Annotated in this window: 89 protein-coding genes and 7 pseudogenes (1 of these 96 running past the window's edge); 50 read left to right on the forward strand and 46 right to left on the reverse strand. The window is 72.9% G+C overall.

Annotated elements, in window-relative coordinates; translation table 11 throughout:
- From P3H78_RS24260 to P3H78_RS24275, 4 genes and pseudogenes are all read left to right on the forward strand, one after another.
- A pseudogene (locus P3H78_RS24260) lies at positions 1–218 on the forward strand (hypothetical protein); the annotation flags it as partial.
- 16 nt (positions 219–234) lie between these two features.
- Positions 235–999 carry a bestrophin-like domain gene (locus tag P3H78_RS24265; protein ID WP_276111267.1) on the forward strand — a complete coding sequence of 255 codons (765 nt, stop codon included), beginning with the start codon at positions 235–237 and terminating at the stop codon, positions 997–999.
- A 232-nt stretch (positions 1,000–1,231) separates the two neighbouring features.
- Positions 1,232–1,774: a hypothetical protein gene (locus tag P3H78_RS24270; protein ID WP_276111268.1), complete on the forward strand. Its 543-nt coding sequence runs from the start codon at positions 1,232–1,234 to the stop codon at positions 1,772–1,774.
- A 164-nt stretch (positions 1,775–1,938) separates the two neighbouring features.
- Complete coding sequence (locus tag P3H78_RS24275; RefSeq protein ID WP_276111269.1) at positions 1,939–2,610, forward strand: class F sortase; 672 nt, start codon at positions 1,939–1,941, stop codon at positions 2,608–2,610.
- Positions 2,611–2,639: 29 nt separating this feature from the next.
- Here P3H78_RS24275 and P3H78_RS24280 read toward each other — a convergent pair whose 3' ends face one another.
- The gene (locus tag P3H78_RS24280) at positions 2,640–3,491 is read right to left on the reverse strand and encodes a polysaccharide deacetylase family protein (RefSeq protein ID WP_276111270.1); all 852 of its coding nucleotides are present in this window, start codon (positions 3,489–3,491) and stop codon (positions 2,640–2,642) included.
- Between the two features lie 221 nt (positions 3,492–3,712).
- Positions 3,713–6,988, reverse strand: coding sequence for a bifunctional lysylphosphatidylglycerol synthetase/lysine--tRNA ligase LysX (lysX, locus tag P3H78_RS24285; RefSeq protein WP_276111271.1), 3,276 nt, complete (start codon positions 6,986–6,988; stop codon positions 3,713–3,715).
- Positions 6,989–7,100: 112 nt separating this feature from the next.
- Here lysX and P3H78_RS24290 point away from each other — a divergent pair, with 112 nt between their 5' ends.
- Together P3H78_RS24290 and P3H78_RS24295 are read left to right on the forward strand one after the other, a co-directional pair.
- Positions 7,101–7,562 (forward strand): universal stress protein, encoded by a 462-nt coding sequence (locus P3H78_RS24290; protein WP_276111272.1) that lies wholly within the window; start codon positions 7,101–7,103, stop codon positions 7,560–7,562.
- Between the two features lie 129 nt (positions 7,563–7,691).
- Positions 7,692–9,101: an amino acid permease gene (locus P3H78_RS24295; protein ID WP_276111273.1), complete on the forward strand. Its 1,410-nt coding sequence runs from the start codon at positions 7,692–7,694 to the stop codon at positions 9,099–9,101.
- On the opposite strand, the gene P3H78_RS24300 is transcribed toward P3H78_RS24295, so the two are convergent.
- Complete coding sequence (locus tag P3H78_RS24300) at positions 9,098–9,349, reverse strand: hypothetical protein (protein ID WP_276111274.1); 252 nt, start codon at positions 9,347–9,349, stop codon at positions 9,098–9,100. The genes P3H78_RS24295 and P3H78_RS24300 overlap by 4 nt on opposite strands.
- A 212-nt stretch (positions 9,350–9,561) precedes the next feature.
- Here P3H78_RS24300 and P3H78_RS24305 point away from each other — a divergent pair, with 212 nt between their 5' ends.
- The 3 genes from P3H78_RS24305 (at position 9,562) to P3H78_RS24315 (ending at position 11,613) form a co-directional block, all read left to right on the forward strand.
- Entirely contained in the window at positions 9,562–10,107 is a 546-nt protein-coding gene (locus tag P3H78_RS24305) for a sigma-70 family RNA polymerase sigma factor (protein ID WP_276111275.1), read from the forward strand.
- A 144-nt stretch (positions 10,108–10,251) separates the two neighbouring features.
- On the forward strand, positions 10,252–10,761 hold the full coding sequence (locus tag P3H78_RS24310) for a hypothetical protein (protein ID WP_276111276.1): 510 nt from the start codon (positions 10,252–10,254) through the stop codon (positions 10,759–10,761).
- Positions 10,762–10,959: 198 nt separating this feature from the next.
- Positions 10,960–11,613 (forward strand): zf-HC2 domain-containing protein, encoded by a 654-nt coding sequence (locus P3H78_RS24315; RefSeq protein WP_276111277.1) that lies wholly within the window; start codon positions 10,960–10,962, stop codon positions 11,611–11,613.
- Between the two features lie 34 nt (positions 11,614–11,647).
- Here P3H78_RS24315 and P3H78_RS24320 read toward each other — a convergent pair whose 3' ends face one another.
- From P3H78_RS24320 to P3H78_RS24330, 3 genes are all read right to left on the reverse strand, one after another.
- A complete protein-coding gene (locus P3H78_RS24320) occupies positions 11,648–12,511 on the reverse strand; it encodes an Fpg/Nei family DNA glycosylase (protein WP_276111278.1) in 864 nt (287 codons plus the stop codon).
- A gap of 36 nt (positions 12,512–12,547) precedes the next feature.
- Positions 12,548–14,635, reverse strand: a complete 2,088-nt coding sequence (locus tag P3H78_RS24325; RefSeq protein ID WP_276111279.1) for a SpoIIE family protein phosphatase — start codon at positions 14,633–14,635, stop codon at positions 12,548–12,550.
- A gap of 114 nt (positions 14,636–14,749) precedes the next feature.
- Positions 14,750–15,634 (reverse strand): DUF6777 domain-containing protein, encoded by an 885-nt coding sequence (locus tag P3H78_RS24330; protein ID WP_276111280.1) that lies wholly within the window; start codon positions 15,632–15,634, stop codon positions 14,750–14,752.
- Between the two features lie 121 nt (positions 15,635–15,755).
- On the opposite strand from P3H78_RS24330, the gene P3H78_RS24335 reads away from it, so the two are divergent.
- Positions 15,756–17,177: a lipase maturation factor family protein gene (locus tag P3H78_RS24335; protein WP_276111281.1), complete on the forward strand. Its 1,422-nt coding sequence runs from the start codon at positions 15,756–15,758 to the stop codon at positions 17,175–17,177.
- Between the two features lie 204 nt (positions 17,178–17,381).
- On the opposite strand, the gene P3H78_RS24340 is transcribed toward P3H78_RS24335, so the two are convergent.
- Positions 17,382–20,408, reverse strand: a complete 3,027-nt coding sequence (locus P3H78_RS24340; RefSeq protein ID WP_276111282.1) for an alpha-mannosidase — start codon at positions 20,406–20,408, stop codon at positions 17,382–17,384.
- Between the two features lie 308 nt (positions 20,409–20,716).
- Here P3H78_RS24340 and P3H78_RS24345 point away from each other — a divergent pair, with 308 nt between their 5' ends.
- Positions 20,717–22,060 carry an amidase gene (locus tag P3H78_RS24345; RefSeq protein WP_276111283.1) on the forward strand — a complete coding sequence of 448 codons (1,344 nt, stop codon included), beginning with the start codon at positions 20,717–20,719 and terminating at the stop codon, positions 22,058–22,060.
- A 53-nt stretch (positions 22,061–22,113) separates the two neighbouring features.
- Here P3H78_RS24345 and P3H78_RS24350 read toward each other — a convergent pair whose 3' ends face one another.
- The gene (locus P3H78_RS24350) at positions 22,114–22,827 is read right to left on the reverse strand and encodes an SDR family NAD(P)-dependent oxidoreductase (protein ID WP_276111284.1); all 714 of its coding nucleotides are present in this window, start codon (positions 22,825–22,827) and stop codon (positions 22,114–22,116) included.
- 101 nt (positions 22,828–22,928) lie between these two features.
- Here P3H78_RS24350 and P3H78_RS24355 point away from each other — a divergent pair, with 101 nt between their 5' ends.
- Positions 22,929–23,777, forward strand: coding sequence for a helix-turn-helix transcriptional regulator (locus tag P3H78_RS24355; RefSeq protein ID WP_276111285.1), 849 nt, complete (start codon positions 22,929–22,931; stop codon positions 23,775–23,777).
- A gap of 149 nt (positions 23,778–23,926) precedes the next feature.
- Complete coding sequence (locus P3H78_RS24360) at positions 23,927–24,706, forward strand: hypothetical protein (RefSeq protein WP_276111286.1); 780 nt, start codon at positions 23,927–23,929, stop codon at positions 24,704–24,706.
- A gap of 104 nt (positions 24,707–24,810) precedes the next feature.
- Here P3H78_RS24360 and P3H78_RS24365 read toward each other — a convergent pair whose 3' ends face one another.
- Positions 24,811–24,984 (reverse strand): hypothetical protein, encoded by a 174-nt coding sequence (locus tag P3H78_RS24365; protein WP_276111287.1) that lies wholly within the window; start codon positions 24,982–24,984, stop codon positions 24,811–24,813.
- 475 nt (positions 24,985–25,459) lie between these two features.
- On the opposite strand from P3H78_RS24365, the gene P3H78_RS24370 reads away from it, so the two are divergent.
- Positions 25,460–25,918: a hypothetical protein gene (locus P3H78_RS24370; RefSeq protein ID WP_276111288.1), complete on the forward strand. Its 459-nt coding sequence runs from the start codon at positions 25,460–25,462 to the stop codon at positions 25,916–25,918.
- A gap of 87 nt (positions 25,919–26,005) precedes the next feature.
- Here the strand turns inward: P3H78_RS24370 and P3H78_RS24375 are convergent, their stop codons facing one another.
- The 5 genes from P3H78_RS24375 to P3H78_RS24395 form a co-directional block, all read right to left on the reverse strand.
- Positions 26,006–27,481 carry an SDR family NAD(P)-dependent oxidoreductase gene (locus P3H78_RS24375; protein ID WP_276111289.1) on the reverse strand — a complete coding sequence of 492 codons (1,476 nt, stop codon included), beginning with the start codon at positions 27,479–27,481 and terminating at the stop codon, positions 26,006–26,008.
- 103 nt (positions 27,482–27,584) lie between these two features.
- Positions 27,585–28,946, reverse strand: a complete 1,362-nt coding sequence (locus P3H78_RS24380; RefSeq protein WP_276111290.1) for a wax ester/triacylglycerol synthase family O-acyltransferase — start codon at positions 28,944–28,946, stop codon at positions 27,585–27,587.
- Positions 28,947–29,119: 173 nt separating this feature from the next.
- A complete protein-coding gene (locus tag P3H78_RS24385; RefSeq protein WP_276111291.1) occupies positions 29,120–31,441 on the reverse strand; it encodes a GH92 family glycosyl hydrolase in 2,322 nt (773 codons plus the stop codon).
- A 244-nt stretch (positions 31,442–31,685) separates the two neighbouring features.
- Complete coding sequence (gene glgC / locus P3H78_RS24390; protein ID WP_276111292.1) at positions 31,686–32,906, reverse strand: glucose-1-phosphate adenylyltransferase; 1,221 nt, start codon at positions 32,904–32,906, stop codon at positions 31,686–31,688.
- Between the two features lie 172 nt (positions 32,907–33,078).
- Complete coding sequence (locus P3H78_RS24395; RefSeq protein WP_276111293.1) at positions 33,079–34,020, reverse strand: (2Fe-2S)-binding protein; 942 nt, start codon at positions 34,018–34,020, stop codon at positions 33,079–33,081.
- A gap of 267 nt (positions 34,021–34,287) precedes the next feature.
- Between P3H78_RS24395 and P3H78_RS24400 the strand changes: the two genes are divergently transcribed.
- A complete protein-coding gene (locus P3H78_RS24400; protein ID WP_276111294.1) occupies positions 34,288–35,799 on the forward strand; it encodes a DMT family transporter in 1,512 nt (503 codons plus the stop codon).
- Here the strand turns inward: P3H78_RS24400 and P3H78_RS24405 are convergent.
- On the reverse strand, positions 35,789–37,057 hold the full coding sequence (locus P3H78_RS24405; protein ID WP_276111295.1) for a transglycosylase family protein: 1,269 nt from the start codon (positions 37,055–37,057) through the stop codon (positions 35,789–35,791). The two genes, P3H78_RS24400 and P3H78_RS24405, sit on opposite strands and share 11 nt — an antisense overlap.
- A 316-nt stretch (positions 37,058–37,373) precedes the next feature.
- Here P3H78_RS24405 and gnd point away from each other — a divergent pair, with 316 nt between their 5' ends.
- Positions 37,374–38,816 carry an NADP-dependent phosphogluconate dehydrogenase gene (gnd, locus tag P3H78_RS24410; protein WP_276111296.1) on the forward strand — a complete coding sequence of 481 codons (1,443 nt, stop codon included), beginning with the start codon at positions 37,374–37,376 and terminating at the stop codon, positions 38,814–38,816.
- An 807-nt stretch (positions 38,817–39,623) separates the two neighbouring features.
- On the opposite strand, the gene P3H78_RS24415 is transcribed toward gnd, so the two are convergent.
- The 3 genes from P3H78_RS24415 to P3H78_RS24425 all read right to left on the reverse strand — a co-directional run bounded on the left by P3H78_RS24415 (position 39,624) and on the right by P3H78_RS24425 (position 41,974).
- Positions 39,624–40,280 (reverse strand): aspartate/glutamate racemase family protein, encoded by a 657-nt coding sequence (locus P3H78_RS24415; protein WP_276111297.1) that lies wholly within the window; start codon positions 40,278–40,280, stop codon positions 39,624–39,626.
- Between the two features lie 2 nt (positions 40,281–40,282).
- Complete coding sequence (gene panD / locus P3H78_RS24420; RefSeq protein ID WP_276111298.1) at positions 40,283–40,708, reverse strand: aspartate 1-decarboxylase; 426 nt, start codon at positions 40,706–40,708, stop codon at positions 40,283–40,285.
- 861 nt (positions 40,709–41,569) lie between these two features.
- A complete protein-coding gene (locus tag P3H78_RS24425) occupies positions 41,570–41,974 on the reverse strand; it encodes a MerR family transcriptional regulator (protein ID WP_276111396.1) in 405 nt (134 codons plus the stop codon).
- A 422-nt stretch (positions 41,975–42,396) separates the two neighbouring features.
- Between P3H78_RS24425 and P3H78_RS24430 the strand changes: the two genes are divergently transcribed.
- The 10 genes and pseudogenes from P3H78_RS24430 to P3H78_RS33590 all read left to right on the forward strand — a co-directional run bounded on the left by P3H78_RS24430 (position 42,397) and on the right by P3H78_RS33590 (position 52,161).
- The gene (locus P3H78_RS24430; RefSeq protein ID WP_276111299.1) at positions 42,397–43,911 is read left to right on the forward strand and encodes a SulP family inorganic anion transporter; all 1,515 of its coding nucleotides are present in this window, start codon (positions 42,397–42,399) and stop codon (positions 43,909–43,911) included.
- 334 nt (positions 43,912–44,245) lie between these two features.
- Positions 44,246–44,788 (forward strand): annotated as a pseudogene (locus P3H78_RS24435) (transposase); the annotation flags it as partial.
- Positions 44,789–44,866: 78 nt separating this feature from the next.
- Positions 44,867–45,631, forward strand: coding sequence for a DUF4142 domain-containing protein (locus P3H78_RS24440; RefSeq protein ID WP_276111397.1), 765 nt, complete (start codon positions 44,867–44,869; stop codon positions 45,629–45,631).
- 717 nt (positions 45,632–46,348) lie between these two features.
- The gene (locus P3H78_RS24445; protein WP_276111300.1) at positions 46,349–46,780 is read left to right on the forward strand and encodes a hypothetical protein; all 432 of its coding nucleotides are present in this window, start codon (positions 46,349–46,351) and stop codon (positions 46,778–46,780) included.
- A gap of 133 nt (positions 46,781–46,913) precedes the next feature.
- Positions 46,914–47,360 carry an ASCH domain-containing protein gene (locus tag P3H78_RS24450; RefSeq protein WP_276111301.1) on the forward strand — a complete coding sequence of 149 codons (447 nt, stop codon included), beginning with the start codon at positions 46,914–46,916 and terminating at the stop codon, positions 47,358–47,360.
- Positions 47,361–47,775: 415 nt separating this feature from the next.
- Entirely contained in the window at positions 47,776–48,285 is a 510-nt protein-coding gene (locus P3H78_RS24455; RefSeq protein ID WP_276111302.1) for an APC family permease, read from the forward strand.
- Positions 48,286–48,657: 372 nt separating this feature from the next.
- Entirely contained in the window at positions 48,658–50,337 is a 1,680-nt protein-coding gene (locus tag P3H78_RS24460; protein ID WP_276111398.1) for a chloride channel protein, read from the forward strand.
- Positions 50,338–50,441: 104 nt separating this feature from the next.
- Positions 50,442–50,687, forward strand: coding sequence for a hypothetical protein (locus P3H78_RS24465; RefSeq protein ID WP_276111303.1), 246 nt, complete (start codon positions 50,442–50,444; stop codon positions 50,685–50,687).
- Between the two features lie 159 nt (positions 50,688–50,846).
- A complete protein-coding gene (locus P3H78_RS24470) occupies positions 50,847–51,284 on the forward strand; it encodes an SPW repeat protein (protein WP_276111304.1) in 438 nt (145 codons plus the stop codon).
- A 180-nt stretch (positions 51,285–51,464) separates the two neighbouring features.
- Positions 51,465–52,161 (forward strand): annotated as a pseudogene (locus P3H78_RS33590) (DUF4142 domain-containing protein).
- 38 nt (positions 52,162–52,199) lie between these two features.
- Here the strand turns inward: P3H78_RS33590 and P3H78_RS24480 are convergent.
- The 3 genes from P3H78_RS24480 to P3H78_RS24490 all read right to left on the reverse strand — a co-directional run bounded on the left by P3H78_RS24480 (position 52,200) and on the right by P3H78_RS24490 (position 54,690).
- A complete protein-coding gene (locus P3H78_RS24480; RefSeq protein WP_276111305.1) occupies positions 52,200–52,877 on the reverse strand; it encodes a hypothetical protein in 678 nt (225 codons plus the stop codon).
- 153 nt (positions 52,878–53,030) lie between these two features.
- Positions 53,031–53,567, reverse strand: a complete 537-nt coding sequence (locus P3H78_RS24485; RefSeq protein ID WP_276111306.1) for a MarR family winged helix-turn-helix transcriptional regulator — start codon at positions 53,565–53,567, stop codon at positions 53,031–53,033.
- A gap of 34 nt (positions 53,568–53,601) precedes the next feature.
- The gene (locus tag P3H78_RS24490) at positions 53,602–54,690 is read right to left on the reverse strand and encodes a PP2C family protein-serine/threonine phosphatase (protein ID WP_276111307.1); all 1,089 of its coding nucleotides are present in this window, start codon (positions 54,688–54,690) and stop codon (positions 53,602–53,604) included.
- A gap of 162 nt (positions 54,691–54,852) precedes the next feature.
- On the opposite strand from P3H78_RS24490, the gene P3H78_RS24495 reads away from it, so the two are divergent.
- Both P3H78_RS24495 and P3H78_RS24500 read left to right on the forward strand, forming a co-directional pair.
- Positions 54,853–55,359, forward strand: a complete 507-nt coding sequence (locus P3H78_RS24495; protein ID WP_276111308.1) for a nitroreductase family deazaflavin-dependent oxidoreductase — start codon at positions 54,853–54,855, stop codon at positions 55,357–55,359.
- Positions 55,360–55,831: 472 nt separating this feature from the next.
- Entirely contained in the window at positions 55,832–56,119 is a 288-nt protein-coding gene (locus P3H78_RS24500; RefSeq protein WP_276111309.1) for a hypothetical protein, read from the forward strand.
- A 218-nt stretch (positions 56,120–56,337) separates the two neighbouring features.
- On the opposite strand, the pseudogene P3H78_RS24505 reads toward P3H78_RS24500, so the two are convergent.
- The 5 genes and pseudogenes from P3H78_RS24505 to P3H78_RS24525 form a co-directional block, all read right to left on the reverse strand.
- Positions 56,338–56,995 (reverse strand): annotated as a pseudogene (locus P3H78_RS24505) (transposase); the annotation flags it as partial.
- Positions 56,996–57,229: 234 nt separating this feature from the next.
- A complete protein-coding gene (locus P3H78_RS24510) occupies positions 57,230–57,481 on the reverse strand; it encodes a hypothetical protein (RefSeq protein ID WP_276111310.1) in 252 nt (83 codons plus the stop codon).
- Between the two features lie 417 nt (positions 57,482–57,898).
- The gene (locus P3H78_RS24515) at positions 57,899–59,011 is read right to left on the reverse strand and encodes an AAA family ATPase (RefSeq protein ID WP_276111311.1); all 1,113 of its coding nucleotides are present in this window, start codon (positions 59,009–59,011) and stop codon (positions 57,899–57,901) included.
- A complete protein-coding gene (pnuC, locus tag P3H78_RS24520; RefSeq protein WP_276111312.1) occupies positions 59,008–59,685 on the reverse strand; it encodes a nicotinamide riboside transporter PnuC in 678 nt (225 codons plus the stop codon). Before pnuC ends, P3H78_RS24515 begins: the two co-directional genes overlap by 4 nt.
- A gap of 70 nt (positions 59,686–59,755) precedes the next feature.
- A complete protein-coding gene (locus P3H78_RS24525; protein ID WP_276111313.1) occupies positions 59,756–60,361 on the reverse strand; it encodes a class I SAM-dependent methyltransferase in 606 nt (201 codons plus the stop codon).
- A gap of 1,027 nt (positions 60,362–61,388) precedes the next feature.
- On the opposite strand from P3H78_RS24525, the gene P3H78_RS24530 reads away from it, so the two are divergent.
- Positions 61,389–63,074 (forward strand): ribonuclease J, encoded by a 1,686-nt coding sequence (locus P3H78_RS24530; RefSeq protein ID WP_276111314.1) that lies wholly within the window; start codon positions 61,389–61,391, stop codon positions 63,072–63,074.
- Between the two features lie 323 nt (positions 63,075–63,397).
- On the opposite strand, the gene P3H78_RS24535 is transcribed toward P3H78_RS24530, so the two are convergent.
- Together P3H78_RS24535 and P3H78_RS24540 are read right to left on the reverse strand one after the other, a co-directional pair.
- Positions 63,398–63,742, reverse strand: a complete 345-nt coding sequence (locus P3H78_RS24535; RefSeq protein ID WP_276111315.1) for a MerR family transcriptional regulator — start codon at positions 63,740–63,742, stop codon at positions 63,398–63,400.
- A gap of 1,031 nt (positions 63,743–64,773) precedes the next feature.
- Positions 64,774–65,262 (reverse strand): GNAT family N-acetyltransferase, encoded by a 489-nt coding sequence (locus P3H78_RS24540; protein ID WP_276111316.1) that lies wholly within the window; start codon positions 65,260–65,262, stop codon positions 64,774–64,776.
- Between the two features lie 632 nt (positions 65,263–65,894).
- Here P3H78_RS24540 and P3H78_RS24545 point away from each other — a divergent pair.
- The 4 genes from P3H78_RS24545 to P3H78_RS24560 all read left to right on the forward strand — a co-directional run bounded on the left by P3H78_RS24545 (position 65,895) and on the right by P3H78_RS24560 (position 68,713).
- On the forward strand, positions 65,895–66,101 hold the full coding sequence (locus tag P3H78_RS24545) for a cold-shock protein (protein WP_020943091.1): 207 nt from the start codon (positions 65,895–65,897) through the stop codon (positions 66,099–66,101).
- A 242-nt stretch (positions 66,102–66,343) separates the two neighbouring features.
- Positions 66,344–67,858: a DEAD/DEAH box helicase gene (locus P3H78_RS24550; RefSeq protein ID WP_276111317.1), complete on the forward strand. Its 1,515-nt coding sequence runs from the start codon at positions 66,344–66,346 to the stop codon at positions 67,856–67,858.
- 151 nt (positions 67,859–68,009) lie between these two features.
- Complete coding sequence (locus P3H78_RS24555; RefSeq protein WP_438828036.1) at positions 68,010–68,345, forward strand: CBS domain-containing protein; 336 nt, start codon at positions 68,010–68,012, stop codon at positions 68,343–68,345.
- 80 nt (positions 68,346–68,425) lie between these two features.
- On the forward strand, positions 68,426–68,713 hold the full coding sequence (locus tag P3H78_RS24560) for an SCO5918 family protein (protein WP_276111319.1): 288 nt from the start codon (positions 68,426–68,428) through the stop codon (positions 68,711–68,713).
- Between the two features lie 943 nt (positions 68,714–69,656).
- Here P3H78_RS24560 and P3H78_RS24565 read toward each other — a convergent pair.
- A complete protein-coding gene (locus P3H78_RS24565) occupies positions 69,657–70,193 on the reverse strand; it encodes a MarR family winged helix-turn-helix transcriptional regulator (protein ID WP_276111306.1) in 537 nt (178 codons plus the stop codon).
- 151 nt (positions 70,194–70,344) lie between these two features.
- On the opposite strand from P3H78_RS24565, the gene P3H78_RS24570 reads away from it, so the two are divergent.
- Positions 70,345–72,036, forward strand: coding sequence for an acetolactate synthase large subunit (locus tag P3H78_RS24570; RefSeq protein ID WP_276111320.1), 1,692 nt, complete (start codon positions 70,345–70,347; stop codon positions 72,034–72,036).
- Positions 72,037–72,447: 411 nt separating this feature from the next.
- Here P3H78_RS24570 and P3H78_RS24575 read toward each other — a convergent pair whose 3' ends face one another.
- The 6 genes from P3H78_RS24575 to P3H78_RS24600 form a co-directional block, all read right to left on the reverse strand.
- Complete coding sequence (locus tag P3H78_RS24575) at positions 72,448–72,690, reverse strand: DUF5302 domain-containing protein (RefSeq protein ID WP_276111321.1); 243 nt, start codon at positions 72,688–72,690, stop codon at positions 72,448–72,450.
- A gap of 209 nt (positions 72,691–72,899) precedes the next feature.
- Positions 72,900–74,315, reverse strand: coding sequence for a DEAD/DEAH box helicase (locus tag P3H78_RS24580; protein WP_276111322.1), 1,416 nt, complete (start codon positions 74,313–74,315; stop codon positions 72,900–72,902).
- A gap of 413 nt (positions 74,316–74,728) precedes the next feature.
- Complete coding sequence (locus tag P3H78_RS24585) at positions 74,729–76,291, reverse strand: carboxylesterase/lipase family protein (protein ID WP_276111323.1); 1,563 nt, start codon at positions 76,289–76,291, stop codon at positions 74,729–74,731.
- Between the two features lie 15 nt (positions 76,292–76,306).
- On the reverse strand, positions 76,307–76,942 hold the full coding sequence (locus tag P3H78_RS24590; protein ID WP_276111324.1) for a GOLPH3/VPS74 family protein: 636 nt from the start codon (positions 76,940–76,942) through the stop codon (positions 76,307–76,309).
- A 114-nt stretch (positions 76,943–77,056) separates the two neighbouring features.
- Positions 77,057–77,716 (reverse strand): response regulator, encoded by a 660-nt coding sequence (locus P3H78_RS24595; RefSeq protein WP_276111325.1) that lies wholly within the window; start codon positions 77,714–77,716, stop codon positions 77,057–77,059.
- Complete coding sequence (locus P3H78_RS24600; protein WP_276111326.1) at positions 77,713–78,870, reverse strand: sensor histidine kinase; 1,158 nt, start codon at positions 78,868–78,870, stop codon at positions 77,713–77,715. The genes P3H78_RS24595 and P3H78_RS24600 overlap by 4 nt, the downstream gene beginning before the upstream one ends.
- Before the next feature lie 163 nt (positions 78,871–79,033).
- Here P3H78_RS24600 and P3H78_RS24605 point away from each other — a divergent pair, with 163 nt between their 5' ends.
- A complete protein-coding gene (locus tag P3H78_RS24605) occupies positions 79,034–80,905 on the forward strand; it encodes a transketolase (RefSeq protein WP_276111399.1) in 1,872 nt (623 codons plus the stop codon).
- Positions 80,906–81,075: 170 nt separating this feature from the next.
- On the opposite strand, the pseudogene P3H78_RS24610 reads toward P3H78_RS24605, so the two are convergent.
- The 3 genes and pseudogenes from P3H78_RS24610 to rph all read right to left on the reverse strand — a co-directional run.
- Positions 81,076–81,204 (reverse strand): annotated as a pseudogene (locus P3H78_RS24610) (plasmid stabilization protein); the annotation flags it as partial.
- 80 nt (positions 81,205–81,284) lie between these two features.
- Positions 81,285–81,761 carry an SRPBCC family protein gene (locus P3H78_RS24615; protein WP_276111327.1) on the reverse strand — a complete coding sequence of 159 codons (477 nt, stop codon included), beginning with the start codon at positions 81,759–81,761 and terminating at the stop codon, positions 81,285–81,287.
- Between the two features lie 281 nt (positions 81,762–82,042).
- Positions 82,043–84,637, reverse strand: a complete 2,595-nt coding sequence (gene rph, locus P3H78_RS24620; RefSeq protein WP_276111328.1) for a rifamycin-inactivating phosphotransferase — start codon at positions 84,635–84,637, stop codon at positions 82,043–82,045.
- An 881-nt stretch (positions 84,638–85,518) separates the two neighbouring features.
- On the opposite strand from rph, the gene P3H78_RS24625 reads away from it, so the two are divergent.
- Positions 85,519–87,879, forward strand: a complete 2,361-nt coding sequence (locus P3H78_RS24625) for an isoamylase (RefSeq protein ID WP_276111329.1) — start codon at positions 85,519–85,521, stop codon at positions 87,877–87,879.
- Between the two features lie 69 nt (positions 87,880–87,948).
- Here P3H78_RS24625 and P3H78_RS24630 read toward each other — a convergent pair whose 3' ends face one another.
- Positions 87,949–89,436: an extracellular catalytic domain type 1 short-chain-length polyhydroxyalkanoate depolymerase gene (locus tag P3H78_RS24630; RefSeq protein WP_276111330.1), complete on the reverse strand. Its 1,488-nt coding sequence runs from the start codon at positions 89,434–89,436 to the stop codon at positions 87,949–87,951.
- A gap of 770 nt (positions 89,437–90,206) precedes the next feature.
- Here P3H78_RS24630 and P3H78_RS24635 point away from each other — a divergent pair.
- The 5 genes and pseudogenes from P3H78_RS24635 (at position 90,207) to P3H78_RS24655 (ending at position 95,041) form a co-directional block, all read left to right on the forward strand.
- A complete protein-coding gene (locus P3H78_RS24635) occupies positions 90,207–91,238 on the forward strand; it encodes an ABC transporter substrate-binding protein (protein WP_276111331.1) in 1,032 nt (343 codons plus the stop codon).
- Between the two features lie 3 nt (positions 91,239–91,241).
- Positions 91,242–92,084 (forward strand): ABC transporter ATP-binding protein, encoded by an 843-nt coding sequence (locus P3H78_RS24640; protein WP_276111332.1) that lies wholly within the window; start codon positions 91,242–91,244, stop codon positions 92,082–92,084.
- Entirely contained in the window at positions 92,081–93,034 is a 954-nt protein-coding gene (locus P3H78_RS24645) for an ABC transporter permease (protein ID WP_276111333.1), read from the forward strand. The genes P3H78_RS24640 and P3H78_RS24645 overlap by 4 nt, the downstream gene beginning before the upstream one ends.
- A gap of 131 nt (positions 93,035–93,165) precedes the next feature.
- A pseudogene (locus P3H78_RS24650) lies at positions 93,166–93,973 on the forward strand (LLM class flavin-dependent oxidoreductase).
- A gap of 168 nt (positions 93,974–94,141) precedes the next feature.
- Positions 94,142–95,041, forward strand: a complete 900-nt coding sequence (locus P3H78_RS24655; RefSeq protein ID WP_276111334.1) for a TauD/TfdA dioxygenase family protein — start codon at positions 94,142–94,144, stop codon at positions 95,039–95,041.
- 127 nt (positions 95,042–95,168) lie between these two features.
- On the opposite strand, the gene P3H78_RS24660 is transcribed toward P3H78_RS24655, so the two are convergent.
- Positions 95,169–96,227 carry a right-handed parallel beta-helix repeat-containing protein gene (locus P3H78_RS24660; RefSeq protein ID WP_276111335.1) on the reverse strand — a complete coding sequence of 353 codons (1,059 nt, stop codon included), beginning with the start codon at positions 96,225–96,227 and terminating at the stop codon, positions 95,169–95,171.
- A 347-nt stretch (positions 96,228–96,574) separates the two neighbouring features.
- Between P3H78_RS24660 and P3H78_RS24665 the strand changes: the two genes are divergently transcribed.
- Positions 96,575–96,958, forward strand: a complete 384-nt coding sequence (locus P3H78_RS24665; protein ID WP_276111336.1) for a VOC family protein — start codon at positions 96,575–96,577, stop codon at positions 96,956–96,958.
- Between the two features lie 239 nt (positions 96,959–97,197).
- Positions 97,198–97,617 (forward strand): hypothetical protein, encoded by a 420-nt coding sequence (locus P3H78_RS24670; protein ID WP_276111337.1) that lies wholly within the window; start codon positions 97,198–97,200, stop codon positions 97,615–97,617.
- A gap of 108 nt (positions 97,618–97,725) precedes the next feature.
- Here P3H78_RS24670 and P3H78_RS24675 read toward each other — a convergent pair whose 3' ends face one another.
- The 3 genes from P3H78_RS24675 to P3H78_RS24685 all read right to left on the reverse strand — a co-directional run bounded on the left by P3H78_RS24675 (position 97,726) and on the right by P3H78_RS24685 (position 102,831).
- Positions 97,726–98,544 carry an SAM-dependent methyltransferase gene (locus tag P3H78_RS24675; protein ID WP_276111338.1) on the reverse strand — a complete coding sequence of 273 codons (819 nt, stop codon included), beginning with the start codon at positions 98,542–98,544 and terminating at the stop codon, positions 97,726–97,728.
- A gap of 140 nt (positions 98,545–98,684) precedes the next feature.
- Entirely contained in the window at positions 98,685–102,095 is a 3,411-nt protein-coding gene (locus P3H78_RS24680) for a tetratricopeptide repeat protein (protein ID WP_438828037.1), read from the reverse strand.
- A 238-nt stretch (positions 102,096–102,333) separates the two neighbouring features.
- Positions 102,334–102,831, reverse strand: coding sequence for a hypothetical protein (locus tag P3H78_RS24685; protein WP_276111340.1), 498 nt, complete (start codon positions 102,829–102,831; stop codon positions 102,334–102,336).
- Positions 102,832–103,168: 337 nt separating this feature from the next.
- Here P3H78_RS24685 and P3H78_RS24690 point away from each other — a divergent pair, with 337 nt between their 5' ends.
- A complete protein-coding gene (locus P3H78_RS24690; protein ID WP_276111341.1) occupies positions 103,169–103,771 on the forward strand; it encodes a class I SAM-dependent methyltransferase in 603 nt (200 codons plus the stop codon).
- 63 nt (positions 103,772–103,834) lie between these two features.
- Here the strand turns inward: P3H78_RS24690 and P3H78_RS24695 are convergent, their stop codons facing one another.
- Positions 103,835–104,650, reverse strand: coding sequence for a pentapeptide repeat-containing protein (locus tag P3H78_RS24695; RefSeq protein WP_276111342.1), 816 nt, complete (start codon positions 104,648–104,650; stop codon positions 103,835–103,837).
- A 356-nt stretch (positions 104,651–105,006) separates the two neighbouring features.
- Positions 105,007–106,950, reverse strand: coding sequence for an ABC transporter ATP-binding protein (locus tag P3H78_RS24700; protein WP_276111343.1), 1,944 nt, complete (start codon positions 106,948–106,950; stop codon positions 105,007–105,009).
- Positions 106,951–107,013: 63 nt separating this feature from the next.
- Between P3H78_RS24700 and P3H78_RS24705 the strand changes: the two genes are divergently transcribed.
- The 4 genes from P3H78_RS24705 to P3H78_RS24720 all read left to right on the forward strand — a co-directional run bounded on the left by P3H78_RS24705 (position 107,014) and on the right by P3H78_RS24720 (position 113,390).
- The gene (locus P3H78_RS24705; protein ID WP_438828033.1) at positions 107,014–108,081 is read left to right on the forward strand and encodes a lysylphosphatidylglycerol synthase transmembrane domain-containing protein; all 1,068 of its coding nucleotides are present in this window, start codon (positions 107,014–107,016) and stop codon (positions 108,079–108,081) included.
- A 196-nt stretch (positions 108,082–108,277) separates the two neighbouring features.
- Positions 108,278–109,147: a crotonase/enoyl-CoA hydratase family protein gene (locus P3H78_RS24710; RefSeq protein WP_276111344.1), complete on the forward strand. Its 870-nt coding sequence runs from the start codon at positions 108,278–108,280 to the stop codon at positions 109,145–109,147.
- A gap of 569 nt (positions 109,148–109,716) precedes the next feature.
- Entirely contained in the window at positions 109,717–110,808 is a 1,092-nt protein-coding gene (locus tag P3H78_RS24715; protein ID WP_276111345.1) for a mechanosensitive ion channel family protein, read from the forward strand.
- A gap of 362 nt (positions 110,809–111,170) precedes the next feature.
- Positions 111,171–113,390 (forward strand): NADP-dependent isocitrate dehydrogenase, encoded by a 2,220-nt coding sequence (locus P3H78_RS24720; RefSeq protein ID WP_276111346.1) that lies wholly within the window; start codon positions 111,171–111,173, stop codon positions 113,388–113,390.
- Positions 113,391–113,531: 141 nt separating this feature from the next.
- On the opposite strand, the pseudogene P3H78_RS24725 reads toward P3H78_RS24720, so the two are convergent.
- Positions 113,532–113,858 (reverse strand): annotated as a pseudogene (locus tag P3H78_RS24725) (DUF5713 family protein); the annotation flags it as partial.
- Between the two features lie 105 nt (positions 113,859–113,963).
- Between P3H78_RS24725 and P3H78_RS24730 the strand changes: the two are divergent.
- Positions 113,964–114,761: an N-formylglutamate amidohydrolase gene (locus P3H78_RS24730; RefSeq protein WP_276111347.1), complete on the forward strand. Its 798-nt coding sequence runs from the start codon at positions 113,964–113,966 to the stop codon at positions 114,759–114,761.
- Between the two features lie 61 nt (positions 114,762–114,822).
- Positions 114,823–115,343, forward strand: the beginning of a protein-coding gene (locus tag P3H78_RS24735; RefSeq protein WP_276111348.1) for a cytochrome P450. It continues 709 nt past the right edge of the window; 521 of the gene's 1,230 nt are visible here — the first part of the coding sequence; the start codon lies at positions 114,823–114,825; its stop codon lies beyond the right edge, outside the window.

Here is a 115,343-nt window from a genome sequence, read left to right on the forward strand (position 1 = left end):
CCGCCCCGCCGCCACCCCGGCCGGCCCCGCCCCCGCCGCCGGCCCCGAAACCGGCGCCCGAGCCCCGGCCGCACCCGGCGGCGACGCCGGTGAGCTATCCGCGGTACCACCCCCCGCCGCACCGGCACACGCCGCAGCACGGCCCCTCGCCGGTCACCTACGTCCTGCTCGTCGCGGTTCCCGCGCTGGCCGCCGTCGCCGCGCTCCGTCCGCGCTGACCCCTGGAGGAACCTGTTGTCGGAATGGCTTGTTCTCGTCCTCGCGATGCTGGCCGCCTGTGTCGTCGTCGTCCTCGTCACCTTCGTGCGGCACCGCACGGCGGCCGAGGACGACGACCCGAACGACACACCGGACGTCATCGAGTACATGACGATGTGGATCGGCGTGGTCTACGCCATCGTGCTGGGTCTGGCCATCGCCGGTGTCTGGGAGGCCCGGGTCGCCGCCCAGGACCACGTGCAGGCGGAGGCCCAGGCACTGCACGAGATCTCGGAGCGGGTCCGGGTCTACCCGCCCGACGTGCGTGACCGCATTAGGGCCGATGTCAACGCCTATGTCGGACACGTCGTCACCACCGAGTGGAAGTCGATGGCGCAGCACGGCCGGGTCACCCCGGAGGGCGAGCGGCTGCTCCAGCGCGTCCGCGCCGACGTCACCGACCGCCGGCCGGGGTCCGACTTCGAGGCCCAGGCCTACCAGCCGCTGGTGGACCAGGTGACCGCGGCGGACCAGGCCCGCGCCGCGCGCGCCGACTCCACGGGGGCGACGATGCCCGGAGTGGTGTGGTTCGGACTGATCTCGGGCGCCGTCGTCACCATCGGCATGGTGTTCGCGCTCCAGATCCGGCGCACACCGCGGGAGCTGATCCTGGCCGGCCTCTTCTCCGCGCTGATCGCCTTCCTGCTCTTCCTCATCTGGGACTTCGACGCGCCCTACAGCCGGGGGGTGTCCGCGTCCACGGAGCCGTTCCTCGCCCTTTTCCCGCACCTCACGCACTGACGGGTGCTCACCGCCCGCGGAGCGCCGGGGGGCGCCGGCCCCTCGCCCGCGGGCGGCCCGTCCCCCGGGTGCAGGAACGCCGTCCCCTGGGCGGACCACACGGTTGCCCCGTTCGCCCGAGTGGGATCGCGCCCGGCTCCGGACCTTCCTAGCGTTTGGATCATCGAGGTGCAAGACCGGCACAAGGCGGAAAAGGTCCGCTGCTGCTCCTCGGGGACCCGGAGGATCCATCATGCGCGTGATACGCGTCGTTTCGGCCGCGATGCTGGGCGCGAGCGCCCTCGCCGTCGCCGCCCCCGCCGCGACGGCCGGCAGCCACTCCTACAGCAGTGGCGTCGCCACCCACTCCTACGGCGGCGGCAGCGACGACGGCGGCGGAGGCGGCCGCTCCGGTGGCGGCGGAGGCGGAAACTCCTACGGCGGCGGAGGCGGGGGCGGCGGAAACTCCTACGGCGGCGGAGGCGGGGGCGGCGGAAACTCCTACGGCGGCGGAGGCGGGGGCGGCGGAAACTCCTACGGCGGCGGAGGCGGGGGCGGCGGAAACTCCTACGGCGGCGGTGGAGGCGACGGGGGCAACTCCTTCGGCGGCGGCGACGAGCGCGGCGGAGGCGGCAAGCCCGAGCACTTCCAGCACGGTGTGCGCGCCGGCGAGGGCGGCACCATCGCAGGCTTCGACCTCAAGGAGATCGGCACGGGCGCCGTCCTGATCGTCGGCTCGATCGGCACCGCGTACTACTTCACGCGGCGGCGTCCCGCCGGGGAGGGCACCGCCTGACCGGGGCGTGCCCTCCGGCGGCTCCTCGCCCCGGACCGTGAGGTCCGGGGTGAAGACCGGTGCGCGGGCCCCGGACGTCACGGTCCGGACCCGAGCCCCCGGAGCCGAGCCCGGGACCGGACGCGGTCGCCGCACCGGCGGTCGCATCGAGGAAGGGAAGGCGCATGTCCGTGCGCGAGCCCGCAGGTGCGGAGGAGGAGAGCCGGCAGCCGAGGAAGCGCGCCCCCTGGGGGGCGATCGCGCTCGTCCTGCTCACCGGGCTCGCCCTCGTCCGCAACGGCTCGGGAGAGTCCGTCGTCGGCCCGCCCCAGCCCGCGACGGCGGCCGCACCGAACACGAAGGGCACCCCTGGCCTCTCCGTCCCGGGGGCGAGTGCACTGCCGTACGCGGCGCCGGACCGGGTCCGGATCCCGGGCATCCAGGTCGACGCGCCCGTCGCACCGGTCGGCACCGACCCGGACGGCTGGGTCGCCGCGCCCCCGCCGGAGAACCCGAACCTGGCGGGCTGGTTCAGCGGCGCCGTCACCCCCGGGGAGAAGGGCACCGCCGTCGTCGTCGGCCACGTGGACAACAGCGCGGGCCCCGCCGTGTTCTACGGGCTCGGGGCCCTGAAGAAGGGCAGCCGCATCGAGATCCACCGGCAGGACGACCGGACGGCCGTCTTCGAGACGTACGGGGTCGAGGTGTTCGAGAAGGCCGACTTCCCGGGCGACCGCGTGTACGGGTCGACGGGCACGCCGGAGCTGCGGGTCATCACCTGCGGCGGCGGCTACACCAAGCAGAACGGCTACGACGGCAACGTGGTCGTCTTCGCCCGCCTGGTCGGGGTCCGCTGAGGGAGCGGCTCGCGGCCGTGCGGGCGGGATCAGCCCGAGGGCCGACGCGGCACGGTGAAGTGGAAGCCGTTCTTCAGCAGCTTCGGCAGCCAGACGCGCAACGCCTCGACGGTGTGCGAGCGGTCGCCCCCGGCGTCGTGGGAGAGCAGGACGACGCCGGGCGCGGCGCCGTACTCGACCTGGCGGACGATCCGGTCGGTGCCGGGGACGGGAGTGGTCCAGTCGAAGCTGTCCAGGCTCCAGGCCAGCGGCTCCATGCCCAGCTCGGCGTTGAGCTGAAAGGTCGCCCGGTTCCAGGCGCCATAGGGGGCGCGGAACCACTGGGGCGGCTCGCCGTAGGCCTTCTCGATCACCTCGCTGGTGCGCTCGATCTCGGCGCGGATCGCGGCCCGGTCCAGGCGGGTCAGCAGCGGATGCGTCCAGGTGTGGTTGCCGACGACGTGCCCCTCGTCGGCCATCCGGGCCAGCAGGCCCCGGTGGGCGTCGGCCATCCCGCCGCACACGAAGAACGTCGCCCGGATGTCGTGCTTGGCGAGGGTGTCCAGGATGTGCGGCGTGTAGCGGGGGTCGGGGCCGTCGTCGAAGGTGAGCACCATCGGGCGGCCGGGGCCGGGCATGCTCAGGAGGGGGGCGGTGCGCACCGGGGTGCGCGGGGGCCGGGCGTGCGGCGGTGCGCCGCCGGTCAGCGGCTGGAGACGGAAGGTCGAGGACTCCGGGGCGCCGTGCGCCCGGGGTCCCGCGGCGGGCACGGGCGACCGCGTGCCGGTGCCGCCGGACGTGCCGGCGAGGCGCAGACCGGCCACGCTCCCGGCACCCGCCCCGAGCGCGGCGGCCCCCGCGAGGAGGGCCCGCCGCCGTGTGAACAACTGGTCCTTTGACATGACTCATCAGTGGCCCAGCCGGACCCTCCGGGACCAGTGCGCCACCGCGGCGGCGGCAGGAAAACACCCGCCCGGCCCAGCGGCGGCCGCCGGCGGACGGCCCGGACGGCTCCACGACGGACCGCGGACGGCACGGGCCGGACGTGACCGAGCGGGAGGTCCCGTGACGGACACCGGGCGAGAGGGCGGACCGCGGCGCACGGCGGGCCGGGCGGACCGGCTCAGCGGCGGCGGACCAGCGGGAAGGGGAGCGTCTCACGGATCGTCAGGCCGGTGAGGAACATGACCAGCCGGTCGACGCCGAGGCCGAGGCCGCCGGTGGGCGGCATGGCGTACTCCAGGGCGTCCAGGAAGTCCTCGTCCAGCTCCATCGCCTCCGGGTCTCCCCCGGCGGCGAGCAGCGACTGCGTGGTCAGACGCCGGCGCTGCTCGACGGGGTCGGTCAGTTCGGAGTAGGCGGTGCCCAGTTCGGTGCCGAAGGCCACGAGGTCCCAGCGTTCGGCGAGGCGCGGGTCGGTCCGGTGCTGCCGGGTGAGCGGGGAGACCTCGGTCGGGAAGTCCTTGTAGAAGGTGGGCGGTCCGGTCCGCTCCTCCACCAGCCGCTCGTACATCTCCAGCACGACGTCCCCGGGACCGTCGTCGGCGGTGTAGGGGACACCGGCGCGGTCGCAGAGGCGGTGCAGTGCGGGCAGGCCGGTGCCGGCGTCGATCTCCTCGCCGAGCGCCTCGGAGAGGGCGCCGTGGACGGTCTTGACGGGCCAGCGCCCGGAGATGTCGTGCTCGCGGCCGTCCCGGTGGATGACGGGGCGGCCGTGGGCGGCCCACGCGGCGCCCTGGATCAGCTCGCGGGTGAGGTCGAGCATCACGTCGTAGTCGGCGTAGGCCTGGTACGCCTCCAGCATGGTGAACTCGGGGTTGTGCTTGTGGGAGACGCCCTCGTTGCGGAAGGTGCGGCCCATCTCGAAGACCCTCTCCAGGCCGCCGACGCAGAGCCGCTTGAGGTACAGCTCGGGGGCGATGCGCAGGTACAGGTCGAGGTCGTAGGCGTTGATGTGGGTGGTGAAGGGACGGGCGTTGGCGCCGCCGTGGATCTGCTGGAGCATCGGGGTCTCGACCTCCAGGTAGCCGCGGTCCAGCAGTCCCTGGCGCAGTGCCTGGACGGCCACCGAGCGGGTGCGGACGACCGCGCGGGCCGAGGGGCTGGTGACGAGGTCGAGGGAGCGGCGGCGGACCCGGGCCTCGGGGTCGGTCAGGCCGCGGTGCTTGTCGGGCAGCGGGTGGAGGCACTTGCCGAGCATCTGCCAGGAGGTGACGAAGACGGTGGGTTCGCCCCGGTCGCTGAGTCCGGCCCGGCCGGTGGCGGTGATGTGGTCGCCGATGTCGGCGTCGGCGGTGAAGCGGTCCAGGGCGGGGCCGGAGCCGGAGCGGGTGAGGGCGAGCTGGTGGTCGCCGGACCAGTCGCGCAGCACGACGAAGACGATGCCGCCGAAGTCGCGCACCAGCATGACCCGCCCGGCGACGGTGGCCCGCTCCCCGGGGCGCACCTCGGCGAGGGAGCGCGTGCGGGCCGGGACGCCGACGGGGTAGGGATCGGTGCCCCCGTCGCGCAGGCGGTCCAGGGTGCGGCGGCGGACGCGGACCTGCTCGGGGAGTCCGGCGAGCGGGTCGGCGGACGCGGTCCGCGTCGCCTCGTCGAGGCCGAGCGCGGCCAGCGGGGGCAGGCCCTCGGTGGTGGCGGGGCGGGGTCCGCGCGGGGTGTGGCCCTTGCCCCAGAGCTTGCGCAGCGAGGGCACGGATACGAAGCCCTCCGCGATGCCCGAGGCGAGGCCGATGCGGGCCAGGGAGGCGGTGTCGCCGTAGCAGATGAAGCGGGGGTACCACTCGGGGTGGTACTTGGCGTTGGACCGGTACAGCGCCTCCAGCTGCCACCAGCGGGAGAAGAACAGCAGCAGGCGGCGCCACAGCCGCAGGACCGGTCCCGCGCCGATGCGGGCGCCCTCCTCGAAGGCGGAGCGGAAGACGGCGAAGTTCAGGGAGATGCGGCGCACGCCGAGCTTGGGGGCGGCCGCGCAGAGCTCGGCGGCCATGAACTCCATGACGCCGTTGGGTGCGGCGCGGTCCCGGCGCATCAGGTCCAGGGAGACGCCGTCGCGGCCCCAGGGCACGAAGGACAGCAGGGCGAGCAGGCGTCCGTCGGCGCTGAGGGCCTCCACCAGCAGGCAGTCGCCGTCCGCGGGGTCGCCGAGGCGGTCCAGGGCCATGGAGAAGCCGCGTTCGGTCTCGGTGTCGCGCCACGCGTCGGCCTTGTCGATCACCTCCTCCATCTCCTCGTCGGTGAGCGTGGCGTGGCGGCGGATGCGGCAGGTGGCGCCGGTGCGGCGGACCCGGTGCACGGCCTGCCGGGTGACCCGCATGTCGCGGCCCTGCAGGTCGAAGTCGGCGACCTGGACGATGGCCTCGTCGCCGAGCTGGAGGGCGCCGAGCCCGGCGCGGGCGTAGGCTCTCGCCCCCTCCTCGGAGGCGCCCATCACGGCGGGGGCCCAGCCGTAGCGGCGGGCCACGTCCAGCCAGGCGGCGATGGCGTGCGGCCATGCCTCCCGGTCGCCGACCGGGTCGCCGCTGGCCAGGCAGACGCCGGCCTCGACGCGGTAGGTGACGGCGGCCTTGCCGCTGGGCGAGAAGACGACGGCCTTGTCCCGGCGGGTGGCGAAGTAGCCGAGGGAGTCCTCCTCGCCGTAGGCCCCGAGCAGGGCGCGGATGCGGGCCTCCTCGTCGTCGTGCAGGGCGGCCTCCAGGCGCTGCGAGCGGAACAGCGCGGCGGCGGCGTTGAGCAGGGCGAGCGCGCCGAAGAGGCCGCACAGGAAGGAGACGGCGCGGGGTGGCCGGCCGGAGAAGGCGCGTCCGTCGACCAGGCCGCCGCAGACCCGGTCGGCGGCCCAGGCCAGGTGCTGGCCCTCGGGGAGGGTGCCGGGGAACAGCGCGACCAGGCCCCAGCCGGCCAGGATCGCCGCGGCGAGCCCGACGGCCAGCACCGCCAGCGCCCGCCACACGGCGCCGCGCCGGGAGGCGGCGTCGAACTCGTCGCGGGCGGCGACCAGCAGGACCAGCGCGAGGATGCAGACGACCAGGGACGGCAGGGACTCCCCGTACTCGCCCGCGGCCAGGCCGAGGGCGTCGCTGAGGATCACCAGGCCGAGGTAGACGACGACCAGCCACCAGGCGACCTTCTTGCGGGCGCCGGTCGCCGCGGCGAGCAGGAACAGGAAGGCGGCGTAGGCGAGGTTGGCGCTGACCGGGACGAGGAGCAGTTCGAGGACGTGGACGACCGGGCGGAGCAGCACCCGCAGCGGGGGGACGAGGTCCAGCAGCACGCACAACAGGCCGAGGGCGCCGAAGAACACCGCGACCGCCTCGGGCACCCTGCTCAGGAGGCGGTGCCCGGGGGGCCGCGCGGGGCCGGACGGGTCCCGGGGCCGGGCCTCGACGGCGGCGGTCATGGCTGTGCCGGGCTGGCGCTCATGGTTCCGACTGTAGGAACGTCCCGGCCGCCCCGCCCGTCGAGGACGCCCGGCTTCCGGCTCCCGCCGCGACCTCCGGTAACCTCCCCGCGTGACGGAACAGCACGCGCACCGCTTCGAGCGGGGTACGGACGGGCCGAAGGTCATCGTCGTCGGGGTGGACGGCTCGGACTCCTCGATGCGGGCCGCGGCCTACGCGGCCGGGCTTGCCCGGCGCCAGCACGCCCTGCTCGCGGTCGTGTACGTGCAGCCGGTGCTGACGGCGGGCGCGGCGCTCGGGGCGCCGGTGGGGGAGACCACCGACGAGATCGCCGAGGACCTGGTGCAGCAGATCCGCGCGTCGGCGGAGCGGCTCCGGGGGATATTCGAGGTCCGCTGGGAGTTCCACACCTTCCGGGGCGACCCGTACAACGGCCTGGTCACGGCGGCGGACGAGCTGACCGCGGACGCGGTGGTGGTGGGGGCCTCGGAACAGGCCGGCCACCGGATCGTCGGGTCGGTCGCGGTGCGGCTGGTGAAGGCGGGGCGGTGGCCGGTGACGGTGGTGCCGTAGCTCCCCCGCTCCGCGGCGCGTGGGGCGCTCCCGGCGCACCGGTCCGTGCGTGGCGTCTTCCCTCCCCGGCACGGCTGGGCCATCATGATCCGCCGTCAGCCGTTTGCCGTCGGTGAAGAGGTGAGGCGCATGGCCGGGCTCCGTATGGGTGAAGGCATTCTCCGGCGCAAACCCATCGAGCACATCGAGGGGACGGAGGGCGAGGACGAACAGCTGGAACGTTCACTCGGCCTGGTGCACCTGACCGCGATCGGCGTGGGCGGCATCATCGGCGCGGGCATCTTCACCCTCGCCGGCACGGTCGCCAACGGCACGGCGGGCCCGGCGGTACTGCTCTCCTTCCTGATCGCCGGTGTCGCCAGCGCGGCGGCGGCGCTCTCCTACGCCGAGTTCGCCGGCCTGATCCCGAAGGCCGGCTCCGCCTACACCTACGGCTACGCCGTGCTCGGCGAGTTCGCGGGCTGGTTCATCGGCTGGGACCTGCTCCTGGAGTACACCGCGATCGTGGCGGTGGTCGCCATCGGCATCTCCGGCTACTTCAGCTTCCTCATCGAGGACATGGGCGCCCATCTGCCCGCCTGGATGCTGGGGGCGCCGGGCACCGGGCCGGGCCACCGCATCGACCTGTTCGCGGCGGCGCTGTGCCTGCTGATCGCCTGGCTGCTGAACCTCGGCATGCGCAGCGCGGCCCGCTTCGAGACGTTCATCGTGGCGCTGAAGGTGCTGGTGGTGCTGCTGGTGATCGGCGTCGGCATCTTCCACATCGACACGGGGAACTACCACCCGTTCTTCCCGTTCGGCGTCAGCGGGGCGTTCACCGGCGCGGCCACGGTCTTCTTCGCGGTCTTCGGCTACGACGCGATGTCGACGGCGGCCGAGGAGTCGCGGGACGCGCAGAAGCACATGCCGAAGGCGATCGTGCTCTCGCTGATCATCGCGATGGTGCTGTACGTGGCGGCGTGCCTGGTACTGACGGGCATGCAGAACTACAAGGACATCGACAAGGAGAGCGGTTTCTCCTCGGCGTTCAAGGCGGTCGGCCTGAGCGGGCTGGCGGACGTCATCGCGGTGGGCGCCATCATCGGCATCCTCACCGTGATGTTCACCTTCATGCTGGGCGTGACCCGGGTGTGGTTCGCGATGTCCCGGGACGGGCTGCTGCCCAAGTGGTTCGCGAAGACGCACCCCACGCGGCACGTGCCGACCCGGGTGACCTGGCTGGTCGGGGCGGCGTCGGCGGCCATCGCCGGCCTGCTGCCGATCGCGGAGGTGGCGGAGCTGACCAACATCGGCATCCTGCTGGCGTTCGTGGTGGTGTGCGCGGCGGTGATCGTGCTGCGCTACCGGCACCCGGAGCTGCCGCGCGGCTTCCGCACGCCGTGGATGCCGTTCGTGCCGGCGCTGGGGATCGTCTTCTCCATCTGGCTGATCACCTTCCTCCAGTGGCAGACCTGGGTGCGGTTCGTGGTGTGGTTCCTGATCGGGTGCGCGATCTACTTCGGCTACTCCTACCGGCGTTCGGAGCTGGCGAAGCGCTAGCCGGGCGGGGCGCCGCCCGGTGACCGGGCGGGGTCGCCCGGGGTGCGGGCGGCGCCGGCGAGGGCGTGCCCGGAGACGGAGGGGTGGATGCCGTGGCCGGCGGCGGCGTGCGTGAAGGAGGCCGCCGGGAGCGGAGCGGGGCCGCCGTGCGGGGCGCCGTGCAGCTCCCGCTGGTGGTTCTGGCAGGCGGCGGCCGCGGTGAGGAGGGCCGTCACGATCAGGGACACTCGGTGTCTGCGTGCGATCATCAGTTCATCCCAACGCGGTCGTATGGACAGACAAATGAGTACGAAGATGTCCGCCACCGCAAACGGTCCGGGCCCTTCCGTTAGCCCGTCCGGTGCATTCCGGGGGCTGCGGCGACCGTTCGTCGTACCGTTCACCGACGGGATCGACCGTCCGCCGCACGGCCCCGCCCTGGCCCTGTCCCCGCCGTGCGCCCTGCGGTGCCATGACCGACATGACGGCCGGAACCGCCCTGTCGCGCCGGACGACCGCCGAGCACGAGCTCGCCGCACTGCAACGCGAGCACGGCCGAACGCTGTTCGCCCTGCTGCTCCGGCTGTGCGACGGCGACCGCCAGCGGGCCGAGGACCTGCTCCAGGAGACGCTCGTCCGCGCCTGGCAGCACCCCGAGGCGCTGCACGCCGACGCGTTCGACTCCGTACGGCCCTGGCTGCTGACCGTGGCGCGCCGGCTCGCCATCGACGCGCGCCGGGCACGGCAGGCCCGCCCTCCGGAGGTCGCGGACGCGGACCTGGACCACGTGCGGGTGATCGCCGACCACGCCGAACGCTCCGCGGCGGCGCTGGACGTGCGCGAGGCTGTGAAGACACTCACTCCGGGACACCGTGAAGTCCTGGTGCTGGTGTACTTCCAGGGGGCGAGTGTGGCGGAGGCCGCCGAGGCGCTCGGCATCCCGCCGGGTACGGTGAAGTCCCGCGCTTACTACGCATTGCGCGCCCTGCGCAGGATTCTTCCGGGATACGCGGCCGACCTGCGGTGAAACGGGCCCGATGGTCAAGCCTCCGTAAAGCGCCTTGCTGAGTACCCCGGTTGGGTAATCGGCTGTCCTCATCCGTGTTCCGGACGGGGTCCCGAGGACCCGGGGTCGGGCGACGCGCACGCACCGGAGGAAGGCAGGCAAAGGATGCTGCACAGAGGTCAGGAGAGCACGGACGGCAGCGGTGAACTCGCCGTCCCCATGGCGTGGCTGTACGCCGAGTACATCGCCGACGAACTGCTGCGCACCGGCGATCTGATGCCCCCGACGTCCTTCGAGTTCCGGGCCGGGAGGGACGCCCTGGCGCTGACCATCTTCCTCTCCGACGACGAGGGCGAGCTCTCCGGCATCCGGGTGATCTCCCAGCTGGAGCACTGGATGTCGCTGACGGCGTACGACCAGCCCTGGCAGGACTGGGTGGGTGAGCGCATGGCCGAGCTGGCCGCCGAGGCACGCGCCTGCGGCACGCCCTCGCCGGACCTGGCCCTGGCGGAGTCGGCCTGGCGCTGGCTGGAGGAGACCGAGCTGCTCGCGCCCGACCTGGACGCGGTGCCCGGTGGCGCGGGGCTCGCCGGCGAGGACGAGGGACCGAAGGTCTGGACGGCGGCCTGGCGGCTCGGCCTGCCCCTCGGACACCTCGCCATCCACCTCTTCTAGCCTCCGCCCCGAGGCCCTCTCCGGAGGGGTCCGGCGATTTCCGGACGCGATGGGACGGGGACCAATCCGCGGGCCGTACCGCTCCGAACATCTTGGTTGCCATTCCGTGATCCGGGGCTTGAGTGATTCGGCGGTCCGGTGCGTACGGGTGGGTGCACGGAGTAACCCCACCCGCACCCATCGGCACGAGGATTCGGCATGAGGTCCCAGGAAAGGCATCGCGACGTCGGCGCGTACACGCTCGGCGTGCTGGACGAGGCGGACGCCTTCCGCTTCGAGGACCACCTCATGGAGTGCCCCCGCTGCGCGGCGCACGTGACCGAGTTCGGGCCCACCGCGCGGCAGCTGATGCTGTACCGCCGTGCGACGCCCCGCCTCGTGCACCCCATGACCCGGCCCGGCCCCCGGCTGCTGGACCGGCTGGTCGGCGAGGTGGCGCGGCGCCACCGGGCCGGACGCCGGCGCCACCTCTACGCCGTCGCCGCGGCAGTGGTGCTCGCCGTGGCCGGGCCCGCCCTCACCCTCGCGGCCGGACACGGGACCGGCGGCCCGGTCGAGGTCGCGGCGACCGACTCCCGCACCGGGGTGTGGGCCCAGGTCCGGGCCGCGGACGCGGACTGGGGCAGCCAGGTGGAGGTCCAGGTCAAGGACGGGGCCGGACCCCGCTCCTGCCGGCTGGTCGTGGTGGGCCGCGACGGTTCCGAGCAGACGGTGACCAGCTGGGCCGTGCCCCCGCACGACGGCCGGGCGCACACCATGGCCGGCGGCACGGCGATGCACCCCGCGCAGATCGCCCGCTTCGAGGTGCGCACCGCCGACGGGCAGGACCTGGTCACCCTCGATCCCCCCTGACCCGGCCGGTGCGACGGCACCCGCCGGGCCGCGCCTACTTCAGCAGCCGGGACATCCGGCGGTCGGCCAGCGGCCTGCCGCCGGTCTGGCAGGTCGGGCAGTACTGGAGCGAGGAGTCGCTGAAGGACACCTCGCGGACGGTGTCGCCGCACACCGGGCAGGGCTCCCCCGCCCGGCCGTGCACCCGCAGACCGCTCTTCTTCTCCGCCTTCAGCCGCCCGGCGGCCAGACCCCGGGACCGCTCCACGGCCTCGGCCAGGGTGGTACGCAGGGCCGTGTACAGCCGCGCGGTCTCCTCGGCGGTGAGGGACCCGGCCGGTTTGAACGGGGACATCCGCGCCGCGTGCAGGATCTCGTCGCTGTAGGCGTTGCCCACCCCCGCGATCAGGCTCTGGTCGCGCAGCGCGCCCTTGATCCGGCGCCGCTCCCCCGCGAGGAGCCCGGCCAGCCGTGTCTCGTCGAAGTCGCCGGCGAGCGGGTCCGGGCCGAGGCGGGCGATCCCGGGCACCTCCTGCGGATCCCGCACCACGTGGACCGCGAGCCGCTTCTGCGTGCCGGCCTCGGTGAGGTCGAAGCCGGCGCCCGTCTCCAGGGCCACCCGGAGGGCCAGCGGGCCCTTGCCGGGGCGCGGCGGGCCGTCGGGCAGGCGGTCCCGCCACTGCAGCCAGCCGGCGCGGGCCAGATGCACGACCAGGTGCGGCCCGTCCGCCGTCTCCAGGTCGAGGAACTTGCCGTACCGGCGCACCCCGGTGACGGCCCGGCCCTCCAGGGCGGTGACGGGCGGATCGTAGGTCTTCAGGACGCTGACGGCGGCGGGCAGCACCCGCACCAGCTCGTGGCCGAGCAGGTGGTCGGCGAGGAAGTCCCTGAGCGCTTCGACCTCGGGCAGTTCCGGCATACGTCCAGAGTGCCACCCGGCACCCGCACCGCCCCGTCAGTCGCGGTCCGGCATCACGAACTCGCACCACATGCACTTGCCGCCGCCGCGCGCCTCCACGCCCCACACGTCGGCGAGCCGGTCGACGAGCATCAGGCCGCGGCCGGAGACCCCGGCCTCGCCCGCCTCCCGGCGGCGCGGAAGGGCGCTGGAGGAGTCCTCGACCTCCACCCGCAGCCGCCGGTCGGTGCCGGTGAGGACCCGCAGGGTGACCACGGCCGCGCCCTCGGTGTGCATCAGGGCGTTGGTGATCAGCTCGTCGGCCACCAGCTCGATCTCGTCGGACCGCTCCCGGGCGCCCCAGGACCGGACCGCGGAGCGGATCATGTGCCGGGCCTCGCTCAGTGCCTCGGGGTCGCCGGGGGCCACGTGCCGTTGGAGGCGGCTGACGGGCTGCCGCTCGGTGAGGCCCCGGCGGCGCAGCACCAGCAGCGCCACGTCGTCGTCCCCGCCGCGCTCCTCGGCCACGTCGATGAGCCGGTCGGCCAGCTCGCGCACGTCCTCCGGGCCCGCGGCGACGAGCTCCGTGAGGGACTGCACGCCGTCGTCGAGGTCGGCCCCGGGCTTCTCCACCAGGCCGTCGGTGCACAGCACCAGGGTCTGCCCGGGGTCGAGCTCCAGGGACGACACCGGGTACTCCAGGCTGCCGAACTCGGCGGACAGGCCCAGCGGGAGGCCGCCGTCGACGGGGACGCGGCGGCAGCCGCCGTCGTTGCGGCGCAGCAGCGGGTCGATGTGCCCGGCCCGCACCACCTGGACCACCCCGGTGGACAGGTCGGCCTCCGCGTACAGGCAGGTCGCGAAGCGGTCGGTGTCGAGTTCGTGCAGGAAGACGGAGGCGCGGGCCATCACGGTGGCCGGGGTGTGGCCCTCGGCGGCGTAGGCCCGCAGCACGATGCGCAGCTGGCCCATGACTGCGGCGGCGTGCGTGTCGTGTCCCTGGACGTCGCCGATGACGGCGCCCACCCGGCCGCCGGGCAGCGGGATCAGGTCGTACCAGTCGCCGCCGATGTCGCGGCCGAGGGAGCCGCCCGCGTAACCGGAGCGGTAGCGCACGGCCACGTCGGCGCCGGGCACGCTGGGGATGGTGCGCGGCAGCATGGCCTGCTGCAGGCCCTGCGCGAGGTCCTTCTCCTGCTCGTAGAACCTGGCCCGCTGGAGGCTCTGCGCGATGCTGCTGCCCAGGGCGACCAGGACGTTGCGCTCGTCCTGGGAGAAGCCCCGGCGGTCGTTGTAGAGCAGGCCCATCGCGCCGATGGGGCGGGCCTGCGCGATCAGCGGGAGGTAGGCCGCTGAGGTGATGTTCAGGCCCGTGATGTGCGGCCACAGGATGGGAAAGCGCTCCGCGAAGTCCTGCGGGGACTCGATGAAACAGGGGCTGCGGGTCCGCACCGCCTCGCTCATCGGGTACGGCTCGTCGATCCGGGTGATCAGGGTGCCGGGCACGAAGCTGCCGGCGGGGCCCTCGGCGACCAGCCGGATGCGGCCCGCCTCGACCAGGCCGAGGACCAGGCTGGTGGAGCCGAGCAGCGCCAGGCCGCGGGTGTCCTTGACGACGTCGATGACGTCCTGGACGGTGCGGGCGTGTGCCAGGGCGGCGGTGGCGGTCTCCACCACGTTGGTCTGGTCGCGCCGGGCCGCGGCCCGCCTGACCCGCTCCGGCACGGCGGTGCTGTCGCTGAGCTCGTCCGTGGCATCCCGGACGATGCCGAGGATGCGGCGGGGGCGGCCGGTCCCGTCGCGCCGGATGAAGCCCTGGGTGTGGGCCCAGCGCAGGGTGCCGTCGCGGCGGCGGATGCGGAAGTAGGCGCCGTAGTTGTCCCGGCCGTCCTTCATCGCCCGGGACACCTCGGTGTCCAGGCGGTGGCCCTCGGCACGCGGGACGCGGTCCGCGAGGTTCTCGGGGCGGCCGTCGAACTCGCCGGGCAGGAGGTCGAAGATCCGGTGCGCCTCGGCGTCCATGCGGAACTGACCGGTGTCCAGGTCCCAGTCGAAGCTGCCCATGTGGTTGAGGGCGAGGATCTGCTCCGGCAGGGCGGGCCGGTCGTCCGGGAGTGACAGGGCGTGCGCTCCCTGTTCAGCCATGGAGCCACCTTGCCAGGGTTTGCTGGATTCTTCGAGTTCTTCCGGCGGGCCGCGGAACGCCCCCGGCGGGTGCGGACGGGCCCCGGGCGGCCGCGGGAGCGCGGCCCGGCCCGGTCACCCGGGAAGGCTCCCGGTCGGCACACCGGCGCCGCCGGGCGGCGGGGGGTCCGGGGACGCCGGCCGGGGCGGCCGGGCGACGAACCGGTCGAGGGCGGCGGACCGGCCGAGCCGCCGCTCGATCCAGGCACCGTGCGCGGGGTCGACGAGGGCGAGGGTGGTGAGCGCCACGGGCGCCGGGGTGACCACGACGACGTCGGAGGACTGGTAGGCGGGCCACGCGCGGCCACGGGCGGTCGGGGCGCCGGGCAGCGCCACCGGCGGTTCGAGGGGGTTGCCGCAGACGCAGCGCAGGCGGGGCACGCCGTGGTTGTCGACGAGGACGGCGGTGCCGGTCTGGAGCAGGGACTGCCGGGTCGTGGGGTGGCCGCTCCGGAAGCCGTGCGCGGTGACCCGGGTGTCGGCGCGCAGCTGCACCGGGGTCAGCCCGCGCAGATAGGCGGGGAGCGCCGCCGCGTCGATGCCCATGGCCTCGGCGAAGGCGCGGGACCTGTCGTGCTCGGCGGTCAGGTGCCGGATCTGCCGCTCCACGTCGCAGCCGGCGACGTGCAGCGTGCCGCCGTACAGGCCGGGCGTGTCCCCCACGACGGAGCGCAGGCCGTGCGCGCCGGCGGTGCGCGCCGGGCCGGGCTGCGCGGTCGCCGGCGTTCGGGAGGCGGGGGCAGGGGCGGCCGGGGAGGCGGCCGCCGTGGTCACCGTGGACTCGGTGAAGGGGTCGGGCCCGCGGTCGGCGACCGGTTCGAGGAAGAGCTCCCCGCTCAGCCTGGTGGTCCGCTCGCCGCCGGCGCATCCGGCGACGAGGATCGTGACCGAGAGGGCGCAGGCCGTGGCGAGGGTTCCGGTGGGTGTCCGCACCACGTTCTCCCGCTTCGTCCGGGGCACTTCGTGACTATTGTCTGTCCCACCGGCCGAGGTCACGCAAGCGGAGCGGGCCGTGACCCGGTGTGGCCACGGGGGGAGCGGCAGTTCCGCCGGGCCGGGCCCGGAGAGAGGAGCAGCGGTCGTGGGCTGGTTCACCGCACCCGAGTACTGGCTGACCCGGCTGGTCTTCCAGCGGGCCCTGGCCGCGGTGTACCTCGTGGCGTTCCTGACGGCGGCGCTGCAGTGCCGGGCGCTGATCGGCGAGCGCGGACTGCTGCCCGTCCCCCGGTTCGTCGCCCGGGTGCCCTTCAAGCGGGCGCCGAGCGTGTTCCACCTGCACTACTCCGACCGCTTCTTCGCGGCCTGGGCGTGGGCGGGGTGCGCCGTGTCGGCGGCGCTGCTCGCCGGGGCCGACGCGGCGCTGCCGCTGTGGGGCGCCATGCTGCTGTGGCTGGTCCCGTGGGCGCTGTACCTGTCCGTGGTGAACGTCGGGCAGACCTGGTACGGCTTCGGCTGGGAGTCGCTGCTGCTGGAGACCGGGTTCGTCGCCGTCCTCCTCGGCAACGACGAGGTGGCGCCGCCCCTGGTCGTGCTGTTCCTGCTGCGCTGGGTCCTGTTCCGCGTCGAGTTCGGCGCGGGGCTGATCAAGCTGCGCGGCGACGCCTGCTGGCGCAAGCTGACGTGCCTGCGCTACCACCACGAGACCCAGCCGATGCCGGGCCCGCTGAGCTGGTTCTTCCACCGCCTGCCGGATCCGCTGCACCGGGTGGAGGCGGCGGCCAACCATGTCACCCAACTGGCCGTGCCGTTTCTGCTGTTCGCCCCCCAGCCGGTCGCGACCGGCGCGGCGGCGCTGATGATCCTCACCCAGCTGTGGCTGGTGCTGTCGGGGAACTTCTCCTGGCTGAACTGGATCACGATCGTGCTGGCGCTGTCGGCGGTGCGGCTGCCGGGCCGCCCGCCGCCGGCGGCCGCGGCGCCGCCGTGGTACGAGGCGGTGGTCCTCGTGGTCGGGGCGATGCTGGTGCTGCTCAGCCGCCACCCGGTACGGAACATGCTGTCGCGGGGCCAGGTCATGAACCGCTCCTTCGACCCGCTGCACCTGGTGAACACCTACGGCGCGTTCGGCAGCGTCAGCCGGGTCCGCTACGAGGTGGTCCTGGAGGGCACCCGCGACGACGCCCCGCGGGAGGACGCGCAGTGGCGGGAGTACGAGTTCCGCGGCAAGCCGGGCGATCCGCGGCGCTGGCCCCGCCAGTTCGCGCCGTACCATCTGCGGCTGGACTGGATGATGTGGTTCGCCGCGCTGTCCCCCGCGTACGCCGGGGACTGGTTCGGGGTCCTGGTGGAACGGCTGCTGGAGGGCGACCGGGCGACCCTGCGGCTGCTGCGCCGCTCGCCGTTCCCGCCCGGCGCGCCGCCGCACTGGATCCGCGCCCGCCTGTTCCGCTACCGCTACACGACCTGGGGCGAGCTGCGGGCCACCGGCGCGTGCTGGGACCGCGTCTACGTCCGCGACTACCTTCCGCCGACCCGGCTGTCGGCACCGGCCGGTCCGCCGTGAACCGCCCGGTTGTCCCCCTAGGTACGGTCCTGCCAGGAGAGCCCGGCTCGGTGCACGGCCGTGCGGGTGCCCTCGACTGCGCCCACGCGGCGACGGCCTCCGGCAGCGACCGCAGCGCCGGGTTCTCCATCGAGGTGCCCTCCGGCGGCAGCGGTCCGCCGGACGCGGGGCCGGCGGGCGCGGGGGCGCGGTGCGGGCGGACCCTCACCCCCGGCGGAACCGCAGGGTCACCAGTTCGAAGGGCCGCAGCCGGAGCGCGACCCGGCCGCCGTCGCGCTCCGGGGCCGGTGTCCCGGCCAGGGGCCGCTCCAGCAGGTCGGCCGGGGCGACGCCGGCGACGGGGAATCCGGCCGTGAGCACCGCGCGGGCGCGCCCGCCGTGGGCCTCGTGGCAGCGGACGACCACGTCCCCGCTGCCGTCGTCGGCGAGCTTGACGGCGGTGACCACGACCGCGTCGTCGTCGACGGCCACCAGCGGCGCGACCTCCCCGGCACCGGTGCGGCGGCGCTCCGGCAGGTTGATGCGCCAGCCCTCGCGCACCGCGTCGGCGATGTCCGCGCCCGGCACCAGGGTGTGCCGGAAGCGGTGGACGCCCTGGTCGGTCGCGGGGTCCGGGAAGCGCGGGGCGCGCAGCAGGGAGACACGGACCGTGGTCGTCGTGCCCCGGTCCCCGTCGGAGCGGACCGTGCGGGTCACGTCGTGCCCGTACGTCGAGTCGTTGACGATCGCGACGCCCCAGCCCGGCTCCGCGAGGTGCACGAAGCGGTGGTTGCACGCCTCGAACTTCGCCGCCTCCCAAGAGGTGTTGGTGTGGGTGGGCCGGTGGACGTGCCCGAACTGCGTCTCGGAGGCGTACCGTTCGGCGCGCACGTCGAGCGGGAAGGCGAGCTTGAGGAACTTCTCCGTCTCGTGCCAGTCGACCTCGGTGTCCACGACCAGCCGCCGCTCCCCCGGCGGCAGCGACAGCACCTGGGCGGCGCGGGAGGCTCCGAAGGAGCGGGTGATCCGCACCGAGGCGCCGTCGTCGCCGGCGGTGACGGCGTCGGCGCCGGTGAGGTCGGTGACGGTGTTGCGGTAGAAGGCGTCGACGTCCCAGGCGTCCCACATGTTCGGCAGGTCCGGGTGCAGTTGCAGCAGGTTCGCGGGCCGGTCCGGGGCGAGGGTCTCGCGGTCCGCGTCCAGGTCCCGGAGGGACACGACCAGGCCGCGGCCGTCGATCTCCACCCGGAGCAGGCCGTTGTCCAGCACGTGTCCGCCGCCGGTGCGGACGGTGAGGCGGGTGCCCCGGGTGCTCCCCTCCGCGGGCGGCGCGGCCGCGCCCGCCGGGACGCCGGACCGGGTGTGCGGGGCCGCGTTGAAGACGAGGGGGACGGCGCCCTCACCGGCCAGGGCGCGCTGGGCGTCCTCGACGAGCGCGGTCAGCTCGGCCGCGACCCGCTCGTGGGCCGCGGCGGCCTCGCGGTGCACCCAGGCGATGGAGGAGCCGGGAAGGATGTCGTGGAACTGGTGCAGCAGCACCGTCTTCCAGATCCGGTCCAGCTCCGCGTACGGGTAGGGGTGCCCGGTGCGCACGGCGGCCGTCGCCGCCCACAGCTCGGCCTCCCGCAACAGGTGCTCGCTGCGCCGGTTGCCCTGCTTGGTCCGGGCCTGGCTGGTGAGGGTGGCGCGGTGCAGTTCGAGGTAGAGCTCGCCGACCCAGACGGGCGGCTCGGGGTACTCGGCCTCGGCCCGGTCGAAGAAGGCGCGGGGCGTCTCCCACACGACGCGCGCCGAGCCCTCCAGGTCGCGCAGCCGGGCCGCCTTGGCCACCATCTCCCGGGTGGTGCCGCCGCCTCCGTCGCCCCAGCCGGTGGGGGCGAGGGAGTGCCGGGCGGCTCCCTTGTCGCGGAAGTTGCGGACGGCGTGGGCGATCTCACGGCCGTTCATGGAGCAGTTGTAGGTGTCGACGGGCGGGAAGTGGGTGAAGATCCGGGTGCCGTCGATGCCCTCCCAGCGGAAGGTGTGGTGCGGGAACGCGTTCGTCCGCGACCAGGAGATCTTCTGCGTGAGCAGCCGGGTGGAGCCGGCCGCGCGGATGATCTGGGGCAGGCCCGCGGCGAAGCCGAAGGTGTCGGGCAGCCACGCCTCGTCGTTCTCCACGCCGAACTCGTCGAGGAAGAAGCGCTTTCCGTGCACGAACTGGCGGGCCATCGCCTCCGAGCCGGGCATGTTGGTGTCCGACTCCACCCACATGCCGCCGGCCGGCACGAACCGGCCGTCCGCCACCGCCTGTTGCACCCGGGTCCACACCTCGGGCCGGTGCTCCTTCAGCCAGGCCCACTGCTGCGCCTGGGACATGGTGAAGACGAAGTCCGGCTCGTCCTCCAGCAGCGCGGCCATGGAGGCGGCCGTCCGGGCGACCTTGCGCACCGTCTCGCGCAGCGGCCACAGCCAGGCGGAGTCGATGTGTGCGTGCCCGACGGCGCTGATGCGGTGGGCGGAGGGCACGGCGGGCGCGGCGAGCACCCCGGTGAGACAGGCCCGCGCCCGCGCCGCGGTGCCGCCGACGTCCTGGAGGTCGATCGCGTCGAGCGCCCGTTCCACCGCGCGCAGGACGTCCCAGCGGCGCGGGGCGTCCACCGGCAGCTCGGCCATCAGCTCACCGAGCACCTCCAGGTCGAGCACCAGCTCCCACACGGTCTCGTCCAGGACCGCGAGGTCCATGCGGGCGAGCGTGTACTGCGGGTCGCGCCCCGCGGTGTCCGGGTCGCCGAACGGGGTCGGCGCGAAGGGGCGGGGGCCGAAGACGACGGGGTTGGAGGCGGCCTCGACGTGCAGCCGCACCTCCTCTCCCCCGGCGGCCGGCGCGGCGACGCGCACCCACTGGTTGCGCGGGCTGAGGCCCTTCACCGGGGTGCCGTCGGGCCGGTACACGAGGCCCTCGCACTGGAAGCCGGGCATGTTCTCGTCGAAGCCGAGGTCCAGCAGGGCCTCCACGGTCCGGCCGGCCCACTCCTCGGGCACGGTCCCGGTGACCCGGAACCAGCTGGTGCCCCACGGCGCTCCCCAGCGGGCGCCCACCTCGATCGGCCCGGGTTCGGCCGCGAGTCCCTCCGCCACCGGGACGGGTTCGCCGGGCGCATGCCACACCGCGACCCGGAGCGGCACGGACTCGGGGTACACGGCGGGACGGATGCGCTCGTCGAGGACGCGCCGGAGGCGGCCTTCGACCAGGCTGCGGTCGTCATGCATACGGGTGCTCCGTAGGTCGGGCGGCGGCGGGCGGCCACCGGGGACGGGCTGGCGGTGGGCCGACGAGGTGTAGAGCTCCCCCGCGGCGCGCCGCTCCAACCGCAGCGCCCGCCCCACCCGCCCGGTGCGGGGTGCCGGCCCGGCGGACGGACCCGCTCCGCGCCATATAGCCGGTGGAGGTCCCGGGGTCCGCGCCCGTGCGCCTTCGGTCCGGGGTGCACGCCTCTCGACGCCGGGGCCGCACCGGGGCACAGTTCTCCCTACGTACCCGCCGGTACGACCATGCCCGCACCCCTTGAGGAGCGCCCGTGACCAGCTGGGTCGGCCGGACCGCCGCCGAGATCGCCGCCGCCGTACGCGAGGGGAGGGCCGCACCGCGCGAGGTGGTGGCCGAGCACCTGGCCCGCATCGAGCGGCTCGACGGCCGCATCGGGGCGTTTCGCGCGGTGCGCACCGAGGCGGCGCTCGCCGAGGCCGACGCGGTCGCGGCCCGGCCGGATCTCGGCGGACTCCCCCTCGCCGGCGTCCCGGTGGCGGTCAAGGACAACCTCGGGGTGCGGGGCGAGGCGACCCGGGTCGGGTCGGCGGCGACCGCGGACACCCCGGCCGCGGAGGACCACGTCACGGTGGCCCGGCTGCGGGCGGCGGGCGCGGTGGTCGTCGGGCTGACCAACGTGCCCGAGCTGTGCGTGTTCGGCACCACGGAGGGCGTGCACGGCACCGCGCGCAACCCGTGGGACACCGTGCGCACGGCGGGCGGCTCCTCGGGCGGCAGCGCGGCCGCCGTGGCCGCGGCGATGGTGCCGATCGCCCTCGGCAACGACGGCATGGGGTCCCTGCGCATCCCGGCCGCCAACTGCGGTCTGGTGACCATCAAGCCGGGCCACGGGGTGGTGCCCGCGGGCATCGGCGACGGCGACTGGTTCGGGATGTCGGAGAACGGCCCGCTGGCCACGACGGTCGAGGACGCCCGGCTGATGCTGTCCGTGCTCGCGGACACCGAGGTCCCGCGCGCCGGGGAGCCGGGCACGCGCACGGTCGCCGTGTCGCTGCGCAGCCCGCTGGCCGGGGTCGCCGTCGCGCGCCCGTACGCGGACGCGGTCCGGGAGGCGGCCCGTCTGCTGGCCGGGGCCGGCCACCGGCTGCGGCGGGCCGAGCCGCCGTATCCGCTGTCGCTCGGGGCGACGGCCCTGCAGCACTGGACGGCGGGCACCGCCGTGGACGCGGCGGGCCTGGATCCGCGGCGGCTGACGCGGCGCACCCGGGTGCACGCGGCCGTCGGACGGCGTTTCGTGAACGGGGCGCGCACGGGCGGCGGCCGGGAGCGGCTGCGCCGGCGCCTCGAGCCGTTCTTCGCGGAGCACGAGGTGCTGCTGACCCCGGCGCTGGCCCGCCGCTCCCCGCAGGCCGGACCGTGGCACGAGCGGGGCTGGCTGCGCAACGTCCTGGCGAACACGGCGTACTCGCCGATGACCCCGCCGTGGAACCTGACCGGCTGGCCGGCGATGGCGGTGCCGTTCGGCGCACTGCCCTCGGGCGCGCCGTGCGCGGTGCAACTCGTGGGGCGGCCCGGCTCGGAGGCGACCCTGCTCGACCTCGCGGAGCAACTGGAGCGGCTGCACCCCTGGCAGCGGACGGCGGGGCTGCGCTAGCTGTACCCGGCCGGTCCGCTGGACCCGGTCGGTGCGGGTCCGCCCCCGGCGGCCTACCAGGGCAGCGGGCCGGCCACGTCGAAGTAGCCGCCTGTGGGGCCGTCGGGGCCCAGCTGGGCCATGCGGACGATGATCTCGGCGCCCTCCTCGACGGACTGCGTTCCGGTGTTGCCGTTCAGGTCGGTCCGGGTGAAGCCGGGCTCGACCGCGTTGATCCGCAGGGCCGGGAACGCCTTCGCGTACTGCACGGTGATCATGTTGACCGCGGTCTTCGAGGCCGGGTACGCGACTCCCGGGTAGCCGGCGGCGGGGTGGCCGGGGTCGGCCATGTGCGCGAGCGAGGCCAGACCGCTGCTGACGTTGACCACGACCGGCGACGCGGACCGCCGCAGGAGCGGCAGGAACGCATGGGTGACGCGCACCGTGCCGAAGACGTTGGCCTCGAAGACCTCCCGCATCATGTCGGCCGTGACGTCCGCAGGGCCGACCACCTCGTTGCGCGGACCGCGCGCCTCGATGCCGGCGTTGTTGATCAGCACGTCGAGGCCGCCGTCGGCCTCGATCGCCCGTACCGCGGCCGCGACGGACGCGTCGTCGGTGACGTCGAGCTGCACGGCCCGCGCCCGGTCGCCCAGTTGTCCGGCGGCGCGGCGGCCGCGGGCCGCGTCCCTGCTGCCGAGGTGGACGGTGTGGCCCGCGGCGACGAGACGGCGGGCGGTCTCGAGGCCGAGCCCCTTGTTGGCTCCGGTGATCAGTGTGGTCGTCATGTCTCCACGGTCCGTCCCGTCCGCCCGCGCAGCCAGCCGTCCCGTGTTCCTGGGACCAGCGGTACCAGGCAGGCGCCCGGCCGCCGGGGCACACTGGCCCCATGGCGACGGCGGAGTTCGGCAAGGCGGTGCGCCGCTGGCGCGACCGGGTCCCGCCCGGGACGGCGGGCCTGCCCACCGGGGGGCAGCGGCGCGCGGCCGGTCTGCGCCGCGAGGAGCTGGCCCTGCTGGCGGGGATCTCCGTCGACTACGTCACCCGGCTCGAGCAGGGCCGTGCCACCCACCCCTCGGCGCAGGTCGTCGAGGCCCTGGTCCGGGCGCTGCGGCTGTCGGAGGAGGAGCGCACGCACCTGTTCACGCTGGCGGGACTCGCGCCACCGGGCCCGGAGACGGTGACGGCGTACATCACTCCGAGCGTGCAGCGCGTGCTGGACCGGCTGACGGGAACGCCCGTGGCGGTCTTCGACGCGTCCTGGACGCTGCTCATGGCCAATGCGCCCTACGCGGCCCTGATGGGCGACCCGTCCGGCCGGCGCGGCCACGAACGCAACGGCGTGTGGCGCCACTTCCTGGGACCGGGGACCGGGGCCCGGCGCACGCCGCAGGCGCAGCGCGATCACGAGGCCGCGCTCGTCGCCGACCTGCGCGCGGCCGCCGAGCGGTATCCCGCGGACCGGCGGCTGCAGCGGCTGATCGCCGAACTGCGAGCGGGCAGCGAGCGGTTCACCGAACTGTGGGACGCGGGAGCGACCGGCCGCCACGACGCCTCCCGCAAGACGATCGACCACCCGCAGGCCGGGCCCGTGACGCTGGACTGCGACGTCCTCACCGTGGCGGGCAGCGACCTGCGGATCATGGTCTACACGGCCGAACCCGGCACCGGGGACGCCGAACGACTCGCCCTGATCATCGTCCTCGGAACCCAGGACCTCGTCGGCCGCGCCGGGTGACGCGCCCGCCCGGACACGGCCCCGGGCGGCCCCGGAACCCGGCCCGCCCGCGGCGAACTCCCCTCCCCGGCCGCGACGGACAGGGGTCCGGACCCCCGGCACGGTTGCCGGTTTGCTCAACCGAGCAAGCGTCGGGGGACAATGCGCAGGTGACTACCCATGACACCCCGCCCCCGCAGGGCCCCGGTCACTGGACCGAACTGCTGCACGTCCGCCTGGAACGGATCGAGGGCCTGCTCGGGCCGGCCGAGGGGGCACCCGAGTCCGAGCGTCCGGCCTGGCGGCGGCGCACCCGGGGCGAGCAGCGCTGGTCCGTGATGGCGGCGCTGCTGGTCGCCGTCTGGGTGCAGTGGGCGCTGCCGGCACGGCTCAGCATCCGCCCCCACTGGCTGCTGCCCGTCCTGGAGCTGGTCCTGATGGCGGCGCTGTGGGTGGCCCATCCGCACCGGCGGATCGAGCACAGCTCCCGCCTGCTGCGCGCCCTGGGCCTGCTCCTCGCCGCGGCGGTCAGCCTGGCCAACGGCTGGTCGGCCGTCACACTCGTACGGGACCTGCTGCACGGCAGCGAGGGCTCCAACGCCGCGGCCCTGCTGACGACCGGCGGGGGCATCTGGCTGACCAACGTGATCGCCTTCAGCCTCTGGTACTGGGAGTGGGACCGGGGCGGCCCGGCTGCCCGCGCCCAGGGCTCCCACCAGCATCCGGACTTCCTCTTTCCGCAGATGCAGCAGGAGGGCATAGCGCCCGCGGACTGGGAGCCGCACTACGTGGACTACCTCTACGTCGCCCTCACCAACGCCACGGCCTTCAGTCCCACCGACACCATGCCGCTGTCCCGCTGGGCGAAGCTGCTCATGTCCCTGCAGTCCACGATCTCCCTGCTGACCCTGGCGCTGGTCGTCGCACGCGCCGTCGGAGTGCTGCGGTAGGGCGGAGAAGTCGATCCGCGGCCGGGTGCGGGCCGCGGTCCGCGATCGGCATGGGCGTGGGGTGCGCACGCCCATGCGGTCGGCATGCTCCGGGATCCGTGCGGTCAGTCCACGCTGGGCAGGATGTGGGGCTCGGCCAGGTCGTCCTCGTAACCCGCGAGGCGGATCGGGGCGGACCGGGCCCACACCTCCAGACTGCCGAGGTCTCCCGGCCTCCGGCCGGAGCGCTCCGTGCGTTCCTCGGGGCGCTGATCGAGATTCGTCTTCTCCGGTGTCACCGCGCACTCCTTATGTGTCGGTCACCCTCGGGGCGTCTCGGCCAGTGTGCGGTCCGGCACCTGACGCCCGCTCGAGTGTGGGTCGTAGGTCGGTCGGACGCGGTGGCGCCGGCACTGTTGTTTCCGAGCACGCCGTTGTGCACCGGCTGGCCCCGGGACGGACCACGGGTGTGGATGGAACCCCTTGGTGCTGTCCGTCCACCCCAGATTAACCACATGAGCAGCCGCTTGCTCGATGGGGATGGAAACATCCTGTTACCGTCCGAAGTCGCCCATGTTGATGGGGCCGTTTACGGGGCGGTTCGTCACGGTGTGTACGGCCGGTGGTTCACCCGGACGGCCTACACGGCGACGGGTGGCGGACGATGACCGGACGGCGCCTCGAAGGCCGCTCGGTTCAGGTCCCGTTGGCCGGGCCGCAAGCTCGCCATGGTGTGCTGCCCGCGCGAAGGCTGCCCCGCTGGAGGAGGGACACATGGAGCTGCGCAGCGTCGAGGAGCTGATGGACCTGCTGTACGCGTGCCGCGGCGCCGTGCCCGCACCGGACCGTCCCGGCGGCCGCGGCGACCTGCACGACCACGCCCTGCGCACCGCCGCGCTGCTGCGCCGGCGCCGCCCCGCGGACAAGGAGCTGCAGGTCGCGGGCCTGGTCCATGCCGTCGGGCAGCTGCCGCGGCCGGACTCCGGGCCGCTCAGCGCCGACCGGGCCGCGGACGCCGTCGGCGCGCTGCTCGGCGACCGTGTCGCACGCCTGCTCCGGCAGCACGCGGCCGCCCCCGCCGACGGCGCCGCGGCCGACGACGACGTCCTGGCCCTGCGCCAGGCGGACGAGGAGGCCCGCGCGGACGGTGCGGGCGCCGGGGTCCTGGAGGACTGGCGGACCGTCCTGGAGCTGCTGGCCGCCCGCAACTCCCGCCCGGCGGACTGCGGCTGACGCGCCGCCAGGGCTCGGCACACGTGCCGGAGCGGGACCGGCCGCTCCGGCAGCCGGGGAGCCTGGGAGTGGGCCCCCGGGCTCAGCTCACCACTTGCCCGGCGCGTAGTCCTTCAGGAAGACGCCGAACAGGTCCTCGCCCGCCTCGCCCCGCACGACCGGGTCGTAGACGCGGGCCGCGCCGTCGACCAGGTCCAGGGGGGCGTGGAAGCCTGCCTCGGCCAGCCGGACCTTGTCCGGGTGCGGGCGCTCGTCGGTGATCCAGCCGGTGTCCACCGCGGTCATGAGGATGCCGTCCTTCTCGAACATCTCCTGCGCGCTGGTGCGGGTGAGCATGTTCAGGGCCGCCTTGGCCATGTTGGTGTGCGGGTGCCCGGCGCCCTTGTAGCCGCGGTCGAACACCCCCTCCATGGCGGAGACGTTGACGACGTACGTGCGGCGGGCGGAGGAGGCCGCCATGGCCGGGCGCAGCCGGCTGATCAGGATGAAGGGCGCCGTGGAGTTGCACAGCTGCACCTCCAGCAGTTCGACCGGCGTGACCTCGTCCACCGACTGGATCCAGCTGTTGGTGTCGTGCAGGTCGGGCACCAGGCCGCCCGCGTCGATCGCGGTGCCGGCCGCGATGCGCTCCAGGGACGCCGAGCCGGAGACCAGGGCGAGGCCGGTGACGTCCTGGGCGGTCAGCGCGCCGCCGCCGGCGACCGGGAGCTCGGCCACGGCGCCGGAGCCGAAGGTGCCGATGACCTGGGCGGCGGGCAGCTCGCCGGCCGGCAGCGGCGCCGACTCGGCGGAGACCAGCTCGCTGTAGGCCTGCGGGGAGCGGCGCACGGTCTGCGCCGCATTGTTGATCAGGATGTCCAGGGGGCCCTCGGCGGCGACCGAGTCGGCGAGGGCGACGACCTGGGCCGGGTCCCGCAGGTCGATGCCGACGATCTTCAGCCGGTGGATCCACGCGTCGCTGTCGGGCTGGGCCTTGAAGCGGCGGATCGCGTCGTTGGGGAAGCGCGTGGTGATCGTGGTGTGCGCGCCGTCGCGCAGCAGGCGCAGCGCGATGTACATGCCGATCTTGGCGCGGCCGCCGGTGAGCAGGGCGCGCTTGCCGGTCAGGTCGGTGCGGGCGTCGCGCCGGGCCCGGTTCTCGGCGGCGCAGCCCTGGCAGAGCTGGTGGTAGAAGTAGTCGACCTCGACGTAGCGCTGCTTGCAGATGTAGCAGGAGCGCGGTCGCCGGAGTATGCCCGCGACCCGGCCCTCCTCCGTCCTCGAGGAGGGCAGGATGCCCTCGGTCTCGTCGTCGATGCGCTCGGCGGAGCCGGTGGCGGTGGCCTCGGTGACCGCGCGGTCGTGGGCGGTCTTCGCGGCGCGGCGCTCCTGGCGGCGGCGCTGCTTGACCGTGCGGTAGATGTGCGAGGTGGCCCGGCGGACCTTGATCGCGTCGGGGTGGTCGACATCGAGCCGGTCGAGTTCCTCGAGCACGCTCAAACACACGGCGAGGCGCCCGGGGTCGATGCCGGGCCCGTCCGCCGCCTGGTCCGCGGTCGCCCGCCCGTCGTCTGTCACCGTCATCGTGCTGCCGCTTCCCTGGTCAACCGCGGCGCTCGGAGTCGCGCCCGCTTTCGAACGCGGGATTTTACTTCAGCGCCGGGCCGCACCACCAAACGCGGGACGATCAAGGACCGCAGACGGCGATCAGGGTCCGCACCTCCTCCCGGACGGCGGCCGCGAGGCGGTCGAGGTCGGGCACGGCCCTGCCGTCGGCGACGAGGCCGTAGTGGACGCCTCCGCGGTAGGTCGAGATCGCGACGGCCAGGGACTGCCCGCGGGCCAGCGGCGCGAACGGGTAGACCTCGGTGAGCGGGTGGCCGCCGAGTTTCAGGCCGAGGCTGGGCAGCGGCACGCTGGTGACCAGGATGTCGAACCAGAGCCGGGCGGCCTGGCCGACCAGCGGGCCGCCGATCCGGTGCCCGAGCGCGGGCACGTGGTCGGCGAGCAGCGCGACCGCGCCGGCGCCCCGGTTCGGCCCGGCGTCCTTGTTGCGGTCCATGGCGGCACGGACGGCGGCGAGGCGGCGCAGCGGGTCCGGGTCGCCCACCGGAAGCTCTATCAGGTAGCCGGAGAGCCGGTTGCCCTGCGGCTGTGCGGACCGGGGGCGGCGCCGGGAGACGGGGATCAGGGCGCGGGGTGCGACGCCGTCGCTGCCGTCGCCGCGTTCGTCGAGCCAGCGGCGCAGGGCACCCGCGACGACGGCGATGACCACGTCGTTGACGGTCCCGCCGACGGCCTTGCGGACCAGGTGCACGTCGTCGATGTCGACGACCACCCCGGCGGTTCGGCGGGTGCCGGTGGGCTCGGCGGCGAGTGCCGGGACGGGGCGGCTGGTGAGCGTGGAGCGGGCCACCGCCGCCCCGATGTCGAGGGCCCGGCCGACGTCGGAGAGCGCGCCGCGCAGCAGTCCCGGCAGCCGGCGCACGTCGGGCAGCAGGCTGCGCGGCGGCTCGGCGGGCCGGGGCCGGGGTTCGGGCAGGTCCATCGGGTCGAGGATCGCCGCGGCGAGCGTCAGGGCGCGCAGCCCGTCGGCGAGGGCGTGGTGGAACTTGAACAGCACGGCGAAGGAGACACCGTCCTCGCCGGGCAGCACGTGCGCCTCCCACGGCGGCCGGTTGCGCTGCAACGGGCGCTGCATGAGCCGGCCGGCCTCCGCGTGGAAGTCCGCGGCCGGGGCGTGCAGCCGGACGTGGTGCAGCGGGTCGAAGCCGGGGTCGGGTTCGCGGGTGGCGCCGCCGAAGGACAGCGGCTGCCGCAGGCCGTCCGCGAGCGGCCGGCCGGGGCCGAGCGGCCGCCACAGGTCACGGATGCGCATGCGCAGCCCGGGGACGGCGGCCGCCCGCGCGGCGAGCAGGTCGGCCGCGTGGGCGCCGGCGGTGGGCGAGTGTGCCGAGAAGACCCCGAGCGCGCCCAGATGCATGGGGTGGTCGGCGGACTCGATGTTCCAGAACGCCAGGTCTAGGGGAGCGAGCAGATCGGAAGTCAATGGCGTGCCTCGCGTCAACGATGGGTGAGCCAGCAGTCAACCGCTCCCGGATGATTACGGTCAAGTACGATCACGCTACGCTCAGTTAACAGCAGATTAAGTCCGGCCCCGGCGAAGGGAGCGGGACACGTGGGGCGCCCGGAGTCACGCCCCGCCCGGGTGGCGGCCGGGCGTCACTTCAGTGCAGGTGGCGAGGCCTGCGGGGACGTGCCCCAGCGGGAGGGGCGGGGGCCGACGGTGAAGTCCAGCGACCGCAGGGAGCGCAGCGCGCCGGTCGTCAGATACGTCCGGTCGTGCGTCACCCCGTTGGCGCGGACCGTACGGATGTACCGGTCGCCGTCCGAGGTGCCGGGGGTCCGGATGGTCAGCACGCCCCGCGGGTAGTACCGCCTGTCCAGCCGCAGCTCGATGCGGTCGAAGACGGGGGTCGTCAGGCCCCAGGTGGCGTAGCCGGGCTGGACGGGGAAGAGGCCGATGGAGGACAGCACGTTCCAGGCGGACATGGTGCCGAGGTCGTCGTTGCCGGTGATGCCGGTGGGGGCGTCGGTGAACAGGGTGAGTGCGGCGTGGACGACGTCGGTGGTCTTCCAGGGCTGCCCGGTCGACAGGTAGGTGTAGGGGGCGATGAGGTCGGGTTCGTTCCGGGGGTTGTACTTGTCGGCGTTGTAGTAGTCGTAGGGGCCGTTGACCCAGACGTCACGGGCGGTCTTCGCGGGGTCCGTGAGCAGGCGGTCGTAGGCGAAGAAGGAGTCGAGGCGGTCGTTGGCCTTCTGCCGGCCGCCGATGAGGGAGATCATGCCGGGCAGGTCCTGCGGGACGAGCCACTGGTACTGCCAGGCCGTGCCCTCGTGGAAGCCCCCGCCCCTCGCGGGGTCGGCGGAGCCGGTGAAGGCGCCGGAGGCGTCGCGGGCGCGGAAGAAGCGGGTCGAGGGGTCGAAGATGCGGCGGTAGTTCTGCGCCCGGGCGGCGTAGCGTGCCGCGTCGGCGTCATGGCCCAGGCCGCGGGCCATCTCGGCGAGCATCGCGTCCGACAGCGCGTACTCCAGCGTCGCCGAGGCACCGAACGCGTAGTCCGAGTGGCCGGGCTTGGGCGGCTTGTGGCCCCTGATGTACGGCGCGAAGCCGCGCGCGAGGTAGTCCGGGTCGGCGTCCCGGCCCACGGCCGGGGACGTGGCGGGCGGCACCCCGTCGGCGTTCTTCCTCAGCGCCCGGTACGCCTCCTCCTCGTGGCCCGTGAGCAGGCCCTGCTGGTAGGCGTTGGTGAGGAAGGGGGTGACCGGGTCGCCCGTCATCACGTTGGTCTCGACGGTGCCGTAGCCCCACTTGGGCAACCAGCCGCTGTCCCGGTCGATGCGGAGCACGGACAGCGCCATGTCCCGCGACTCGCGGGGCGCGAACAGGGCGAGGAACTGCGCCTGGGTGCGGTACGTGTCCCACAGCGACCAGTTCTGGTAGTACGTGAAGCCCCGCGCGCGATGGATCCTCCGGTCCCAGCCGGTGTAGCGGCCGTCGGCGTCACTGCCGACGTTGGGCGCGAGGTACGCCCGGTACAGCGACGAGTAGAAGGTGCGGCGCCGGGTGGGCGAACCGCCGTGCGCCCGGACGGTGCCGAGCCGCGCCTCCCAGGCCCGCCGGGCGGCGGCACGGACGGCGTCGAAGGAGCGGCCGCCCTCCGCACGCAGGTTGACCTCGGCGCCCCGGGCGTCGACGTAGGACAGCGCGGTGGTGGCCTCGACGGTGCGGTCCCGGGTGGTGTCGAAGCGGACGTAGGCGCCGCCGCGGCCCTTGGCCGAGCCCGGGGTCACCCGGGTGCCGTCCCAGGTGCCGTGGGCGGTGAAGGGGCGGTCGAACCGGGTCACCGCGTAGACGGTGTACGGCAGGGTGTCCACGCAGAAGCCGCGGCCGGTGACGGCGGTGCGGACCGTGCGGTCGTCCAGGACCTCCACCGCGGAGTCGACGCGCCGGTGGAGCGACTGGGCCGCGTTCAGCAGGACGTCGGCCTTGTCGGTGGCCGGGAAGGTGTAGCGCTGGACGCCGGTGCGGGCGGTGGCCGTCAGTTCGGCCCGGATCCCGGAGTCGAGGTCCACCCGGTAGTAGCCGGGGCTCGCCTCCTCGTGGTCGTGGCGGAAGGCCGCCGCGTACCGCGCGTTGTCCGTCCGGGTGACCTCGCCGGTCGCCGGGAGCACCGGAAGGTCGCCGCCGAGCCGGCAGCCGACCCCCGAGAGGTGGACCAGGGAGAAGCCCCGGATGCGGTGCTGGGCGTAGTCGTAGCCGGTGCTGTGTCCGGTGTCCGGGGAGAACTGCACCATGCCGAAGGGCACGGCGGCGCCGGGGAAGGTGTTGCCCTCGGCGGCGGTTCCGATGAACGGGTCGACCAGGTCGGTGAGCCGGCCGTCGCGGAGCTCGGCGGCGCTTGCGGCGTCGGGGGCGGCGCAGAGGGCGGACACTGCCACCGCTGCGGCGAGGCACAGGCGCAGGTGCCGGGTCCATCTCATGCGGGAAGACCTCCGGAGGAGACGTCGATTCCTGCATGATCACTTCTGATGGCCCGTCAGCCCGGCATCCCGGGGGTGTCGCGTGCGACGCGTCGCGGGCGCGCGGGCGCGTGCGGGGGCGCCCAGGGGCGCGCGGGACCGCTGCGCGTGCGGGGAGCCGAGGAGTGCGGGGAGCCCGCGGAGGGCGCGGAGCCCGTGGAGAGCGCGGAGGACGCGGAGGCGGCAAGCGCCTCCGCACCGCGCCCTACGACACCTGCTGCCCCTTGCCCAGGGCGATCACGCCGCCCCGGGAGACCGTGTACAGCTCGGCGTCGCGCTCGGGGTTCACGCCGATGGTCGCTCCCGGCGGCACCTGCACGTTCTTGTCCAGGACCGCTCCACGCACGATGGCGCCGCGGCCGATGTGCACGTTGTCGTGCAGCACCGACCCCTGGACCACGGCCCCCGGGTCGACCACCACGCCGGGCGACAGCACGGACCGGGTGACCTGACCGCGGATCAGGCAGCCCGCGCTGATGATCGACTCGCTGGCGATGCCGCCGGCGTTGAAGCGGGCCGGCGAGAGCTGGTACGAGTGCGTGTAGATGGGCCAGCTCCGGTTGAAGAGGTTGAAGCGGGGACGCTCGGCGATCAGGTCCATGTGGGCCTCGTAGTAGGCGTCGAGGGTGCCGACGTCCCGCCAGTAGCCCTGGTCCCGGGTGGTCTCGCCGGGCACGTGGTTGGCGTGGAAGTCGTACAGCTGCGCCTCGCCCCGGCCGGTGAGCTGCGGCAGGATCGAGCCGCCCATGTCGTGCACCGAGTCCGGGTCCTCCGCGTCCCGCTGCAGCGCCTCGATCAGCGCCTTGGTCGTGAAGAGGTAGTTGCCCATCGACGCGAACACGCACTCGGGGTCGTCGGCCAGGCCCGGCGGGTCCGCGGGCTTCTCCAGGAAGCGCTCGACCGCCCGCCCGTCCGAGCCCGGCGTGATCACGCCGAACGCGGAGGACTCCGAGCGGGGCACCCGGATTCCGGCCACCGTCACCCCCGCGCCGCCCTCGATGTGCTGCCGGAGCATCTGCCGCGGATCCATGCGGTAGACGTGGTCGGCGCCGAAGACGGCCACGTAGTCCGGCTGCTCGTCGTGGACCAGGTTCAGCGACTGCAGGATGGCGTCCGCGCTGCCCAGGTACCAGCGGGGGCCGAGCCGCTGCTGCGCGGGGACCGGGGTGACGTAGTTGCCGAGCAGGCTCGACATGCGCCAGGTGGTGGTGATGTGCCGGTCCAGCGAGTGCGACTTGTACTGCGTGAGCACGCAGATGCGCAGGATGTCGGCGTTGACGAGGTTGGACAGCACGAAGTCGACGAGCCGGTAGGTGCCGCCGAAGGTGACCGCCGGTTTGGCGCGGTCCGCGGTCAGGGGCATCAGGCGCTTGCCCTCTCCGCCCGCCAGGACGATTCCGAGGACCGAAGGTCCACCACGACGCATCGCCGCTCCCCTCACCCGGTTGAACCAGTTTCTGCCCCCGAGCAGCGGGGACCAAGCCTGCTCCAGCCGGAACGGGGCGGGCCGGGCCGGTGCCCGGACGCTCCGTCCACCGGCACGAGTACCCCGGTGCCGCCGTCCTGGACCACCGACGGCGCGCCGTCCGCGGCTCGCCTCATGGTCGCCCGGATGCGGTCCGCGGGGAAGGGTGCGGGGCCCGGCTGAAGCAGCAGTCCCCGCAGACGCCGGCGCCGGACACGCGGTAGTAGAGACAGCAGCTGCGGCGCCGGAAGACGGCTCCCGGACCGGGGGCGGGTACGGGGGCGCGTGCGAATGCGGATGCGGGGCGGGAGGCGGGTGCGGCTTCGGGGCCCGCCGGGGGTGCGGCTTCGGGAGGCACCGCGGAGGCCGGGCCCGGGGCCGTGAAGGTGCCCGATCCGGCGAGGAGGGGGTGGGCCAGGAGGTGCGCGGTGAGATCCCAGGCGCGGGCGGCCGCCTCCGGACGGCCGCTGCCGCGGGCCCACCGGTCGAGCTGGCGCGCGGTGCCCACGAGCGCGGACGCCGCGTTGCCCCGCAGCAGTCCGGGCGCGACCCGGTACCGGGCGCCCAGCGCCGCGGCCAGGGGCCGCAGATGGCCGTCCAGGACGAGTGCGGCGACGGTGTCCGCGTCCGCGGGCCGCGGGCGCACCTCGGTCAGCCACAGGTCGTCGGGGGCACCGCCGGCCGGGTCCCAGCGGAGCAGGCCCGCGTCCAGGTCGGGGACCTGCCCGTACACGGCGGCGCAGCCGAGGACGGCCGACCACAGCCGGGCGGCGAGCGCCTGCTGGGCCACCGACGCGGCGACCCGTGGTTCGGGGGTGCCGATCCCGCGGGCGACCCTGCCGACGCGCAGCGTCAGCGGATCGCGGTGCCCGGCCGACGGCCCGCGTCCGGTCGCCGCCCCGGGACCGGCGTCCGGGGCGCCACCGTCGCGGGAGGGCGCCCGGTCGTCGCGCGGCCCGGGGGCGGCGTAGGCGCGGGCGAGTGTGGGCAGGGGCCCGTGCGGCGGCGCGCCGGTGTGCAGGGGGAAGAAGCCGCCGAGGGACCGCAGCGCGGCCAGTTGGGGATCGAGGTCCACGAGGAGCAGTAGTACCAAAGCGGCTGCCGGAGCGGCCGCCCCGGGCCGCCCCTAGGGGTGGCCGTCCGGGGGTCCCCCACGGGTCTCCACCGCCGGTCGCCCACCCCTGGGATGACGGCGCCGGAGGTGTACTCCATCGGCAGTAGGACGTAGTGCGTGCTCAGGGACGACGACGGGAAGAGATCGACACGGCAGGGTGTTGCCCATGAAGGCAGACCGTTCGTCGTGCAGGGGTCACCGCCCCCGCCTCACGCAGAGGAGCAGCCGATGAGCGCCCTCGCGCTGTCCGTGCTGCTGTCGCTCGTCTCCGCCGTCGCCTACGCGGGCGGGGCGATCGTGCAGGAGCAGGTCGCGGTGTCCTGCGGCGGCGGACACGGTGCTGCGCTGCGCCGCCCGGTCTGGTGGACCGCGGTGGCGCTGAACGGTCTCGGCGGACTCCTGCACGTGGTCGCCCTCGCGTACGGCCCCCTCAGCCTGGTGCAGCCGCTCGGCGCGCTCACCATCGTGGTGGCACTGCCCATGGCGGCCTTCTTCGTGGGCCGCCGCGCGGGCGGCGCCGCCTGGCGGGGCGCGATCATGGCGACCGTCGGGCTCGCGGGCCTGCTGGCCCTGGTCGGCGCCTCCGCGGCGCAGTCGCTCGACACCGCCCAGCGGGTGGCCGTGGCCGTGGTCACCGCCTCGGCCGTGGCGTCGCTCATGGTCGCCGGACGCGCCGCCCACCGGCACCCCGCGGTGCGCAGCGTGCTGCTGGCCACCGCCGCCGGGCTGGCCTTCGGGATGTCCTCGGTGTTCACCAAGACCGTCGCGGTCGACTGGACCGACGGTGTGTCCGCCGCGGACCTGCCCGCCCTGGCCGTGATCGGCGTTCTCGCCACGGCCGGGATGCTGCTGTCGCAGGCGTCCTACCGGGGCGGCGGGCTCGCGGCCCCGCTGGCCACCCTGACCGTGGCGAACCCGGTGGCGGCCGCCGCGGTGGGCATCACGATGTTCGGAGAAACCTTCCGCTACGGTCCGACGGGCACCGCGCTCGCCCTCGGCTGCGGCGTGGTCGCGGCGGGCGGGCTGATCCTGCTGACGACCGAGCGCATCGGCGGCACGGCAGGCGGCCCGTCGCCGGACGCGCCCCGCACGCCGGGCGCCGTGCCGGAGCAGGGCCCGGTTCGGGACCGGGCCGAGGTACGGGACCTCGGCGCGGTACGGGACCTCGGCGCGGTACGGGACCGCTTCGTCGTCGGCATGCCGGTCGCCGCCGCGGAGTCGGGCGCCTCCGGGGAACGGGCGGCCGTCCCGGAGCCGTCCACCGCGCCGGGGGAACCGGCCACCGCACCGGAGGAGCCGGCCGCCGCCGCGGACCCGGCCGCCCGCGCGGGGACGGTCGCCGCTCCCGGGCCCACCGCCACCGCGGGGCCGGCCGGCGGCGCCCCTGCGCAGCCGGCCGCCGTTCCGGAGCCGCCCACCGGGCCGGAGGAGCCGGCGGCCGGGCCGGACGGGCGGCGACCGGACGGGCGGCGACGGTCCGGCGCTCCGGCCGCCGTCTCCGCACCGGTGCAGGTCTTCGTCGCGGTCCCGTGGCCGCGGCCCCTGACGTCGGCCGTGGTGTCCCGGCGGCCCCTGCCTCCGTACGGACCGGTGGGGCCCGCCTCCGCCCGGCCTGAAGGGCAGGGAGAGTCCTGTCCGTCCGGGCCGGAGGGCACACGGCTCGCCCTCGGCCCGTTCCCCGCGCACCGGTACGTGTCCGTGCCGGTCCTGGACCGGCACCGCACCCGGATCAGATCGTGACGCCGCGGGCCCGGAGATAGGCGACCGGGTCCACGTCCGAACCGAAGTCGGGCCCCGTCCGCACCTCGAAGTGCAGATGAGGGCCCGTGACGTTCCCGGTGGCGCCCGAGCGGCCGATGCGCTGGCCGCCGCCGACGCTCTGCCCGGCCCGCACGGAGACCGCCGACAGGTGGCCGTACTGCGTGTAGCGGCCGTCGGCGTGCCGGATCACGACCTGGTAGCCGTACGAGCCGCCCCAGCCCGCGGCGACCACATGGCCGGATTCCACTGCCCGCACGGACGTCCCCGTGGGAACCACGAAGTCGACGCCCGTGTGGTAGCCCTTCGACCAGTGGCTGCCGGTGGCGTGGTACGCCGTGCCGAGCGGCCCGCTCACGGGAGCGACGACCGGCAGCGCCCTGGTGCCGGGGTGGTGCGACCGACCCGGTCCGGTGCGGCCGGACGTCCGGGCCGAGGTGGACTCGTGCGCCGGGGTGTTCGTGCGGCTCTTCTGGGACGGGTGGTGGGTGCGGTGCGCCGGGTGCTCGGACGGCGGGGTGTCCTTGTGGGGCTCCCGCGTCCGGGGAGTCGTGCGGGGCACGGACGTCGGGCGGATCGTGAGCCGCTCGCCCGGCAGGATCAAGTTCGGATCGTCCCCGACGACGGCGCGGTTGATCGCGTACAGCTCCTGCCAGCCGCCCACGACCCGGCGCTCCCCGGCGATTCCGGAGAGGGTGTCCCCGCGGACCACGGTGTACATCTCGGCCGTCCCGGCCCGGGACTGCGGCGTGGTGTGCGGCTGCACGTCGCGCACGGACGTCCGGGCCGCCTGCGCCGCACCCGCGGGGTGGGGGGCGGGGCGCGGTGCGGAGGCGTCCGGATGGACCCCCGGATCGGCCCCGTCCCGGCCCAGTCCCGCCCGCACCGAGCACACCGGCCAGGCGCCGGGGCCCTGCCCGTCGAGCACCTTTTCGGCCACCGCGATCTGCTGGCCCCTGCTTGCCAGGTCGGCGCGCGCCGCGTACCGCGTCCCGCCGTACGCCTCCCAGGTGGACCGCGTGAACTGCAGCCCGCCGTAGAACCCGTTGCCGGTGTTGATGCTCCAGTCGCCGGTCGACTCGCAGGCCGCGACCTTGTTCCAGGTGGAGACGTCGGCCGCGTGGGCCGCTCCGGCGCCGATGAGCGGCAGGGCCATGCCGGCACCGCCCGCCGTGACGGTGAGTGACGCGCGATTGATCCTGTTCGGCTGATACCGGCGGTGCCGGCCGCGTGCGGCCATGTCTGAATCCCCCTCGCCATGCGTCAGGAGGGGCAAAAGTAAACGCCGTCAACAGGCCATGACAAGACGGCTATCGGCCGCTTCGGCGCCCCAAATCACCGTCGTGGAAAGCTACTTGCCCGGATCGGTCACATCCGCGCTGAGGCGGTGGGCGCCCGCGGTGCGTAAGGAAGCGTGTGGGATCCGGATGTGCGGTTGCCGTACCGGCACGTCAGGATGGGCGAGGGGCCCCGGGCACGCGCGTGCCGGCGGCCGCGGAGCCCACCACCGGCAGCAGGACCCACGCGACCCATCGGATTCTTGAGGAGCAGGCGGAATGAGCACTACAGCCCAGATCGGCGTCACGGGGCTCGCGGTCATGGGCCGCAACCTCGCCCGCAACTTCGCCCGCAACGGCTACACGGTCGCGGTGCACAACCGGACGGCGTCCCGGACGCACGCGCTGGTGGAGGAGTTCGGGCACGAGGGCGACTTCGTCGCGGCCGAGACCGCCAAGGAGTTCGTGGCGGCGCTGGAGCGGCCGCGCCGCCTGGTCGTCATGGTGAAGGCGGGCGATCCGACCGACGCGGTGATCCGGGAGTTCGCGCCGCAGCTGGAGCCCGGCGACATGATCATCGACGGGGGCAACGCGCACTTCGCGGACACCCGGCGCCGCGAGCGCGAGCTGCGCGAGCAGGGCATCCATTTCGTCGGCACCGGGATCTCGGGCGGTGAGGAGGGCGCGCTGCACGGACCGAGCATCATGCCGGGCGGCTCCACGGAGTCGTACGGATCGCTCGGCCCGATGCTGGAGAAGATCTCCGCGAAGGCCTCCGACGGCGCGCCGTGCGTCACGCACGTGGGCCCGGACGGCGCCGGCCACTTCGTGAAGATGGTGCACAACGGCATCGAGTACGCCGACATGCAGCTGATCGGCGAGGCCTACCAGCTGCTGAGGGACGTGGCCGGGTACTCCCCCGCGCAGATCGCGGACATCTTCCGCACCTGGAACACCGGCCGGCTCGACTCCTACCTGATCGAGATCACCGCCGAGGTGCTGTCGCACGTGGACGCGGCGACGGGCGAACCCTTCGTGGACGTCGTGGTGGACCAGGCCGAGCAGAAGGGCACCGGCCGCTGGACCGTGCAGATCGCGCTGGACCTCGGCGTGCCGGTGTCCGGGATCGCCGAGGCGGTGTTCGCCCGGTCGCTGTCCGGTCACGCCGCGCTGCGGGAGGCCTCCCGCGGGCTCGCCGGACCGCGTCCCACGCCGCTGAGCGAGTCGGAGGCCGCCGCGTTCGCCGACCGGGTGGAGCAGGCGCTGTACGCCTCGAAGATCGTGTCGTACACCCAGGGCTTCCACGAGATCGCCGCGGGCAGCGAGGAGTACGGCTGGGACATCGACCTGGGTGCCGTCTCGTCCATCTGGCGCGGCGGCTGCATCATCCGCGCGGCCTTCCTCGACCGGATCCGCGCCGCGTACGACACCCGGCCGGACCTGCCGAGCCTGCTGTCCGACGCGACCTTCGCGCAGGAGATCGCCGCGGCGCAGGACGACTGGCGCGAGGTGCTGGTCGCTGCGACCCGCCAGGGCGTGCCGACGCCGGGCTTCGCGGCCGCGCTCGCCTACTACGACGCCCTGCGCGCCGAACGCCTCCCGGCCGCCCTCACCCAGGGCCAGCGCGACTTCTTCGGCGCCCACACCTACCGCCGCGTCGACCGCGACGGCGCGTTCCACACGCTGTGGGGCGGCGACCGCTCGGAGGTCGTCGCGGGCTGAGGGCCGTCCCGCCATCCCGGGTGGATCGGCGCGCGACGTCGGATGCGGTGCACCGTACGGCGGAGGGTCGTCCTCCTACGGGGCACGGGGCGTGTCCGGTCGAACCGACGACGCGGCGAGGCGCCGTGGCTGCCGTCGTGCGCCCGCCAGGGAACACGGAACAGCCGTCAGGGTGGCGCGCACCCGGGTGCGTCCCGGGGCGGTGGCACGAGAAGGGGTGGGCGCCGTCGAGGGGCGCCCACCCCTTTGTGCTGCGGACATGTCCTTCTGTTCCGTGCCGGCCTGTGTTCCGCCGCATCCCGGCGTCACCGGCAGGCCCGGTGCGCTCACCCTCCCGCTAAAGGCCCTCCCCGCGGATCGGGACGTCCTGCGGACGCGCCCGTCAGGTGAGGGGCGGACCCGGTTCCGGCGAGGGCACCGGCTCGGGGCCGGGCGGGATCGGGGACGGACCGGGCTCCGGCGGAGGCCCGGGCACGGGCGGCGCGGGAGGGGTGGGCCCGGGTCCCGGTGGTCCGGGGGCCGGGGGCGTGGGCACCGGCGCGGGCGGGCCGGGGGGCGGCTCGGGGACGGGCGGCGGCTCCGGGGCCGGAACCGGGTGCGGGGGTTCGGGGTCCGGCCCCGGCCCGGGACCCGGCGTGGGCGCGGGCGGCACGGGGTCGGGGTACGGGTTCGTCATGGCGTCCTCCGGCCAGTCGTCGACGTCGGCTCTGGACTACTCCCCCCGCCTACCCGTCCCCCCGTCCCCCAGTCACCCGGCTGCCCCGCACGACCCGGTCGGGCCACCCGGAGACGCAGGTACCGGACGCCTCACCGGTCCCGTGCGCCGCCCTCCCCGGCCACGGCCCGCGCGGCGGCGGCCAGGCCCGGACGGGGACTGGCCAGCACCGGCAGCGGCGTGACCGTCAGGGACGCCGCCGGCGCCATGGACGCCTGGGCGAGGACCACGGCGTCGGCGTCGCGGACGCGGTCGGCCACGGCGGCGACCTCGCGGACGTAGCCGTCGCGGTCGCCCGCCTCGAAGCGGGCCCAGGCCCCGTCCGCGACGACGGCGCTGACCTCGGCCGGACGGCCCGCACGACGGGCCTCCTCCTCGATCAGCGCGACGGTCGGCGCGACGGTGCTCCGGACGGCCGCCACGACGACGACGCGCCGCCCGGCGGCCACCGCGGCGGCCGCCATCGGCCGGTCGACCCGCAGCACGGGCAGCCCGGCCGCGGCGCCGGCCGCCTCCGCGACGCCGCCGATGGTGGAACACGTGCAGAGCACGGCCCCGGCCCCCTCCGCGGCGGCCCGGCCGAGGACGTCCCGGACCGCGCCCGCCACGGCGCCGGGGCCGTCGCGGCGGGCGCGCGCGAGCAGCTCCTCGTCGACGAAGTGCCGTAGCCGCAGGCCGGGATGGTCCTCGTCGCGCAGCGCGTCGAAGACCGGCACGTGCACCGGGGACGTGTGCAGCAGGGCGAGCACGGTCAGCGCTCCGCCGGCACGGCCTGCGGGCTCCGCTCCTGGTCCGAGCCCGGCACCGGGGCGGAGGCGTCGGCCCCCAGCGCGACGATGCGGTTGTCGCGGTCCACGTGCACGACCCGGGGTTCGAGGGCCCGCGCCTCGGCGTCGGTCACCTGGGCGTAGCTGATGACGATGACGAGGTCGCCGGGGTGGACGAGATGGGCGGCGGCCCCGTTGATCCCGACGACACCGGAGCCGCGCTCCCCCTCGATGACGTACGTCTCCAGGCGGGCGCCGTTGGTGATGTCGACGATGTGGACGAGCTCGCCCGGCAGCAGATCGGCGGCATCGAGCAGATCGGCGTCGATGGTCACCGATCCCACGTAGTGCAGGTCGGCCTGGGTGACGGTGGCGCGGTGGATCTTGGACTTGAACATTGTACGAAACACGAAGAAACTCCCGATTCGTTCTGCTCCCTGCCTGCTTTGCAGGTCAAGGGCGATGCCGGGAGGCTACAACGTTTCGCATGCGGGGTCAGCTGTCGCCAGTGTTCGAGACGCACACTGACCCGTTGCTGACTTTTCTGACGGCGCGCCAGTCGCACGAGCGCGTGGGCCGTGGCACGTCGACACGCTTTCCTTTCCAGTCGGGTCTGGAGGTGAATCTGCTCCCGCACTCTGTCGCGGAACGACGTGACCGCGTACGCACTGCGCTTCGCGGGAGCATGCGTTCACAAGCACGGTGCGCCAGGCTCGCCTGCCGTCGCCGTCCCAACTGGGGTGACTGCCCGGTGGGCTCACCCGGAATACGGCGGCCGCCTCGACGAGTGCGGCCGCCGCCGCTCGACGTCAGCCGTCGTGGACCAGCGACCCAGCCACGGTTGCAGCGCCCTCAACGCGCGTCCGCCCTCCATTCCCAAGGCGGTCAGCGCAGGGAGTGGGTGCCCCGCGGGAGGCCGAACAGACGGAGGCGGCGATCTCCGCCACAGCGGCGAGGAGTTCACGCGCGAGCACATCGACACCGACGATCAGCGTGTTCGGCAGGCGTGCCGGCCGGGGCCCGGTGTGATGGACGCGGCCGGGTAGTGCGTCGGTAAGGCGCAGGCGCATGTCCCCGGAGTCGTACACGCGGAACTCGACATCCTGGCCGGCGCATCCGGACCAGCGCCGCCCAGAGTGGCGGTCATGTGCGGGCGCAGCAAGCCCGCGACGATCGCCGCCAGCCCCCGTCCACATGGCCTTGGCGACTAGAGGCAACCAACGCGGCCAGACCACCCGGCATCCGGTGAACCGTGTGGTCACGGCACGGGATCAAGCGCTCCGCGTCGGCATGAGACGGGCGGCCAGCGCGGCGGCGAACTCCTCGGCCCGTGCCAGCTGGGTGCGCAGATCTGTCACACGCTCAGCAGCGGCCCGCTCGAAACCGCGCACCCGCTCCAGGCATCCCTCCCGCTCGTCGGCGGTCAGCACCTCGCCGGAGTCGAGGCGGTCGGTGGCGTCCAGCAGGTCGCGCATCTGTTCAAGGGTGAAGCCGAGTGGTTTCATGCGGCGGATGACCATCAGGCGGGCGACGTCGCCCTCGGCGTACAGGCGGAAGCCGCCCTGCGAGCGGGTGGAGGGGACGACGAGTCCCGCCTCCTCGTAGTGCCGGATGGTACGCAGGGACAACTCGGTCCGCTCAGCGACCTCACCGATCTGCATGTGCTTGCCGTCCACGTCGCCGATCTGGCCCTTCTCTCTCCGCGCGGTGCTGCGACACACCCCGAGACCAATCCCTACTCTAACGTCAGGGTAGAGTTGTCGACGGTGAGAGACGGCCTGAGAGCCTCTCTCCCTCGCTTTACGGTGCGGGCCGGCGGCCCGGCTGCTGTCGGGGCCGATGCCGCCCTCGGCAAAGGGTATTGAGTCCCGCAGGAGACAGCGTGCACGAGCCCACGACGCCCAGCGCCGACGCCTGCCCGCCGTGACCCGCCGCCCCTGACACCGGTCGAGTCGCGGGCATGCGCCCGCCGCTCCCTCGAAGTCTTCCGGCCCGCATCCGGTGGGCCGGCCACGGCCTGCCGTCCGGGCTCGCCGTGCCCGTCCGTGCACCGAGGCCCACCGCCCTGCTGCGCCCTAGCTCGACAGGTAATAGGCCCTTGCCTTCTTCCGCGCCCTCCTCCCGGGTCAGCTCGGCCAGACTGCTGCGCGCCCCTGGCCGACCGGCCTGGCTGTCCCCGACCGTGTTCCGTACCGAGGCCCTCGCGGGCCTGGTGGTCGGTCTCGCCCTGATTCCGGAGGCGATCTCCTTCTCCGTCATCGCAGGCGTCGACCCGAAGGTCGGGCTGTTCGCCGCCTGCACCATGGCCATGGTGATCGCCTTCGTCGGCGGCCGACCGGCGATGATCTCCGCCGCCACCGGCGCCGTCGCCCTGGTCGTCGCGCCTGTCGTCCGCCAGCACGGGCTGAGCTACCTGATCGCCACGGTCATCCTCGCCGGCGTCTTCCAGATCATCCTCGGCGCGCTCGGCGTGGCCAAGCTGATGCGGTTCGTCCCGCGCAGCGTGATGGTCGGCTTCGTCAACGCCCTGGGCATCCTGCTGTTCACCGCCCAGATCCCCAACCTGCGCGACGTGCCCTGGCCGGTCTACCCGCTCGTCGCAAGCGGACTGGCGCTGATGCTGCTCTTCCCGAAGCTGACCAAGGCGGTGCCCGCACCGCTGGTCGCCATCGTGATCCTCACCGTGATCACCGTCGCCGCCGGGATCACCGTGCCGACCGTCGGCGACAAGGGCAAGCTGCCCTCCTCGCTGCCGGTGCCCGGCATCCCCGACGTGCCGTTCACCTTCCACACCCTCACCCTCATCGCGCCCTACGCCTTCGCCATGGCCCTGGTGGGGATCATGGAGTCGATGATGACCGCGAAGCTGGTCGACGACCTCACCGACACCCGCTCCAGAAAGACCCGAGAAGCGGTCGGCCAGGGCATCGCCAACATCGTCACCGGCATCTTCGGCGGCATGGGCGGCTGCGGCATGATCGGCCAGACCATGATCAACGTGAAGAGCGGTGCCCGCACCCGGCTGTCGACGTTCCTGGCCGGGTTCTTCCTGCTCATCCTGTGTATCGCGCTCGGCCCCGTCGTCTCCACGATCCCCATGGCCGCCCTGGTCGCCGTCATGGTCCTGGTCTCCGTCGGCACCTTCGACTGGCACTCGATCAATCCCGCCACACTCAAGCGGATGCCGATCGGCGAGACCACTGTCATGACCATCACCGTCATCGTCGTCGTCGCCACCGGCAACCTGTCCATCGGCGTCGTCGTGGGCTCCCTGACCGCCTTGGTGGTCTTCGCCCGCCGCGTCGCCCACCTCACCGACGTCACCTCGGTCACCGACCCGGACGGCACCCAGGTCGTCTACGCCGTCACCGGCCAGCTCTTCTTCGCCTCCTCCAACGACCTCGTCACCCAGTTCGACTACGCGGGCGACCCCGACAAGGTCGTCATCGACCTCACCGACACCCACATCTGGGACGCCTCCTCCGTCGCCGCCCTCGACGCTGTCGAGACCAAGTACGCCCAGCGCGGCAAAACCGTCGAGATCATCGGCCTGAACCACCCCAGCGCCTACCTCCACGGCAAACTCAGCGGCGAACTCACCGCCGGCCACTGAGCAGCAGGACAGGCGCACGGGTCCCCGACCCCGCGGCGACCGACGTGGCCCTCCATGTGCCTGGTGATCGGGCTCATCGCGATCGTCACCGCGAACCACGGGCAGCTCGCCCGTGCGGTTGCACATCGGCGGACCCGGCGCGGATGCGACGCAGATGGCGGGCAGCGCGGGGCGGTCGCGGAGGCCGGCACAGCGTGTGGCCTGCCGTGGTCGGCTGAGGTGTCGCGGTTCGGCACGGAGGTCGTCCGGCGCGGAGACGATCAGAGCCTTGAGCTGGTTGATGCCTGCGGTGGACGTGCACCGCGCCGTGCCGGGTGGCCAGCAGCACGCGCCCCGGATACGCGGCCTGATCACCCAGTTCCACCCCGACCTGGAACGCGTCCTCGGCCCGCGCCTGGACCACCCAACGGTGACCTGGCTGCTGGAACGCTACGGATCCCCGGCAGCGCTGCGAAAGGCCGGTCGTCGCAGGCTCGTTGAGGTGATCCGCCCGAAGCTCCGCGCATGGCCGCCCGGCTGATCGACGAGGTCTTCGATGCGCTCGACGAGCAGACCGTCGTGGTCCCCCGGACCGGCACCCTCGACACCGTGATCCCCTCCCCGGACCGTTCCCTGGCCGCCGTGCACGAACAGCGCCAAGCGCTGGAAGTCCAGATCAAATCCCTGCTGGAGGAGCACCCTCTTTCTGGAGGGACACCCTCTTCCCAAGGTCCTGACCTCCTCGATGCCGGAGGTCGCGGTCAGGACCGCCGCCGTGCTGCTGGTCACCGTCGGCGACGGCACAAACAGCCCCACCGCCGTCCACCTCGCCTCCTACGCCGGACTTGCCCCGGACACCAAGTCGTCGGGAACCTCGCTATTTGGCATCATGCAACCTTTACCTCTGGCAAAGGTTCTCTTGCACTGCGGTCTGCGTACCCAGGATGACGACCACCCGTCCGCACTGGGAGGCACCATGCCCGTCTCACGCAACGCGATCGGAACCGCCGCCATTGGCGGTGCTCTGAGCCTGACCCTTGCCGCGCTCATCTACCCGAGCATGCTGGGCATCCAGACCACCGCATCGAACCCGTCCCGCATCATCGCCAACACCCAATGGGGACCGCTCACCGAAGCCGACCGGAACTTCGTCGTCTTCGTGCGCTCCGCCGGGCTGTGGGAAGGCCCCTCGGGACAGCTGGCCATGCAGAAGGGCACGACCGCAGCCGTACGCGAGGCAGGGCGGCACCTGGTCATCGGGCATGCCGCGCTCGACGCCAACTGTCGCAGGATCGCCCCCGAGCTGAACATCACCATTCCCAACCAGCCCACACCCCAGCAGCAGGGCTTCCTGGCGACGTTCCAGTCCGACAGGGGCAAGCAGTTCGACACCGACTTTGCCAACACCCTGCGCATGACGCACGGTTCGATCTTCAACACCATCGCCAAGATCCGCTCCACCACGGAGAACACTCTCGTGCGGGCCCTCGCAGACCAGGCCAACGACGTGGTCCTGGACCACATCACACAGATGGAGAAGACCGGCCTGGTCAACTTCGACCAGGTGAACTTCCAGGAGACGACCCCGCCCAAGCTCCCCGCAGCCCAGGTCACACCACCCGTGCCGCAGCCGGGCGCGCCCGTCGTCGCCCTCACGGTGCCCCCCGGGCTGTCGGCCGAGGGGGTACCAACAGGCCCCGCCACGGCACCCCCACCCACGGCGTCCCCAACCGCGGGATGACCTCACGCGACATGGCAGCATGCACGAGCAGGCAGTTACGCCGTGGACTGGCGCCACGGGCCGAGTGGACCGACGGGACCCGCACCGTCGAGCTGCCGCGGCCAACGCGGCAACCTGGCCCGTATCCGCGTCCGAGGAGTGCCCGGCGGCCTTTGTGCCTTGTTCGCCGCCCGACGGAGTCGCGACACGACTCCGGCAGCCTGCGGCTACGCCTCTTCCCACAGGCCCCGCATCCAGAACACGAGCAGGCTTGTGTACATCGGCATGTCTTCGACTCGAAGACCGAAGGCTGTCCCGGACTGATGCTGTCCGAATGCCAATTTTCCTGATGGGGCGTCACACAAGGGCCTACTGGTAGCGGCGCGCTCGCAGTAGCTGCAGATGCCCACGTACTCTTCACCGCAGGCCGGGCACGGAGGACAGCGGTTTCTTCGCCATCGACAGTCCTTCCGCTGGGCACGCTCGCGGCTGCGCCACCGGAACAGAGGAACCCGTTGTGCTCGTGCGCCGGGTAAGGCGCCACCGTCAGTGACGACGCCGCGTATCCGGACTGGCGCAACGCCTACGCCCGCCACCCCGATGTAGTCGCCGCACGGCAAGGAACGCGCCGGTACCGCAGTGAGAAAGGCGTCGGCTGGGGCGGCAGGGCGCGATTGGGCGGTCGTTTGACCACCGCCCGTCGCCGGGTATTCCTGGGCACACCATTACGCTGCGGTTATGACCTCCACGCCTTCTCAAGGCGAGGCCGAACTGGATGCGGAGATAAGCCGCTTCGGCGAGGCATTGGCCGCAATCGACTTCGTGCCGAAGCCAGAGCACGACGGGGCTTTGCTGGCCGTCTACGCCTCGGCCCTCGAGAATCCGGGCAGTTGCCGGGAGTTCGCCACTTCGATCAGCGGCGACGGCTGGGACGTCGTCCGTTACGCCGGCGGCAGGGCCGCCGGCCGGCTCACCCATGAGGGTCGCAGAGGAGAAGTCGTCATCAAGCAGCTGAATTCCCGGTTCCAAGCTGTGGAGCAGTTGTTCCGCGGCTACCGGTCGGTCAAAGACGGTGAGCTGGCCATGCCCACTCGACCGGCATGGCTCGCAGTGCACTGTCAGGGAGCCTGGAGTCTGACCACGAGCACCGCCCGGCCAGCGAACGCGTAAGCCGCAAAGGTCCAGCTTATTCACTACGAGACGCGAACATCGACCAACGGGCCGTGTTGTGAAGGTACTTGCTTCGGGAGCGAGCGGAGCGGTGGGCCTTGATCAACGCGGCCGGGCTTCATACCCTCGCTCCATGGGACATGACGACCCTCCGACCCTTGAGCTTGCCTTGCCGGGTCCGGAACGTGACCGGGGTGTGGCGGCGATCCTGAGCGGTCAGAAGACCGCGCTCACGGGTCTCCTTGAGATCTACGAGCACGCCGGAGAGGCAGTACCGGCGACCGGTCAGCGATTCTCGGTGCTTGATTCTGACGGTCGTCCGGCCGTCACGATCGAGCTCGTCGACGTGCGCGTCGTTCCCATGAAGGAGATCGACGACGACTTCGCGCGAGCCGAGGGGCGCGGTTACTCCGACGTGGCCGAGTGGCGGGCAGCCCACGAAGAGTTCTTCCGGAGCGATGGCGTGAGCGAGTACCTGGGACGCACTCCAGTCATTGATGACGGCACTCTTGTCGTTGCGGAACGCTTCCGAGTGGTCGAGCCCGACTCGGCGGCCAGTGACCCGCCTCCGACTCGATGACGGTCCGGGAAGATCGGCCGGACAAGCCCTGCCAGCGCTGGGACGGCTGCTGGCCATAGCCACTCGTTGATGGATGCGACGGGCGCGGTTACCTCGTTCGGACGACGAGGTTCATGTCCCTATGGATCGACAGGGGCTGGTGCCAGGGGGTGCATCCTGGCCGCGCCTTTCCCCACCTCGTGACGCTGGTGGCGCTGAAGAGGAATCCTCCGTCGACGCTTCGTCATGGCTTGGGTTCCGCACCCATGAGTTCCCGGCAAGGGATGGTGCAGCACCGACGGCCACCTCCCTGGTCGCCCGCAGAGAGTGCAGCGATCACAACTTCGGCCCTGACTGCTGGATGGCTCGGACGAGGGGTGCGCCACGGCAGCCTCTACCGTTCTGATCAGGTCCGGAAAGACCGAACCCGCGGCGCTTGGCCTTCCAGCTGACCAGCTCGCTGCTGCTGCTCGCCGCCGCCAGCTCCTCCTTCCAGGCCGGGCCGGGCCTGCTGAAGGCACTGGCAGGCACGGCCGAACGGCCCGGCGTGCTGCCGCCCGTCCTCGGCCGAGCCAACCGGCACCACACCCCGTACTGGTCCGTGGTGATCTATCTGATCGCCGCCGCGCTGATCATCGTCGCGGCAGCCGGACAGGAACAGGAGCTCGTCCTGTTCTACGCGGTGGCCGTCTCCGTCAGCTTCCTCGTCGGCCTGCTCGCCATGGCGCGTTTCGCCCGCCGGGAGCGGAAGACCACTCTGGCCTGGACCAACGGCATGGCCGGCGCGGCCGTCGCCTTCACACTCGCCGTGAACCTGGTGCGCGGCTGGCCGGTGCTCTCCCTCGTCGCGACCCTCCTCGTCGCAGTCGCTCTGTACGCACTGTGGACCCGGGTGGGCCGTCCCACCGGCCTCGAGGACATCGAGGCACGCGCCGAAGCGGACTGAGACCGGTCACACGCCGGACGGCGCGGCCCAGCCGGGACGGGCGGACGGGCAGTGCGGCGCCCATGCGGGCCGCGCCACCCGTCCGTCCGCCGTTCCCCGCATCCGCTTCGGACGCATTGCATTCCGTCCTGATCACCTCGGGAGCCGACGGGCCCGTGCTAGCAGGGGTCCACGTTGTGGTCATCCCGGTCCCGCCGACTGGACACTCGGTGCACTCATGGGCCTCGTTTTGCATAATGCAAAAGTGAGGAAGGAGAACCGATGACCGCCACACCGGCAGCCACGGACGGGAAGCAGATCCCCAGTAACGAGACAGGGTGTGCCCCACCCCCGCCGAGGCTCGCGGCACTGCGCAACGCCTCCTGGGTCGTGATGGCACTGGCCGTGGTGGTCGGCGCCGGAGCGGGGGCGGGCTCGGTCGTCTTCCGCTGGTGCATCCAGACCTTCACCCGCCTGCTGTCCGGGCACGCCGACTATGCCGCCTCCCCCGGCGCGGCCAATCCGCACGCGCCCTGGCTCGGCCCGTACTTCGTCCTGTTCACTCCGGTCGTCGGCGGCCTGCTGTACGGGCCCCTGGTGCACCGATTCGCGAAAGAGGCACGCGGGCACGGCGTCCCCGAGGTAATGCTGGCGGTCGCCCAGCGCGGAGGTCGGATCAGTCCCAAGGTCGCAGTCGTCAAGACGCTCGCCTCCGCCCTGACCATCGGCTCCGGCGGCTCGGTGGGCCGCGAGGGGCCGATCGTGCAGATCGGGTCCGCGCTCGGCTCCACGCTGGGCCGCATGGCGGGAGCCACCGAGAACCGCATGAAACTCCTGGTGGCCTGCGGCGCCGCGGGCGGTATCGCGGCCACGTTCAACGCCCCCCTGGCCGGTGTCTTCTTCGCCATGGAGCTCATCCTGGGCACCTTCTCCGCCGAGGCGTTCGGTGCGACCGTGCTGGCCAGCGTCACCGCGAGCATCATCGGGCGCGCCGCCTTCGGCGACACCGCGTTCCTGAACCTGCCGGACTTCCACGTGGACCACCTCGCCGAGTACGGCCTCTTCGCCCTGCTCGGCGTGGTCGCGGCCGTCGTCGGCATGGGCTTCGCGCGCTTCCTGTACCTGGTCGAGGACGTCTGCGACCGGGTGTGGCGGGGCCCGGAGTGGCTGCGCCCGGCGGTCGGCGGGCTGGCGCTCGGCCTGGTGCTTCTGGCCCTGCCGCAGATGTACGGCGTGGGCTACCCCGTTCTGCAGAAGGCCACTGAAGGCGGCTACGTGGTCGGATTCCTCCTCCTGCTCCTGGTGGGCAAGATGCTGGCCACCAGCCTGACCATCGGCATCGGCGGCTCGGGCGGCGTCTTCGCGCCCAGCCTGTTCGTCGGCGCGATGCTCGGCTCGGCTTACGGCATCGGCGTCCACCACCTGCTGCCCGGCACGGCCGGCGCTGTCGGCGCGTACTCCCTGATCGGCATGGGTGCCACCTTCGCGGGCGGGGCACGGGCCCCCATCACCGCTGTCGTCATCCTCTTCGAACTGACCGGCGAGTACTCGATCATCCTGCCCCTCATGCTGGCCATCGTGCTGGCCACCGCGGCCAGCCGCCTGCTCTCCCGCGACACGATCTACACGCTCAAACTGCGCCGGCGCGGCATCGACCTCGAAGGTCCCGCGCCGGGGGCACGGATCGGCGCCCAGCACGTGGGCACCGTCATGGAACCGCTGCCCGCGCCCCTGCCCGCGGCGACCACCCTCACGGACGCAGCGGACCTGCTGAGCCTGTCCGGCCACGGCGCGCTGCCGATGATCGACGACTCCGGCCGCTACATCGGTGTCGTCACCGCCCAGGCGGTGGCCGAGGCCCTCGCGGAGCAGCCCGACGCAGCCCCCGCGACGGTCGGACGGCTGGCCGAACCGCCCGCGCATGTCACCACCGAACAGCCGCTCGCACAGGCACTGCACACGCTGCTGTCGGCCGCCGGCACCGGAGTGCCCGTACTCGACGCGGAACGGGGTACACCGGTCGGCTGGCTCAGCCACCAGAGCGCACTGCGCGCCGTGCACGAGACCACCTGAGCAGCCTCCCCTCGGGCCGCGCACGCCCTCCCCATCTCTTTTGCGCTGTGCAAGAATGGGTACGGGAAACCTCGACGTAGACATCGTCACCCAGGAGGTGAACCGTGGAATCGCAGCACGTCCGGCGTTCCTACTCCTTCGTGTGCCTCGACTGCGGACACGGATGGGAGGACACGTACGACCTCGACGTCACCGTGGACGACCACCAGCACGTCATCGCCACCTACCACCTGGACGGCAGGGCCGTGCCCTCCCCCCTCCAGTCCCCCCACTGCCCCGCCTGCGAACGCGGCAAGATACGCATCATGCGACCGGGGCGGGTGACGTCAGCACGCGCGCACGAGACGTGACAGTGCCGATGGCGCCTCCCGCCCCCAGGCGCAACGCCGCCTCCACGGCGACCGCCGCGACATGGAGCGCCGCTCCCGGGTCGGGGCGGGCGCTCCCGACGGACATTGCACCGCCGGCCGGGAGAACGGGCAGCCGTCGCCAGGAGGTGAACGAATGCCATGACCCGCCCATTCCAGTCGAGCAACCCCGGCCGATCCAACCGGCCCCGCCCGGCCGCGCCGCGCGGGGCGGGGGCGACGAGCCGCCCGCTCCTATCCGCCACCGAAGGGGGCGTCCTGCTGGTGGGCGTCTACACGGCGGTCTCGCCCTGGGTGACGCACTTCGCCGGGCGGAACCCGTACCTCACCGTCAACGACCTGATCGTCGGGCTCGGGGTCGCCGCACTCGCCGTCGCCTGCCGTCTCGCACCACCGAGTGCGCTGCGGCTCGCCTGGGTCACGGTCCCGCTCGGCCTGTGGATCATCCTGTCGCCGGCCGTCGTGACGGCCGCCCACGACGTGACGACCGCGATCGTCTGGAGCAACGGCAGCGCCGGATGCGCCACATGCCTGGCCGGCCTGCTCGCCACGAGCGCGGCGACGGGCGCGCCGGAATGAGGGCGCGGGGGCGTCGGCCCACCATCCGGATGCGACCCGACCCATTGAGCATGATGCAAGCTTTGCTCTCTGCAAGGCTTTATCGACGCAGCCTCGCGTACCCCCCGGTGTCCCCCGCAGATTCGCACCGGAAGGCACCCGTCGCGCAGCACCGTCGGAACCGTTGTCGTGTGCGGCGCACTGAGTCTGACCCTGGCCGCCCTCGCCCACCCAGGCATGCTCGGGCTCCAGAACGTCTCCAGTGATCCCTCTCGCGTGAGCGCGAGCACTCCGTACGGCCCGCTGACCGCGGGCGACCGCGACTTCGTCGTGAAGGTCCGGTCTGCCGGACTGCGGGAGTATTCCTCGGGGCGGACGGCTCTGGAAAAGGGAACGTCCACGGCCGTGCACACGGCGGGCCGGCACCTGGTGATCGGACACTCCGCGCTCGACGCCACGTGCCGCAGAATCGCTCCTCGACCGGGTATCACGCCGCCCGACCAGCCCACCCCCAGCAGCAGGGCTTTGTGGGGACGCTGACCGCAGACAGGGGGAAAGCAGTTCGACTCCGACCTGGCGAACATCCTCCGGGTGACGCACGCCCAGATCTTTCCGGCGCCCGCAAAGGTCCGCGCCCTCACGAAGAACACGCTGGTGCGCGACCTGGCCAACCAGGCCAACAACGTCGCCCTGGACCACATCAAGGTCTTGGAGGCCACCGGGCTGGTCACTTCGACCAGGTGAACTTCCAGGAGACGACCCCGCCGAAGCTGCCGGCCGGCCAGGTCACGCCCCCGCCGCCGCAGCCGGGCTCCCCCGTGGTGGCCCTCTCCCCTCCTCCGGGGTGCCGACGAACACGGCCGCGCCCGTACCGCCGGACTCCCCGGCAGCGGGCTGACGCGCGCGCGATGGTGCGCCGGCCGGGCCCGCGCAGCGTCAGGGGTGGCTGGAGATCCGGTACGAGCGAACCACCGCGGTCACGGTCGCACCGACCAGGGCCACCCCCCAAGGAGTCGGCCCGCGCATCGGCCCGGGCCCGGGCGTCGCACCGCGCGGCGGCACGCGCCCGAGAGGGTCCAGGACGACGGCGAGCGCGTCCCCGGGCCGCGTCGACCCGTCGCAGCCGCGCCAGATGCGGACGCCGAGCAGGACGCCGTCGCGGTCCGCCACCGAGCAGAGGTAGCGGGCGTGGTCGCCGCCACCCGCGGCCCGGGGCGCCTCGACCGACATCACCACCACGGAGCGCACCTGTCCCCGCTCGGCCAGCACCACTCCCGCGGCGGCCTGGGGCGCCTGGAGCGCGAGGCACGCACCGAGCAGGGCGGCGACACCGACCAGGGCGCGGCCGGCGCCCACGACGGACAGGTACAGGCCGAGGGCGGCCGCGCACACCAGGCCCGCCTCACCGTCGGCCAGCACCGGTACGCCGGTCAGGGCGCCGACGACGGCCGTGCCGATGATCGCCGAAGTGGCCGCGACACCCGCGAGCATGCCTTCCACGACGAGCCACCGTGGTGGCAGCCCGACAAACTCGGCCGGCCCCCAGACCGTGGCGCGAAGATGCGCCGCGAGATGCGACTCGGCGGAGTACGGGAGGCGACGCCTACGACGCATGCGTGCCGCACCTCCGCTTCCCTCCGTCCGGCGGTCGGCGTCGAGCCTGGCCGGGCCGGGACACGGCACCGAACACGGCGCCCACCCATACCTTGCATGATGCAAAATAGCGGCTCGCAGAGAAGGACGCGAGGGCGCGCCCCCGACCGGGCGTCAGGCGTCGTGCGCCACCACCCCGTCCACGATCCAGCCGAGCGGATGGGGCTCCGGATCGTCGGCCGCGGGGGCCGGTGGCTCTCCCCCCACCTCGTTGAAGGCGTTGAGGGCCTCGATGAGGGCGAACCGCTCGGTCGGCCGGAGGCGCTCCACGATGGCGGCGATCTCGGCACGGCGCCGGGCGGTGACGTCCTCGACGGTGCGCCGACCCTCCTCGGTCAACTGCAGCAGGGTCTCACGACGGTTGGCCGGGTTGGTCCGCCGGTCCGCCAGCCCCGCCGCGATGAGCCGGTCGACCATGCGCATGGCCGTGGAGGGCGCCACCTGGAGCAGCTCGGCGAGAGCGACCAGCTTGGTCGTCCCCCGGGTCGACAGCACGACCAGCATACGGAACTGGGCAAGAGTGACCCGGTCCTCCACCGCAGCGAGCGAACGGGCCGAGACCGCCACCAACAGGCGCGAAGCGGTCAGCACCGCCCTGGTGACGGCGTCGACATCGTCCAAGGCACCCGTCGGGGTCTCTCGCTCCTGCATGCGTCCTTTCTACCGCGCCCGGGACGCCACGTTCTCACGGACCGGTGAAGGACGCTCCTCCCGATCGGCCCCGATACCGCAGCAGCAGCATCGCGGCGTCGTCGTGGAGTGGTCCGGCCGCGTGCCGGACCAGGTCGTCCCGAAGGGCCCTCAGGGCACGATCCGCATCGGGCTCCTTCAGCAGGTGCGCCCGGTCGGGCAGCGGATAGAAGGAGCCGCGAGGATCCCTGGCCTCGGTGACCCCGTCCGTGTACAGCAGCAACTGATCACCCGGCGCGAGGTCCACCCGATAGGGCGCGGGCGCCTCGCCCCCGTGGGCGCCCAGTCCCAGCGGCAGGCAGAAGGCGTCCGGCTCGGGAAAGTCGACGCCGCCCGCCTCCCGGACGATCATCGGTGCCGGATGCCCGTGGTTGAGGAGAACGGCCTCCCGTCCCGGGCCGAACTCGGCGAGCACTGCGGTCACGAACTTCTCCCCCTCCACCTCCCGCGCCACACTCCGCTCCAGCCGCTCACCCAGCCCGACCAGGTCGGGTTCGTCATGAGCCGCCTCCCTGAAGGCCCCAAGCACCACGGCAGCGGTCTCGACGGCGGCCAGCCCCTTTCCCTGCACGTCGCCCACGATCACCCGGATCCCGTAAGGAGAGGCGATCACGTCGTAAAGGTCGCCGCCGATGCGTGCCTCCGCGACCGCCGAGGTGTACGACACGGCAGCCTGGAGCGTGCCCGCGGAGCGGGGCACGGGACGCAGCAGTACTCGCTGGGCCACCTCCGCCACCGACCTCACCTCGGCCAGCTCCGCCTCCTTGCGCGACCGCATCACGGCGGCGGCGACCCCTGCGCCGGTGACCCCCATGACCGAGGCCATCGCCGTGAACCCCCGGCGCTCCTCGAACAGCCCGTCGTACACGCCGAGGCCGACACACAGCAGCAGGGCCACCGCGCCGGTCAGTACCGTGCGCCGCCAGCCTCCGACGAGCCCGGAGAAGGCGGGGCCGAGCGAGACCAGGGGCAGGAACCCCACTCCGGGTCCGGCGACGACGTCGGCAACCATCACCACGGTCATGGCCGCCGCGGGCAGGCACGAGAGGACCACCGGGCCGGCTGCGGGTTTGTGCACGGTCATGACGCCCTCCAGCGGCGCGACGGAGCCGGAGCCGCCCGATCACTCATGTGCAGCGACTCTTCCTTTAGACTATGCAAAGGTTATCCGAGCCCACCACACCTGCCCGAGGTCCCGTCCCATCGGGACGGAGCGCCCGCGGGTCCATCCCTCCCGGAGGCGACCATGCCCCGCAGACCAACCACACGTCGCCCACCGCCCCTGCGCGCCGACTGGCGGCGGCTCGCCGCCAGGATGCCGATCAGCTTCTTCCGCGCGGGGCTGGGAAGACTGTTCGGCGGGCGCCTGCTTCTACTGCACCACACGGGCCGCCTCAGCGGGCTGGACCGCCTGGCCGTACTGGAAGTGGTGGAGCACGATCCGACCGGCGGCAGTTGGACTGTGGCCTCCGGGCTCGGCCCGAGGACCGACTGGTACCGCAACCTGAGGAAGCAGCCGAAGACCGTCGTCCAGGTGGGAGGATGCCACCACGCCGTCACGGCCCACTTCCTCACTCCCGATGACGGCGCCGAGGTGATGGTGCAGTACGCCCGTCGGCACCCGCGGACCGTGCGGCTCCTGTGCGCCTTCATGCATGTGCCCGTGGATGGCAGCGAATCCGCCTTCCGGGAGGCCGTCAGGGGCATCCCCTTCGTGCAACTGGAGGCGAGCGTCCCACCCCGGACGCCCTGACCGCCCACGCCCGCAGCGGCCCACCCCAGCCGGACGGTGGGGCACCCTGGGCATTTGCTTTGCATTATGCAAAAATTGGTTTCGGGGGCCCCGTCGGCGGTCGCAGTTGCCCGGCACCCTGGAGTGAAGCCCCGCGTCGCGGTGGGCAACGCACCGTCCGCCGACGGGCCCCTCTATGCCTCGCGGCGGCGACGCCGGGAGGCGGACCCACTCGTCACCGACTCTTGGCGCGACTATGACAGGACCTCTCGCCCGTGCACGCACCGCCATCGCGGTCGCGGTGTCCGCGGCACTCGCCGCCGTGACGGCTGGCTGCGCGAGCGGCGACGCCGCAGGCCGTGCCGCTCCCCTCCCCTCCTCGACCACCGGCTCTCCCGCCATCGGCCATGTCCGTGTCCGTGCCGCCGGAATCGACCTCACGGTCTCAGACGCCGTCGTACACCTCGACCGTTCCGGAGGCGGCACTCTCACCATGTCCGTCCGCAATGACGACGACGCCCCCGAACACCTGGACATGGTGGCCACCCCGGACGGCGGTCGCGGCATCCTCTCCGGAGGACGTTCCACCCACGGCGACGGAGCCTTGGACCCCGCCGGAATCCTGCTGCTCAGCGGCAGCACCGTCCGCTTCGACGGCAGCGGACCGCGCGTCCGGCTGGGCCACCTGCACGGGATCACCGCTCAGCACAACCTGCTCGTGACACTCCAGTTCGCCGTGGCCGGATTGGTCCGGCTCCAGGCGCGCGTCGTCTCGAACTGACATCGCGGCCCGACACCGCGCCATGGCGTCGGGGTGTTCCGATGATCCGGCGCCCGTCCGCCGGCCGCGGATACGCCGGCCCATGGGCCGGACGGAGCGCCATGGGCACCGAAGGCGAGACCGGGTCGCAGAACTCGACGTGCAAAGCGCCCCGTCCTGCTGGCCCCGGCCGCGGCGCCGCCAGAGCCGGGTTCTCCGCCGCCCTCGTGCGGTTCGCACTTCTTCGGCAGCTGGGCGAGGACCGGGCGGGCTGCGGTGATGTGGCCGGCAGCGGTGTTCGACCTCGCGTTCCCCGGCCTGAGCAGGGCCGCGACGGGTTCCCCCGTGCCGCCCGCGCCGTGGTCGACGAACCCCATCAGCGGATGATGCCCGTAGGTCTTCTTCCAGGTGGGTGCCGCGTCCTGCTTGTCAGAGTGCGCGACGACGAGGACGCCGTCCAGGTCCACCGTCACCTCGCCGCCCGTGTCCGGAGCATGGCCGTCGGCCATCGACCACACCCGCGAGAGGGCTTCGGACCGCTCCCGGCGGACGGCGTCGAGCGCCTTCCCGCCCGATACGGCGAGGGCGTTGATGAGACGGGAGACGGTCGGGTCGGAGGCAACCGGCCCGAAGACGGCCGGCTCGGACCGCAGCATGGCGATGGCCGCGAGGCAGTCCCCGCCGAGCGCGACCGCAAGAGCAAGGTCAAGAAGGATCTTGCCGGGATCATGGACGGCCTGCGGCCTGCGGCTTGCGCCACGGTGCCAGAGCGGCGGATATCGCCTGGCCGAGAGCGGCCTTGCGGACCGCCTCCACAAGCAGTACCGAACCGGCCTGCCAGACGACCTGACGTCCGTCGGCCCGTACACGCGGGTAGGACCCGATAGGCTGCTTCACCTGGAAAGCGCCTCCGGCTTCAGCGGGAACAAGGACCTCGACAATCCTCACCCTTGCTGGTCAGAGGCATTTTCTGCTTACGCGATCACCTGTCGGACAGCCCGGTTCATGAAAGCGCGAGGTTAGCCGCGCCCCGTTGGGCGGCGGCGGTGTCGGTGAGCGCACGCCCGCTGCCGCCCTCGGCGATCTCGGGCAGTGCGACAACTGCGATCGGTACCAACAGCGGCCACCGATTCACTCCTTGTGTCGTCTGCGGTTCGTACCCAGGCCCGGCTGGTCGGCTGTTCCGGGGTACGGACTCGGGACCGGCCCGGGTGTGGGCTGCGGGACGGGCTGGGCCTGGTGGATCACAGTCGCGGGGCTGGAACTCACGACGCGGTTGAACTTCCTGTTGCCGAGGCGGCTGTAGATCACGGCACCCGACTCGGCACCGATCACAGAGTCACCGTTGACGACCTTGTAGGGGCCGCCCACGGTCCTCCCCATGACTGCCTTCATCGCGTTGGCGCGTATTCGGTTCACATACCAGTGGGCTTCGCACGGAAAGCCTTCCCGGTTCAACGCTGATTGGATGCCGACTCACCTGATGAGTCATCAGGTGAGTCGAGGGATTCATGACATGTTGCTCACTGGGGTCGGAGGCGGTGAGGTAGAGGGTCAGTGCCGAACCACCCCGACCAGCGAACATCTCGCCCCGGCCCGCCTCACCCGCCGCCGGTTCTTGCCACGGTCCGGATCCGCGCTGACGTGGATGACGAGCCATGTCACTGATCACGCGGAGGTCATCTTGCGGACCGGGGAGGGCAGCAAGCGGTGACTCGGTCGGGCGGAGCCCCGCCCCGCCCGTGCGAAGCCCTCGCACGGTCCCTCACGGCCGGCGCGAGGGCTCCCGCACACCGGACGTCAGCCGAGCGGATCCGCCAGGTCCCAACCGTCCAGCAGGAGTCGGTCGACGGCATCGAGCGCGGCAGTCAGGCGCGTTGGGCGGTCGCCGCGCAGTTCGAGCCACGTGGCACCGGAGGCGGTGAGGACGTCGCGGAAGCGTCCGGTCATCCAGGGGCGCAGGTGTTCACCGTCGCGCAGGCCGTCGTCGTCGAAGGGCACACCCTCGTCGGAGGTGAGCAGATACAGGGCGCGCGGCGGCATGGCCGCGGCCGCCTTCAGGACGGGGTCGGTGGCGCGGCCTCTGTAGCGTTCCTGCCAGACGGTGGTGGCCAACGCGTCGGTGTCGCACACGAGCACCGGTCCGCCGACGCGGGCCGCGTGCTGCTCACTCTGGTTCTGACGGTGTGCGACCAGCTCGAAGTCCGTGTCGTGCCACTCCAGGTCGGACATGGCCGGCAGCGGCTCGGCGGGGCGGGCGACCGCGCGGGCGGAGGCGATTTTGGCAACGGTCAGTTCGCGTCCGTACTCCGGTACCCAGCGGGTGAGCGCGTGCGGACCGCCGCGGGCCCTCAGGGCGGTGGCGAGGTCCCGGGAGAGCGTGGTCGTACCGGTGGACTCCGCGCCGAGGACGACGACGCGCCGGGCGAGCCAGGCGCGCACCGGCGGTTCGATCTCCTCCCAGTGGCCGACGGGGTCGGCCCGGACCTGGGTACCGGAGATGGCGAAGGTGGTGCGGCCGAGGTCCAGCAGGACCGGTGCGGCGTCGAAGCGGCGGGCGAGTTCGGTGCCGTAGGGCTCGGAGCTGAAGACCGCGTCCACGCCGGGGGCGGGCGGGGCGGCGGCGACGGCCTCGCGCATCAGGGCGACATGGCCGCCCCAGGCGGTTTCGCTGCCGTAGTCCACCGGCAGGTCGTCGACGATGCCGACGACGGCGACATGGGGCTCACCGGCCCAGTGCTCTCTGATCCAGGCGACGCGTTCCGCGAGAGGTATCGACTCGTGACCGGCCGCCATGACGACGACCGTGACGCGCACGCAGGCGTCCACGGCGGAGCGGATCAGGAAGTGGTGACCGGAGTGGGGTGGATAGAACTTGCCGATGACCAGCCCGTGGGCGAAGGACGATCTCATGCGGTCACCGTCCGGTCCGGGACGGTTCCTCCGTCAGAGGGCCGGGCGGCGGCCAGATCGCGCCGCCAGGACCGCCATCCAGTCAGGCACATGGCCAGGAACAGCGTGTAGACGATAGCGGTGAGGTCCAGCGCTTTGACGAAGTAGAGGGGGATGTAGACGAGGTCGGCGACGATCCAGAACCACCAGTTCTCGATCTGCTTCGCGTTGAGCAGCCACTGCGCGGCCAGCGACAGCGCCGTGGTGAGCGCGTCCCAGAAGGGCGCGACGTCGTGGGCACGAGTCAGCAGCACTGTCAGCCCCCAGGTTGCCAGGACCACCAGTGCCGCCAGGACGAGCAGCGAAGACCTGGAAGCGTGGCCCATGCGCAGGCGTGAGCGCCGCTCTCCGCCGCGCAGCCACATCAGCCAGCCGTACGCGGCAAGGACCAGGTAGACGACCTGAAGTGCGGCGTCCGCGTAGAGGCGGGCACTCCAGAACAGCACGAAGAAGAAGAGGTTGTTGGCGATGCCCACGGGGAAGTTCCACACACTGACCCTGACGCACAACCACACGCAGACGGCCCCTGTGCCGAAGCCGAGCAGCTCGGACCATGTGACGGCATCCTGGCCGACCTGGAACAACTGGTGGTTCAGTGGCGCGACCAAGGCGCCGAGCGCGTCCGAGACGGACATGCCGCCCTCACCCCTCCCATTAATGTCTGAGTGACGATAATGGGAGCAGGTCAGCTTCGCAAGGGCCGCCTCACCTGCGGTGGACGCTGACGGCATAACCGCCGCCGTCGTACGGGTCCGCGCCCCAGGTGGCGAAGCGGTCGACGAGGGCGAGACCGGCCTCGGCGCAGCACTTGTCGTACTCGGGCAGAGCGATGCCGGGCGGCACCGGCAGATGGGCCCGGTCCAGACCGAAGCCGGCGACGAGCAGACCGCCCGGGCGCAGCACCGCGCCCAGGCGCTTGACCACACCGGCCTCGGTACCGGCGGCGAGCAGCGGAAACACGTTGCCCGCGACGACCACGAGATCGAAGTCCGCGACGATGCCGAGCCGGCCCGGATCGAACTCGGTCAGATCCGCCTGGAACCAGGGAAGTTCCGGCGCCTCCCGCCGCGCCACCGTCAGCATCGACGCGTCGAGGTCCACCCCGACGCAGTCGTACCCCAGCTCCGAGAGCCGGATCATGACCCGCCCGGTACCGCACCCGGCGTCCAGCACCCGCGCCCCCGCGGGCACGAGCGCGGCACAGAAGCGCGCCTCACCGTGCACGTCCTCGCCCCCCTCGGCCAGTGCCGCGAACCGTGCGGCATAGGCATGCCCGGACGTTCCCCCGGTCAGTTCTTCCCAACGGTTCATGACAGCAGCATAGATCCGGAGCCGCATGACCACTCCGACCGGGACGTCCTCTCCGGCGACCAGCGGCCGGACCCCATGCGGCCGCGTCGACGCCCGATGTCATTGCCCCGAACCGAGGGGCAGCAAGCCGGGACACGGTCTCGTCGCATGCTGACCGTTTACTGGCCCCGGGGCAGCGATCAGGACTCCGACCTGCGGCAACGCCCACACGCTAGATCTTGGACTTGAACAGAGTACGCAGCACTTTGGACGCCTGGAGGACAGCTCCCTGCCTGCTTTGTGCAGGTCAAGGGCGTTGCTCACCGTACATCGACATACCTTCGACCCGAAGACTCTCCAGCACATCGTGAGCCGTGGTGAGCGGACTTCTCAGCTGCGCGATGTGCGCGAAACAAGCCACCGCGAAGCCGTCGACCGGGAACGGGCTCGGAAGGCCGTTCCGGTCCGATGCCGATTGGATGCCGACTTGCCTGATGAGTCGTCAGTCACGTCGAGAGATCAGGAGCAAGGCGCTCACCGGGTTCAGCGGCAACGAGGTGGAGGCCCAGGACCGACCAGCACGCTCCTCCACCGCACGACCGAGCGCTTCCGCGTCATTTCCCCCTCCCCTCCCCTCCCCGCCCGCCCAAGGCGCATGGCAAAGTCTCGGATGACGACGCTGACGGGAACCCGTTCGGCCAGGACTCCCAGCAGATCGGGGCGGATCACGACGGCGCAACCGGTCATCCGCGGCCAGGCGAGGCGGTAGGAGCTCCTCTCGCACTCGGTACGCCGGCAGACCAGCCGGAAGGCCGGCCCGCGGTCGTCCTCCAGGATCAAGGAAGCCTCGGGCCGCAGGCGCAGCGCGGCACGGAGCCACCGGCCCGCTGTCAGCGTGAGGTCGACCAGCCTCAGACCGGGTTCCGGGTCCCCCATCGTGATCAGCCGGGGACGTACAGTACGTCCCCGGCGTCGGATCGTATCGAACGCTCGTTGGATCACACGGGCGATGGATCACTCTGCCCCGCTCTCCGGGTACCGTCAGGGTATGAGCCATCCGCACCCCGACCTGAAAGCCGCCCCGCCCCTGCCCGAAGGGGGGCTGCGCGTCATCGCCCTGGGCGGCCTGGGTGAGATCGGCCGCAACATGACCGTCTTCGAGCACGCGGGCAAGCTGCTCGTCGTCGACTGCGGCGTGCTGTTCCCCGAGGAGACCCAGCCCGGCGTGGACGTGATCCTGCCGGACTTCACGTCGATCCGGGACCGGCTGGACGACATCGTGGCCGTGGTCCTCACCCACGGTCACGAGGACCACATCGGCGGCGTGCCGTACCTGCTGCGCGAGCGGTCCGACATTCCCCTGGTCGGCTCCAAGCTGACGCTGGCGTTCCTGGAGGCCAAGCTCAAGGAACACGGCATCCGGCCGCGCACGGTGCGGGTGCGGGAGGGCGACCGGCGCGGCTTCGGTCCCTTCGACTGCGAGTTCGTGGCGGTCAACCACTCCATCCCGGACAGCCTCGCGGTCGCGATCCGCACCGGCGCCGGCATGGTGCTGCACACCGGCGACTTCAAGATGGACCAGTTCCCCCTCGACGACCGCATCACCGATCTGCGCGCCTTCGCCCGCCTCGGCGAGGAGGGCGTGGACCTGTTCCTCACCGACTCCACCAACGCCGAGGTGCCCGGCTTCACCACCTCCGAGCGTGAGCTGAACCCGGCGATCGAGCAGGTGATGCGCACCGCGCCGCGCCGGGTCATCGTCTCCAGCTTCGCCAGCCACGTGCACCGCATCCAGCAGGTCCTGGACGCCGCCCACCAGCACGGCCGCAAGGTCGCCTTCGTCGGCCGGTCGATGGTCCGCAACATGGGCATCGCCCGCGACCTGGGCTATCTGAAGGTCCCGTCCGGTCTGGTCGTGAGCACGAAGGAGCTGGAGAAGCTCCCGGACCACAAGATCACTCTGGTGTGCACCGGCTCCCAGGGCGAACCGATGGCCGCGCTGTCACGGATGGCCAACCGCGACCACATGATCCGCATCGGCAAGGGCGACACCGTCCTGCTCGCCAGCTCCCTCATCCCCGGCAACGAGAACGCCATCTACCGGGTGATCAACGGACTCACCCGGTGGGGCGCCCACGTGGTCCACAAGGGCAACGCCAAGGTGCACGTCTCCGGGCACGCCAGCGCCGGCGAACTCGTCTACTGCTACAACATCGTCAAGCCCCGCAACGTCATGCCCGTGCACGGCGAGTGGCGCCACCTGGTGGCCAACGCCGACCTCGCCATCCGTACCGGTGTCGACCCCGAGCGGGTCGTCATCGCCGAGGACGGCGTCGTCGTCGACCTGGTCGACGGACGCGCGTCCATCACCGGCAAGGTCCCCGCCGGCAACGTCTACGTGGACGGCATGGAAGTCGGCGGCGCCACCGAAGCGTCGCTGAAGGACCGCCTCACCCTCGCGGCCGAAGGCGTGGTCACGGTGGTGGCGATCGTCGACGCGGACACCGGCGCCCTCGCCGAGGCCCCCGACTTCCTGGCCCGGGGCTTCGTCCACGACGACACCACGTTCGAGCCGGTCATCCCCGTCATCGAGAAGACCCTGGCCACCGCCGCCGAGGAAGGCGTCGGGGACGCGCACCAGCTCGAACAACTCCTCGCCCGCGCCGTGGCGAACTGGGCGTTCCGCACCCACCGCCGCAAGCCCCTCATCATTCCCGTCATCATCGACGCCTGAGCCATGGCCCGGCAGCACGGTCGCCGTACCGGCCGCAGCACCGCCCGCGACGGACATCCCGGGCGGTTCCGCCTCAGCGACGGCCGGAAGCTGCCCCAGTTCCCGATCCCCGCCACCATGGCAACCTCCTGTCGGTTGCCGCTCCCTCTTCACCGGGTTCTCCCCTCGTCACCCACTCCATGCGTCACGCCCGCTCGCGGTTCTCTCTTCCGTGGAGTCCGGTTGACGTGTTGAGCCCGCCTGGGCTGCGGAACGGCGGTGCGGTCCCTCAGCGGTCTCGGCCGTCGGCAGTGCATCGGTCGCCTCGGGTTCGGGCGTTCTGATCAGGTTGATGTCTTCGGCTGAGGCTTGCCGCCCTCGACGCGCAGTCGCTCGTTGATGCGCTGCGCCTCTTCGAGCTGGTCCTCGAGGATGACGATGCGGCAGGCGGCCTCTATGGCGGTGCCCTGGTCGACGAGTTCGCGGGCGCGGGCGGCGATGCGCAACTGGTACCGGGAGTAGCGGCGATGGCCGCCATCGGAGCGCAGCGGGGTGATCAAGCGGTGTTCGCCGAGGGCACGGAGGAAGGCGGGGGTGGTGCCGAGCATCTCGGCGGCCCGGCCCATGGTGTAGGCGGGGTAGTCGTCATCGTCGAGAGGGCCGAGGGGACGGGAACCGGCAGGCGGCATAGACCTCTTCTTTCAGGGACGCGTCGGGGGGCCCGGGTGCCAGTACGGCACCCGGGCCCCGAGCTTTCAACACCATCTACCGGCGCGCTGCGCCGGCCTTCTTCTTCCGCAGGTGCCGCCTGGGAGGGCGGGGTTGCGGGGATCGCGAATGCGTGACCGGGGACCACCTTCCAATCCGGGGTCTTGCGGTACCCGGGCGGACTTCTTCCTCGCCCGGGCGATCCTGATGGCGTTCTGCTCCTTACCTTTCGATTACGTGGATACCGCGGGTGCTGCTCACAGCCCCCGCTGGGGCCGTGTCCTTCTGGTCCACCTGCACAGCAGTTCGTGCCTGCTGTACCCACGTCGACTTCTGGGTACGAAGACAACGTTAACCCTGCGGCGGGGGAATGTCTACCGTCGCCATGACAGTTTTTCTCCGTGGAGTGTGCGTCTGCTTCTGGCGCAGGTACATCAGGAAGTGTGCTCACTCGCATGGCGGCCCCCGCTTCACGTACCGCAGTCCTCCGTGGGACCGGCCCGGTGTTCGCCCACGCTGAACGGCGTCCCAAGCCGTGTATGTCCACTGCCGAAACCCCGCGCCGAGGCCCAGACCAGGACCGCTCTCCGACGGAAGGCCCTGCGAGACGTGGCCGCGCACGAGCCCACGTTCAGAGTGTCCTTCGGCCGGCTCCGGGGACGGGCTCGGACATCCCGGAGGCTCCGGGCCGTGACGCCTTCGCCGACCGCTTCCCGATCGACGGTGGGTTCCAGTGCGATGGCCTCACGATCTCCGGAGAGTGCCGACCCACCCGTTGCGGGTCTCCTCGCGAGGCTGCCGGCAGCAGGGGATCGGTGTCCCAGACCGTGCCCCTCACCTCCCCGCCGACCAGGCACAGCTGCACGAGGGCGGCGCCGGGCACGTACTGGAGCGGTGACCAGCTCGCTGATCACCAGCTGGGTCAGGCCCACGATCCGCTCGGAAACCCCAGCCGGGTGGCCGCAGCGCGCCATGCAGGCGAAGCCGGTGCCCTGCGGACCGGCACACCGCGTCATTCCGCAGGAATGCGAAACTCGAATTCGGGACGGTCCCACGGGACGGCGGGCGGGTTCGCGAGGGCGGTCCCGATCCGTACTGCACCGACGCGGTGGTAGAAGTCCTCGGCGGGAAGGTGCGACACGACCATGACACGGTCGAGCCCGGCGGCACGGGCCTCGGATTGCATGTGCGCGACGAGCAGTCGTCCGATACCCCGTCCTTGCGCTTCGTCGGCGACGAACAGCAGGTCGAGCTCCGGTGGAGCGAGAACGAGCGAGTAGAACCCGAGGATCCGTCCTCCATGCCCGTCGGAGCCGACGGCTACGTGGACGCGGTGGGCCTCGATGTAGTCGGGGCCGACCCGGTAGCCCGCGACTGCGGCTGCGTACACACCCTCGTAGGCGCCTGAGCCACGCACGAGCCGTGTGAGCCTTTTGGCGTCCCCCGCGACGGCCCTCCGTATGGTGATCGGCTGACTTTTCGGGGAAGTGCGTGAACTCATCGGGAGAGTATTTCGCACCGGGGTGCGCCTTCGTCCGGAGGGGTCGGCTGCCCGGGCAGGCGTTCCTGCGCCGCTCCGGGGAACCACTCGTCAGCTCCTGTCCGGTGCCGTCGGCGGCGCGCTCAGGCAGGGAGCCGGAGCGCTCATCAAGGCGTTGCGTGAGCGGCGCCGGTCCGTCCGCGCCCTCGCCGGCTGCTCCGTCTGGCCGACCTCCTGGAGGCAGAGCCCGATCCGGAAGCCCTCTTCCAACGGGACGAACGGCCGACCCCGGCGCTGCGGATCCGCTCCGACGACCCGCGCACCGTGTTCCGCATCGTCTCCCTTGAGGACCGGCTCGACGACGCCCTGCGTCTGCACCGGGAAATACGCCGGAAGCCGGACGAGCACGGCGCAGATACCTGGTCCCGCCACTACAGAAATACACCCGGACGCGGGAGAAATATTACGGGACGCTCCCGAAAACGCATGACCGTCGCCATCCGGCCTGTGTTAACGTGAGAGCAGTTGCAGTTTTGGTTGCCAGAGATTATTTCTTTGCAGAGCTTTCCGGATTTTTCCGGAGGGGTGATCATCGCGGCGACTCGGCTCCGCAAAGTGCGGAGTCCAGCACTGCCCCCCAAGGGAGATTCAATATGGCATCTGGCACCGTGAAGTGGTTCAACGCGGAAAAGGGCTTCGGCTTCATCGAGCAGGAGGGCGGCGGCGCTGACGTGTTCGCCCACTACTCGAACATCATCAGCAACGGAGGCTTCCGCGAGCTTCAGGAAGGCCAGAAGGTTAGCTTCGACGTCACGCAGGGCCAGAAGGGCCCGCAGGCCGAGAACATCGTTCCCGCCTGACGCAGACGCGAATCGTCGCGAGCCAGTGGTTCGCGCACCAGGTGGCTGGGGCCCGTGCTCTTGGGGTACGGGCCCCAGCTCATTGATTTTCCCGTTTTCCGGGTTTTCCGGACCGCCGGCCGTCCCCGCTTCAGCGCCACGAGGCCCGGCTCTTTTTTCTTCGGCTCATTCTTGCGAATCCTCGTGTGGTCATCGCCGCTGGACGGAATTCCTCGATACGCCGCATCGAGGAAGGTTCTTCCATGAACCGCACCCCCCGTCACACCGGCACCGCTTCAGGCAGCCGCTTCCGTGCGCAGGGGACGGACAGCCAGGGTCCCCGTCCGGGTACCGGACGACGGACTGGCCAGGGCGCACGCTCCGCCCCGCGCCGACAGGAGTTCGCCCTGCCGGCCACCCTCACCGAGCCGCTGCCGGCGGCCGAGACGTTCACCGAAATGGACATGCCCGCAAGGCTGCTGGCCGCGCTCGGCGCCGAGGGCGTGACCGTCCCCTTCCCGATCCAGGCGGCCACACTGCCGAACGCACTGGCCGGCCGGCACGTCCTGGGCCGGGGCCGTACGGGCTCGGGCAAGACGCTCGCCTTCGGCCTGCCCGTACTGGCCCGTCTGGACGGACAGCGGGCCCAGCCCCGGCAGCCGCTCGCCCTCGTCCTCGTCCCCACCCGGGAACTGGCCCAGCAGGTCACCGACGCGCTCACCCCCTACGCCCGCGCCCTGCGGCTGCGGCTCGCCACCGTGGTGGGCGGCATGTCGATAGGCCGCCAGGCGAGTGCGCTGCGCGACGGCGCCGAGGTCGTCGTGGCGACGCCCGGCCGCCTCAAGGATCTCATCGAGCGGCGGGCCTGCCGGCTGGACCAGGTCGCCGTCACCGTGCTGGACGAGGCCGACCAGATGGCCGACATGGGCTTCATGCCGCAGGTGACCGCGCTGCTCGACCAAGTTCCCGCGAGCGGGCAGCGGTTGCTGTTCTCGGCCACGCTGGACCGCAACATCGACCTCCTGGTACGCCGCTACCTCCACGACCCCGTGGTGCACTCGGTCGACCCGTCCGCGGGAACCGTCACCACCATGGAGCACCACCTGCTGCACGTGCGCGACGTCGACAAGGACACCGCCGCGACCGAGATCGCCGCCCGCGACGGACGCGTGCTCATGTTCCTGGACACCAAGCACGCGGTGGACCGGCTCGCCAAGCACCTGCTGTCCGTCGGGGTGCGTGCCTCGGCCCTGCACGGCGGCAAGTCCCAGTCACAGCGCAACCGGACGCTCGCTCAGTTCAAGGACGGCCACGTCACGGTCCTGGTGGCCACCAACGTCGCCGCCCGCGGAATCCATGTCGCGGGCCTCGACCTCGTCGTGAACGTGGACCCTCCCGGCGACCACAAGGACTACCTGCACCGCGGCGGCCGTACCGCACGCGCCGGCGAGTCCGGCACCGTCGTCACCCTCGTGCTGCCGCACCAGCGGCGAGCGGTGGGCCGTCTGATGGGCGACGCCGGGATCGCTCCGCACACCGTACGGATCCGCCCCGGCGAGGCCGAGCTGCACCGCATCACCGGCGCCCGGACCCCCTCCGGCGTGCCCGTCGTCCTCGCCACACCGGTCGAAGGACGACCCGAGGGCAAGGGAGCCGTCGGCCGGCATCGCAGGAGCCGGGCCACCGGCCGTGGGGGGAGCGGCCAGGGGGCCGGCCGTGGCGGAAGCGGCCGGGCCGCCGCCCGGGGCCGTCGGCCTGCACCGAGGAACAACCCGTAGCTCAAGCCCGGGGAAGCGCTCCCTGCGGTCGGGACGAGCCGTCGCCCGTCCTGGCCGCCCCGACGAAGAGGAGAAGCCCTTGACGACGTTTCCGCCCCGAACACAGAAGCTCGACAGCGCCGACGGCACCGGCCTGACCGCCCGTGACGCCATGCATGCTCCGGGGCCGCAGGTCGACGACCACATGGCGGTCGACGTGGCCCTGTCCGTCCTCATCGGTGCGCGTGTCCCGCATCTGCTCCTCCGGGACGAGGACGGTCGGTGCGCGGGACTGGTCACACGGGCCCAGCTCGCCGCACACCGCGGCGGCTCGTGGTACAAGGACCGGACGCGGCTGCGGGACATCCCACTCGACCGCGGGCCGTTCACCTCCTCCACATCGATACTCGGTGAGGCGGAGGCCGCCATGCGGATCAGGACGCTGGACGTGTCCCCCGTGATCGACGAACACGGCTACGCCCTGGGCGTGCTCGCTCTCACGCCCTGACCGGCGTACCGGCCCCGCCCGACCGCCTTCACCCGTTCACCGTCCCCGGCGTTCTCTCCCCCCACTTCGTGGAGCCAGCCATGCGCTGTGTCATCGCCCGGTACCCCTTCGACCTAACCAAGATCGAGATCGAACAGTCCATGACCGGCGTCCCGCCCGAACCCGTCGCCGGCGTGTCTGTCACCATCGACCGCCGCGTCTACCCCGTGATGCAGGTCGGGGAAGTGATCACCAGGCAGAACCGCCGTGACTTCACCGCGGCCGAGATGCGCCGGGCGCTGACCCAACTCGGCTTCACCTGCCACGACGCGCGCCCGGTCGCGCCAAGCTGGGACGCGCCGGCGGACGGCGACGCGCTCGGCTGGTGAACGATTCCGAAATCGACGGCAGGTGAACCGTCGTCCGCGGGTGGGAACACCGAAGGATGCGGCACCCGGATTGTGCCGGGCCGGACGCGCGAACCACGGCCCGTAGGGGCCGACGGTTCGGCCTGAGTCGCGAGGCCGCACGAGGCCGGTACGACCTGCCGGCCCGGTTGTCGTCGCGGGGCTGCCGGCGACAACCGGTGCGGCGGGCCCGAGCCGATACCCGGCAGTGCTGCACGTGTACGACCGCAACCGCGCATGGACGCACGGCGCCGAACCGCCGACGACTACTCGGCGGAGCCGCGCGCACCCTGCATCACGCCCGCTGATGCCGCCGTGCCCTGCGCGTGTTGCGTGCCTGTGCTGCTTCCGTGGTTCGCCACAGAACATGACGTCATGTCACAGGCGAACCGGACCGATCGCCATCACGCAAAGACCTGAGCGCAGCGGGGAGCCGGATCCATCGGGGCCGCCCGCCTCGGCAGCGGGCCCTCATCCACTTCACCACACGGCTACGGACGCCGAGGCCCTCGCGGAGCAGCCGGACGCCGTCCCGGCGACGGTCGACGGCCGGCCGAACCGCCCGCGCATGTCACCACCGAACAGCCCCTCGCGCAGGCACTGCACACGCTGCTGTCGGCCGCCGGCAGCGGGGTGCCCGTGCTCGACGCGGAGCGGGGTACGCCGGTCGGCTGGCTCAGTCACCAGAGCGCACTGCGCGCCGTGCACGCGACCACCTGAGCAGCCTCCCCGCGGTCGCACACACCCTCCCGATTGCCTTTGCACTGTGCAAGAATAGGTAGGGGGCGCGAGGCACACACCGAGCAGGGCGGCGACACCGACCAGGGCGCGGCCGGCGCCGACGACGGACAGGTACAGGCCGAGGGCGGCCGCACACACCAGGCCCGCCTCACCGGGGACGCGAGGGCGCGCCCCCGACCGGGCGTCAGGCGTCGTGCGCCACCACCCCGTCCACGATCCAGCCGAGCGGATGGGGCTCCGGATCGTCGGCCGCGGGGGCCGGTGGCTCTCCCCCCACCTCGTTGAAGGCGTTGAGGGCCTCGATGAGGGCGAACCGCTCGGTCGGCCGGAGGCGCTCCACGATGGCGGCGATCTCGGCACGGCGCCGGGCGGTGACGTCCTCGACGGTGCGCCGACCCTCCTCGGTCAACTGCAGCAGGGTCTCACGACGGTTGGCCGGGTTGGTCCGCCGGTCCGCCAGCCCCGCCGCGATGAGCCGGTCGACCATGCGCATGGCCGTGGAGGGCGCCACCTGGAGCAGCTCGGCGAGAGCGACCAGCTTGGTCGTCCCCCGGGTCGACAGCACGACCAGCATACGGAACTGGGCAAGAGTGACCCGGTCCTCCACCGCAGCGAGCGAACGGGCCGAGACCGCCACCAACAGGCGCGAAGCGGTCAGCACCGCCCTGGTGACGGCGTCGACATCGTCCAAGGCACCCGTCGGGGTCTCTCGCTCCTGCATGCGTCCTTTCTACCGCGCCCGGGACGCCGCGTTCTCACGGACCGGGAACCGGCCCTCTCTCGGGCCCCACGCGATGCCGGAGCAGCACAGGGGACCCCCGGCCGGCCCCGGATGAGTGGCCGCGGCAGAAGGGCGGGCCTACCGTCCTCCCATGGGCACCGAAGGCGAGACCGGGTCGCAGAACACGGCAGCAGCGGAGGACGTCGCGCACCTGCTGGTGCGCTGCCTGCGGGCCGAGGGCGTGGAGTACGTCTTCGGAATTCCCGGCGAGGAGAACATCCGCTTCGTCGACGCGCTGAACGGTTCAGGAATCCGGTACGTCCTGGTGCGCCACGAGCAGGCCGCCTCGTTCATGGCGGAGATCTACGGGCGGCTGACCGGCCGGGCCGGAGTGTGCTCGGCGACGCTGGGTCCCGGCGCGATCAACCTGCTGCTGGGCACTGCGGACGCCATGACCAACAGCGCACCGGTGGTGGCCCTCGCGGCGCAGGGGTCTCTGCGGCGAATCCACAAGGAGTCGCACCAGGTCATCGACCTGGTGTCGATGTTCGCTCCTGTCACACAGTGGGCTGCCCGCGTCGAGTGTCCCGACGCGGTGCCGGAGATGACCCGCAAGGCGTTCAAGATCGCGCAGAGTGAACGGCCCGGCGCTGTCTTCCTGGCGGTGCCGGAGGACATCGAGGCCGAACGTCCCGCAGAGTCCCTGGCACCCCTGCAGATCGACGTGGTGCACGCCGACGCGCCCTCACCCACCGAGATCGCGCGGGCGGCCGAGGTGCTTGTGTCGGCTCGGAACCCCGTCGTGCTGGCGGGCCACGGCGCCGCACGGGCCCGGGCCTCGGCCGCGCTGGTGCGCTTCGCCGAGCGGCTGAACGTCCCGGTCGCGACCACGTTCCACGGCAAGGGCGTCTTCCCCGACGATCACCCCAACGCCCTCGGCGCAGTCGGCTTCATGCGCCACGACTACGGCAACTTCGGCTTCGACAGCGCCGACGTGCTGGTCTGTGTGGGCTACGAGGTCCAGGAATTCGACCCGGCCAAGATCAACCCGAACGGCGACAAGCGGATCCTGCACGTGCACCGCTTCCCCGCCGAGGTCGACGCCCACTACCCGGTCTCCGTGGGCGTCGAAGGAGACCCGTCGCGGGTTCTGGACGCACTCGCGTCTGCACTGCCCGAAGGACTCACCTACGACTCCGAAAGCAGCGCGAAGATCCGCGCGCTGCTCGACGAAGAGCTCCGGTACGGGCGCGACAACGACGCGTTCCCGCTGGTGCCCCAACGCGTGGTGCACGACGTCCGCGCCGCCCTGGACCGGCGCGACGTCGTCCTCGCCGACACCGGGGCAGGCAAGATGTGGATGTCCCGCCTCTACCCCACCTACGAACCGGACACCTGCCTGGTGTCCAACGGCCTGTCCACCATGGGTTTCGCGCTGCCGGGCGCCATCGCCGCCAAGCTGGCCCGGCCGGACCGGCGGGTACTGGCGATGATGGGAGACGGCTCGTTCCTGATGAACTCCCAGGAACTGGAGACCGCCGTCCGCGAACGCGTTCCGCTGGTCGTCCTCGTCCTGGTCGACGAGGAGTACGGCCTGATCACCTGGAAGATGGAACTCGAACTCGGCCGCCACAGCCACACCCGGTTCACCAACCCGGACCTCGTCGCGTACGCCGAGAGCTTCGGCGCACGCGGTTACGCCGTCGAGGCCGCCGATCAGCTCCTGCCCGTGCTGCGCCGCGCCCTCGACGACGACGCGGTCTCCGTGATCGCCTGCCCCATCGACTACTCCGAGAACCTGCGCCTGACCGACAGACTGGGCGATCTCCACGGCCCGTTCTGAGGGCCGAGACGAACGGCCTCGAAGGGCACGCCGATGCAGGACAGGGAGCCGGCGCCCGCGTCATGGCAGCCGGATGCTCCCGGGAGCTGCTGCACTCGGCGGCCTTCCACCGGCTCCGTGCGGTGACCGCGCGAACCACGCAGGAGCCGGCCCCCTGCGTGGTGCCATGCCTCCGCTCGTACCGCTCCGTCGGCTCCCGCCCCGAGCGCGGCAGGGGAACCTCGCAGAACTCCCCCGCCTTGCGGTGCTTCGGCTTCGCCCGACCACGCCGGGAGCTGGCTCCCGCCGGCGGCCCGGCCATGCGGGATGATCAGACCGGTGCTCCGGTAGCCGCCGTGCTCGCCGCCCTCCGGGATGGTGCATCAGACTGGATCTTGCCGGTTGAGCGGCCGGATCACGGGACCGGTCGACTCAGCCGCCGCTCTTCCGCCTGAACGACCGCTGGCTCGCGGCCGGGCCGTGCGCCGCGCGCACCTTCGACGCATCGGGGCCGGCGGCACCATCGGCGGCGTCCGCCTGCGCGCCGCGCTTGCGCGCCAGGGCTTCGCGGAACTTGCGCTTGAGGTCGTAGGTGCCGTCAGCGTCCGGTGCCAGAGGGGACGTCCCGGGGGCAGCCGGCTCCGAACCTTCCGTGGATACGGGCTCTGCGGTCATGGCGACCTCCTGGGTTCGGGGATGGGCAAGCACAGCTTGTCATGCCGGGCGCACTGCGGGGCGCCGGAGACGTCATCCTGCTCCGTTCCGGCCGCTGCCCCTCTCGCGACCGAGGGCGTTCGCTTCGTGGGTGAGGCGCACACGGCTTCGGGCCGCGCCGAGGGTCGTCGATCCCGTGGCCGGGACGTTCACCGCCGGAGCAACGGCTCTCAGCCGTTGCGACGCACGAGGGCGGCCTTGCGGGCCTCGGCGAGCTTGCGGGCCTCGCCGGCCTTTCGGGACTTGCCGCCGGCGCCGCGGGAGGTGTCCTTGCTGGTGCCGAGGCCGCGGAAGGGAGCGTTGGTGTTCTTGGGCCGCGGGACGGCGGCCCCGCCGTCGAGCGGGGTCCCGGAGGGAGCCTTGGCACCGGTGATCCGGCTCAGCTCCGCCTCGCCCGAGCGCACCTTGGTGACGGTGGCCTCGATGCCGGCCTCGGCCATCATCCGGCTCGTCTCGCGGCGCTGGCCCGTCAGTACGAGCGTGACCACACTGCCGGACTCACCGGCGCGGGCGGTGCGGCCCGCCCGGTGCACGTAGTCCTTGGGGTCGGTGGGCGGGTCGACGTTGACCACGAGATCGAGGTCGTCGACGTGCAGGCCACGGGCCGCGACATTGGTCGCCACCAGAGCGGTGATCTGGCCGTTCTTGAATTGCGCCAGGGTCCGTGTGCGCTGGGGCTGGGACTTGCCGCTGTGCAGGGCCCCGGCGTGCACTCCTCCGGCCCGCAGATGCCGGGTGAGCTGGTCGACGGCGTGCTTGGTGTCGAGGAACAGCAGTACGCGGCCGTCCCGGGCGGCGATCTCCGTGGTGACGGCGTAGCGGTCAGGGCCGTGGACGACCAGCACGTGGTGCTCCATCGTCGTGACCGTGCCCGCGGACGGGTCGACCGAGTGGACGACGGGGTCGTGGAGGTAGCGGCGGACCAGCTGATCGACGTCGCGGTCCAGAGTGGCCGAGAACAGCATCCGCTGACCGTCGGGGTGCACCTGGTCGAGGGCGTCGACCACCTGCGGCAGGAATCCCAGGTCGCACATCTGGTCGGCCTCGTCCAGCACGGTGATCCTCACCCGTCCCAGGCGGCAGGCGTTGCGCTCGATCAGGTCGTGCAGGCGTCCGGGGGTGGCGACGACCACCTCGGCTCCCTGGCGCAGCGCGGCGACCTGCCGGCCGATCGACACGCCGCCGACGACCGTGGCCGTCCGCAGCCGCAGGGCCTCGGCGTACGGCGCCAGCGCCTGGGTGACCTGTTGGGCCAGCTCCCGGGTGGGCACGAGGATCAGAGCGAGGGGCTGCTTCGGTTCGGCGCGCCGCCCGGCCGTACGTGTGAGCAGCGGCAGGCCGAAGGCGAGGGTCTTGCCCGATCCGGTGCGCCCGCGCCCCAGGACGTCGCGCCCCTCCAGGGCATCGGGCAGCGTGGCGGCCTGGATGGGAAAGGGTTCGCGCACCCCGAGTCCGCTCAGTGTCCGCAGCACCTCCACCGGCAGTTCCAGACCGGCGAAGGAGACGGCCGGGGGCAGCGCCGGGGTCGTGGCTCCGGGGTGGTCGGGACCGCCGTGAGCGATGCCGGAGTCATCGGGATGCTTCATGAACAGCCTTCCGCAGGGGAACGTACCGAGGAAGGCCCGGCAGGATCGGACAGTCCCCGCACGAGCGGAACCGAACAGGCAGAATCGCCCACCGCGACGACCACGCAAACGCATGACACTAACACGCGGCCGAGCGGCGGTCGTCCGACACCGCGGGCCGAACCGGGGGCTGGGCAGCAGCCCTCAGCACGCGTACAGGCCGCCCGTTTCGCCGTTCATGTCCGCTCGATTCGCCGTTCATGTCCGCTCGTGGCTCATGTCCGCGGCGCTCACGTCCGGCTTCCGGAGTGGGGCGCAGCCAGGCACCGCAGCGGCGTGACAGGCCGTCGGCCGCCGGAACCGGGGACCACTGAGGCGGACGCGGCTCGGCACGGGCCCTCGGCCCGCGCGCCGTCCGACGAGTGGGTCCGCGGTCACCCGAGGGCGTCCCAGAAGCCGCAGTGATGGCGTGACCGCACGGTGTGCGTGGGGACGATGTGGTCCGGTGCCAGGGACAGCACCGCCTGCCGGGGCCAGGGCGGGGAGGCCGGGCCGTTCGGGTCGGCGGTTCGGGCGAAGCGGGTCCAGTAGTCGATCATGGTGTCGGCCAGCCGGTGCTGCGCCGCGGTCAGCGCCCGGGGCCGACCACCCAGGTCGAACAGGTACGGAAGTTCGCTCGCGTGCGGTGCGCCGAGCGGGAACGGCGACGGCCCCGGGCTGAGCGGCGGGGCGTGCTCGTCGGCGAACTCGTAGCGCCAGACGGGCACACGGGCGGCGAGCAGTTCGCCGGTGCGCGCCGTCGGGCAGGCGAAGTCCGCGTCACCGACGACCGCGCCGAACACCGGGCCGCCGTCGGTGCGGTGCACCGGGTACTCGCCGACGATCGCCTTCGCACGGCCCGGTGCGGGGAAGAAGGCCGCCACGACGTCCGGCCAGGTCCCGGGAGTGACCGGGTTCCCGGCCTGAATGATCCCGGCAGCCCAGCCGTTGCCCTCGTCGTGGTTGCTGCCCACGAGTACGGGCACGCGGTGGAGGCGGCCGGCCGCCGTCGCCGCCGCGGGATCGCCGGGCAGCAGCGGGGTGGCGTGCGCGGGCTGCTGGTCGGTGTCCTGGGCGGCCAGCAGACGGGAGACGTCCACGCGCCGCAGGCAGGCCAGGGCATCGCGGGCGGAGCCGCAGCCGACCTTCGACGCGAGGTCCGCGCCCGCGGCGCGCGCCGTGGCCAGAGGGACGGAGGAGGGGGCGAACGGCCGGTCGGGGCGGCCTGTGCACGGGCCGCTCTGGATGACGGCCCGGTCGAAGAGTCCCGCGGCGGCCGGTGAGGCGAGTTGGGCGCAGACGCTGTAGCCGCCCGCCGACTCGCCGGCCAGCGTCACGTCGTGTGCGTCGCCGCCGAAGGCACCGATCTCGGCACGGACCCAGCGCAGCGCCGCCTGCTGGTCGGCCAGGCCGAAGGTGCCGGAGCCGGGCAGTCCGCCGTGCGCGAGGAAACCGAGGGCTCCGAGGCGGTAGTCGACGGTGACGACCACGACGCCGCCGCGGGTGGCCATGCGGTGTGCGTCGTACGAGCTGCCCGATCCGGTGGTGAGGCCGCCGCCGTGCAGCCACACGATCACGGCCCGGGGGTGTGCCGGGCCCGCGCCGTCGGGCGTCGTGACGTTCACGTGGAGACAGTCCTCGTCGGTGCTGCCGCCGGGCACCTCTCCGGCCGGCTGCGGGCAGGCGCTCGCGGGCCGGGTGGCGTCCCGGACCCCGGGCCAGGGGGCCGCGGGACGGGGCGGCGCCCAGCGCAGACTGCCGACCGGGGGCGCCGCGTAGGGGATGCCCTGGAAGGTGCGGTAGCCGTCGTGGGCGGCGCCCCGCACCAGGCCGTCGTGGGTGCGCACCGTCGTGGCGGTGGGCCGGGCGGGCTCCGGCGGTGGCGCCGCGGTCCCGGCCGTCGCGAGCGTGGCCGCCAGGGCGCAGCCCAGGGTGGTCAGGACGCGGTGGATGCTCATCGTCTCCCCATCCGGTCAGCTGCCGCCCATGCCGCCCTGTGCGGCGATCATGGTGGTCGGCAGCGCGCGTACGGCCTTCTCCAGGCCCGGTGCGAGGGGCGCGATACGCCCCGTGCAGGCGTCGATGCGGGCCCGGCAGGTCTTCCGGTCCCTCCGCGGGACGACCGTGCGGACGCCGCCCGCGGCGGCCAGCGCCAGCAGCGCGGCATCCCGGGTGGGGACGTCCTGCACGGGGCCGTCCCCGTGCAGCGCCGCGGACACACGGGCGCGGAGCGCCGCGGGTGCGGCGCGGTCCGTCACGGTCACCCGCCGCGTGCCGAAGGGGGTGCGGGGCGCCTCCACGGTGAGGAGTCCCGCCGCGGCGAGCCGGTCCTCCACCTGCGCCAGGGTTCGCCTGCGGTGGCGGCGCACGAGGTGCTTCCAGCCATGCCCGGCGGCGTCGCGCAGCACGCCGTCCAGGACGGGGTCGCCGGTCGGTTCCGTGCCGGACACGGTGACCGTGCCGTCGTGTTCCCGCAGCCGTCCGCGCAGGGCGAGGTCGACCAGGGCGGCGGCACGGACCAGCAGCTCCGTCCGGGAACGGTTCCAGGGGCCCTCGGCCGCGTCGTCGTGGGCGAGCAGATACATGAGGCCGGCGAGGTCGTCGATCACAGTCCGACGCTACGGCGGCCGGCCCCGGTCACGGATCGGCCGCGGGGACGGACCGGCACTGGGAACACAGGAGGATCGCGGCGCGGTCTCCTCCTTGAGGAGGAGGCCGCGCCGTCAGGGGCGGCGGGGCCGCACGAGTCCGTGGTCGTAGGCGGCGACGACGGCCTGGACGCGGTCGCGCAGACCCAGTTTGCGCAGCACCGCGGTGACGTGGTTCTTGACGGTCGCCTCCGCCAGGCCCAGCCGCCGGGCGATCTCCGCATTCGACAGTGCCTGCCCGATGAGGGTGAGCACCTCCCGTTCACGACCGGAGAGGTCCTGGAGGGGGCGCGGGGGCCCCGGGTCGGGCGTGGTGCGCAGGAACTGGTCGAGGACGCGGCTCAGCACGGTCGGTGCCAGCAGCGCGTCACCGCGTGCGGTGACGCGGATCGCCTCGACGAGTTCGCCGGGGCGGATGTCCTTCAGCAGGAAGCCGCTCGCCCCGGCGCGCAGGGCGGCCACGACGTGCGCGTCCACGTCCCAGGTGGTCAGCACGAGCACCCGGGCCGCACTGCCGCACTCCGCGATCTGCCGGGTCGCCTCGATGCCGTCCACGACGGGCATGCGTACGTCCATCAGCACCACGTCGGGCGCCAGTTCCCGGGTCAGCCGTACCGCCTCCCGGCCGTCGGACGCCTCACCGACCACCTCGAGGTCGTCCCGGGCATCGATGATCATGCGGAATCCGGTGCGGACCAGGGCCTGATCGTCGGCCACCACCACGCGCAGCGTCATGACGCGCGCTCCACCGGCAGCCGCGCCGTCACCTCGAACCCGCCTCCGGGCACCGGCCCGGCGCGCAGGCTGCCGCCCACGAGTCGCGCGCGTTCCCTCATCCCGACGAGGCCGCGTCCCGCGGGCGCCGCGGTGGCACCCCCCGGCGACGTGCGGCCGTTGTCGACCACCCGCACCTTCACGCACTCCCCTTTCCTCGTCACGCTCACGCTCACCTCGTCGGCACCGGCCGCGTGGCGCAGCGCGTTGGTGAGGGCCTCCTGGACGATCCGGTAGGCGGCCAGGTCCACGGCGGCGGGCAGCCCGTCGGTGCCGCCCCCGCGGTCCACGTGCACGGTGATCCCGGTCGCGCGCACCGTCTCGGCCAGCTCCTCCAGGCGCACCAGCGAGGGCCCCGGCTCCCGCTCCCCCGCCGCGTCCTGCGCCGGGTCGACCCTGAACGCGCGCAGCAGCAGGCGCAGTTCGCCGAGCGCCGAGCGGGCGCCCGTCTCGATGGCCCGCAGCGCCTGACGGGCCTGCTCCGGCCGCTCGGTGAACACGTCGTCGGCGGCTCCCGCCTGGACGACCATCACCGAGAGAGTGTGGGCCACGACGTCGTGCACCTCGCGCGCGATCCGCGCGCGCTCCTCCACCACGGCCCGGCGCATCTCCGCCCTCGTCCGTGCCTGCTGCGCCCGGCGCCACTGCCCCGCGGTCCAGGCCAGCACGACCGTCAGCAGATAGACCGCCAGACCCGCGGGACCGCCCGCCCGGAACGCGAGCGGCGCCGCCAGGCACATCGCCGCGAGCGCCCGCACCGACACACGCAGCGGTCCGGTGGCCGACAGCACGCACAACGTGCACTGCGCCGCGAGCAGCGCCCCCGTCAAGGTCACGGCGGGCAGCAGCGCCCACACCACGAGCCCCGTCGACGCGTTCGCGGCCAGTACGGCGCCCGGGGATCGCGTCTGCCATCGCAGGGCACAGACCTGGGCGAGCACCAGAGCCGCGGCCAGGGGCAGGCGTCGGCCGTGCTCCGTACCGGCGACGAGCACCGAGGTCCCGAGGACGGCGAGCACCACACCGGCCGATCCCCACCACAGGGCCCGGGGCGCCGGCTCGCCCCGCCCCTCCCCGGCGAACGCGACGTCCGGCTCTCTGCTGCTGCGGTTCACGCCCCGACCCTAACCAGCGGCACGGTCCGGGCGCTGCACCGCACGGTGAGGCGTCCCCGGTTCCCGGAGGTCCCGTCCCGGGCGGTACGGGGCCGACATCAGACGCCACGACGTGGGAACCCATAGGGCGGTGCTCATCGACCCCCAGGAGGAGGACCAGACCATGACGATGGAGCAGACCACCCCTCTCGGCCCCGGCAGCGACCTGTCTCAGGTCTTCGAGCTGGCTCAGCAGCTGCGTGTGGACGCAGTGCGCGCCAGTACGGCCGCCGGTTCCGGCCATCCGACCTCCAGCATGTCGGCGGCGGATCTGATGGCCGTCCTCATGGCCCGGCACCTCCGCTACGACTGGAACGCACCGGACGACCCCGCGGGAGATCACCTGATCTTCTCCAAGGGGCACGCCTCGCCTCTGCTCTACGCGATGTTCAAGGCGGCCGGCGTGGTCTCCGACGACGAGCTCATGACCTCCTACCGGCGCTTCGACCGGCGCCTCCAGGGCCACCCCACCCCCGTCCTGCCGTGGGTGGACGTCGCGACCGGATCCCTCGGCCAGGGCATCGCCTACGGCGTGGGGATCGCCCTGGCCGCGAGGGAGCTGGACGGGCAGCCCTCGCGCGTCTGGGTGCTGTGCGGAGACAGCGAGATGACCGAGGGTTCCGTGTGGGAGGCCCTCGACCGAGCCGGCCGGCACCGACTGGGCAACTTCGTCGCCGTGATCGACGTCAACCGGCTCGGACAGAGCGGTCCCACCGAGCTGGAGTGGGACACCGGCACCTACGCCCGGCGCGCCGAGGCGTTCGGCTGCCGCGCGATCGTCGTGGACGGCCATGACCTGGAAGCCGTCGACGACGCCCTGGCCACCGCGGCCGACGGTCGGGCGCCCACCGTCGTCGTCGCCAGGACGGTGAAGGGGCGCGGCGTCGCCGAGGTGGCCGACCAGGAGGGCTGGCACGGCAAGCCCCTGCCGGAGGACATGGCCACGCGCGCCGTCGCCGAACTGGGTGGTGTCCGCGACCTGCGCGTCCGCGGCCCCCGACCTGCCGAGGCCGCCCCCAGGGCGGCACGGTCCGACGACGCCCTCGTCCTCCCCCGTTTCGACGTCGGTGACGAGGTCGCCACCCGCGTCGCCTTCGGCAGGACATTGGTCGCTCTGGGTTCCCGGCGCGACATCGTCGCGCTCGACGCCGAGGTGGGGAACTCGACCCACGCGGAGGACTTCAAGAAGACCTACCCGGAACGCTTCTTCCAGGCGTACATCGCCGAGCAGCAGATGATCGCCGAGGCGGTGGGCATGGCGGTCCGTGGCTACCGCCCCTACGCCACCACGTTCGCGGCCTTCCTCACCCGCGCCCACGACTTCATCCGCATGGCCGCCGTCTCCCGGATCGACATGGCACTGTGCGGTACCCACAGCGGCGTGGAGATCGGCGCCGACGGCCCCTCCCAGATGGGCCTCGAGGACCTCGCCATGATGCGCGCGGTGCGCGGGTCGACGGTCCTGTACCCGAGCGACGCCACGTCGGCGGCTGCCCTGACCTCCGCCATGGCCGATCTCGAGGGCATCTCGTACCTCCGCACCACGCGCGGCGCCTATCCGGTCCTGTACGGCGACGACGAGGAGTTTCCCGTGGGCGGTTCCAAGACTCTGCGCAGCGGTGAGGACGACGTCGTCACCCTCGTCGGCGCGGGCGTCACGCTCCACGAATGCCTCGCCGCGGCGGAGCAGCTCGCCGAGGAAGGCATCGAGGCGCGTGTCATCGATCTGTACTCGGTCAAGCCGATCGACTCCGGCACTCTGGCCCGCGCCGCCCGGGACACGGGTGCCCTGGTGGTCGCCGAGGACCACCACCCGGAGGGAGGCATCGGGGAGGCGGTCCTGTCCGCTCTGGCCGCCGCAGGCGGCCACCCGGCGTTCACCCACCTCGCCGCCACCGGGCTCCCGGGGTCGGGAACCACGGACGAACTGCTCGAAGCGGCGGGTGTCTCGGCCGCTCACATCGCGGCGGCGGCGCACGGCCTGGTGAAGCGGTAGTCACCGCGGGCCGCGCGCCCTGCCGGGCCGCTCACGGGTGAGGGCCGATGCGCTCCCGTCGAGGCAGGACCGTGCAGCGGGGATCTTCCCGGCCGAGGCCACCTCGGCCGGGAAGATCCCGCGTCGCGTGCACATCGACCCCACGGAGTCGGGCCCCCGGCCTTCGGTCGGCGGCCGGGCGCGCCCTGCGGTTGCTCCTCGGTCGTCGAGGAGCGCCCGTGGATGTTCCGCTTCCGGGCCTCGTCGTAGCGCTGGTCCCTGGTGGGGCCCTGCGTGCCGCTGTGCGATCGCCGGCCGCCGTGGCCACTCCGTGTGCCGAGGCCGGACAGGAGCGGGTGCCCGGCACCCGGCCCCGGCGGACGGGGGTGCGAGGATCGGCTCAGGAGGGGGGCGTGGTGTCCTCGGGGCGGATACGTCCCCGCCAGGCGCCGGACTCGGCCCCGTGGTGCTCGACGTAGTCCTTGAACCTCCGCAGGTCGCCCTTCACCCGCCGGTCGATCAGGCCCAGCGCGTCGGCGCCCTTCTCGGCGACGCCGCCGGGCTCGACGTCCATGGTGAGTTCCACCCTGGTGTGCGTCTCGTCCAGTCGCTGGAATCGGACCGAGCCCCGCTGCCGGGTGTCGCCGTCGACGGTCCGCCAGGTGATCCGGTCGTCGGCCAGCTGGTCGACGATCTCGGTGTCGAACTCACGTCGCACTCCGCCGATCCTGGTCGTCCAGTGGTTGCGCCGGTGGTCGAGCTGCCGGACCTCCTCCACGCCCTCCATGAACTTGGGGAATTCCTCGAACTGCGTCCACTGGTTGTAGGCCACGTAGACCGGAACCTCGACGTCCAGGGTTTCCTTGACCGTGCTCATGAATTCCTCCTGACGCAGGTGATGGCGTCCGGCGAGGAGCCGGCACCTTTTCGCGGCCTCGGGTACCCGAGGTGGCGGGGCCAAGACCCTCGATCTGCGTCTCCTTCCGACGGGCGGGTGCTCCAAGCCGGCACGCCCGGCCGGGTCCGCCCACGGCCCGTGCCGCGGCGCAGTGACCGTGCCCGACGTCACCGGTCGGGATGACGCGGGAGGGAGAGCCGCGACGGGGGTCTCCGCGCGGCCGGACCCGGGCGGCGGGCGGAGCTTCCCCCTGTGGCCGGTCAAGGCAGGATCTCGACGTACCCGTCGGTTCCGTGCACGCGGATCCACTGTCCGTCCCGGATCAGCCGGGTGGCCTGCTGCACGCCCACGACGGCCGGCAGGCCGTACTCCCGGGCGATCACCGCGCCATGGGTCATCTGGCCGCCCACCTCGGTCACCAGGCCCGCGATTCCGACGAACAGCGGCGACCAGCTGGGGTCCGTGAAGGCCGTGACCAGGATGTCGCCCGCTTCGAGGTCGGCCTCCCCCATGTCCAGGATGACGCGGGCCCTCCCCTCGACCGTCCCGGCGGAGACCGGTAGGCCGGTCAGGGCGCCGGCGGGCACGTCGTCGCGCCGGTACGCCCCGGTGACGGCCTCACCGTCCGAGGTGAGCACCCGGGGCGGTGTGAGCGCGTGGTGGGACCGGAACGCGTCCTTGCGCCGCTGGATGAGCCGGTCGTCCACCCGGTGCGAGCGCACGACGTCGTGGAGTTCCTGGAACGTGAGGTAGAAGACGTCCTCCTTCTCGGGCAGCACGCCGGCCCGCACCAGGCGCTCGGCCTCCTGCAGCAGGGCCTGCTTGTAGACGAAGGAGCGGCCGACGATGCCGTACTTCGGGTACTCCCGGTACCCGATGAAGGTGCGGACCCGGTCGATCATCCGCTTGGCCTCGCCGGCCTTCCGGTCCCCGTCCGGCAGGGCCCGCAGGCGTGACAGCACGTCCTGTTCCTTCTTCTGCGCCTTCCGCCGCCCTTGCTCGAAGCGCCGCTCGGCGGCGCCCGGCCCGAAGTTCCTGACGTGGTCGAGGATCACGGGCACGAGCGTGGTGGGGCGTTCGCGCCAGCGCGGCCTCGTGATGTCGATCTCGCCGACGCAGCGCATGCCGTACCGGTCGAGGTAGGCCTCGATGGCGTCGCGTGCCTCGGTCCCGCCCGCGAGCTTCGCCAGCTCGTCCAGGAATCCCTCGTCGTCGACGCCCTGCAGGAACGCCACCACCTCGGGCCGCGGGCGGATCACGTCCGCGACGTCGAGCAGCGCCAGTCCCATCTCCGACGTGACGTTGCCGGGGGCGGACAGCGTGAGCGTGTCCGCCGCGTTCTTCTCGCCCAGCCATTCCTGCAGCTTGTCGTTGAGCCACCACGTGGCCTCCATCCCCGCCATGACCGCCTGAAGGTTCAGCGGATCGCCGAGGACCCGCTTGTGCTCCTCGAAGGCCTCCAGCAGGAAGTCGAACAGTGCCGGGCCGGTCCTGGTCCGGATGTCGCGCTCCAGGGCGGCGAGGGACGCCCGGCTGCGCTCGATCAGCTCGGTGACCACGGCCGGATCGGTCTCGATCGGGGCGGAGGCACCGCGGGCCGGCGGCCCGCCGGGACCCGCGTCCGGGAGCGACGGGACGAAATCGTCGCGGTCGAGGACGGTCTCCAGCGCGTCCCTGATCAGCGGATCGCCTCTGCCCAGGACGTCCAGGAGACCGGCGCGGCTCGCGGGCGAGGCCAGGCGCCGGGTGACGTCGACGAACAGCCTCCCGCCGGCCTCGTGCATCGGCACCATGGCCGTCAGCCGCCACATGGAGAGCCCCAGCGGCTTCATGGGGTCGGTCATCATCTGCCCGTGCCCGACGGAGACGTAGACGTGGTTCTCCTGGTCGCCGGATTCGGGGACGGGGAACAGGGTCGTGATCGGCCGGCTCTGAACGAACTGGAAGTCGTCGTCGACGAGGCACCACTCGATGTCCTGCGGGCGGCCGAAGTGCGCTTCGATCCGGCGCCCGAGCCGCACGAGCCGCACGACCTGAGCATCCGTCAGTGCCGGCTGCTCCTGCCGCTGCGGGTCGGTCGCCGCTTCCTGCGTGCCGCCGGGCGGCAGGGTGTGAACGGCACGCTGTCCGGCGGCGATCGCCTTGGCGACGACTTCGCCGTGTCGCACCTTGAAGACGTCCGGGTTCACCAGGCCGGAGACCACGGCCTCGCCGAGGCCGAAGCCGGCGTCCACGGTGGCGACCTTCCGGTTGCCCGTGACGGGGTCGGCCGTGAACAGGACGCCGGCCGCGTGCGGGAAGACCATCCGCTGCACGACCACGGCCATGTGGACCGTACGGTGGTCGATTCCGTTGCGCCGGCGGTAGGTCACGGCCCGCTCCGTGAACAGCGAGGCCCAGCACCGGCGGACGTGCTGGAGGACCGCGGTCGGCCCCACGACGTCGAGGTACGTGTCCTGCTGCCCGGCGAAGGAGGCCGTCGGCAGGTCCTCCGCCGTCGCGCTGGACCGGACGGCGCAGGCGGCTTGCTCGCCGAGTCGGCCGAGCGCGCGGGTGATCGCCGCCGCGAGATCGTCCGGCACGGCGATCCCTTCGACGGTCCGACGAATCTGCGCGCTGAGCGTGCGGATCGCCTCCCGGTCGTCCGGGTCCAGGCGCGACAGCCGATCGAGCCGATCGTCGATCGACGCCGCCGCCATGATGCGCCGGAAGGCGCCCGTCGTCACACAGAAGCCGTCCGGCACGCGGACGCCCTCGATCCGCGACAGCCCGCCCAGGTGCGCGCCCTTGCCACCGACGACCGCGACCTGCGTCTCGTCGACCTCTCGAAGATCCACCACGTACTGCCCGATCACAGCGGCACCTCCGAGGCAGCCGTGTTCCGTCGCACTGCCGCGGCCGTTCGCGTCACCGGCGCCTCCCACTCCGTCGCACCTCTTGTCGGGCACGTCCTCATCCCTGATCACCTTCCCTCCGGCACGGCGGCAGGCCGCACTCCCGCCCCGGGCACCCGCGACTGCGCCGCCGGTCCCACCCTTGCCGCGATGTCGCCGCGTCCCCCGTACGTCGCCCACAACCCCCGCACGTCGTGTCCTCGTTTCCCCAGGTGGTGGCCTCGGCCGACAATTCTGCGCCGTGACCCGGGCCTTGCGGCAAGCCCCCCGGCGCGCTATACGTTGAGAGTGGCAAGGAGACCGTTCTCCTTGCCTTCGCTTTTGTGCGGCAAGGCCCGACCCGCGAGCGCGCCGCCGGCTCCCGGAGACCGTCGTGCCCTGCGCGTGCCGGTGCGGCCGGTCGGTGGCGGCAGACGGGGCGGTGAGGGCGAGCAACGCGGCTCGCCGTGTCGCACGGCCGGACAGCGTGGGCAGCCAGGGGTGACGGCCGGGCCTGGACGCGTCGGCCGGCCGGCTGCTCGGCCACCCTCACCGGGGGCTCTCGGTTTCCTGGCTCTCGAGGACGGGCATCCGGCCGTCTCCGCCTGTAACGTCCCGTAGCGGCAGCTCGCCGGCGCAGGGACGCGGGCCCTCCACCACCACACCGGCGGGGAATGGTGGACCACGGTCCGAGGGGCCGATGCCGGCGGCCGCCGGCACGGCGTGCACCGAACTCCGCGCGAGGTCTTCACCGCTCACGACGACTGCACTATCTTGCGGCAACGCTCTGCAAAGGATTTCAGCCATCGGTGCCGTGGGCCGCACCGAGGCCGCCTTCGCCCGCCTGCGCCCCGGGAGCCGCCATGACCGCGATACGCCCTGCCCTGCCGCGAAGTCGACGCCGTCTCGCCACCATGGCGGCGGCCCTGGTTCTGGCCACGGCCCTCGGCGGTCCGATGGCCCCCCGCCCCCTCGTGGCACGCGCCGCGGCGGCGACGGGAGGGCCGCTGGGCGCGCACTACGACGCCACGGGGACGGCGATCGACTTCCGGGTCTTCTCGTCCCGGGCCGGGCGCATCGACCTGTATCTCTTTCGCACCGCGTCGGGCAGTCAGGAGGCCGCGGTCGTCCCGCTCACCAAGGACGCCGCCACCAACGTCTGGTCCGCCGGCGTGCCGGTGTCCACCGTCCAGGGCCAGTACGGGATCACCGGCACGGTCTACTACGGCTACCGCGCCTGGGGCCCCAACTGGCCGTACGATCCGGCCTGGACGAAGGGGTCGAGCGCCGGTTTCATCAGCGACGTGGACGCGGCCGGCAACCGCTTCGATCCGAACAAGCTCCTCACCGATCCCTACGCCCGCGAACTGAGCCACGACCCCGTCACGCCGGGCGGCGCGGACGGCACGGCCTACGGGACGGGCCCGCAGTACCGTGCGGTGGACGACGGCGCCCTCGCCCCCAAGGGCATCGTGCTGCCCGACGACACCACGAGCACCGGCACGAAGCCCACCCGCGCCCTCAAGGACGACATCGTCTACGAGGTCCATGTCCGCGGCCTCACCGAGAACGACCCCTCCGTGCCCGCCGCCGACCGCGGCACGTACGCGGGAGCCGCCCGCAAGGCGGCCGGCCTGGCCGCGCTCGGCGTCACAGCCGTGGAGTTCCTACCGGTGCAGGAGACCCAGAACGACGCCAACGACGTCGCCCCGACGTCGACCACCGGGGACAACTACTGGGGCTACTCGACCCTGGACTACTTCGCGCCCGACCGCAGATACGCCTCCGACAAGAGCCCCGGCGGCCCCACGCGCGAGTTCAAGGCGATGGTCAAGGCCTACCACGACGCCGGCATCAAGGTGTTCACGGACGTCGTCTACAACCACACCGGCGAGGGCGGCCCCTGGAACGCGAGCGACAAGAACACGTACAGCCTGCTGTCGCTGCGCGGCCTGGACAACCCCACCTACTACTCGCTGACGTCCGACATGCAGAGTCCCTGGGACAACACCGGCGTGGGCGGCAACGTCAACACGTACAACCCGGTCACCGGCAACCTGATCACCGACTCGCTCGCCTACTGGAAGGACTCCCTCGGCGTCGACGGCTTCCGCTTCGACCTCGCCCCGGTCCTCGGCAACACCTGCCAGCACGGCTGCTTCCAGTACAGCCGCACCGACCCCGGCACCGCCCTGAACCGCATCACGGCCCTGATGCCGGCCCGGCCCGCCGGCGGCGGCACCGGCACCGACTGGATCGCCGAGCCCTGGGCGCTGGGCAGCGGCACCTACCAGGTGGGCAACTTCCCGGCCGGCTGGTCCGAATGGAACGACAAGTTCCGCGACGCGCTGCGCCGCAGCCAGAACGCCCTCGGCGTGGAGGACGTCACCCCCGGTGAGCTGGCCACCCGCTTCAGCGGCTCCTCGGACCTCTACCAGGACGACGGCCGCGCCCCCTTCAACTCCGTCGACTTCATGGTCGCCCACGACGGGTTCACCCTCGCCGACCTCTACCGGTGCAACACCAAGAACAACAACCAGCCCTGGCCGTACGGACCTTCCGACGGCGGCTCGGACCACAACCTCTCCTGGGACCAGGGGGGCGTCGCCGCCGACCAGCGCAAGGCCGCCCGCAACGGCTTCGCGTTCCTGATGCTGTCCGCCGGGACGCCGATGATGACCGGCGGCGACGAGTACCTGCGCTCCCTCCAGTGCAACAACAACCCCTACGACCTCGACTCCTCCGCCAACTGGCTCACCACGGCGTGGAGCGGCGACCAGAGCACCTTCCGCACCTACGTCCAGCGGCTCATCGCCTTCCGCAAGGCCCACCCGGCGCTGCGCCCGACCACCTTCTACTCGGCCTCCGACAGCAACGGCAACGGCATGGGCGGGCTTCAGTGGTTCACCCCGGCGGGCTCCACGCCGGACACCACGTACTGGTCCGACCCGAACAACCACGCCCTCGCCTGGCGCATCGACGGCACCGAGTTCTCGGACCCGGCCCCCGCGCTGTACGTCGGCTACAACGGCTGGTCCGGCGACGTCGACTTCACCCTGCCCTCGCCGGGAGCCGGCAGGAACTGGTACCGCGTCACCGACACGTCCACCTGGGCCGAGGGGCCCGACCAGGTCGCCCAGCCGGGAGCGGAGAGCCTTGTCGGCGGGGCCGGTGGCGTCTACACCCTCCACGCCCGGGCGACGCTGCTGCTGATCGCCAAGTGAGCGGCATGCGGCGGTGGCTCCACCGGACGAGGGGGGAGCCACCGCCTACGGCCCGGACGGTACGGTCCGTCAGGCCGGGCAGCCCGAGTCGGCGATCACGTAGTAGCCGGACAAGGTCTCCTCGAGGGTGTGGGTGACGCCGACGTTGTAGAGGCCCATGTTCTGGTCGGAGCCGTCGGCGTAGACGTAGCCGAGGCTCTGGTGGGCGCGGCCCGCCGCGACCTGGTTGTAGTTGTTGTCCGTGAAGCACTGCGGCTGGTAGCCGGTGGTCGTGGCCGAGACCGCCGACGACCGGGTGCCGACCGCGCCGCCGGAGTCCACGGCGGCGACGGTGTAGGTGTACTTCGTGCCGGAGCCCAGCCCCGTGTCGGTGTACGAGGTGCCCGTGGCCGAGCCGACCTTGCTGCCGCCGCGGTACACGTTGTACGACGTCGCGCCGCTCACCGCGGACCAGGCCAGCGACGCGGTGGTGTCGGTCGTGCCGGTGACGGTGAGCCCGGTGGGTGCCGGGAGGCTGCCGGTGCCGCCCCCGCCGGCGCCGTCCAGGCCCCAGAACCTCGCGGTCCAGTACGACGAGCAGATGTAGTTGAGGTAGTAGGTGCCGGTGCTGCCGCACTGGTCGGTGCCGGAGCCGGGGTTGACCGCGAGGCCGTGCGCCATGCCGGAGACGGAGAAGGTCTCCACGGCGGGCTTGCCGCTCGAGTCGTTGTACACGGCCTGTGTGGTGCCGCCGGTCAGGGTGGTGGTCGACGACGGGGTCCGGCCGATGCCCCAGACATTGGTCCACTGGTCGCGTTCCTCGGTGGCGTTGGCCGGGTTCACCGTGGTGTCGCCGGTGCCCTGCCAGACCGCGACGCGCGGCCAGGGCCCGCCCCAGCCGCCGGAGGCGTTGCGGACCGCGTCGCCCCACTGCTGCGGAGTCTTGCTGACCGCGCTGTTCTGGCAGGTCAGGCCGCTGGAGAGGTCGGTCGCACAGCCCGCCGGAATGCCGGAGTCGATCGCGCCGCCCGCGAACACGTCGGGGTAGTCGGCGAGCATCACCGAGGTCATCGCGCCGCCGGCCGACAGACCGGTGACGAAGACGCGGCCGGGGTCGCTGCCGTAGTGGGACGTGGCGTAGTCCACCATCTGCTTGATCGACAGCGCCTCTCCCTGGCCCCGGGTGTAGTCGGAGGACTGGAACCAGTTGAAGCAGGAGTTGGCGTTGTTGGAGCTGGTGGTCTGCGGGAAGACCACGGCGAAGCCGTACATGTCGGCGTACTTGGGCCAGCCCGAGTGGCTGTAGTAGTCGGTGGCGCTCTGGGTGCAGCCGTGCAGGGCCACGACCAGCGGCGCGCCGGGCGGCAGGTTGTCGGGGGCGTACTGGAACATCTGCAGACTGCCCGGGTTCGAGCCGAAGCCCGTGACCTGTTGCAGGCTCGCGGCCTGCGCCGGGGCCGGGGAGAGCCCGAGGACCACGGCGATCAGGGACAGGACCAGCGCCGCCGCGGAGGCGGGGCGCGGCCACGTGCGGCGCCACGAGCGGCGCGGCAGCGGATGGGGGGACGTGGGGTTCATCAGGCCACCTGGGTGATCGCGACGGGCGGGGAGGGTGGAACCGGCCGTGGCCCTGCTCGAAGACGGTTGCAGGGAACGGGAGTTGCGGGGACGTTACGTGAGGCCGGCGGCGGCCGTAATGGAGATGCGCCCCACCTCGCGGCGGTCGGACCTGTGGGTCCTCACCGTTGCGGCACTCCTGCGTCACCGGCGTGCGTCCCGAGCTCGCCCTGCCCGCCCGGCCGGGGCCGGCCGCCCCGGAGCGCCGGATCGGCCGGCAATGCTCAGTGCCGCACGATTCCCGGAATCGATCCATTACGGCGGACCGGACACGAGGCGAATGTTCCGCTCATTCCGCCCCGGCAATTGTGAACGGCGTACTTCACGCGCGTGTCGGGCGGTTGAGAATATGAGACGCACACGCAGTCGCCGTTGACGTGACCGGAATCCACTGCGACTCTCGTGGCTGTGAGCACGTCCGAGAACCTCGCCGCGCGCCTGCACGTCGACCTGCGACGTCAGGCCAGCGCCCTCTGTGCCGCCGGTCGCCGTAGCCGCTGACAGGCACGGCTCACCCGCGCCCCCTTTCACGATCGGCTTCTTGGCCACGGTCGTTTCCGCGCACGCCTCCGGCTTGCCGCACCCCTTTCCGGTGGGGCCGTTTCCCGGCCTTCGGAATGGGCCGTGCCGCCTTTTCCCCATTTCTCGCCACCCCCTTCAGGCGGCACCGACGAATGCGGAACCGCCGTACACAGTCCAGCCGCTCCATCGATCTCGAACAGGACCCTTCCATGGCCACGAGTGCATCGTCCCGGCGCCGGTTCCTCTCCCTGCTCGGCCTCTCGGCAGTGGCCGTGAGCTGCGGCACGACCGCGAACGGAGCCGCTTCGGGCCGGACCAGGACGCTCCGGTACCAGGGCTGGGCGGGCCAGGTCACCCTGCCGGAACTGGCGGAGGATCTCGGCTACCTGGGCGGTGTGAAGCTGAAGTGGATCGGCAACACGATCAGCGGGCCGCAGGACATCCAGTCGGCGGCCACGGGCCAGGTCGATTTCGGGGGCGCGTTCAACGGCGCGGTCGTGAAACTGGCGGGAAACGGGGCCCCCGTCAAGGCGGTCATCAGCTACTACGGCTCCGACAAGGACGCCTACAACGGTTTCTACGTCCTGAAGGACAGCCCGATCCGATCGGCCCGGGACCTGATCGGCAAGAAAGTCGGAATGAACACGCTCGGGGCTCATTCCGAGGCCATGCTCGACATCTATCTGCAGCGAGGCGGTCTCTCCCGGGCGGAGATCGGCGAGGTCGAGCCTCTCGTGGTACCTCCGGTCGACACCGAGCAGACGCTGCGCCAGAAGCAGACGGACGTGGCCGTGCTCGGCGGCATTCTGCGGGACAAGGCGCTGGCAGCCGGGGGTGTCAGAGCGCTCTTCACGGACTATCAGCTGCTCGGCGCGTTCAGCGCCGGCACCTATGTGATGACCGACCGCTTCCTGAAGCAGAACCCCGACACCGCCCGGGTCTTCGTCACGGGTGTCGGAAAAGCCATCGAGTGGGCCCGTTCCACTCCGCACGAGCAGGTCGTCGCCCGGATGACCGACATCGTCAGGAAGCGCGGCCGCAACGAGGACACCTCGGCGCTGAAGTACTGGCGGTCCTTCGGCGTCGCCGAGACGGCGGGCCGGATCACCGACAAGGAACTGCAGCTGTGGATCGACTGGTTGACCGAGCGCGGAGACGTCAAGAAGGGCCAGGTCAAGGTGGCCGACCTCTACACCAACGAGTACAACGCGGCTCCTTCCGCCTCGACGAGTGGGAGCTGACCCATGCCGGAGTCCACCACACCCAAGATCGTGCTGAAGCAGGTGCGAAAGGAGTTCCCCGTCAGGGACCGAACGGCGCATCAGGCCAGGCGGGGAACCCGGTTCACCGCCCTCGACGGCATCGACCTGGACATAGCCGCCGGCGAGTTCATCGTCCTGGTCGGGCCCAGCGGCTGCGGAAAGTCGACCCTGCTCGATCTCCTCGGCGGCCTCGCCCGGCCCACCGGCGGACAGATCCTGCTGGACGGGATCCCTGTCACCGGCCCGGGCCTGGACCGCGGCGTCGTCTTCCAGCAGTACGCGCTGCTGCCGTGGCGCACGGCACAGGGCAACGTCGAGTTCGGCCTGGAGGCCACCGGCGTTCCACGGCGGCAACGTGCCACGCGCGCCCGGGAGTTCCTCGATCTGGTGGGCCTGACCGGATTCGAGGACCGCCACCCGCATGAGCTCTCGGGCGGGATGCGCCAGCGGGTGGCGATCGCCCGCAGCCTCGCCTACGACCCCGACGTGCTCCTGATGGACGAGCCGTTCGCCGCGCTGGACGCCCAGACCCGGGAGTCTCTGCAGGACGAACTGCTGCGCATCTGGCAGCGCACCGGCAAGACCGTCGTCTTCATCACCCACGGCATCGACGAGGCCGTCTACCTGGGCGAGCGCGTCGCCGTCATGACGTCGAGGCCCGGCCGCATCAAGCAGATCGTGCCGGTCTCCCTCGGCCCTCGCACGGCGGCGGACGACCTCCGCGCCAGTCCCGAGTTCGCGCGCCACCGGCACGAGATCTGGTCGCTGCTGCACGACGAGGTGGCCAGGGCACAGCAGTTGGAGAAGGAGGAGGCTTCCGTATGAGCGCCACGACCGGTACGGCGACCGGCAAGGACACGGCTCCGGGCTCTGCGGGCGCCGCCGCACCCGCCCCGGCTGCCTCCCCTCCCGGGTCTCCCGCCTCGTCCGGACCCCCCGGGGCATCCGCACCGGACGTGCGCCGGGTCTCCTCCCCCGCGGCCCGGGCCCGCCGGGCGGTGTCGCGACTGCCGTACCTGCTGGTGAACGGGACCACCAAGTCCGCGGCGATCGTGGCTCTGCTGATCCTGTGGGAGACGGCGCCGCGACTCGGCCTGGTCGACCGGACCTTCCTGCCGCCGTTCAGTGAGGTCGCCCGCGCCTGGTGGGGGCTGGCGGCCGACGGACGACTCGCCGACAACGCACGGGCGAGCCTGGTCCGTTCCTTCAGCGGATTCGGTCTCGCCGTGGCCCTCGCGGTGCCGCTCGGCCTGCTGATCGGCTGGTACCGGCCGGTCGCCGACCTCCTCGGACCGGTGCTGGAGGTCTTCCGCAACACCGCGGCGCTCGCCCTGCTGCCGGTGTTCGTGCTGCTGCTGGGCATCGGCGAGACCTCGAAGATCTCCATCGTGGTGTACGCGTGCACCTGGCCGGTCCTGCTCAACACCATCAGTGCGGTCCGCAACGTCGACCCCACCCTGCTGAAGCTGGCGAAGTCGATGGACCTGTCCGCACCCCGGCTGTTCCAGAAGGTCATCCTGCCGTCCTCGGTGCCGGTGATCTTCACCGGCGTCCGGCTGGCCGGTGCGGCATCCATCCTGGTCCTGGTCGCCGCAGAGATGATCGGCGCCAAGGCGGGCCTCGGCTATCTGATCAACGCCTCCCAGTACAACTTCGCGATCCCGCAGATGTACGCGGGCATCCTCACGATCTCCGCCATCGGCGTGGCCTTCAACCAGATCCTGGTGGTCGTGGAACGGCGGCTCAGCTCCTGGCGCGTGCCCGCGGGCGGCTGACTCCGGCCGCCGGCCCGTCCTCCTGGCTGCCGGTCCCGTCGCGTGGGCGACGGCGCTCACGGATCGCGACCGCCCGCGCGCACGGCGTCCCCGCGTGCCGATCACCTCCCTCCCCCGACCCGAGGTACCCCATGACCACCACCCGTCCCCGTCAGCTGCACCTCAACGCCTTCCTGATGAACGCCGGCCATCACGACGCCGCCTGGCGGCACCCCCGTACACAGCCCGAACGGGTCACCGATGTGCGCTACTTCCAGCAGCTCGCGCTGACCGCCGAGCGCGGTCTGCTCGACTCGGTCTTCCTCGCCGACGGCCTCGCCCTGGGGGGCAGGGTCCGGCACAACGCGCTCGGAGGCTTCGAACCGCTGACCCTGCTGTCCGCCCTGGCCGCCGTCACGGAGCACGTCGGCCTGATCGCCACCCTCTCCACCACGTTCGACGAGCCCTTCCACACCGCCCGCAGGTTCGCGTGCCCAGTACGGACTCGCCCAGCTCTCCGGAATGCTCGGCACCGATCTGACCGGGCTGCCGCTGGACGGACCGCTGCCCGACCTGCCCGAGGAACGGGACATCAACGGCAACAAGAGCCGCTTCACACTCGTCGCCGAACTCGCCCGCCGTGACGGCCTCACCCTGCGCGACCTCATCGCCCGACTCGGCGCCGGACGCGGCCACCGTGTCGTCGCCGGCACCCCCGAGCGGCTGGCCGACCAGCTCGAGGAGTGGTTCACCCAGGGCGCCGCCGACGGCTTCACCATCATGCCGCCCCACCTGCCGGGCGGCCTGGAGGACTTCGTCGACCACGTCGTGCCGATCCTGCAACGGCGCGGCCTGTTCCGCACCGAGTACACCGGCCGCACCCTGCGCGAGCACTACGGCCTGGCCCGCCCCGCCAACCGGCTGGTTGCGGAAGCCGCCGGAGAAGGGCAGCCGGTGTGAGCGCGCCGGAGCCCACCGCCTGCGTCCCGGTGGTCGGCGGTGGCCCGGCGGCCGCGTGGGCCGCGCCGGGGCACGGCCCGCCACGCCCGCTCACCTCGCCTCCCTCACCACCTGACCACCTCTTCACCGGTCACCTCACTGAGCACTCGTCGAAAGGACACCCAACCCATGACCACCAGCAGTGGCTTCGAGATCCGCAGGATCGGCGGCCGTATCGGCGCCGAGATACTCGGCGTGGATCTCTCCACCGACCTCGACCCTGCCGTCGTCACCGAGATCGACTCCGCGCTTCTGGAACACAAGGCGCTCGTCTTCCGCGACCAGGACCTCGACGACGCCGGCCAGCTCCGCTTCGCCTCCCTCTTCGGCGAGCTCACCACCGCGCACCCCACCGTGCCCTCCGTCGAAGGTCAGGCCCGGATCCTGCCCGTCGACGGCGACGAAGGCATCCGCGCCAACCACTGGCACACGGACGTCACCTTCGTGCGGACACCTCCGAAGGCGTCCACGCTGCGCAGCATCGTGGTCCCGCCCTACGGCGGCAACACCCTCGTCGCCAACGCGGCCGCCGCCTACCGCGACCTGCCCGAGCCGCTGCGCGAGCTGGCCGACGGGCTGTGGGCGGTGCACACCAACGACTACGACTACGCCGCCCCGAAGAGCGAGAAGGCCGCCGAGCATCGCAGGCGATTCGTCTCGCGGAAGTACCGCACCGCGCACCCGGTCGTCCGCGTCCACCCCGAGACCGGGGAGCGCGGCCTGTTCATCGGCGGCTTCGCCCGGAGCATCGTCGGCCTCGGTCCCTCCGACTCCCGGGACCTGCTGCGCATCTTCCAGTCGTACGTCACCCGCCCGGAGAACATCGTGCGGGTGGCCTGGACTCCGGGCGACCTCGTCCTGTTCGACAACCGCATCACCCAGCACTACGCCCCCGACGACTACGGCGACCTCCCGCGCCTGCTGCACCGGGTGACCGTCGCGGGCGACGTCCCCGCCGGTGTCGACGGCACCCTCAGCCGTACCCTCGAGGGCGACGACGCCTCCCACTACACACCCGCCGTGGCCTGAGCCGCTCCGGTCGCCGGATCCGACCGTGACCCGGTCGGATCCGGCGGCACGCGACGCGGCCGCCCTCTCGACGGCCCGCCGAACCGGAAGGTCCGGCGGGGTGCGGGGACGACGCGGGTCCGCTGCCTCAGCAGAGGCCGGCGGGCTTCGACGCCCGGCAGGCGTTGTGGACGAAAGTGTTGCCGCGCGCGGTGCTCTCCTGGTTGACCACGTCGGCCGGATGGTTGTCCTGGAGCGAGTTGTCCCTGATCCGGTTGTTGTCGTTGGTGGCTCCGACGAAGCTCTTGAAGAGCACGATGCCCCCCGACAGCGGGGACGACCCGGAGTGCCCCGTCACCGCGTTGCCGGTGACGTCGGTCTTCTCGACGCCGGTCAGGACGATGCCCGAGCCCTGCAGGAAGGGCAGCCGCTCGGTCTTGGGGCAGTACTTGTTGTTCTGCACGACCCGGTTGCCGCGCACGGTCAGCGCGCCGCCCTTCGGTTTGTTCTCGTCGCCGACCACCATGACGCCCGCGCAGTTGCCGGTGATGTCGTTGTCCGTGACGGTGAGGTCGCGCAGCCGCCGGATGGTGACGCCGATCCGGTTGCCCTGCAGGCGGTTGCCGGAGAGCAGCGTGTTCCTGGTGTCGGTGGCACCCTGTTCGGTGTCGATCGTGTTGGCCAGGAAGATGCCGGCGTCCCCGTTGTACCGGGCGGTGTTCTGCTGGTACGTGCTGCGCTGGGAGCGCTCCTCGGCGAGGCCCCACACCCCGTTCTTGTCGGCCGTCACATGGCGCACCGTCAACCCGTCGGACCCCACCGAGACCACCCCGGCGTGGGAGAAGCCCGTCACCTTCAGGTCGGCGACGGTGACACCCTTGAGCTTCTTTTTCGCGGTACCGGCCACGCAGATGCCGTTGCCGCGCTTGCCGCAGTCGTCCGTGGACTTCGCGACCGGTTCGATGACGGTGGCGTCGCCCGTGCCCCGCAGGGTGATGCCGGGCGTGGTCACCTTGACGCTCCCGTGGTACGTGCCGGGCAGCACCAGCACGGTGTCGCCCGTCCTGGCGGAGTCCACGGCTCTCTGGATCGATTCCCCGGGGTGCACGGTGTGCGTCCGCTCTGCCACTTCCGGCGTGGCGGCGGCGACGCAGGAGGCGACGAGCGGTGCCGGACAGAGCATCAAGGCAATATGGCGCTTTTTCATATTCCATACGGTATGACCTGATAGCCCTCCAGGCCGTCGGATGGGCCGCCCGAGGGCGTGTACCGGGCGGCGGCCCGGGCCTGCCGGGCCCGTCGCGCGCCGCGTATCAGTGGGCACGACGGCGGACGACACCCTTGCGGTCCCCGAGACCAGTGGACGCGGACAGGGGAGCGTACGCGTCCCGTCCACCGCAGCCGTACCGCCGCGGTGGACGACGCGCCCGATGGACCGAGCGGGCGGCACGGACCGCGAACGCGGCCGGCCCGGGTTCCCGTCCCTCCCCAGGGCCCTGCCCGGGCGGGATCACCGTAGGGATGGGCCGGCACGGCCCGGGTATACCGACGGGCATGGCATGCCGCATCAGCGAGCTGGTCATCGACTGCGCGGACCCCGACCGGCTCGCCGCATTCTGGAGCGAGGTCCTCGGCTACACCGAACTCGGCCGGGAGGACGACGGAAGCATCGAGATCGGGCCGCCCGACGCCGGCTTCGGCGGCCCGCAGCCCACCCTCGTCCTCAGCCCCAGCAGCACCCCGCGGGCCGAGAAGCTCCGACTCCACATCGATGTCAACGCCACCGATCGCGACCAGGACGCCGAGCTGGAACGACTGCTCGGCCTCGGCGCCGGGCCCGTCGACGTCGGCCAGACCGGCACCGAGAGCTGGCACGTCCTGGCCGATCCGGAAGGCAACGAGTTCTGCCTGCTGCGCGCCCGGCTCCAGCCCCCCTGACCGTCGCGGGCCCCGGCCGGGCCGGGTCGGGGCGTGCGATGCTGCGGGGAATTCCCGCAGACGCGCGGCCTCGGGCGACGTCCCGCGGTCGGCGGCCGCACGGCTGTTACCAGCCAACGACACGGCGCCGATGAACGCACTGCGCCGGCATGTCGTCATGTCCAGTGACTGCACCAATCGGCATGCAGCACACCTTTGGTGCGAAACCATGCCCTGCTCACAGAAATGGACATACTGTGATGATCTCGAAGCGGCGTTCCCTGCGCACGGCCGTCGTCGGCACCCTCGGCGTGGCCTCCCTCGCCCTCGCGGGCACGGCCGTGGCGGCCCCCCCGTCGTCGCACTCGGCGCCTTCCCTCCCCGCCGCGCACACGGCTCCGGCCGCGAAGGCCGGTATCACCGCGAAGCCGTCGGTCTCCTCCGTCCGCGCCTGGCAGCAGTTCCGGGTCACGGGCACGACCACCGGTCTGACGGCGGGCAGCAAGGTGACCCTGCAGCAGAAGCAGCGCGGCACCTGGGTCAGCCTGCCCGCGACCGTGCCGGTCGCGCGGAACGGCTCCTACTCGATGCGCGTCAAGCTCGGTCTGAAGGGCAGGAACGACCTGCGCATGGTCAGCGGCGCCACGGCCTCCCCCGTCTTCAACGTGACGGTCCGCTGAGCCGAGCCGCCGTCGTGCATCGGCTCCGACGGCCGGTGCACGACCTCGACCGGCTCCCCGCCGCGGCTCCCGCCCACGGGAGGCCAGGGCGTCGGCCCGGACTCGGCGTCAGGGCTTGCGGGCCAGCCCGGCGGCGATGAGGCGCTCCCATACGTCGAGCTCCCGTTCGCCGCCGCTGCCCCAAGGGCCGTCGGGGGCGTCGGGCCGCCACAAGGAGGCGGGGACGATCCCCGGGTCGAGGATCTCCAGGCCGTCGAGCAGGGACGCGATCTCCTCGTCGGTGCGCCACCGGCCGCGGCCGAAGGTCTGCTGGAGGACTCCCTCGGCCTGCTTCGTCTCCGGGTTGTTGCCGGAGCGGAAGTGGCTGACGAAGAAGTAGCTCCCGGAGGGGACGTGGTCGCGCCAGTGGCGGACGATCCCCGCCGGGTCCTCCTCGTCGTTGACGTGGTGGAGGACGGCGCTGAAGATGACGGCGACGGGACGGTCGAAGTCGATCAGTTCCCGCGTGTCCGGGTGGGTGCGGACGGCCTCGGGGTGGCGGACGTCGGCCGGGACGACCCGGGTCCGCACGTTCTCCTCCAGAAGGGCGCGGCCGTGGACCAGCACCTGGGGGTCGGTGTCGACGTACACGACCCGGGACTCCGGAGCGTGCCGCTGCGCCACCTGATGGACGTTGTCCGCCGTCGGGAGACCGCTGCCCAGGTCGATGAACTGCCGTATGCCGGTGGTCGTCGCGATCTCCCGCACCGCCCGGACCAGGGCTGCGCGGTTGGCGAAGGCGATGGCCACCGAGCCGGGAAGGTCCCGTTTGAAGACGTCGCCGATCTCCCGGTCCACGGCGTAGTTGTCCTTGCCGCCGAGCAGATAGTCGTAGACCCGCGCGATGCTGGGCCTGGTGGGATCGATGGAAACGCCTTCAGCCGTCATGACGGCCATCCTGCTCTGCAATGAACGTTGTTGACCGCCGTTTGCGGAAGCTGGGCGGCTCCTGGCCGGAGCACACTTCGCAGCATCGACATCCTCGAAGCCGCCGTCCCTGAGGCCCCGTCGGCGTGATGCGGGGGCGATCAGCAGGGCGGGGGCGGGGCGTCCGCGGGACGGTCGGCGCCGCTCCTCGACCGGTCCGGGGACCGCCCCGCCTCCCAGCTCCAGTAGGCATGCTTGAGCCGGGTCGCCAGGACGTCCGGATGACCGGGGCCCAGCACCCGTAGCTGCGCGGCCAGCAGCTCGGCGAGGGCGGCTGCGGCTCCGGCCGCGTCCCCCGCCTTCGCCCGCCAGTGGGCGAGGCCGCGCCGGGTGGCGAACGTGCCCGGGTGGTCCTCGCCCCGTACCCGCACATGGTCCGACAGCAGTTCGGCGAGCGCGGCGGCGGCGCCGGCCGCGTCCCCCGCCCGGCCGCGCCAGTGGATGAGGTTGTGCCGGGTGACCAGCAGATCGGCGTGATCGGGGCCCAGTTGCCGTACCTCGGCGGCCAGGAGCTCGGCGAGGGCCTCCGCGGCACCCGCCGCGTCCCCCGACTCCCCCCGCCGGCGGGCGAGGCCGCGCCAGGTGGCGTGGGTGTGAGGATGGTCCGGGCCCAGCACCCGCAGGCAGTCCTCCAGCAGTTCGGCGAACGTCTCCGCGGCGTCGGCCGCGTCCCCGCCCCAGTGGGCCAGGTCCCGCCGGGCGTGGAGGGTCTCGGGGTGGTCCTCCCCCTTGACCCGCCTGGTGTGCTCCAGCAGTTCGGCGAAGGCGTCCGCGGCTCCGGCCGCATCCCCCGCCCGGCCGCGCCAGTGGCCGAGGTTGTGCCGGACATGAAGGGTGTCGGGATGGTCCTCGCCCAGCACCCGCACATGGTCCGGCAGCGACTGGGCGAGGGCCTCCGCGGCACCCGCCGCGTCCCCCGACTCCCCCTGCCAGTGGGCGTGGTTGTGCCGGGCGCGCAGGGTGTCGGGATGGTCCTCGCCCAGCACCCGCACATGGTCCGGCAGCACCTCGGCGAGCGTCTGCGCCGCACCCGCCGCGTCCCCCGACTCCCCCCGCCAGCGGGCGAGGTTGTGCCGGACGCGAAGGGTGTCGGGATGGTCGCCGCCCAGCACCCGCACATGGTCCGGCAGCACCTCGGCGAGCGTCTGCGCCGCACCCGCCGCGTCCCCCGACTCCCCCCGCCAGCGGGCCAGGCTCTTGCGGGTGGCGAGCGTGTCGGGATGGTCCGGGCCCAGTACGCGCACGTGGTCCGGCAGCAGCTCGGCGAGAGCCTCCACGGCGCCGGCCGCGTCACCCGACTCCCCCTGCCAGCGCGCGAGGTTCTTCCGGGTGGCGAGCGTGTCGGGATGGTCCGGCCCCAGCACCCGGATCTGGTGCGGCAGCAGCTCGGCGAACGCGGCCGCGGCGCCCGCCGCATCACCCGACTCACCCCGCCAGCGGGCGAGGCCGTGTCGCGTGGCGAGCGTGTCCGGATGGTCGGGTCCCAGCAACCGCACCTGGTCGGCCAGCCGCTGGGCGGTCGCGGCGCCGGCCTGGGCCCTGTCCCCCGCCTCCCCGCGCCATTGGGCGAGTTCGTGCCTGATGTGCAGGGTCTGCGGGTGCTCCTCGCCCAGGACCCGCACCAGGTCGGCGAGCAGTTCGGCGAACGTGGCGGCGGCTCCGGCCCCGTCGCCCGCCTTCCCCCGCCAGTAGGCGACGCCGTGCCGGGTCTGGAAGGTCAGGAGAGCGTCCTCGCCCAGCACCCGCACCTGGTCGACCAGCAACTCGGCGAAGGCGGCCGCCGCACCGGCCGCGTCCCCCGACTCCCCCTGCCACTGCGCGAGCAGATAGCGGCCGGCGAGGGTCTCGGGGTGGTTCTCGCCCAGCACCCGCACCAGGTCGCCGACCAGCCGGACCGCCGCTGCGGTGGCACCCGTCCTGTCCCCGGCCCTCCACCGGAAGATGGCGAGGATGTAGCGGGTGGCGAGGGTTTCGGGGTCGTCCTCGCCGAGCACCCGCATCTGGTCGGTCAGGAGTTCCTCCGCCTGGGCGGTGGCTCCGGCCACGTCCCCGGCCGCCCCGCGGAACATGGCGAGGCAGTAGCGGGCGGTCAGGGTGTCGGGGTGGTCGGGCCCGAGACGTGCGGTGGCGGTGTCGGTGAGGCGCTGCAACTCGTCGCGTGCTGCGGTGATCTGACCCGCCTGGCCGAGGCTGATTCCGGCCGCGTACAGCACCTCGTGTGCTTCCGGCTCGTAGAGGGCCTCTTCGGCGACGGCGGTGAGGGCGGTCGTGTTGGAGCGCAGGGCCCGGGTCAGGTCGGAGTCCCGGTCGAGCTCGGGCCAGGCCGCGGCCAGGGCGTCGGCGCCGGTCCGGGCGCACGTGTGCTGCTGGTCCGGGGTGAGGGTGTCACGCACGGCGCGCTGGATGAGCTGATGGACGCGGACCGCGTGGTGGGGGATGTCGGGCGTGTGGTCGATCAGGTGGAGGCGGTGCAGGGCCCGCAGCGCCCCGACGGCCTCCCTGGCGGAGACCGGGGTGTTCCCCGGCGGTCCGTCCCGGTCCCCGGTGGGGGCGCGGTGTCCGGCGAGATGGGCGCGGGCGGGCTCGCTGGTCAGCACGGTGTGGGGGATGCCGTTGGCGTCCAGGAACGCGGCCAGCGCGAGCATCGGACGCGCCAGACCGGCGGGGCGGAGGCTGTCGGCGCGGTCGACGGACAGCGACCAGGCGGCCGCGACGGTCACGGTCTGGTCGTCGGGCAGGGCGTCGGGAGCGGCATCGGCCAGCGTGGCGGCGCGATCGGTCAGCAGGGACCGGTAGTCGGCCGCGTTCTCACCGGAGTCGACGAGGTAGGCGGCGGCCTGGGACAGCGCCAGCGGCAAGTACCCGAGGTCGTCGGCGAGTCCGGCGAGGTCCTCCTCCGACTCGGTGCGGCCGTGGGCGGCCAGCGCGGCGGTGAGGTAGGCGGCGGCCTCGGACGGCATGAAGACGCCGACCTCGATCAGGCGGCGGTCGGCTCCGGTCAGAGCGGCATCGCGGCGTCGGGTGGTGACCAGGGTCCGGCCGTACGGAGTGGACGGCGGCCACAGGCCGGTCAGGTCGGCCGGGTCGGCGACGTCGTCCAGGACGACCAGCCATCTGCATGCGCGCTCCGGGTTCCGGGCCGTCAGCCAGGCCAGGAAGGATGCGGCGGCCCGCTCGGCGTCCTCGGGGTCGGCCCGGCAAAGCTCGACTCCGGCCTGGGCGTAGCCGGTGACCACGGCCGATCGGGTGCCGGCCGTGACCCACACCAGCACGTCCACTTCGGCGGCCTGCCAGGCGGCGTGCGCGTAGTCGGCCGCGAGCTGGGTCTTCCCCACTCCGCCCATGCCGGTCAGGACCTGGCACAGCACCGCGGTGCCACCGTCCCGGACGGCCAGCCTGAGCCGCTCCGCCTCGGCGCGGTGCTGGAAGGACTGCGCCCTGGCCGGGGGCACTCCGACCTGGTGCGGCCACGGGGCGGGTTCCTGCGGTGCACGACGCTGGACCACGGTCATGTTGCCGCTGACGGCGACGGCGCCGGGCCCCCTCGCCGTCGCGTCCCCGGTGCCGGACACCTGCAGGGGCACCGTGGGACCGGTGTCGTGGAAGGGTCCCCGGTGGCCGCTCACCGCCGTCCCGCCGGCCACGGCGTGCGCGTCGCCGGTGTCCACCGCCGCCGCGTGCGACGCGCTCCCGCGGGGGTCCGGGACGGAGGCGGGCACGGTGGCGTCGTCCGCGGGACCGTCGGGCCGGTCAGCCGCTGTAGTCGACACCGGTGCTCGCCCTGCTGCCGGTGCCGTCCGCGGTGGCGTCCCCGGTGTGCTGCACGGTCGCCGAGCCGCTGCCGGCGCCGCCCGGTCGCACCACCCCGGTGCTGGCGGTACCGCCCCCGGTCGCCCGGCCCGCGCCGGTGTCGGAGGCGATGTCCACCGGTCCTGCCGCCTGCAGGTCGGCCACCGCCCCGGCCAGGGCGGCCGCGAAGTCGGCGTCGTGCTCGACGGCGTCGTCCAGCGAGTCGGTCAGCCGTCGCCTCGTCCGGTCGGAGGGCTCGTCCTGTCCCGCATCGGCCTCCTCCCTCGCCCGCGCCAACGCCGGATCGTCCCCCAGCTTCGCGCTGATCAGCCCGTGCAGCCGGTCCATCCCCGCGTCCAGCCCCCGGTCGACCTCCGCGTCGGCCCGTCCGGCCACCCTCCTGGCCTTCCGGACCAGCCAGGCGAACGCGTAACCGACCGCGATCTCCACACCCGTCATCACGACCCCCTCGTCAGCGTGGACATGTGTCACACCGAACGTACCCGTGCCGGGGGTGTCCCGGGCGTGGTTCCCCTTCGCCGCGGGGTGCTGGACGCCGCCGGAGGGCACGTCCTGCCGCGCTCGGCCGACGGGGCGACCCGGCACGTCCCCTCGGGGACGTGACCCGAGGCCGCGTGGCCCGGGTCCGCCGGACAGGGCCGACGCCTCGGCCCCCGCCACACCGCTGCGCGCCGCGGCCGTCGCACGCGTGCGGCCGTACGACGAACACCGGCGTCGGGGCTGCGCACCGCGAACATTTCGAATATCCCGCCGATCACGGGCATAGAGTTGCCGTGTGATCGACAACGTGCGCGAGACACAGGCCGCTTACGACGCCATCGCGTCGGAGTACGCGAGGCGATGGGCCGGACCGGACCAGCAGTGGGTCACCGCGGAGCTGGAGCATCTCTCCGCTGTGCTTCCCTCTGGGGCCCGTGTCGCGGACGTCGGATGCGGCCCCGGTCATCACACCCGGCTGCTGCGCGAGCGCGGGTTCCGAGCCGTCGGCTTCGACCTGACGCTGGGAATGCTCGCGTCGCACGGGGTACCGGGTGTCGTCCAGGCGGACATGCGCGCTCTGCCGGTGGCGACGGAGTCGTTCGACGCGATGTGGTGCGCGGCCGCGCTCCTCCATGTCCCCCGGCCCGATGTTCCCGACGCTCTCGCCGAGTTCACGCGTGTGCTGCGTCCGGGCGGGCACCTGCTGACCAGTGTCGCCGAGGGCGACGGTGAACTCTGGGAGCCCGTCTCCTACGCGTCGAGCCGGCGGCGCTGGTACGTCCTGCACCGGCTGGAGACGTTCACCGGTCACCTGCGTGCAGCGGGCTTCGAGGTGACCGGCCGGGCCCGCCGGTCGACGCACCGTGAATGGCTGCACATCCGGGCCCGCCGGATCTGACACGACGGTCCGATCACCACGTACGCCGTGCGGCGGCGACGCCCCACGGGGGCGTCCGGGTCGCTACCAGTGGGCGGGGCGGGTGAGGGCCGGCGGGAGCGCGGTGGCGGTGTCGCCGCGGGCCGAGTCGAGCTGGGCCTGGGTGAGGAAGAGGGCCCCGGTGAGGTCGGCGCCGCTCAGGTCGGCGTCGCGGAGGTCGGCCCCGATCAGGTCGGCGTCGCGCAGGTCCGCACCGGTGAGGTCGGCGGCGACGAGAAGGGCACCGCGCAGACTCGCCCCCCTGAGGTCGGCACCCATGAGACGGGCGCCCATCAGGTCGGCCCCGCGGTGGTTCCTCCTCCGGCCGGGCGTCCCCGCGCGGGCCAGGTCACTGGCGCGCAGCAGCAGGGCGTTGACCTCGTCGCGCAGCGCGTTCGCGTCGAGCTTCGCGATCGAGTCCGCGGTGCCGCGGGTGAGACCGTCGACGTGTGCCAGGGTCCGCCGCAGGTCGGCGTGGACCGGGCGGGCCGGGGCGAGGCCGAGGGCCTCGGTGAGGTACCACATCAGCTCGTGCAGTTGGCGCATCACGGGGAACACCGCGAACATCGGGCCCGCGGTCTCCGGCGCCCGGCGCCAGTCCGTGCCGCCGAAGGTGGTCTGCGAGACCTTCTGCCCGGCGCCGAAGCAGTCGAAGACCGTGCAGCCGGGATAGCCCTTGTCGCGCAACTGCGCGTGGATGCCGCAGCGGAAGTCCGCCCGAAGGTTTCCGCACGGCTTTCCGGCGGGCTTGCCGGCCGCGAAGTCGGGGGAACGGGCGAAGGGCAGCGCGACGCAGCACAGCCCGAAGCAGGCGGCGCAGTCGGCGTGCAGGTCCTCGCGGTCGCCGCGGTCCTCGCGCACCTTCGGGTCGGGCAGGGGTTGCGCGGGAGGGCGGCCGGCCCCGCCCGTGCCCGCGCCGCCCGCGCCGGTGGACCGCCTGCGGCCGCCGGACCCGGAGGGGCGCTTGCGGCCCCCGGACGGGGAAGGGGCTCCGTGCTGTGGTGTCACCGTCTGTGCTCTCCGGCTGTGATGCGGGCGGACACCACGTCCCGTGATGCTCCGAGAAACGGCGTCCATTCTCGCAGACGGCACGGCACGCCCGGCCTGATCGGGCGGGGCCGGAGCGTGCGCCGAGGCCGGGGCACGCCCCGCAGCGGAGAGGCCGGCCCGCGGGGGCCGGCCCGTGCCCGGGCCCCCGCCGAGGACGACGGCCGGTATCAGGCCTGGGGTACCGCCTCCCCCGCGACCGCCGTCAAGTCCCGCGCGGCCGCCGGCGGTTCGCCGGCCGCCGGCGTCTCCTCCGGGCGCTCGAACTGGGTGCGGTACAACTCCGCGTACCGGCCGCCCGCGGCCAGGAGTTCGTCGTGCGTGCCCTGTTCGACGATGCGGCCCGCCTCGACGACGAGGATCGCGTCGGCGGCCCGCACGGTGGACAGCCGGTGCGCGATGACGATCGCGGTGCGGTCCGCGAGCGCTTCGGTGAGCGCCTCCTGCACCGCGGCCTCGGAGGTGTTGTCCAGGTGCGCGGTCGCCTCGTCGAGGACGACGACCCGCTGCCGGGCCAGGAGCAGCCGGGCGATGGTCATCCGCTGGCGCTCGCCGCCGGAGAGGCGGTAGCCGCGCTCCCCCACGACGGTGTCGAGGCCGTCGGGCAGGTCCCGGACCAGGCCGTCGAGGCGGGCCCGGCGCAGGGCGTCCCAGAGGTCCTCGTCGGTGGCGGTGGGGCGGGCGAGCAGCAGGTTGGCGCGGACCGAGTCGTGGAAGAGGTGGCCGTCCTGGGTGACCATGCCGAGGGTGGCCCGCAGGGAGGCCGCGGTCAGGTCGCGCACGTCGACGCCGCCGATGCGCACGGCGCCCTCGTCGACGTCGTAGAGCCGGGGCAGCAGATGGGCGATCGTGGACTTGCCGGCGCCGGAGGAGCCGACGAGGGCGACGGTCCGGCCGGGCTCGGCGCGGAAGGAGACGCCGTGCAGCACCGCGGACCCGGCGCGCTGGTCCAGGCTTGCGACCTCCTCCAGCGAGGCCAGGGACACCTGGTCGGCGGCGGGGTAGGCGAAGCGGACGCCGTCGAACTCGACGGCGACGGGACCCGGCGGGACGTCACGGGCGTCCTCGCGCTCCTCGACCAGCGGCTTCAGGTCGAGCACCTCGAAGACCCGCTCGAAGCTGACCAGCGCGCTCATCACCTCCACCCGGGCGCCGGCGAGGGCGGTCAGCGGCGCGTACAGGCGGGTCAGCAGCATCGCGAGCGAGACGACGGCGCCGGGTGCGAGGGAGCCGCGCAGGGCGAGGGAGCCGCCGAGGCCGTAGACCAGGGCGAGCGCCAGCGACGACACCAGCGTGAGCGCGGTGATGAACGCCGACTGGGCGGTCGCGGTGCGGATGCCGATGTCCCGGACCAGGGCGGCCCGGGCGGCGAACTCCCGCGACTCCTGCTCGGGCCGGCCGAACAGCTTGACCAGGGTGGCACCGGGCGCGGAGAAGCGCTCGGTCATCCGGGTGCCCATCGCCGCGTTGAGGGTGGCCGCCTCCCGCTGCATCCCGGCCATCCGGCTGCCCATGCGCCGGGCGGGGATCACGAACACCGGCAGCAGGACCAGCGCGAGCAGCGTGATCTGCCAGGACAGGGTGAGCATGACGGCGAGCGTCAGCAGCAGGGTGACGATGTTGCTGACCACGCCGGACAGGGTGTTGCTGAACGCGCGCTGGGCGCCGATGACGTCGTTGTTGAGACGGGAGACCAGCGCTCCCGTACGGGTGCGTGTGAAGAACGCGACCGGCATGCGCTGCACGTGATCGAACACCGCCGTGCGCAGGTCGAGGATGAGGCTTTCGCCGAGCGTCGCCGACAGCCGGCGGCCGAGGATCCCGAGTGCGGCCTCCCCCAGCGCGATCAGCGCGATGAGCACGGCCAGGCGGACGACGGTGCCCGGGTCTCCGCCCGACACGATCACGTCGACGACCCGGCCGGCGAGTACGGGCGTCGCCACGGCCAGCAGCGCGGTCACCACCCCGAGGAGGACGAAGTGCACGATCCGGCGGCGGTGCGGGCGGGCGAACGCGGCGATGCGCCGCAGCGTCGCGCGGGCGAGGGGACGGCGCTCCTGCTGCGCGGTCATGACGCTGTGCAGCTGCGTCCACGCGGTGGTTTCCAAGCTCATGGGAGAGAACCTAGGACCTCAAGCATCGTTGAGGTCAATGTGCGCGCCGCGAAGGACCAGCCGATGCCCCCGCCTCCCCACCCGCTGCCGGTCCGTAAGCTCCGGGCCCCGCGGCCGCAACCGCCCGTTGGGGCGGCACGGAAACCCTCTGTGGACGTGACAGTGCTGCAGCTCCCCCAGCTCCCGCCGGGACGCCTCCCCCGGCGCCTCCCCGTCCGCCGGGTCCTGTGCCTGGTCCCGCTGCTGCTCGTCGCGGTGGCCGCGGTGCAGCACCGGTCGGTGCTCGCGGAGGGCTTCGGCCACCTGCGGCACGCCGCGTGGCCGTGGCTGCTGGCGGCCGTCGGCGCGACCTGTCTGACCTGGGTGGCCGCGGCGTTCACCCGGCAGGGCGCGGTCGTCGAGCGGCTGCCCCGACGGCGGCTGCTCGCCACGCAGTTCGCGGCGGGCGCCGCCAACCACCTGCTGCCGACGGGGCTCGGCGCGGGCGCGGTGAACCTGCGGTTCCTCACGGTGTGCGGCGTCCCGATGGCCCGGTCCTCCGCGGCGCTCGCCCTGTACCTGCTCGCGGAGACCGTCGGCCGGCTGGCCCTGCTGGCCGCGCTGCTCGCGGCCTGCCCCGGTGCGCTGCGGCTCGGCTCGCTGCTGCCGGCCGGCGCGGTCGGACCGCTGCTGCTCGCCGCGGGCGCGGTCGCGCTCGCGGCGGCCGGTGCGCTGCTGTGCGTCCGGCGGCTGCGCCGGGCGGTCGCCGGTTTCCTGCGTACCGCGCTGGGCGAGGCCCGTTCGGTGCACACCCGTCCGGCGCGGGCGCTGGCGCTGTGGGGCGGCTCGCTGGCCTTCCCGGCCCTTCAGGCGGCCGGACTGGCCGCGGTGGGACGGGCGTTGGGGCTGCCGGTGCCGCCCGCGCACATCGCGCTGGCCTATCTGGCGGCGACGGTCGCGGTCGCCCTGGTGCCCACTCCGGGCGGTCTGGGCTCGGTCGAGGCGGCACTGGTGGTGGCCCTGGTGGCGGCGGGCGGCCCGGCCGCGGTCGCCACGGCCGTGGTGCTCGCGTACCGCATCATCACGGTCTGGCTGCCGCTGCTGCCGGGGGCGCTGACCCTGGGTGCGCTGGTGCGGCTGAAGGTCATCTGACCGTCCCGCGGCCGTCCGACGGCCCCGGGAGGCCGGTGCGCGCCCTCCCGGCCTCCGGGCCGGCGTCCGCGCCGGTGACCGGCCCGCGCCCCGCCGAGGGGCCGCCCCGTGCTCCGGCCGGCGGCCGGGCCCGCGGCCCCGGCCGGTGACCGGGGAGTAACCTGCCGGTCTCGTCCCGCCGAAGGAGGCCGCGCCCATGCCCGTCCGTGTCGAGCGTCAGGGATACGTCACCACCGTGGTCCTCTCGCGGCCCGAAGCACGCAATGCGGTGGACGGCCCCACGGCCGCGGAACTCGCCGACGCCTTCCGGGCGTTCGAGGACGACGGGGACGCACGGGTTGCGGTGCTCTGGGGCGAGGGCGGGACCTTCTGCGCGGGGGCCGACCTGAAGGCGATCGGGACCAAGCGCGGCAACCGGGTTGCGGAGGACGGCGACGGGCCGATGGGGCCGACACGCATGCGGCTGTCCAAGCCGGTGATCGCGGCGGTCGCGGGGCACGCGGTGGCCGGGGGCCTGGAACTGGCGCTCTGGTGCGACCTGCGGGTCGCCGAGGAGGACGCCGTGTTCGGGGTGTTCTGCCGCCGCTGGGGCGTGCCGCTGATCGACGGCGGCACGGTACGGCTGCCCCGGCTGATCGGCACCGGGCGCGCCATGGACATGATCCTCACCGGGCGGCCCGTCCCGGCCCCCGAGGCGCACGCGATCGGGCTGGCCGACCGGGTGGTGCCGGCCGGGCGGGCCCGTGCCGAGGCGGAGGAACTGGCCGCGGCGATCGCACGGTTCCCGCAGGAGTGCCTGCGCTCGGACCGCGCGTCCGTACTGGAGCAGGAGGGCCGGGAGGAGTCCGCGGCGCTGCGCGGCGAACTCCGCCACGGTCTGGGTGTGCCGGCCCTCGGCCGGGAGGGCGCGGCCCGGTTCGCCGCGGGCGCCGGACGGCACGGCTCCTTCGCGGAGTCCGGCACGCGGGACGCGACGGACCGCTGCACGGGCGGCGGCGCGGAGGACCCCGCCGACGGCTCCACGGGCGGCACCGCCCCGGAGGGGCCCGGGACCGGACAGGCGTAGGGGCCGCGGCCGGGCAGACGCAGGTCCCGCGGCCGGACGGGCGCGAGGCCCACGGCAGGGCGGATGCACCCCGGGACCGGACGGACGCAGGACCCCGAGACCGGATCGAGGCAGGACCCCGAGACCGGACGGACGCACGTCCCGCGGCCGGACGGGCCCCGGACACGAGGCCGGACTGGCGTAGGGCCCGGGACCGGACAGGCGTAGGGCCCGGGACCGGACGGGCCCCGGACACGAGGCCGGACAGGCGTAAGGCCCGGGACCGGACAGGCGTAGGGCCCGCGGCCGGGCAGGCGTGGCGTCACCGGCCCTGCGGGGGCCCGGAGCACGCCGTACGGGCGGGGTGCGGGCGCACGCCCGGGGCGCCCCTCCGCCGCCTCCGCGCGGTACGAACTGCCCTGCTGGATGCGGCAGGATGAGCGAGCGCGCCGACCGGCGTCCCTCCACGTGGGAGGTCTCCGGCCGGCGTATCGCACATCCCGGAACCGAGCAGGTGACTACGTGACGCAACTTCACATCCGGCCGTCGGCGGCCCCGTGCGCCGCAGATCGACCCACCGGAGGTGACCGGTGAACCGCACGCCGACCCTGGACGACCTGATCCTGGCGGGCATCGCCCTGGCCGCGGGCCTGGCGGCCGCCTTCCTCTCGCGGGCCGTGCTGCGCTGGCTGGCCAAGCACGCCAAGCGCACCCGCTGGAGCGGCGACGACGTCATCGTGGACGCGCTGCGCACGGTGGTGCCGTGGGCGGCGATCGCGGGCGGCGCGGCGTCCGCCGCCGCGGTGCTGCCGCTGACGCGGACGGTCCAGCACCACGTGAACCAGAGCCTGACCGTGCTGCTCATCTTCGTGGTGACGCTGTCGGCGGCGCGGGTGGTCGCCGGCCTGGTGCGGACGGTGACCCAGTCCCGCTCCGGCGTCGCCGGGTCGGCCACGATCTTCGTGAACATCACCCGGATCCTGGTCCTCGCGATCGGCTTCCTGGTGGTGCTGCAGACCCTCGGCATCTCCATCGCGCCGATGCTCACCGCCCTCGGCGTGGGCGGTCTGGCGGTCGCACTGGCCCTGCAGGACACCCTGGCCAACCTCTTCGCCGGTGTGCACATCCTCGCCTCCAAGACCGTGCAGCCCGGGGACTACATCCGGCTCAGCACCGGCGAGGAGGGCTACGTCGAGGACATCAACTGGCGCCAGACGACGGTCCGCCAGCTCTCGAACAACCTGGTCGTCATCCCCAACGGGCAGCTGGCGAAGACGAACATGACCAACTTCACCCGGCCCGAGCAGCGGCTGACGGTCCTGGTGCAGGTGGGTGTCGGCTACGACAGCGATCTGGAGCACGTGGAGCGGGTGACCATGGAGGTGGTCGCCGACGTGATGCGCGAGATCACCGGCGCGCTGCCCGAGCACGAGCCGGCGATCCGCTTCCACACCTTCGGCGACTCCCGGATCGGCTTCACGGTGATCCTGGGCGTGGGCGAGTTCAGCGACCAGTACCGGATCAAGCACGAGTTCATCAAGCGGCTGCACCGCCGCTACCGCGAGGAGGGCATCCGCATCCCGTCCCCCGCCCGGACGGTGGCCCTCCAGCACGGACCGGCGGTCATCCCGCAGCAGCGCAGCGTCGACGACGTGCCGACCGGCACGGTGCTCGGAGGCTGAGGCGCGGCCGCGGCGGCACGGGGGCCCGGACCCCCGCGGGCGCCACCGGGGTGCCGGACCCGGCGCCCCGGCGCCCGCCGTGGACGGCGGTCCCGCCGCCGGGGGCCGGCCGCCGTGGGCCATCTCACGTCCGGGGCCGTTCGCCGGGCGGCCCCGGAGAACCGGGGCCGCCCCACCGCCCTGACAGGGGGAAACGCCGGCGGGAGACCGCCGCCGGCCCGTCCGCCGGACGCGCGCCCCGCCCGGAGGCGGGCGCTCCGGACCGGGGACGGCCGGACCGGTCGCGGACCCCTGTCGAGTCGGGGGCGGTCACGAGATATCTTGATGTCGAGCAATGTTGCAGACGTGGAGCGGAGCACCCGGTGACTGACTCGACCATCATCTACACACACACTGACGAGGCCCCGGCCCTGGCGACGTATTCCTTCCTGCCGGTGGTCCAGGCGTACGCCTCGCAGGCCGGTGTCGCCGTCGAGACCCGCGACATCTCGCTGGCCGGGCGCCTCATCGCCGTGTTCCCGGAGTACCTGGCCGAGGACCAGCGCATCCCGGACGCCCTCGCGGAGCTGGGCGAGCTCGCCAAGACGCCCGAGGCCAACATCATCAAGCTGCCGAACATCTCGGCGTCCATCCCGCAGCTGAAGGCCGCCGTGGCCGAGCTGCAGGGCCAGGGCTACGCGCTGCCGGACTACCCGGACGACCCGAAGACCGACGAGGAGCGCGAGATCCGCGCCCGCTACGACAAGGTCAAGGGCTCCGCGGTCAACCCGGTCCTGCGCGAGGGCAACTCCGACCGCCGTGCCCCGGCCTCGGTGAAGAACTACGCCAAGACCCACCCGCACCGCATGGGCGCCTGGACCGCCGAGTCCCGGACGAACGTGGCGACCATGGGCGAGAACGACTTCCGCTCCACCGAGAAGTCGGTCGTCGTCGCCGAGGACGGCGCGCTGCGCATCGAGCTGGTCGGCGACGACGGCTCCACCACGGTGCTGCGCGAGTCCGTGCCGGTCCTCGCCGGCGAGGTCGTCGACGCCTCCGTGATGCGCGTGGCCGCGCTGCGCGAGTTCCTGACCGCGCAGGTCGCCCGCGCCAAGCAGGAGGGCGTGCTGTTCTCCGTGCACCTGAAGGCCACGATGATGAAGGTCTCCGACCCGATCGTCTTCGGCCACGTGGTGCGCGCCTTCTTCCCGAAGACCTTCGCGCAGTACGGCGAGGTGCTCGCCAAGGCCGGCCTGACCCCGAACGACGGTCTGGGCGGCATCTACAAGGGCCTGGAGAACCTGCCCGAGGGCGCCGACATCAAGGCCTCCTTCGACGCCGAGCTGGCCGAGGGCCCGGAGCTGGCCATGGTCGACTCCGACAAGGGCATCACCAACCTGCACGTGCCCTCCGACGTGATCGTCGACGCTTCCATGCCGGCCATGATCCGCACCTCGGGCCACATGTGGGGCCCGGACGGTCAGGAGCACGACACCCTCGCGGTCCTGCCCGACTCCAGCTACGCGGGCGTCTACCAGGCCGTGGTCGACGACTGCCGCGCCCACGGCGCCTACGACCCGTCCACCATGGGCACGGTCCCGAACGTCGGCCTCATGGCGCAGAAGGCCGAGGAGTACGGCAGCCACGACAAGACCTTCGAGATCCCGGTCACCGGCACCGTGCGCCTGGTCGGCCGTGACGGCAACGCGGTGATCGAGCAGGCCGTGTCGGCCGGCGACATCTTCCGCGCCTGCCAGACCAAGGACGCCCCGATCCGCGACTGGGTCAAGCTCGCCGTCACCCGCGCCCGCGCCACCGGCGACCCGGCGGTCTTCTGGCTGGACGCCACCCGCGCCCACGACGCCAACCTGATCGCCAAGGTCGAGCAGTACCTGGCCGAGCACGACACCGAGGGCCTGGACATCCGCGTCCTGTCCCCGGTCGAGGCGACGAAGCTGTCCGTCGAGCGCATCCGCCGCGGCGAGAACACCATCTCCGTCACCGGCAACGTGCTGCGCGACTACCTGACCGACCTCTTCCCGATCCTGGAGCTGGGCACCAGCGCCAAGATGCTGTCGGTCGTCCCGCTGATGGCGGGCGGCGGCCTGTTCGAGACGGGCGCCGGCGGCTCCGCGCCGAAGCACGTCCAGCAGCTGGTCAAGGAGAACTACCTGCGCTGGGACTCGCTGGGCGAGTTCTTCGCCCTGGTGCCGTCCCTGGAGCAGTACGCGGCGGCCACCGGCAACAGCCGCGCCAAGGTGCTCGCGGACACCCTGGACCGGGCCACGGCGACCTTCCTCAACGAGGACAAGTCCCCGGCCCGCCGGGTCGGCGGCATCGACAACCGCGGCAGCCACTTCTACCTGTCCCTGTACTGGGCGCAGGAGCTGGCGCGGCAGACGGACGACGCCGACCTGGCGAAGGCGTTCGCGCCGCTCGCCGAGACGCTCGCCGCCGGCGAGCAGAAGATCGTCGAGGAGCTGGCCGCGGTGCAGGGCAAGGCGGCCGAGATCGGCGGCTACTACCAGCCCGACCCGGCGAAGGCCGCAGCGGTCATGCGCCCGTCGGCCACCTGGAACGACGCCCTGGCGTCCCTGAGCTGACCCGCCGGGTGGCCCGCCACCCGGCCCGACGGCACTCCCTCCGCCCCGCCCGGCACCCGCCGGGCGGGGCGGAGCCGTGTCCGGCGGGTGCCGGACGCCCCGGTCGGCTCCGTCACCCGCAGGCCGGTGCGCGTGAGGGGGCGCTGTCAGCTCCTCGACGTCCGCGTCCGCGAAGCCGTAGGACCGGGCGACGAGGAAGAAGTCCTCCGCGATCTCCTCGCGGGCCACCGTCCCGATCTCGCTGCCCGCCTCCTCGAAGGCGTCCTGCAGCGCGTTGAGCTCCTCCGTGGCCGCGTGGGTGAGGGCGTGCAGCGCGGGCGGGTCCGCGGGCCGCTCGGCCTCGATGCGCCCGCACAGGCGCAGCAGGATCTCCCGGCCGCGATCCACCACGTCGGCGGGGTGGGACCCGTCGACGGCCAGGGCCTTCACGCACGGGTGCGCGGCCACCTCCGGGTCGGTGACGGACATGGTGCTCCTCCCCCTGGTCCCGGGGACTCCCGCGTGCTCGGGGGCCCGGCGATGTGACACCTTGATCATGCCCCGCCCCACTGACAACGCCCCCGGAGGAGTCCCGTGCCCGGCGCCGCGCCGTCCTTCTCGCTCCTGCCCGGCGACCCCGCCTCGCCGGTGATCCTGCACGTGCCGCACGCGTCCCGGACGGTCCCCGCCGAGGTGCGCGCCGGGATCGCCCTGGACGACGCCGCGCTGGAGGGGGAGCTGGACCACCTCACCGACGCGCACACCGACCGGCTCGCCGAGGAGGCCGCCGGCCGGTGCGCCGTCGCCCCGTGGCGGTTCGTCAACCGGCTGTCGCGGCTGGTCGTCGACCCCGAGCGGTTCCCGGACGAGCGGGAGGAGATGCTCTCGGCGGGCATGGGGGCGGTCTACACCCGCACCTCCCACCGGGCCGTGCTGCGCCCGGCGGACGCCGACCCGGAGCCGCTGCTCGCCCGTTACTTCCGCCCGTACGCGCGGGCCATGGCCGGGGCGGTGGCGGGCCGGCTCGCCGCCACCGGCCGGGCCGTGATCGTCGACGTGCACTCCTACCCGACCGGGGCGCTGCCCTACGAGCTGCACGGCGCGGGTCCCCGCCCGCCCGTGTGCCTGGGCACCGACGCGTTCCACACCCCGCCGGAGCTGGCCGACCTGGCCCGGACCGCCTTCGCGGGCTGCGGGGGGACGGCGCTGGACACCCCGTTCGCCGGTGTCTACGTCCCGCTGGACTTCCACGGCCGCGACCAGCGGGTGAGCGCGCTCATGGTGGAGATCCGCAGGGACGGCTACATGGCCGAGCCGGGCGGTCCCGCGGGGCCGGGCCTGTCCCGGCTCGCGGCGGCGCTGGCCGCACTGGTCGACGGCGTCGGCGGCTGACCGCCGCACGGCTGGAGCACTCCCGCGCGACAGGCGGCCCCGCCGCGGCCAAGGTGGACGCATGACGCAGGAGATCACCGCGCCGGCCGACGGGGCGACGCCGCAGCCTCCCGTACGGGACTGGCCGGCGCTCGACCTGGAGGGCACGGAGTTCGACCCGGTCCTCGCGGAGCTGATGCGGGAGGGCCCGATCACCCGCATCCGCCTGCCGCACGGCGAGGGGTGGGCCTGGCTGGTCACGCGGTACGACGACGTCAAGCTGATCACGAACGATCCGCGGTTCAGCCGTACCGAGGTCACCCGCCGTCAGGTGACCCGGCTGGCCCCCCACTTCGCGCCCCGCCCGGGCTCCCTCGCCTGGGCCGACCAGCCCGACCACAACCGGCTCCGCAAGCCGCTCGCGGGCGCCTTCACGGTGCGCGCGATGAAGCGGCTGCGGCCCCGGGCGCAGGAGACGCTCGACGGGCTCGTCGACGGCGTCGTACGCGACGGGCCGCCCGCGGACCTGGTGGAACGGGTGCTGGAGCCCTTCCCGATCGCCGTGGTCAGCGAGGTGATGGGGGTGCCTGCCGGCGACCGCGA

It is taken from the genome of Streptomyces tropicalis (genome assembly GCF_029269835.1).
GTDB classification, from domain to species: Bacteria; Actinomycetota; Actinomycetes; order Streptomycetales; family Streptomycetaceae; genus Streptomyces; species Streptomyces tropicalis.

Coding starts and splice junctions, on each gene's coding strand:
- P3H78_RS24270 (WP_276111268.1), top strand. CDS start 1,232: ATGCGCGTGATACGCGTCGTTTCGGCCGCGATGCTGGGCGCGAGCGCC.
- P3H78_RS24275 (WP_276111269.1), top strand. CDS start 1,939: ATGTCCGTGCGCGAGCCCGCAGGTGCGGAGGAGGAGAGCCGGCAGCCG.
- P3H78_RS24280 (WP_276111270.1), bottom strand. CDS start 3,491: ATGTCAAAGGACCAGTTGTTCACACGGCGGCGGGCCCTCCTCGCGGGG.
- lysX (WP_276111271.1), bottom strand. CDS start 6,988: ATGACCGCCGCCGTCGAGGCCCGGCCCCGGGACCCGTCCGGCCCCGCG.
- P3H78_RS24295 (WP_276111273.1), top strand. CDS start 7,692: ATGGCCGGGCTCCGTATGGGTGAAGGCATTCTCCGGCGCAAACCCATC.
- P3H78_RS24300 (WP_276111274.1), bottom strand. CDS start 9,349: ATGATCGCACGCAGACACCGAGTGTCCCTGATCGTGACGGCCCTCCTC.
- P3H78_RS24305 (WP_276111275.1), top strand. CDS start 9,562: ATGACGGCCGGAACCGCCCTGTCGCGCCGGACGACCGCCGAGCACGAG.
- P3H78_RS24310 (WP_276111276.1), top strand. CDS start 10,252: ATGCTGCACAGAGGTCAGGAGAGCACGGACGGCAGCGGTGAACTCGCC.
- P3H78_RS24315 (WP_276111277.1), top strand. CDS start 10,960: ATGAGGTCCCAGGAAAGGCATCGCGACGTCGGCGCGTACACGCTCGGC.
- P3H78_RS24320 (WP_276111278.1), bottom strand. CDS start 12,511: ATGCCGGAACTGCCCGAGGTCGAAGCGCTCAGGGACTTCCTCGCCGAC.
- P3H78_RS24325 (WP_276111279.1), bottom strand. CDS start 14,635: ATGGCTGAACAGGGAGCGCACGCCCTGTCACTCCCGGACGACCGGCCC.
- P3H78_RS24340 (WP_276111282.1), bottom strand. CDS start 20,408: ATGCATGACGACCGCAGCCTGGTCGAAGGCCGCCTCCGGCGCGTCCTC.
- P3H78_RS24350 (WP_276111284.1), bottom strand. CDS start 22,827: ATGACGACCACACTGATCACCGGAGCCAACAAGGGGCTCGGCCTCGAG.
- P3H78_RS24355 (WP_276111285.1), top strand. CDS start 22,929: ATGGCGACGGCGGAGTTCGGCAAGGCGGTGCGCCGCTGGCGCGACCGG.
- P3H78_RS24370 (WP_276111288.1), top strand. CDS start 25,460: ATGGAGCTGCGCAGCGTCGAGGAGCTGATGGACCTGCTGTACGCGTGC.
- P3H78_RS24375 (WP_276111289.1), bottom strand. CDS start 27,481: ATGACGGTGACAGACGACGGGCGGGCGACCGCGGACCAGGCGGCGGAC.
- P3H78_RS24385 (WP_276111291.1), bottom strand. CDS start 31,441: ATGAGATGGACCCGGCACCTGCGCCTGTGCCTCGCCGCAGCGGTGGCA.
- glgC (WP_276111292.1), bottom strand. CDS start 32,906: ATGCGTCGTGGTGGACCTTCGGTCCTCGGAATCGTCCTGGCGGGCGGA.
- P3H78_RS24400 (WP_276111294.1), top strand. CDS start 34,288: ATGAGCGCCCTCGCGCTGTCCGTGCTGCTGTCGCTCGTCTCCGCCGTC.
- P3H78_RS24405 (WP_276111295.1), bottom strand. CDS start 37,057: ATGGCCGCACGCGGCCGGCACCGCCGGTATCAGCCGAACAGGATCAAT.
- gnd (WP_276111296.1), top strand. CDS start 37,374: ATGAGCACTACAGCCCAGATCGGCGTCACGGGGCTCGCGGTCATGGGC.
- P3H78_RS24440 (WP_276111397.1), top strand. CDS start 44,867: ATGCCCGTCTCACGCAACGCGATCGGAACCGCCGCCATTGGCGGTGCT.
- P3H78_RS24445 (WP_276111300.1), top strand. CDS start 46,349: ATGACCTCCACGCCTTCTCAAGGCGAGGCCGAACTGGATGCGGAGATA.
- P3H78_RS24450 (WP_276111301.1), top strand. CDS start 46,914: ATGGGACATGACGACCCTCCGACCCTTGAGCTTGCCTTGCCGGGTCCG.
- P3H78_RS24460 (WP_276111398.1), top strand. CDS start 48,658: ATGGCACTGGCCGTGGTGGTCGGCGCCGGAGCGGGGGCGGGCTCGGTC.
- P3H78_RS24470 (WP_276111304.1), top strand. CDS start 50,847: ATGACCCGCCCATTCCAGTCGAGCAACCCCGGCCGATCCAACCGGCCC.
- P3H78_RS24480 (WP_276111305.1), bottom strand. CDS start 52,877: ATGCGTCGTAGGCGTCGCCTCCCGTACTCCGCCGAGTCGCATCTCGCG.
- P3H78_RS24485 (WP_276111306.1), bottom strand. CDS start 53,567: ATGCAGGAGCGAGAGACCCCGACGGGTGCCTTGGACGATGTCGACGCC.
- P3H78_RS24490 (WP_276111307.1), bottom strand. CDS start 54,690: ATGACCGTGCACAAACCCGCAGCCGGCCCGGTGGTCCTCTCGTGCCTG.
- P3H78_RS24495 (WP_276111308.1), top strand. CDS start 54,853: ATGCCCCGCAGACCAACCACACGTCGCCCACCGCCCCTGCGCGCCGAC.
- P3H78_RS24500 (WP_276111309.1), top strand. CDS start 55,832: ATGTCCGTCCGCAATGACGACGACGCCCCCGAACACCTGGACATGGTG.
- P3H78_RS24510 (WP_276111310.1), bottom strand. CDS start 57,481: ATGGGGAGGACCGTGGGCGGCCCCTACAAGGTCGTCAACGGTGACTCT.
- P3H78_RS24515 (WP_276111311.1), bottom strand. CDS start 59,011: ATGAGATCGTCCTTCGCCCACGGGCTGGTCATCGGCAAGTTCTATCCA.
- pnuC (WP_276111312.1), bottom strand. CDS start 59,685: ATGTCCGTCTCGGACGCGCTCGGCGCCTTGGTCGCGCCACTGAACCAC.
- P3H78_RS24525 (WP_276111313.1), bottom strand. CDS start 60,361: ATGAACCGTTGGGAAGAACTGACCGGGGGAACGTCCGGGCATGCCTAT.
- P3H78_RS24530 (WP_276111314.1), top strand. CDS start 61,389: ATGAGCCATCCGCACCCCGACCTGAAAGCCGCCCCGCCCCTGCCCGAA.
- P3H78_RS24535 (WP_276111315.1), bottom strand. CDS start 63,742: ATGCCGCCTGCCGGTTCCCGTCCCCTCGGCCCTCTCGACGATGACGAC.
- P3H78_RS24540 (WP_276111316.1), bottom strand. CDS start 65,262: ATGAGTTCACGCACTTCCCCGAAAAGTCAGCCGATCACCATACGGAGG.
- P3H78_RS24545 (WP_020943091.1), top strand. CDS start 65,895: ATGGCATCTGGCACCGTGAAGTGGTTCAACGCGGAAAAGGGCTTCGGC.
- P3H78_RS24550 (WP_276111317.1), top strand. CDS start 66,344: ATGAACCGCACCCCCCGTCACACCGGCACCGCTTCAGGCAGCCGCTTC.
- P3H78_RS24555 (WP_438828036.1), top strand. CDS start 68,010: ATGCATGCTCCGGGGCCGCAGGTCGACGACCACATGGCGGTCGACGTG.
- P3H78_RS24560 (WP_276111319.1), top strand. CDS start 68,426: ATGCGCTGTGTCATCGCCCGGTACCCCTTCGACCTAACCAAGATCGAG.
- P3H78_RS24565 (WP_276111306.1), bottom strand. CDS start 70,193: ATGCAGGAGCGAGAGACCCCGACGGGTGCCTTGGACGATGTCGACGCC.
- P3H78_RS24570 (WP_276111320.1), top strand. CDS start 70,345: ATGGGCACCGAAGGCGAGACCGGGTCGCAGAACACGGCAGCAGCGGAG.
- P3H78_RS24575 (WP_276111321.1), bottom strand. CDS start 72,690: ATGACCGCAGAGCCCGTATCCACGGAAGGTTCGGAGCCGGCTGCCCCC.
- P3H78_RS24580 (WP_276111322.1), bottom strand. CDS start 74,315: ATGAAGCATCCCGATGACTCCGGCATCGCTCACGGCGGTCCCGACCAC.
- P3H78_RS24585 (WP_276111323.1), bottom strand. CDS start 76,291: ATGAGCATCCACCGCGTCCTGACCACCCTGGGCTGCGCCCTGGCGGCC.
- P3H78_RS24595 (WP_276111325.1), bottom strand. CDS start 77,716: ATGACGCTGCGCGTGGTGGTGGCCGACGATCAGGCCCTGGTCCGCACC.
- P3H78_RS24605 (WP_276111399.1), top strand. CDS start 79,034: ATGACGATGGAGCAGACCACCCCTCTCGGCCCCGGCAGCGACCTGTCT.
- P3H78_RS24615 (WP_276111327.1), bottom strand. CDS start 81,761: ATGAGCACGGTCAAGGAAACCCTGGACGTCGAGGTTCCGGTCTACGTG.
- P3H78_RS24625 (WP_276111329.1), top strand. CDS start 85,519: ATGACCGCGATACGCCCTGCCCTGCCGCGAAGTCGACGCCGTCTCGCC.
- P3H78_RS24630 (WP_276111330.1), bottom strand. CDS start 89,436: ATGAACCCCACGTCCCCCCATCCGCTGCCGCGCCGCTCGTGGCGCCGC.
- P3H78_RS24635 (WP_276111331.1), top strand. CDS start 90,207: ATGGCCACGAGTGCATCGTCCCGGCGCCGGTTCCTCTCCCTGCTCGGC.
- P3H78_RS24640 (WP_276111332.1), top strand. CDS start 91,242: ATGCCGGAGTCCACCACACCCAAGATCGTGCTGAAGCAGGTGCGAAAG.
- P3H78_RS24645 (WP_276111333.1), top strand. CDS start 92,081: ATGAGCGCCACGACCGGTACGGCGACCGGCAAGGACACGGCTCCGGGC.
- P3H78_RS24655 (WP_276111334.1), top strand. CDS start 94,142: ATGACCACCAGCAGTGGCTTCGAGATCCGCAGGATCGGCGGCCGTATC.
- P3H78_RS24660 (WP_276111335.1), bottom strand. CDS start 96,227: ATGAAAAAGCGCCATATTGCCTTGATGCTCTGTCCGGCACCGCTCGTC.
- P3H78_RS24665 (WP_276111336.1), top strand. CDS start 96,575: ATGGCATGCCGCATCAGCGAGCTGGTCATCGACTGCGCGGACCCCGAC.
- P3H78_RS24670 (WP_276111337.1), top strand. CDS start 97,198: ATGATCTCGAAGCGGCGTTCCCTGCGCACGGCCGTCGTCGGCACCCTC.
- P3H78_RS24675 (WP_276111338.1), bottom strand. CDS start 98,544: ATGACGGCTGAAGGCGTTTCCATCGATCCCACCAGGCCCAGCATCGCG.
- P3H78_RS24680 (WP_438828037.1), bottom strand. CDS start 102,095: ATGACCGTGGTCCAGCGTCGTGCACCGCAGGAACCCGCCCCGTGGCCG.
- P3H78_RS24685 (WP_276111340.1), bottom strand. CDS start 102,831: ATGACGGGTGTGGAGATCGCGGTCGGTTACGCGTTCGCCTGGCTGGTC.
- P3H78_RS24700 (WP_276111343.1), bottom strand. CDS start 106,950: ATGAGCTTGGAAACCACCGCGTGGACGCAGCTGCACAGCGTCATGACC.
- P3H78_RS24705 (WP_438828033.1), top strand. CDS start 107,014: ATGCCCCCGCCTCCCCACCCGCTGCCGGTCCGTAAGCTCCGGGCCCCG.
- P3H78_RS24710 (WP_276111344.1), top strand. CDS start 108,278: ATGCCCGTCCGTGTCGAGCGTCAGGGATACGTCACCACCGTGGTCCTC.